We start from the raw sequence: 115,343 nt of genomic DNA, 5'->3' as shown, positions 1-115,343 counted from the left end.
AAAACAGAAACCACATTTTACATCCGAACCCGTTTATCAGGAACCTACTCCCGATGATTTTATGGAGGATTTCTTTCAGGAAAATTTTATAGAAGATTCCCCCGACTCTGGCATGGTTCCTTTAGATAAAGATTCCATCATGTCATAACACATTTTGAAAGGAGATAACATTTATGGCAAACGAAACAATGAACCTGAACACCCCTATTTTAACCCTTGACTCCGATACTGTATTAGAAACTGCTCAATCAAAAGCGGATTTAATCTGGCATGACATCCAAAATGCCTATCGTACCCGGAAAATTCTCACCGGCATTCTGGGAGGTATTGAAAAGACCGAAGCCGGCAGCTTAATAGCAATTATTTACTATAAAGATTATCGGGCAGTCATCCCTATCTCGGAAATGATGATCAATCTGATCCAAGATGAAACTCATGATTACGGAGATTTCTCTCTTAGACAGAACAAAGTCCTTAATAACATGCTTGGTAGTGAAATCGACTTTGTAATCAAAGGACTGGATACCAAATCCAGAAGCATCGTTGCCAGCCGGAAAGATGCTATGCTGAAGAAACGTCAGATTTTCTATTTTGATCAGGACTCTTCCGGACAGAATAAAATCCACGAAGACCGTATTGTGCAGGCCAGAGTCATTGCCGTTGCTGAAAAAGTAGTCCGGGCAGAAATCTTTGGTGTAGAAACTTCCATCCTTGCAAGAGATCTGTCTTTTGACTGGCTGGGTGATGCCAGGGAACGATTCCAGGTAGGGGAACATATTCTGGTCCGGATCTTAGCTATCCAGGGAGATTCCCCGGAAACGCTCTCTATCCATGCAGATGTAAAAAGCGTGGAAGGCAACACCAGCAAAGAAAATCTGAAAAATTGTCGGGTACAAGGAAAATATGCCGGTACGGTGGAAGACATCCACAAAGGAACTGTTTTTGTCCGGTTAGAATTGGGTGTCAACGCCATTGCTCACAGTTGCTACGACAGCCGCACCGTTGGGAAGAAAGATAAGGTGTCCTTTGTTGTGACACATATTGATGAAGAACGGAATGTTGCTGTTGGCATCATTACAAGGATTATCAAACAAAATATCTGATTACCAAAAGCAATATGAAAAGGAGCTCACTACATCCATTTCTTATTGCGATACAAGATATTCCATGCTATACTGAGCGAGTATAGCTAATCGAGAAAGAGATGCGGATGCAATTTCGACCAGCCCTCTAGTTTTTAAAGGAGGGTGATGCCCATGAACACAATGGAAGTACTCACATTGCTTTTAGTAGTTTTTGCGGCTCTGACTTACATAGATAATCGACATGATAAGAAATAGCATCCACGATAAACCCTGAGAAAGTTTGATGGATGCTATGTCTTAACATAGAAAAAAATTAAATTTTACTGAGGGCATCAGATCTTGCATCTGATTACCTTTCTTAATTAGATTATACACTGGGGGATATGAGAAATCAAGTCCCCCTTTATTATTGTTATTGTCATTACTTAAACTAAATCGACAAATAATATGTTGATAAATATTTTTCTACAGCCCCCTCATTCTCATTTGACCATCATTTAACAGATTTCACATCTAATTCATGGCTATACATTAGTACTTGGTTCTCATTCTGATTCTTCTTTCAAATTTAGTCAGAGCAGACATTTTTAACGACTATTATTTCTATTCAAAAACAGTCACAGATATCTAAACATCAATAAAATATCTGCGACTGTCTTAGAGATATATTTCATTTCAGTTCATACGTTCTAACTTTTTCATTCATGCAGCCATACAAACAGCGAATCTTCTCTCATTATCTCGTCATATATGATTTCCGCCATTTTCTCTTCTGGTGCAGATAGGTTATCTGCACCTAATTTCCTCCCTATTTCATTGTTATGTAAATCCATTTTTTTGTGCTCATCTTTTGTATATCCATCGCTTTCGTTTCCAGTAGTATCTTTATCTTCATGTGCTGTCGCAAAAAGCTCTGCTTTTTCACTTCCTATCAAAACTGTCATTTCGGCATTCCATATTCCGTGTCTAAATGCGTCACTCCTGTCACCCAAACCATTTTTTCCGAATTTTCTTTCGGTTTGTTTAGTGGCAATTTCCTTTGCTTTATTGACTTTTAGTGCATCAAACGGATATCGAATCACTAATTTTTTCTCAGAAGAAGTAAGTGCGTTCCAAATGTCTATGACGCCATCTTTCTTAATAGCATGAATCTGATCCATAAAATCACTTATCTGCTGTTCACTCCATTCCGGATGTTTTGACTTAACATCTAAAATTTGCTTAACGATATCCTCAAACTCATTAGTTTCATCAATTATAAAACCTCTAGAACTCATACTTTCATTTGAAGCAGCATAAACTGAAATGGGAAGTGATGCACTAATCAGTACGCTCACCCCAATAACTATCTCTTTCTTCTTCATCTGTAATACCTCCCCATACAATGGCTTTTCATATCATAATTTAATTCCTATCTGTCATTGAATACTCTCAAAATACCATCCCTTTTTCTTCATCAAATCCAAATGTGTTCCCTGTTCAATGATGCTTCCCCTGTTCAATACATAGATATAATCCGTATCTCGAATAGAGGAAAGTCTATGAGTAATGATAATTTGCGTTTTATTGGTAGACCTTAGGTTATCATAAATTTTCTTTTCTGTAAGCTGATCCAGATTACTGGTAGCTTCATCAAAAATAACTACCTCCGTATCGCTAAGCAGAGCTCTTGCTATGGCAATACGCTGTTTTTGACCACCTGAAATATTTTGTCCTCCTTCTCCAACAAGTGTATCCAATCCCAACGGCATACTTAAAACTTCCTCTTTTAATGCTACAATGTCTAGTACCTTCCATATTTTCTCATCCGGAGCATCACCTATAATATCAATATTCTTTCTTATACTTGCATTTAAGCACATAGGATTTTGAGTAACTACTGAAAACCATTTATAAATCTGTTCCTTCGACATTGATCTGATATCATAATTATTTATCTCAATACATCCTTGATTAATATCCACGGCACCCAGTATGGCTTTTATCAAGGTTGATTTTCCACTACCCGATAAACCAACAATAGCAATTCTCTCGCCTCGCCTAAGATCAAGAGAAACATTATTCAATGCGTATGCCTGCCCACTATTGTAGCAATATGAAACCGAACTTATTTTTAAATTTTCAAATTTTCCAGGTACAAGAACTCCCGTATGATAATTTTCTCTAAAAATCATTAGTTCCTTATAACGTAAAAGCACTTCTTTAATACTATTGATACTCGGTAACAACAATACAACGGTAGTAAAAGGTGCTGTAAAATATCCCACTAAGGTTGCATAGGCTATAAGTTGTCCTATCGTTAACCCTCCTTGCTTCACACTATAACTTCCAATCACGTAAATCATTAAAGGGAAAATCAAGTTTAAGGTTGAGGAAAAACTATTCATCAAATTACTAATTCGAGTTTTTCCCTTGAATCTTTCTATTAACTTACTATAAGAATTTTGTAAATTTGATTTAACTGCATTATCCATCCCCATACATTTTATTTCCATTATATTCTCCAGAGTATCTATCAGTTCTCCCTGTATTGTACTCTGTGAGTATATATACTCTTTCGTCTTTATGAGATTTTTACCATTTAATAAAATCATTATGGCGATCTGTATAATAGAAACAACTAGAACAAATGCAGTCAAATATGGAGATATACTGGTCATAACAGCTAAACATACCAAGGATGTAATCCCTTGGATTATAATGTTTATAAATCCATTGGTAAGAATGTCGTTCAACTGATTTATACTATTGAAACGGTTCCCTATGTCACCTGCGGAATGCCATTCAAAAAAACTTACATCCAAACGGAAAATTTTATGAATCATATTAGAAATCATTGTTTTAAAAAGTTTCATGTTAATATTCAATAAAATTTTCTGTCTTAGTAAGCTCAATACAAAATGGGCACACATAATCAGAAGAACTAAAAGTGTAATTTTCCATATATGAATTGTAATATGGGCAGAAGATAAACTATCTATTACTTTTTGCACAACCATTGGAACAGCTAATGTAATAAGTTGACACATAAGCATCAACATAATTGCAATCATAAATTGAGAGAATTTTACCTCTATTTTAAATTTGGTTTTTTTTATTTTCTTAATATTTCTACTTGGAATAACGGATACAAGAATATCCTTGTATCCGTTTTTTAATTCTAAAAAATCGACAACTCTTTTTCCATTTGCTGGATCAAACAGAATATATTTTCCTTTCTTCTTAGTTTTATCAACTACCACATAGTGGGAATCATTACACAAAATGGCTGGAAGATACTCTATTAAGTTTTTTTCTTCATGATTATACTGGTATGCAGCAAATTTAAATCCATACTTTTCTGCTAATTCTTTCATTTGAGCTAAGGTCATACCGTCTCTGCCAATCTGAATCTCTGCCCCTATGTCCACGATATCACTTTTACACCCGTAATAATTAAGAATCATTGTCAGACATGCTATGCCACAATCCATGCTTCCTAGCTGTGAAACATAATGCACTTTTTTTTGAAACATCAAGTTCCTCCCTTTGTTAAATATTACTTAGCAATTACGCTCCTAAATCTCCAGAGCCAAAATGCATGGTAATTCTGGGTACAAATCTCTTAATAGAGAGTATCCCATTCCTGAGATTCCTGTCATAAATCCTGGTATCTTATACCCATGCAAATAAGACCTTGCACAATCGTAATTTTCATTTATAATATCCATAGCAATTTGTGTTCTCGCAGACAACATCATATGTCTTACTTCTTCATCATTACATTCTTTTGAATATTCAAGTAATATTTCTGTATTCCCCAAATTCCCATGACATAGACAGTCATTATCTGTAAATCCATACATTTTTGTCGCAAATAGTGCACGTTCAATATCACATTGTACTGTTATATAATCACTACTGTCTTTAACCAGGTTATACATCTTACTTCTTGCCAATAAAATCCCTGGTGCCCCATGACACCATGCTGCCATGCATCTATTATCAGAGTTTTCTTCTTTTTTTGCCTCCTCCCGATTGTCTAACCAATTATTATATTTATCAGAATACATGGTATTTTCATATATTAATCCAGAGTGTATTGCCTTTTGATATTCAATATGAAATTGCTCATTATTTAACTTTGTAAGAGCATAAATTATACCTGTAATTCCATGTGACAGCCCAGATAAGCTCTGCCCGTTTCCGCAGCACCACTTACCCTTATTCTGATTTTTTATAAGAATGTTCCCTGCTTCGCACGCCAATTGCAAATATATATCCTTTTGAGCTAAGTGATAAAGATTAAGAAGAACAATAACGGCACCTGCATTACCATAAATCAGATCATTATTTTCATCTGCTTTCAATGCATACTCTAAAATTTTGCAATGTTTTTCTGCATATTCTAAATATTTTTGTTTTCCTGTTATCTTATATAAAACTTCGTATACATATATAACAGAAGCTTCCCCCGCATAAGCACCGCTACTTTCCTTTTCTAAATCCGTGGATCGTTCCAACATATCATCGGTATATTGAAACATCATGGTCTCAAATGCTTTGCAGGCTGCTGACAAATCCACATCAAAATCTGATTGCTGTAGTGCATTATAAAAAAGGGCAATTCCTCCTAATCCTTCATATAAATAAACCCCTAATGGTTGGATATTCCAAGAAGAATTTTCAGAATTTCCAATAGATGTTATTCCTATCCAATTTATATCCTGCCCATCATCACCATAAAAAGCTTTTTGCTCTAATGTATGTAAAATTTTTAATATGGCATTTTTTTTATATTCCTTTTGTCCATGTTCATTATCGCTTCTACTTATACAAAGTTCATTTATATCTTTTTTAGGTTTCTCAACTTTTACATCATTCAAATCTGTTAAAATTATTTTTATAAATCTAATCTGTTCTTCTCTATCTTTCTTGCCCATAGAACAGATCTTATTTCTAAGATGTTGAATACTAGACTCAGCAAAATAGTTCTTCACCACTTCCCCTTCTGATCCATAAAGATCTTCTTTTGAAGTATTGCTATAAAAATATGGAATATCCATATTCAGCATATCCTTTATTTCCAGTTTTGCAATTTCCATATTCCCTTGCATCTGTTCCACATTTTTTAACACTGCACACAAAAATAGTTGCCTATCTTTCGCATCTTGAAGAAAATCCGGATTGTATGATGTGTGCAATAGCATGGAATACCGCTGAGTATCTTGGACTAAATGCCTAACTTCAATATTTTCAAATATCGAAACATAGTTTAATATAAGCTTCTTATTGTCCAAACAAAATGTATATGCGTCAAAAAAACCTTCGCATATCTCATCTATATACTGATTAGGTTCTTTTACCTTTTCCCCCAGTCTCAGTAAATTATTACTAGCTTGAGTAATAGGTCTTTCATATTCATAATGCATATTTGATGTCCCAGCATTTTTTAATCTTGGAATCAGTATTGGATATTGCTCTCCCTCTTGGCCATTAAGAGCACTCATATTTATACCTTTTCCATTTTTAGTGTATTTATAAAAAGGCAGTACTCCAGAATACAACACTGATTCATGTATCTTATCGTAAATTTTTTCTCTACCTGATTTTTTCTTTTTGTCCCTTTTATTATCTAAGACAGTCTCGGCATCTACAACAACCGGATATCCCCCATTAGCAATAAGATTTTCAGTATGTATATCATTGACATTTAATATATAATTGCAAAAAACAAGCACTCCTATCCGATAATAATAATTCCTGACTTCAGCCTCACTGTTACAAGGAAGATTAACTACAAATTCTTCCCATCCATAGTCCCCACAATCTAAAATCAAAAATTGCTTAAAGTCCTTTTTACAATTGGAAGAAATAAACTCCAAAAATGACTGATATGCTTTCTCCACCTTCAGTCCGTGTGGTTTATAAACTATTTTTCTTCCATCTTGAAACTGAATTAAAAAAACACTATTTCCTTTCTTATGTGAATCTGAACCACTCGTTCTTATGTTTTTTACTTCAGTCCAGCCCTTTTTCCCACCAAATTTATCTTCTAAAAGTAAAGTATCCTTTTCCATTCTTTCCTGCAATAATATATAATTATTTGCCAAATTTTCCATTAATTCTATCAGCATTCTTTTAAGACCTGGATATATGGAAAATAATTCTTTTATATACTTATCATTACCAAGAAATCTCTGATTATAGTCTTTATATTCTTCTGCTTCATCATTTCCTCTAAGTTCTCCTTGTTCTTTTGCTAAATACATTTCAAAAATAAGAGTGCTTAAAGAAACATCTAAAATCCTTTCCGCTAAATTTTTCAAAAAACAGTCCTGAACTACTTTAACAATATATCCTTTTCTACTCTTTCTTTCTAAAACCCGTTTCCCATATCCCAGAAACCTGAGAACAAATTGATCAAATAATACTTTTGTTCCTTTTTTAGTCAAATAGGATATAGCCTTCTCATTACACATATCAGAATATTCCTGATTTAACGTTGCAAAGCTAATATATTTATGATTTAACGAATACTCTGAAAATAATATCTGCTCTATAGAAACCCCATAAGCCTTATCTATTAATTCAATAACATCTTTACCTAAAATGTTATTCCAATATTCTAATATTTGAGTATCTTTGATTGGAACATCCTTATAATAATTTCTTTCATAAAAATAGGAATTATTGTCACAATTATTTTTATCCATAATAATCTCCTCCATTACGTAAAAAATTTTGAATTTGCATATGATATCTATGCATAGAAGCCAAACCTATTCATTCAGTAGTCATCATACCTGTGGTTTCATACCACTCTCATAAACTAACAGCAAACAAACATAATTGTTCCCCAGTTACATTCTTTTGTTGATGTACAGAACTGAGAGCCATCGGAAACTCTTGGTTCACCAGCACCTGCGGAAAAATTGTTTAAATCCGCCTCTTTAATTTCCTTCATTACATTTCCTGCCGGATTCATAAAATTTTCTGGTCTTGTCATTGGATTTCTATAATTTTTCTTCATAAGGCACGCTCCTAACTGCTTCTTGCATAGATACCATATGTAAATTCAAAATGTCTATATCTATACGATTTAATTTTTCACAAAATACTGCAGGAATACAGAACCCTTCAGGTTCATCCTAAGATATTTATTTTTTCATTTCTCATTTCCTTAAAAGGTTCTGTTAAGTTCACTTGACTAGCAGTATGTATTTTCTCTTCTCCTTCCTTACAAACATATATTAAAATTGTTTATGATTATGATTACGGACAACATTTCTTTACATTCAATCCACCATTTTTTACCACCCTTTCCGTCTTGTTTGTTTTACCTTTACTTTTCTTTTTGATTTCATATAAACATTCTTTTTGGTTCTGTTTAGCATTTGAAACAATAGTATGGAAACCACCAAAACCCCAATTATAGACATCGCCGCAGGAGGAATTTTATATGTTATTCCATATTCGCTTCCGCATTTAGGATCAACAAGTATCATTGCAGCCTTGATTGGAAACCAATTAAGCATACTTCCTTCCATTGTTGCAAAATATCCGTAGATGAATGCAACGGCAACTCCCAGCAATGATTTTCCTTCTGCAAAAGCACAAACAATAATAATGGGAAGTACTGATATATACACCAATATGTCAGATACAATAATCTGAGCGGCTGACATCAGCATCATATGAATATTCATTCCAGAAAATCCTAAAAAAGCATTAAAACATATTGACAAAAGAGCGTTAAAAATACTAAATACTATAGTTAAAAATAAAAGCAGCCAAAATTTAGCAATAAGTAACTTTTTATATGAAATAGGTACTGTTAAAATAGATTTTAATGTATCATCTGTTGTTTCCCTGGAAATAATGTACACAGCGACTAATGTAATAATAATCGGGAAAAATAATGTACAATTACTAATAATTACCTGCTGTATAAAATACTGAAAATCCCATACTTTATTTGTGCTTGCAGTTGAATAAAAGCAACTCATTAACACAGATAGCGACATCATAACTAATCCAGCTTTTACAACTGAATATCTTTTAATTTTTAATAACTCTGTTGATATAATATTTCCCATTTAAATTACCTCGTCCATTTTTTATAAAATCTAATCATAAGCATTAAAGATAAGAACAATGTTACTCCTAATACCAAAAATGCATAAATATCTGACGGAAACATAATATATGCTTCTTTTGACAAATTATCTTTTATTACATGATCTACCAGTTTACCGCTTGTCCAGTCCATCGCACATATAACTGGAAATAGATTTAGAAATTTTGCGGTACCTTTCACTGCCATTGTTTCAAATAAACCGATAATTCCCCAATTTAGAATCGAATAAAAAAATGCCAACAATGTAGACACTAAATAGGATTTATTAAAATATACTATTATAACCACAATAGGAAGTGACGCTATCGTTATCACAAGCCCAAATATAATACTAAATCCTAGCTTGTATGCTAAATCATATATAATACCAACCTTCAATATCCATGAAAAGAATATTGTAAATGATACACTCGCCAGGCTAAAAAGAGTACCATATATAAAAAGTACACAGATCTTTGCAAGGATCATTTTGGTAATTGTCACGGGCACTGTTCTAATATTTTTAAATGTATCATTATCTCGTTCCATAAAGAACAAGATTGTCGCAAGCATTCCTATTAAACAAGGTGCAAGGAATACAAGACCATAGCCCTGTGTCATAGTAAAGGATAAATCAAACCTCATTTTCAAATAATGTGTGCTCAGATCACCAGACATCCCGTTCTTAGTTGTTATAACCACAATTAAGGGGAAAAAACATGATAATACAATCAGCATGAGCGCGATTTTCCTTCTTTTCAATTTTGTAAACTCACATCTGACTAAATCAAGCAATTCCTTCCCCTCCTGTCACTTTTTTAAAATAGTCCTCTAAAGTATCTTCACACAAATGAGCGTCCATCACGTCTACTCCTTCTTGAACAAAGGAACGAACTATATCTGGTATTGATATACTGAGATTATACACATTTATATCTTGGTTTCCTGATACCTTAAAATTTGATTCTTTATAATACACTGACAGTATTCTTGCTGCTTGGGCATTATCAGAAACCTTGAAGTGTACATATTTTCCATTTTTTTCTTCTAATTCCTTCATACTTCCCTCTTCAATGAGTACGCCTTTATCAATAATACCAATATCGTCTGCTAAAACAGCAATTTCTGAAAGTATATGGCTAGAGATCAATATAGTTTTCCCTCTATTTTTAGATAAATCTTCTATAAATGTTCTTATTTCTGCGATTCCTATCGGATCTAAGCCATTAATTGGTTCATCCAAAATTAATATTTCTGGATCATGCATTACCGCTAATGCTATAGCTAATCGCTGTTTCATTCCTAATGAATACTGCGAATATAACTTTTTATCTTTGTAGGGTAAATTAACAAGTTTTAATGCCTGTTCGATAGCATCAGTTCTTGGGATTCCTCTCAATTTCGCAAAAATTCTAAGATTTTCCGTACCTGTCAAATTAGGGTAAAATCCAGGACTTTCAATCAGTGATCCTATTCGAGGTAATATTTTTTTCTCTTCAAGCCTTATATCTCTATTAAAAATACGTATGGAACCTGATGTCGGTTCTATGAGGTTTAGCAGCATTTTCATAGTTGTGGTTTTTCCAGCTCCATTTCTCCCTAAGAGTCCATATATCTTTCCTTTTCTTACATGCATATTTAGATTGGAAACACTTTTCTGTTCTCCATATGTTTTAGTTAAATCACGTGTTTGTATAATGTATTGTGACATTTGGTTTTTCTCCTTTCAGAATCTTCTATGTTTTACAGTATAATATATTTTTCTGACAGGAACCTGACAGAAACCTGACAAGAACCTTGTAATTTATTTAATACGAAAAAGATGATACTCGAACGTATCATCTTTTTTGTTACCTTTGTATAACTGAAAATTCAATACAAAATACTGTTCCTTTACCCGGTTCACTAAATGCACTAATTGTCCCACCCATTTTCTCTAGCAATAATTTTGAAATATTTAATCCCAGTCCATTCCCTTTTCCGGATCTTCCTTTATTACACTGGTATAATCTTTCAAAAATATAATTCAAATCTTCCTTTGCTATCCCTATCCCATCATCACCTATCTCGAGTCTAAATTTACCATTCCCCTCTGATGCTGTTATTGATATGTTTGCTGCTTTGCTATGAGTAAAAATATTCTGCACAATATTATTTATAGCCCTCATATAACAATCCTCATCAATCTCAACAATTATAGCTTTCTCAGGAATTTCTATATTATATCCTATTCGATGTTCTTCTATTATAGGGATCCAATCCAAAAAAATCCTTCTGGTTTCTTCAGTAATGTCAACTGCTTTTATTTCCAACTGTTCCTCATCTGAATTAATCCTAAACCACTCGAATAACACTTCGATATATTTTTTTAAGTCATACGCCTTTTCTTTCGCTAGTCTTAGATATTGTTCCTCTTTATCTGAACTTACCAGTTTTAAATCTAGAGCGTCCAAATACCCTATTAAGGTTGTCATGGGTGTTCTGACATCATGTGATAAACTTGTCATGAGTTGCTTATTTGCTTCCAACTCTATGTTACTCTCTTCGATCCTTTTTTCATATTTATACAATATAGAATTTACTCTAAATCCAACTTGATCTATCCTATTATTTTTTTTCAATAGAAACTTTTGTTTGCTTTGACCTTTCTCTATTTCTAAAAGTATTTGATTGAACTCTTTTAGTCTTCTATTAATTTTAAACACATAAAGTGTCAATCCCAAATTATAAAATAAAAGTATGACTAGCACCACATAAAATAATTTCATTTATCTCATAACTCCTTATTGAATCTATATCCAAGACCTCTTACAGTCTGAATATACGAATTTTCTGCTGTTCGCTCTATTTTCTTTCTCAATCTGCTAATAACTGCCATTATGTTATCATCATCATATACATACTCTTCGTTCCAAACATTTTCGTATATTTGTTTCTTCGTGAGAATTTTTCCTTGATTTTTTGCAAGATATATAAGTACATCATATTCTTTTGCAGATAATTTAAGCTCTTCACCAGACAATTCTACTATGCCACTTTCTAAGTCAATTCTTAAATCGCCATATTTCAAAATTGCTTTACTAGCCATATTATTTAAACGTGTGTAACGTCTTATTAGAGATAATACTCTTGCAAAAAACTCTTCCATTTCAAAAGGTTTTGTCAAATAATCATCAGCTCCCGCCCGCAACCCTTTTACTTTTGAGGTGCTGTCATCTTTCGCTGTAAGCATTAGTATTGGTACATTACTCATGTCTCGTATTCTTTCTAAAACTTCAAAACCACTGATTCCTGGCATCATCACATCCAATACAACTAATTGATATTCCTTATCTTTTACTGATTTTATCCCATCAAAACCGTTGCATGAAATATCTGCACAAATATTTTCTTGCAAAAGACTCTCTTGCAAGAGTGTACATAAATCCCTATCATCATCAATAATTATAATATCTTTTCTCATCTCAAGCCTCCAGTAATATGTATATCTCTTCAAATTGATTGCAACAATTATATTGGTAATTATTTTATCACTATATTAACCGTTTGTATCTTACAATATTCTTGTAATTCATATATCGAACCATTTTGGCTAACTCTTTATATATCAAATTTTTATTTCTTCATCTCAACTTGACAAACCTCTACAATTAAAAAAAATTCACCCATACTAGAATAATCTGACAACGATTCCAGGTAGGGGAACATATTCTGGTCCGAATCTTAACTATCCCGGGAGATTCCCCAGAAACGCTCTCCATCCATGCAGATGTAAAAATCGTGGAAGGCAACACCAGCAAAGAAAATCTGAAAAGTTGTCGGGTACAGGGAAAATATGCCGGAACGGTGGAAGACATCCACAAAGGAACTGTTTTTGTCCGGTTAGAATTGGGCGTCAACGCCATTGCTCACAGTTGCTACGACAGCCGCACCGTTGGGAAGAAAGATAAGGTGTCCTTTGTTGTGACACATATTGATGAAGAACGGAATGTTGCAGTGGGGATTATCACTCGTATTATTAAACAGAGTATTTAACAGTCCATAATGTGAAAGGTAGGAAATCAACTGAACGCTTTCCTACCTTTTCTGTTATCTTTTCTCACCCTCATACTCAATTTTCAAACCAAAAATATATTGCAGTTTATGAAGCAAAAGAACAAATACAATGCCCATATATTAATTTATAAAATTCTTTTATTAGTAGATATACTCTATTTTATTCTATCTATCAGACTCTCTCTCTTGTAAAAATTAATAATTATATAGGCAAATATCATTTGAACAATAATAAGTATTGAAAAATATACCGTCATTTCTTTAAATGGGAAGTGATATATCACTTTTCCAAAAACACTAAAGGAACTAAATACATTACACAGTATAATCCCAAAAATAGTTCCAAAAATCAAAGAAATTGAAATCGAACCAACGGAATATAAGATTCCCTCTTTTACTACTATAGATGATAATTGTTTATCAGTTAGACCTACACATTGTAGCATTCCATATTCTCGTTTACGTGTTGCCATATTTGAAAACAGCATATTTAGCAAATTAACAATACCAAAAATTCCTACAAATATAACTAAACCATAAACTGGCTTTCTATATGCATCTATCCTTTGTTTATATGAAGCAGCAACATCATCTATGGTAGTAAATTGGATAGGCATTTCATTTTGAAACATCTTTCTAATCATATCTTCTGTTTTTGAAACATTTGTATCACTTGTTGTTTTTATACTCAATTGATAAGTTAAATTTAATACATCTTTTCTTAATTCTTCCATATTAGATAAAGGCATATACACCATATTGTAGCCGCCATAATCAGCACCATTTTCTACAATTCCTACAACCTCATATTTTACTGGTACACCCTCGCTATCTAAAATATTAATTGTATCACCAATTTTAACTTCCCAATCCCATAAAGTTTCCCACTCACTTGCTTCCGAAACTACAATTCCATTTTTCTGTTGCATTTTCTTAAAATCTATTTCACCATCTACTAAAAATTTCTTTAAATTAGTAATATCCCCCGATTGTATTCCGTCCACAACAAAAATATCTGTATCGCCATTCGGTAATGTTATGTCACAAACTGTTCCTTTATACTGTTTAATTGATTCGACAGCTTGCATATCCTCTAATTTTTTTAGCAACTCTTGATTTAAAATATTATTTTTTTGTAAATCAAAATATTGTTTACTCGTATAAGACTGTGGTCCGTATGTTCCAAGTTCAATTTTTATTTCACCATTTGGCATTGATTTTTTTGCCATATTATATGGATCAATAGAATTTAAGTAGGAAGAGCTAGCCATAAGAACTATTCCACAAATTCCTAAAGAAAGTATTGTTAAAAACGTTTTTTTCTTATTACGCTGCACACTTAACAATGCTAATCTCCACAATGTAATTTTTTTATATGAATGTTTCCTATTTATATTTACCTCTGTATCTGCAAAATATCGTAATGCTTCTATTGGAGAGGCTGCAGATGCTATTTTTGCTGGTTTATAAAGAGATAACATTACAACAAAATAAACAAACGCACTCGCCATACCTGATATTAAAATAGTATTCACTAAATACCATCCTTTTGGTTGAATAAAGTAAGCTATAATACCCCCAAAAACACATCCCCAAAAACAACCTTTTAGAGTTAAAACATTCCCTTCTATTTTTATTATTTTTCTGATTTGCTTTTTAGTCATACCCAATGTTCTCATCTGTCCATATTTTCCAATTCTCTCCAAAACAGAAACAAAAAATATACTATAAATAACTATACTTGATATAATTGCAATGACTAAACTCACGCCCAAAATAACACTTATATATTGAATACTTTTCTGACTAATAAGAGAAAAATAATAAGATGAATAAACAATGCTATCCTTTGGTACATCTAATTGTTGTGCTATTTTATCAATTTCACTCTTTATTCCGGCTTCGTTCCAGCCTTGAGTATCGTTAATTTTAAAATATATGCTATATAAAGCCCCTGGCATTTTTCTTTCAATCAATTTATCAGATACATATATCGAATGTGTATCTGCAGTACTCTGCATAGGTAAAATTCCTGCAATAACATAGCTTTCTTTTCCATCTCCTAAATCTATCTCTATAGAATCACCTATTTTGGCCTTTGATTGAACCTCTTCTAAATATGAATCAGTTACTACAACTTCTTTTTCCATTTCAGGTAATTTCCCCTTTAATTCGGGATATCTTCCTAACTTTAGTAACGACTCTGTCATTGTTCTTATAGTAATTTTATAAGTCCCCTGGTTTAATGTCCCCAGTGTTCTAGTTTCTCCCATTTCAACATTCTTCATGGCTTTCATTTTATTGACAACCTTAGAATTAACATCCATAAATGTCGCTTGATACCGACCTTCAGCATCTTGAATTGAAAAACGTTGTGTTTGTACAAAATAAAGTGTTACCACTATAATTAATGCTGTTGACAATATTATCGTTAAAATGCCACAAAACTTCTTTAACCTCACACTATTCAAATCCTGTCTTGCTAAATGCCCTATTACCTTTTTTTCATTATTGCCTTTCATTTTTCCTACCTCAATTCTATATAAATTTACGAAAAATCCCATTTTCAAAACCAAATTCTGATTTTGAAAATGGGTTTTTCCTAGCACATCTTACTGCTCTGGTGATAACCAATAAGTACCGTCTAAGCAATCAGTTAAGCAATCTTTTCTCAGTTTACCGTAGCAAATAATGACGAGATCATACGCATTAACTTCTGCCTCTGTTAATTCCTTATTCTCTTTATGTTCCAGCATTTTGACTCCTCCTCCTAATATATAAGTGTAGGGTTTCAGTACCCAACAGCCAGTTGGGACTTAATCCTCTCATTGTTTAAGCTGTATAATGATTAGGCATCGGTCTGACGACACCTCCTAGGACCATTGGCGTCCGTACGAAAGCCTGTCAGCCAGCCTGTCATTGCAGCCGTTCGATTTATGCAGGTTGAACTACTACTTCACGTTCGTTTGATACCCCAGGAGATTGAATAGGCAATGAGAAATGCTGGAATCCATGCAAATTCACTTTTGGAGGTACGTAGAATGTACAACGCAGTAGGTATTGATGTTTCAAAGGGTAAAAGCACCGTTGCAGTCCTGCAGCCTGGCGGCACTGTGATCCGCAAGCCCTTTGATGTCTCCCACACATCCCAAAACCTCAATGAACTGGCAGATTATTTGAGTTCATTAGACGGCACCACAAAGATCGTTATGGAGTGTACGGGTAGATATCATGAGCCTATGATAAAGGCTCTATCCGAGGCTGGATTGTTTATTTCCATTGTAAATCCTCACCTGATTAAAAACTTTGGCAACAACTCCCTGCGCAAGGTGAAATCGGATCCGGCGGATGCCCGCAAAATTGCCCGCTATACGCTTGACAACTGGACGGAACTGCGCCAATATTCAGGTATGGACAATACACGTACTCAGTTAAAAACTTTAAACTCTCAATTCAGCTTCTTTATGAAACAAAAGGTTGCCGCAAAAGCAAATCTGATTGCACTGTTGGATAATACTTATCCTGGTGTAAACAAACTCTTTGACAGCCCCACCCGTGAGGACGGGAGTGAAAAATGGGTTGACTATGCTTATTCTTTCTGGCATGCGGATTGTGTCCGCAAGATTGGGTTAAAGGCATTTACAGAACGCTACATGTCTTTCTGTAAGAAGCACCACTATATCTTTCAGCAGGACAAGCCAGAAAAACTGTTTAATGCCTCGAAGGAGTTGGTTGCCGTCTTTCCAAAGGAGAAGACTTATAAGCTGTTGATCCAGCAAAGCATCCAGCAGTTAAATCTTGCCTCCGAACATGTAGAACGACTCCGCAGGGAAATGAACGAACTGGCATCCACACTTCCAGAATACAGCACCGTAATGGGCATCTATGGCGTTGGGAAAACCTATGGTCCCCAGCTCATCGCTGAGATCGGCGATGTATCCCGGTTTACCCACAGGGAAGCACTGACCGCCTTTGCGGGCGTAGACCCCGGTGTTGATGAATCCGGCCAGCACAAGTCAAAGAGCAACAGGGCTTCAAAGGTCGGATCCGCAAGGCTGCGCAAAACATTGTTTCAGATCATGACAACCTTGTTGCAAAATGCTCCTGAAGCCGATCCGGTGTACCGTTTTCTTGACAAAAAACGGTCTCAGGGAAAGCCTTACTATGTCTACATGACAGCCGGAGCGAATAAGTTCTTACGCATTTACTATGGTAAAGTCAAAGAATGTCTGCGGAACTTAGAACAGACAGAATAACACCCTTTTCTATATCACCACTTTCAAAGCCGGCATTTCTGGCGGCTTAAAAGTTATGCACAAAATATCAAATCGGATTTTTGAAATTTTCTTCAAAAAAACACTTGACTTTTTATTAGCAGGCTTTCATTAAAAATTTATATAAATAGTTTTCACTAATTATATACATATCACAAAAATTGCTGATACTCTTCCTCTTCACAAAATTTTATAAATCTTTCCAAATTTATTGCTATATTTTCATTTTTATCAAATATAAACATGCTATATATAAACATAATTTTTCTTAATGTGCAGTCAGAATCTACTCCTTCTTCTATAAGTGCTGGACACATTCCTCCACAAACACAATTAAATTTGCAAGTCTTACATTTTTCATTAGGCATATAAAATAACTTTTCCACATTGTCATTAGACAATATTTTTTCGATCGATTGCTCTATATCCGTCTCTTGTTCTATACTGCCTATTCGATATTTTTCTTTAACCAGAGAATGACACAAATATATATTTCCATCAGGGAAAAAAGCAGCCATTTTTCCAAATGCTGAACATGGATGGCTCAATTCTACCGCATGAAAAAGATTTCCGGCAAAACGTTTATTCGTATAGCCCTTTTCTATGATATATTTAGCAAAATAGCAGTATACCTTTAACCTTTCTTGATAATTTAATAATGGATAACCTCTATCTGCTGCACTCCCTGCATAATCTACAAAATGCAACAAAAAATCAGCATCGTAATATGCAGCCATATCTATGATTTCTCGAAGCAACATCTTTTCCTTTTCATTCTGATATGTAAATGTTAACACTACATCTATTTTGTATTTATTCAATAAAGCAATCTTTTCTTTTAATTGCTCAGTATTTTTATAATGGGCTGTACTAATTTCTATGGAATTAATAATTCCATTAAGGCTTTTAATAGTCTTTTCTGTTAATAGAGTCGCATTTGTCTGAACAATTATTTTTGTATTAATATTTTCCTTCAACTCTTTAAGAATATCTAGTATGTCCTCTAGGACAAACGGTTCCCCACCACTGACTATTAACTTTCTAGGGTTAGCCTTCCTAATTTTATCAATTACATGTTCTTTTACTTCAAGTTGAGACAATTTCTCTTTTTTGATATCCTTATTATTAGAACGCATAGCACAAAATTCACAGTTCAGATTGCAATAATCCGTAACAAATAGATAAATTGTATTCATCTGTTTTTTATTCTCAGGAAATGTCACATCATATTTCTTTCGCATTTTTGAAATTCCATCTATAATTTCCCGAATCTTTATGTCACCCTCTTCTTCAAATTCTTTTTTCTTCATTTTAAAACAAATATTTTTTTCTCTTTGGATAATTAGAACATATTCTCCAATTTCCACCACCCTATATTTATATCCCATACTACAACTCTCTCCTATAATGCTTTCGAAGCATTGCTACTTGTTCTTCACTATATTTTTCTCGAAATATATTGTTTACATGTCGAGTAAGTTCACAGTTAATTTCAGAAGGTATATAACAATTTCCTGTATTTTCGTAATTTCCAAATAAACAACTGCAAATTCTACATTTATTTTCTTTATACTCTTTACACTGTAAACATCTCGTATTTTGCGTTTTCTCTATTTTAATAATTTTTCTTATATACTCTGCATCTAACCCCTTGTCTACACTTCCTATCATATATTTTTTCCCAGTTTCTATACAAGGATATAACTCTCCTTTCACTGTTACAAATAACGAAACCAATCCTGCTTTACAAGGGAAAAAAGGCAAATAATCTGCTACAAAGCCTTCTAACATATCATTATAAAATTTCCATACCCATAGTTGTCCTCTATTTCTAGAAGAAATGTAATACTCAAATGCCTCATCAATTTGCTGAAACAAACAAATTTTATCTTCCTTATTCCATTTCTGATAGGCATTTATCTCCGTTTCTATATATCGAAATCCCAATTCATGTAAATGCCTAAATGAAGCTGAAAATTTAGTATACGTATTAGTATTAATAAGTTGTGCTGCATGTACAGCAATTCCTGTCATTTTCTCAAATTCTTCTTTGTATACAAGTTTTTCTTTAACTTCACTATAACTTCCAACACCATTCACAAATTTCCTGTTTTCATTATGAACATCCTCTAAACCATCTATGCTAATTTTGAATCGTACTCTTTTTTCAATCATAAATTCTATAATCTCTGTTGTAAATACAGTTCCATTTGTAGTGGTACTATAAAAAATATTTAATCCAATTTGTTCGTTTTTCTTTTCTATATAAAAAATAATCTCTTTCAAAAGCCCGAAAGCAAGCAAAGGTTCTCCACCAATAAAATACACACTTAAAGTTTTATCTTTCTGCTTGATGGCCTCACGCATAGCTATATCTATTGCCAATTGTGCTGTTTTCCATTTCATATTCACTTTTTCTTTATTTTCCACGTAGCAATATGAACAATTCAAATTACATCTTTTAGTAATTTCTAATGTTAATGAATACCTTTACTCTCCTATCATCTACTAAAAATATAGCTGTTCTATTAAAATTCCTTTCTCAGTCAAAAACCTGTATCTATCATAATACCCCAAAAAAGGATATCGAATATAACAGTGCTTATAAGCATCACGGATATCATATACAAAATTTAGCAAATCCTTTTTAGCTGACATAAAATCGCTATATTTATCAATATCTATAAACAACTTATCGTAATAACCAACTATTTTTTGTGCTTCTAAATTATTTATGTCTATAATATGAACTTTAGAAAAACATTGTTTGATAAATTCTTTTTGCCTCTGGTTATCACTCCTATTAGTTACCAAAATTGCATTTTCAGAATTATTCTGTTTAACGCTACTTATCTGGTTCAGACTAGAAGACATTATTAAATCAACTATATCTTCAATCCCCAGATTTTTGTTTTCTCTAAAACAACTTATTATTCCCGTAAGTTTCGCTGTATACCAACTATTGCCTTGCATCAAATGTTCTTGATCTAACTGTTTAAACGAAACATAAGTCTTATTATTCAATAATAAATTCTGATTTCCACTCCTTTTGAGAATAACATTTCCGTCAAACTCACGCCTAATACCAATAACATTATCATACGATGCAGGATATGCAGTTTGGTTATTATTTGCATGTGCTGCCACTATTGGCACTGGACTTTTTTTACATAAATCATACAGCTCTTTTGAGAATGGAATCTCTACTCCTAAACTAATATTAATAATATCTACATTTTTTTCAATTAATGCTTCCAAACTTCTGTAAAGTAGTTCTCCCTCATTCCCAGCATTGCCACCTATTATATTATAAAGTAATATCTCAGACGTAGGATTTTCCAACAAAATACATGCACATACATATTCCGCATGAGAAAATGGGAAATTTTTATTTTTAATGCAATATCCTGGATTCATTCTTTTTATTTCTATCTTTTTGCCATAAAAAAACGGGTGTTGAAATATGGCATCTGAATCAATCACACCAATCCTCATTATACTCATTCCCCCTTTCATTTTAGATCTTATTCCATACGTTCATTCTCTTTTTTAAAATTCATATTCACATAAACATAAATCCTAATCCCCGAAGCTATATCCCAGTATCAATCTATATGCTTATTTTTTATGTTCAACTATCTAAGACATTTTCAATATACCCTTATTCTTTTTTTTAGTAATATTTTTTGTCTACATTGTCTTTTTTCTTTCCTCGTTGGCGCATACTATTCCTTTTTATGTCCCAACTTGGCACACTTCTGCGATTTACAGGGAAATCTACCCATGTTAGAATGATACTGTCAAAATTATATGTAGCGAAAACGTAGCTTTCCAGGGAATGCCTCTTCTCTGGTACAAGCTGCGTTTTTTAGTGCATGGAAAGGAGTATCACAACTAAATATAGAATAAGCGTTCCTCCGTATTGACCGGATTGAAGCTTTTATGAGGCAGGAAAACTATAAGCCAGGGCAAAGTGAAAGATCTCACTTTGCCCTCTTTTTATGAAGGAGGTTCATTTACTTGAAAAACCATGTACACAAAGAAGCCCCACCGGGCATGAAACATCATCGGAACTATGGAAAATATCTCTATACTGCCTTCCTCGCTTTCACTCTGATTGCCTGTAATGTACAACCCGTTATGGCTGCTACCATCTGGGACAAAGCTTCAGAAATCATGAAAGACGTATATAACCAGATTATTCTGATTTCCACCATTGCGGCTGTTGTAACTGCATCGGTTGCTTTGCTCTTGATGAATTTTTCCAAATCTGGAAAAACCGTGGATGAATCCAGGGCATGGCTCAAACGAATCATCATTACATGGGCGATTCTCAATGGTCTGGGATTTATCATGGCTTACATTACACCGTTCTTTGCCGGCGGGCAGTGGAATGGATAATGCAGATAAGGAGGTGGCTCTGTCATGGGAATACTTGACGGAATTGTAGAATGGATTGCCGAACAGGTCATGAACATTCTGGATTTGATTACTACTTCTGTTCTGGGTGCACTGGGATGTTCCATGGATACTTTTCTCCGTTATTTTCCAGCAGCGGAAACAATGTACCAGATTTTTCTGGCACTGGCTATCGGACTCATCCTTTTAAACTGGGTTTGGCAGCTTTTTAAGAATTATTTTATGGGGACAGGGATTGATGCTGAAGATCCAATCAAATTATCACTGCGGACATTTATGTTCCTTTTCCTGACATTCTATGCCAAGGACATCGTGGATCTTCTATTGAATATTGCAGGAACCCCGTATAGCTGGATTCTGACTGAAGATCTTCCACCACTGGAATTTGCCAAATTCAATTCTGTGATCACAGTAATCCTGGGGGTATGTGCCAATGGTGCTGTTGCCATTGTTGCCCTCATACTGGTACTGATCCTTGCCTGGAATTACATCAAGCTGCTTTTTGAAGCTGCGGAACGTTACATACTACTTGGAGTTCTGGTCTACACCGCACCTGTTGCGTTTTCCACGGGTGCTTCCCAGGCTACCGGAAATGTTTTTAAGAGCTGGTGCCGTATGCTCGGCGGACAGTTCTTTTTGCTTTTAATGAACGCCTGGTGTTTGCGGCTGTTTACTTCCATGGTCGGAACATTCCTTGCAAACCCTTTATCACTCTAGGAAGGAGGAGATTATGAAACATAAGAAAACACTGCTCTGCAGCCTGCTATTGATTTCTTGTCTGATTCTTGTAACTTCCATGCCGGTCTTTGCCGCTGAACTTACAGAAGCAGAGGTGCAGCAAGCTGTAGATGCACAGGGAAAAGAAACGGTCACCGGTAATGTCTTTATCTGGTTTCTGTGTGCCATTGCTTTTTTGAAGGTTTCTCAAAAGATTGACAGCTTTATGGCAAGTCTGGGAGTCAATGTTGGAAATACTGGTGGAAATATGATGGCTGAACTTTTAATCGCCGGAAGAGGTCTTGCAAGTTCCTTTCGAGGGCATGGAGGTGGAAGCCATAGTAGTTCCCATTCTTCCTCTCCCGGAAGTGCTGCAGTACAAAGTTCTTTCCTTTCCGGAGGATTAGCCGGAGCCGTTGGAAGGCAGACAGAGCGTTCTGCGGTAAATGCAGCCACCGGATATACCGAAGGACCAAGTATCGGAAATGCACTCTATCAGTCTTCCCTTGAAAAGGGCGGAGATTTTGCCAATAACGTTATCAGCAATATTGCTCAGGGAAACTATGGTCAAGTTGGCTCGATCAAAGGTGATGGGGCTGTTTCTGCATTTCAATCCTACATGGGAATTCAAAATGAAGATAAAACAGATCATTCCTATACCAATGTTGAAATTGGCGGCGGCAGGATAACAGGAGTTGAGTCCGGTTCCAATGGAGACAGCCGGGAATTTGCTATGTACCATGCCGATCAATATACGGCTCCTACCCATGGAACCTATGAAACTGTTCAATCTGTAGACGGAGCTACCTGGTACAAACAGTATGCTGAAAATACGGTATCCAAAATTCCTTATGATGCTGGCGATGGAAAGATAGCCTACAACGAATCCATTGTCCAAAAGCTTCCTCCTACTCCTCCAAGAAAGGATCGGATTTAGTGATGGATACAGAACGCTCTGGACTTGACGAAGCAATGGATGTAGGCTCCAGTACCATTTCTCACCTAAAGTCCTTAAAAACAGCAGCCACTTTCTCCAAAGCAGGATATGGTGCAGCCCTTGGCGGGCCTTTTTCAGCAGCGATTGGAGCAGTCATAGCCAACCGGAATCAGTTCGCTAAAATTCTCCTTGTTATTCTCGCCATACTGCTGCTTCCGGTTTTATTTATTGTGATGCTCCCTGGTCTGATCTTTGGAAGTCTGACCGAACAAAGCGATGTACTGAACAGCAACTCTATGATCAGTGAAAACATCCGTGCTTCCCGTGAAGCCATCGTTGAAGTGTTAGAAGAAAGCCATGAAGACATTCTGGCAGAGATCCATGCAGCAATTTCCCGTCTTCCACAAGGTGATACTGCATCCATCAATGACCCCTATACATACAGCATCTCCGTCAATGCCAATCTGCTGATTTCACAATTTTGTGCCAGCCAGGATGACTATAAAAACATCAACCTAAACCAATTAAAGAAACTCATCCGTGAAAACAAAGAAGGACTTTTTTCTTATGATGTAGCAACCGAGACAGTTACCATGGAAGTTACCGTTGATGGCGATGCAGAAGGAGAAGCCGGCACAGAACAGGGGCAGGCACAAACACAGACGGTTACTTTTACGAAACACACCTATACCGTTGTTTATGCTGGAGATTCCTATTTTGCAGACCATGTATTCCATCTTACAGACAAGCAGAAAGAACTTGCCAAAAACTATGCCGAAAACCTGACTGCTTTCTTTGGTACTGCTTCTTCCGGCATAGTAGCTGCTATCAATCTTAGCGATGAGGTATTGTCCTACCGCCCTGCTGTAGAAAGAGCTGCTGCGAAATATGGTATGAGTGATTATGTGGATTTAATTCTGGCAGTCATGATGCAGGAATCTGGCGGACGAGGGCTGGATGTTATGCAAGCAGCGGAAGGTGGATTTAATACCCGCTATCCCCATGTGCCAAATGGGATTACAGATCCTGAATACTCCATTGAATGTGGAGTACAGGAATTAAAATATGCCCTCGACAAAGCCGGCTGTACCGGACCTACGGACTTAGACCGGATTAAACTGGCTCTTCAGGGTTACAACTACGGTTCTGCATACATTGACTGGGCAATGGAGCGTGACGGTGGTTATACCAAGGAAAATGCGATTGCCTACTCTGATATGATGTGTGCAAGACCAAGCTGGCCTTATGACCTGTATGGTGATAAAGAATATGTGGATCATGTCCTTCGGTATTACCAAATTACTGCCAGTGGTGGCAGCTATCCCGCAAACGGTATGCAGATTCCACACTATCTCCAGACAGACTATGGAAACATTCCATACGGCGGGGGTTCCATCGCCAGCAGCGGATGCGGTCCGACAAGCTTTGCTATGATTGCCAGTTATCTTACAGGCACTACCATTACACCTATTGATGCAATATCCTGGTGCGGAAATTCCTATTACAAACCAGGAGTCGGCACTTACTGGTCTTATTTCCAGGCAGCGTCCGATCATTTTGGGTGTGGGGCTGTCACACAGACCAGTGATCCCAACCAGGTACTTCAGGCTTTATCTGAAGGTCATCCGGTCATCAGTTCCCAAAGAGCTGGGCTTTTTACCAGTGGCGGACATTTTATTGTCCTTCGTGGTGTAACGGCTGGAGGTAAAGTATTAGTCAATGATCCCAATGACAGTTCCTCCAAAAACTACATCAACCGTGAATTCGATATGATGACGGAAGTGCATGCAACCGCAAATGCCTATTGGATCTTCGCTAAAAAATAAAGGAGACACTTATGAACAGAAAAAAAGCAATTCTGGCTATCTTTATGATGGCCTTTTTAATTATCATCGGATTTGTCTTTCCCTCCATCTGGAAATCCCAAAAAGGAAACAAAAAATCCGAGACAGAAAATACTCAACACGATAATAATGAAAATACCGAGACAGAACAAGCAGAAAATAACGAATCCATAAGCTTTCAGGATTTTGAAGCTTTGGAAGACTTTTTCTCCAAGGAACAGGTGAAACTTTTTCAGGAAGAACTGACCTCCTATCTTAAAAACGTAAAACAGATGTCTCTAACTTCCATCCGTTTCCTTGCTGATGATACTACCTATCCCAATGCTTCTGATATTAATTTTTCGTTCCAGCTTCCGGATAAGTCCGTTCTTCCTGTGTACTACACTTCCTCTACTGGAAGATTCTTTTTCGGTGAGGAACGTACCCCTGATTCTGGAAAAGAAATCATCTATGAACGTCCGACAGATGACAAACTTCCTTCCATCACAACAGAGGAAATTGAACAGTTGCAAGAAGGCGGTTATGATGATACCTCAGTGAATTCGGAAAAAGCTGCCCCTGTCACAGAAGTTCCGGAAACTCCTTCCATGGAAGAACCAAAGGAGGTGCAGCCATGAACAATACTGAAGAACAACATCCTGTCTTCATCCCTCGCAATTTTATAGAAAAAGGGACCTTTATAGGCGGAATGTTTAAAATCCGTAATGCCATCGAAGGCGGTATCCTGGCAATCCTGATCACCATTCCTGTTATCAATCTGCCTCTGACACTCACTGTCAGGATTATTATTCTCTGTATGACTGCTCTGCCTGCAGCTATGATTTCTCTAATTGGAATCGGTGGGGAAAGCATTACTGCGTTTTTAATGAACGCTCTGCGTTTTCTGAAAAACCGCCGGGTTATTTACCGTATGGATGTACATCCGGAGCCGAAAAAAAAGTACCGGATAAAAAAGCCCCGCAACAAAGAACCAAAAACCAAGAAACGCAAACGGCATCCAAAACAACCTGCAGAATCTTCTTCTGAAGAGAACTGCTCACAGATGTCTTCCGAAGAGGAGACAAAAGAATCCTCTGCTATTAAAAAAAAAGAACGTCGGCAGTTTGATACTTCTACAAAACGTGGAATACGCAAACAGGCTCGTGAAGACATCCGGATTCTTAAATTTGAGTCCCGACAATTAAAAAAAGAACAAAACGCTGCACGTAAAAGTGCGAAAAGGCAGGCAAAACTTGAAAAACAACAGATAAAGCAGCAACTTTTGGAGGAACGAAAAAAAGAAAGAACTGCGAATAAAGCTTCCAACCAGTCATCTGCTGCTTCCGGGAAAAGCAAAAAGAAAAAACGAAAAGAAATCACCTTGGAAGATTATCTTCCTATTGATAAGATTGCCAATGGTGTTATCTACACGACAGACCATCGTTATGTAAAAATCCTGGAGATTGAACCGATCAATTTCCTCTTACGCAGTGCTAGGGAACAACAGGGGATCATTTTCAGCTTCATCTCCTACCTAAAAATCAGCCCTGTGAAACTGCAGATTAAGATGATCTCCAAAAAAGCGGATATCAACAAACATCTGGAACAGTCCCGTTTGGAAATGGAACGGGAATCAGATCCTAACTGCCGGCAGTTACAAAAAGACTATATCCAATTTGTCCGGCAGTTAAGTTCCAGAGAAGCGGTTTCCAGACGTTTTTTCCTAATCTTTGAATACGAACCTTTCAATGTGAATCGGAAGGTGGAGGAAAAGGAAATCCTGGCAGCTTTGGAAACTGCTGCACAGACCGCAAAAACCTTTCTATATCAATGCGGCAACGATGTGCTGGTTCATGACAATGAAGATGAGTTTACAACCGATGTACTCTACACTTTACTGAACCGTACCAAATGTACCGAAACCCCTTTGCCAAAACGGATTAACCAGGTACTGACCCGCTATATGGAATCTGGTCGTGAGCAGGAAGTGGATAACATCCATATCAATGAATTCATTGCACCAGAGTCTTTGGACTTTAAGCACAGTAACTATGTGCTGGTAAATGGCATCTACCATTCTTACCTGCTGGTGCCGTGCGATGGTTACAAAGCAAAAGTAATGCCAGGCTGGCTGTCCCTGCTTATCAATGCTGGCGAAGGAATTGACATTGACTTTTTTCTGCATAAACAGCCCAAAGATAAGATCCAGCAACGTCTTGGACAGCAAATCCGGATCAACCGTTCAAAGATCAAAGATGCCTCTGATACCAATGCGGATTTTGATGATCTGGATTCTGCCATCCGTTCCGGCTATTTCCTCAAACAGGGACTTGCTAATAATGAAGATTTCTATTACATGAATCTTTTGATTACGATTACGGCAGGTGATCTGGAAGAACTGCAATGGCGGATTCAGGAGATGAAAAAACTTCTCATCTCACAGGATATGGATCTGCGGTCTTGTTACTTCCTGCAAGAACAGGGATTTTTATCTTCCCTTCCTCTTGTAAACCTGGATAAGAAGCTCTATGAACTCTCAAAACGAAATGTCTTAACCACCGGAGCTGCCAGTTGCTATCCTTTCGTCAGCTACAGCATTTGCGATGACAACGGCATCCTATTTGGAGTAAATAAGCATAACAACTCTTTAGTGATTGCTGATATTTTTGACTCCAAACAATATAAAAACTCCAATATTGCGATTCTTGGCACTTCTGGATCCGGAAAAACCTTTACCATGCAGACTATGGCACTTCGTATGCGGCGTAAAGGAATCCAGGTATTTATCATCGCACCGTTAAAAGGTCATGAGTTTTATCGGGCTGCCAGAAATGTAGGAGGAACCTTTATCCAGATTTCTCCTGCCAGCCAAAACTGCATCAATGTCATGGAAATCCGAAAAGTAGATAACTCTGTCAATGAGCTGCTGGACGGTCCAACTTTAGACGCATCTGCCTTAGCCAGTAAGATTCAACGTCTGCACGTTTTCTTTTCTCTGCTCATTCCAGATATGAGCCATGAGGAAAAACAGCTTTTGGACGAAGCACTGATTAAAACCTATGCAAGAAAGGGAATCACCCATAAGAATGAATCCCTCATTGATCCCAAACACCCGGATCATTATAAAGCGATGCCAATTCTTGGAGATGTATATGATGTTTTGATGGAAACTGAAGATACCAAACGACTGGCTCACATCCTGAACCGTCTTGTCCATGGCTCTGCTTCCTCTTTTAACCAGCAGACCAATGTAGATCTGACCAATAAATATACCGTTTTGGACATTTCAGAGCTGACTGGTTCCAGTGATCTCTTAACGGTAGGGATGTTTGTTGCTCTGGACTATGTATGGGATAAAGCCAAAGAAAATCGTACCGAAGAAAAAGCCATTTTCGTAGATGAAGTATGGCAGCTCATCGGTGCCTCCAGTAACCGTCTGGCCGCTGAATTCGTTTTGGAGATCGCCAAGATCATCCGGGCATACTCTGGTGCCGGTATTTTTGCAACCCAGGACCTCAACGACTTTTTTGCTCTTGATGACGGAAAATATGGAAAAGGCATTATCAATAACTGTAAAACCAAAATTATTCTTAACATGGAAGATGAAGAGGCACAACGTGTAAAAACCATTCTTCGTCTTTCCGAAACCGAAGTTATGAATATCACCCATTTCCAACGTGGAAACGGACTGATTTCAACAAACAACAATAATATCACTGTGGAATTTAAAGCTTCCAACCTGGAAAAAGAATTAATTACCACAGACCGACAGGAACTCCTGGAAATCTTGAAACGCCAGGATAAAAAAGTCGGTTAATGTTACCTGCAGCCCGAATATGGCTGCTTTTCTTTTTAACAAAGGAGGAGATTTATGTTAAAACCAGCAAAACAACCTCATATCCGGCTAACCGCCCTTTTTCTTTGTGTCACGATGTTTCTTAGCACACTCTTTTTCAATGCCCATACCGCTTATGCTGCAGATGGAACCATTGATTATAAGGCAGGAGCCAAAATTCCATACGGGGACTATTATACTTCCCGCATGAGTTTTGATGGTAATAATACAGCTTATTGCGTTGAACCATTAAAGAAAACACCTGCTTCCGGACAATATCCTTATAATCTTTTAGGAAAGGATTCCCCGCTTAGAAAAGCACTCTACTATGTCAATGGTGGATACGGCTACGAAAAGCTCATAAAAGATCAATATTTCCAAGGATGGTCCGATGACAACTCTTATGTCATTGGTCATCTGGTCGTTTCCTATATCCACGCTGGAAATAACGGGGACACCGGTGCCTTCCATGGCGCACCTCAAAATTATATTGACAAAGCATTGGAAGTTGCCAACGCCATTGAAGGGCTTCCTGCCCCACCAGAATCCTTCCGTGCTTTTATCGTTCCTGGCAATGCTTCCCAAACTTTTGCAGGAAGCTGGTATCAGGTTCCAAACGGCTTTATCGAACTGCAGAAATCCTCTGCCAATACCGATATTTCCGATAAAAATGGCAATTACTCTTTAGAAGGAGCCAAATACGGAATCTACAAAGGGGAAGAACTGGTAGAAACTCTTGTTACCGATAAAAAAGGATATGCAAAATCCAAAGAACTGGCTGAAGGAAGTTACACCGTCAAAGAAATCAGTGCCCCAGAAGGATTTGCTATAGATACTTCCGCCCATAATGTTACGGTAAAAGCAGAAGGAACATCTACCGTAAAAGTAAAGGATATTCCTCAAAATAATCCCGTAAAACTGCTCCTTAAAAAGCTGGATGCTGACACACAGCAAAATTCTGCACAGGGAACCGGCTCTCTCGCCAATGCCGAATTTACAATAAAATTCTATACAGAGCAGTCAGCTACCGATCCCGGAGCAAATGGTAAGAAACCGGTTCGCACCTGGATATTGAAAACAGATGCCTCTGGAGAAATCCATTTTACAAAAGATTATTTGGTATCCGGGGATGAATTTTTCTATGCCAGTGATGGAAAGACCGTCTGCTTCCCACTGGGTACAGTAACCGTACAGGAAACCAAAGCCCCTGCCGGCTATCTTCCAAACGAATCTGTTTTCGTGCAGCAAATCACCAGTACCGGTACGGAAGAAACTATCTCTATTTATAACGCTTCTTCTGTCGAAGAACAGGTCTTCCGAGGCGGCGTCAAAATTCAGAAGCGGGATCTGGAAACTCAGGGAACACAAGCACAAGGAACCGCATCTCTTGCAGATGCCGAATTTACCATTACCACTCTGAACAAACAGCCAGTATGGGTAGGTGGAAAGCTCTATGAAAATGGTCAGGCAGTGCTTACAATCAAATCGGATACACATGGTATTGCTGCAAGTGCCGCTGATGCCCTGCCCCTTGGACATTACCGGATAGAAGAAACCAAAGCGCCTTCCGGATACCTAACCGATGGTGCAAAGGCTCTTGAATTTGACATCACCCAAAATGGAGAAATCGTAGATTTAACAACAGAAGAGACTTCTGTTTCTAACCAGATTATCCGTGGCGGTGTCAAAATCCAAAAACGGGATCTGGAAACAGGAGAAGCCAAACCACAGGGAAATGCTTCTTTAAAGGATGCAGAATTTACAATCACCAATCTTGGTCCAAATCCTGTTCTTGTGGATGGAACCCTTTACGAAAAAGATCAAGTAGTTCTCACTTTGAAGACAGATGAAAAGGGGCTTGCTTCCACCAAAAAAGATACGCTCCCTTATGGTCATTACCGGGTTGATGAGACAAAAGCACCGGAAGGTTATTTGAACGAGGGCAAACTCTCTCAGGAGTTTCATATCACAGAAAATGGGAAAATTTTGGATTTAACTGCAAAAGAAACAGCGATTTCCAATCAGGTAATCCGTGGCGATTTAGAATTCGTAAAGGTCTCTGACGGAGATTTAAACCGGCTGGCAAATGTCCCATTTTCCATTACCTCCAAAACTACAGGAGAAAGTCATACCATTGTAACAGACAAAAATGGCTATGCCAGTACTTCCTCAGAATGGAATAAGCACACTACAAATACCAATCGTGGGGAAACTTCTGAAGACGGAATCTGGTTTGGCGCTTCTAAACCTGATGATGCCAAAGGAGCCCTGATTTATGATACCTATATTTTGGAAGAACAACGCTGCGATTCCAATGAAGGTATGAACCTCTTAAAAATTGAGGTCTCTGTATACAAAAATCACGTAGTCGTGGATATGGGAACTTTAACGGATGATCAGATTACCATTGGAACTACTGCCCTTGACAAAGACAGCAACTCCCACTTTGCCAAACCAGAAGAAAAAATCACTCTGGTTGATACCGTAGAATACGAAGGCTTAAAGAAGGGACAGTCTTATAAGCTCATCGGTACACTGATGGATCAGGAATCCGGAAAGCCAATTGAAATAGATGGAAAACCTGTCACAGCAGAAACCACCTTCAAACCAAAAAAATCTTCTGGTTCTGCAAAAGTGACCTTTACGTTCAATGCCTCTTCTCTGAAGGGCAAAACAATCGTAGTATTTGAGGAACTGTACCAGGAGGATTTAAAACTGGCTGTTCATGCGGACATTACAGATCAGGATCAGACTATCTATTTCCCAGAAATCGGGACCACTGCAAAAGATAAGGAAACAGATATGAATCTTTCCCAAGCAGATAAAGAAGTTACCCTTGTAGATACGGTAGCTTACAAAAATCTTCTGCCCGGCGAAGAATATGTTATGACTGGAACCCTTATGGATAAAGAAACCGGAAAACCTGTCGAAATAGATAAGAAAGAGGTTACTGCCGAAACCACATTTACTCCTAAAGAATCCTCTGGAACGGTAGATGTGATTTTTTCTTTTGATGGGACCTCCCTTGCCGGAAAAACCGTAGTTGTTTTTGAATCTGCTACTTATGACGGCAAAGAATTTGCAACACACGCAGATCTTGAAGATAATGGGCAGACCATCTACTTCCCAGAAATCGCTACTACTGCAAAAGATAAAGCAGACGGAGATCATTTTACCAAAACCGATAAAGAGATTACCATCGTTGACACGGTTAAATATAGTAACCTAATTCCAGGAAAAGAGTATGCACTTACCGGTACCTTGATGGACAAAGAGACAAAAGAGCCTCTTCAGGCAGATGGTAAACCGATTACTGCCACTACGACCTTTACTCCTGAAGATGCCTCTGGCAGTATTGAACTTACCTTTACATTTGATGGCAGCATCCTGTCCGGCAAAACAATTGTTGTCTTTGAGTCTTTAACGTATCAGGAAAAAGAGATTGCTGTTCACGCCGATATAGAAGACCATGAACAGTCTATCTACTTCCCAGGAATTGGAACTACTGCGAAGGACAAAGCGGATGGGGATCAGGAAGCCGTTGCTACGAAAGAAGTAACCATCATTGACACCGTATCCTACCAAAATCTGATTCCGGATACTCCATACAAACTGGTCGGCACACTGATGGACAAAACAACCCAAAAGGAAGTTCTGATTGATGGAAAACCTGTCACGTCAGAAACAGAATTTACACCAAAGGATTCCAATGGTTCTGTCGAAGTCATCTTCACTTTTGATGGAAGCACATTGGCTGGACATGATGTAGTCGTTTTTGAAAAACTTTTTTCCCTTGAAGGAGAAACAGCACTTGAAATTGCTTCCCATGAGGATCTGGACGATAAAGGACAAACGATAAAACTTACGGAAGCTCCAAAAGACACACCTGAACCTTCCAAACCAGTCAAGACCGGAGATGAAACAACCGTTCTTCCTTATCTTTTACTGGCAGGTGCCGCACTCCTCTTTGCTGCAGGATTTGGTATCTTATATATCCGTAAGCGGAAAAAAGATAAGTAACTATCAATAGATATGCTCACAGGCAGCTTATTACGGCTGCCTGCTATAAAGGTGATGAATATGGAACAATCTCGTTGTAATGCCGATGCCAAACACATCCGGCATTTTTTAGATATTTGTGATGGAAATTGGCATTCCTGTATTTATGTTCGCTGTGTTTCCTGTAAAACCCCAGGTTATTGTAATGGCCCACACTTCTTATATCATCCAGATGAAAACGGCAGTCCATGTGTCCTGCCCATGGCAGATGCCCGTATGCTCTTCTCCCGCATACCGGAACCAACGGAATGTCTATCCGCCATAACACTGGAACAATTTCAGTCTTTATATGGACTCTACTTTGCAAAAGAAGCATTGACCGATAAGCCATGTCCTTGTTTTGCTTTACTGCGGCACCAGGAAGCATCTCATTATCACTGGTAAAAGGTTGCACTTTTGGCACTTTCTGCGTACAGGATAAGAAAGGAGGCGATTTTATGTTGAATTTCACTGCTATGATTCAAGGAATCGATACAATATTTACGAACTTTATTTTTATTCCTGCACTTTTAATCCTGTACCTGAAGTTTCGTCCGAGAAAGCCCTGGAACAAACGCACCAGAAATCTGTATCGGCTATGTATAGCTCTGATTTCTGTTTATGTCATCCGGATTTTCTGTGCAGGGTTCATCTTTACACCAGTAAATTACTCACGTTTTGCAGACAGCGGTTTCTTTCCGCTTATCAAGGCACTGTTCTATTCTTAGATTTTCTGCCATTTTGTGCCATTTAGTCCGAATCTGGGAGTAGTTTCTATGCCCATCCTATGGGAATTCATCACCTGCTTTCTTACAATATACGTATAAAACACGTAAGCGAGGTGAATCTTTATGAAACAGAAACAAATCCGCTGCCCATACTGCGGCAGCATCGCAATTTTAAGGGATGCGTCCTATGTATATGGAAATAAAGCGAAAGATGGAAAACTCTATGTGTGCAGTCACTTCCCACAGTGTAATTCTTATGTAGGAGTTCATCCTGGCACTACCAATGCCAAAGGAAAACTGGCAAACAAAGAGCTTCGGCAAAAAAGGATCCAAGCACACCGGGTATTTGACCAGATATGGCTAAACCACATCTTTACGAAATCGGAGGCTTACCGCTGGATTGCTGATAAATTCTGTCTGACTGCCAAGGAAGCACACATCGGAGAATTTAGCACTTATATGTGTGATCAACTAATTCTGGAATCCATGAAGATTCTGGAGAATAACCATATCCCTCTCAGGGCCATTGGTTGAAAGGGGGGATATGTATGATCATCCCGATGACAGATGATGAACGCCGATTGACAGAGGAGTACTTATATTTGGTACCTGAAATGGTAAAAAAATTGACTTCCCGTTGTGCTTATGTCTCATACGATGAGCAGCAAGACCTTCTGCAAGCCGGAAACTTAGCTTTATGCAAAGCCGCCATGAACTATGACAACACCCGTCCCTTTGCAGTTTACGCCAAAGTTGCCATACGAAATGCCATTTACAGTTATTGGAGAAAACTGCAAAAAGAACGAAAATACACCTGTTCCATGTATGCATCTTCCGAATTTGACATGGAACCCCTGCTTGTAGACCAAAAAACCGAACTATGGCAGGAACAATGTATGAACCAGGAACCCATTTATAAGCACCTGCAGTCCTTAGAAGCGAGAAGCTGCAATACACTAAGAAAAGGAATACATGCCCTGCTCCTGCAGCAAAAAGGATATACCAACCAAGAAATTTCCAAACATTATGGTGTCCCAATGAATCATGTCCGGGCATGGCAAAGCAAAGCCCGGAAATACTTACAGCAGGATACCAAATTATATACTCTTTTATCTTGAAGGGAGAACGATTATGCTGACACTTTATACTGCAGTCGGAATCCTACGATTCCAGGATTCCATAAAGGAACATAAAACACCGACTGTTATCAATAACCGGCAGGAATACGGACTGACAGAAGAAGAATTCTTTCTGTGGAGCAGCCTCGCATTTCAAATCCGACAGATCCATGAATTGCAGTCTGCTTTTTCCGAACGCTTGAAAAAACATCACCGTTCGGAAAATATCCCCATTGAACCTTACCTGAATCGGCTGCTGCTTCGAGGACTGGTTGTAAAAGGGGATGGTTTAACTGGTGTGGATGCCCTGTACCGCCTCTTAGGAGAACTTTATATCAGCCCATTGCAGGACAGTTTTTCAGTACGGCTTTTTACCTGCATCTATCTCTGCATGAAGAAAAAACTGCACACAAAGGAACTGATCCATTATCTAAAAAAGCCGGCACGGACTGCTATAGAGGACACGGTACTCCAAATAGCAAAAAAAGTACAGATTTCTACGGCAGAGCTTGTAACCTGTGTAGAACAGGGCATCCATCCACAAAATACAGAGCAACTTTTGACGCAGCTCTATGAAACCTCGGATGCAACATTCCGTACCCTGGCACAGGATATCCAATTCACCCATGCCGGTTATCCTGTACTGGAAGCCATCAGTAATTTGTACCTCAATAAACAGATTGCATTTGAAAAATTATAGGAAGGAGCAAATTATGCCAAAACCATTTCTTAATAAGCTGATTGTCCATGGGGCAATCGGCTTTTTCTGTGTCCTATTTGGATGTATTTACGGATTTATAACAGACGACCAGATATTTCTCCTTATGAGTCTTTGCATCGGTGTTGGAACTGCCATACGAATTGTGAGTCTGCTACATACCATCAAGATGCATGACTATACCGAATTAACTGGAACCTGTACAAAACGTGAAGTCAGCCCACTTACCAAGAAACAGAAAATTATTTTCCGTTCCACTGACCAGAAAGAATATCACTTTACATTCGATAAAAATATCCGCCTTTTATCTGGACATTATTATCGCCTATATTTCCGGAATGTAGCAAACCTTTCGGGTGAAGAAAAGGTTACTCCGGATTTACTTGCGTATGAGGAATTATCCCTAAATGAAGATGTTTCCCCGAAGAACTCTTAGATTTCTTCTCTAAATACAATAGAAGTGGATATGCCACTTTCACATACCCACTTCTATTATGCTTTATAAGTTTTCCTTCTGCCGTCCCAGTGAAATGACAAAAACCACTCCGAACTACCACGTATTCTGTCTCAAGGATGACAGCATAACAGCAATCGCAGGGAATAATAATCTATTGTATTCCAGAAGACTCTTCAAAAAATGGACAGTGCTTTCACTTTCAGGGTTTCAAAATGCAGTAACAATATCTTTTATTTTTCTACTGTGACCAATTTTTTCATATTAAGGGCAACTTTATACTGACAGTGAAAATTCCCGCTTCATAATTCACTTGAATATCACCACTTATTTGTATTACTAGCTTTCTAGTAGCATACAATCCGATACCACTGCTTTTTATCCTTGCTTCATCTTTTGTGTAAAACAAATCAAATATAGATTTTAATTCTTCATCACTAATATAATCAGAAGGATTGCTTATTTGTATATGACAATACTCGGATTCTCCCCACATGTAAAACATTATATCACCAGTACTATACTTTAAAGCATTATCTATTAAATTACATAAAATTCTAATTAATATTTTCTCTTGAGCAAGTATCCAAATGTTTCCATGTGGCAGTCTAATATCTAATTGTTCTGAGGCACGTTTTGAATTTTGAATATATTCCTTTAACAAAGAAGTGACTACCTCTGTAATATTGACTGATTTCATATCAACTTCGCTCTCTATTGCTTCACTCCAAAACAATAAATATAAATCGTCTACTAATTTTTTTAAATAATCCGCCTTTTTTTCAATATGTTCTATATAGCTATTAACAGGTTCATTCACATTTTTTTCTAATCTAATTAACTGCAAGTAACCAATAATAACAGTTAATGGAGTACGTAAATCGTGTGATAAATTTGCTACCATCTTTTTAAAATTTTTATCCTGTTTTTTTAGCTGATGTTCTTTTCGTTCATCTTCTTTAATTCGCTTGTTGATACTAAGTGCAAGGTTCTCAATATCTTTATCCAATACATTGACCGAGTAGATATGCTCATTATGTTCTATCCATTCTATAATTCTTCTAATTTCCCTCTTCAGATGAAAAATGTATAATATGCCTAATAATATAAACACTCCTGTTATTAAAAAGACAACTAGTACTGCATCCGGTTAGTTTCTAAACTATAACCGGATACAACCTGGCCAATTTAATTCGTGCATCCTGCGTCTTAAACTGCCAGTTGATTTTTGCACATTCTGCATTACGCCTGATAGTCCATGTACGAACCTGTTGTTTAAAGCTTTCCAAATCTGGCAGTGGCTTCCCCAGGGCCTGGCGGCTCATGATGCCGATTTCTATCTCTGCCATGTCCAGCCAGCTACCATGTTTTGGCGTGTAATGCCATTCAAAGCGTTCTGCAAGCCTGCGTGCTTCTTCCGGTGGGAAAGCCTTATATAATGAAGCTGGAGAATGGGTATTTAGATTGTCGGTAACAAGAACTATTTTTTCCGTCCGTGGGTACAGGGTGTCGGAAGTATACCGGAGAATTTCTGCAAAATCCAATGCTGTGCGGGTCTGTGTTACAACCGTTTCCCTCCTGCCTGCCAGGGGTTCAGAAATCATGAAGACATCTGCAACACCGTTGCGGACATACACGGAATCTACTTTTTCAGGCTGGCCTGGTTCACAGGGAATACGTGTTTTCTTTATGAGCTGTTTGTTCGTTTCATCTATGCAAACGACAGGACGGAGAGGGTCATACGGGCGCTGATATACCTCCAGCACGTCCTCCATCTTCGCTACGAACTCGGCGTCTGCTTCCGGAATGCACCATTCCTTTACGAGCCACGGCTTGATTTCATTTTTTTCATAACCTCGCAGACGGTACTGTCCGTAATGTAATCGACCACTTCCAGGCGGATCAGTTCATCCGCGATTGCCTGCATAGTCCAGCGTGAGGCTCCTTCCGGCGGTTCCGAACAGGCTATGGCACATATCCGGGCCTCCACATCGCCCGTCACCTTGCGACGGCGGTTTTCTTGTACCTTCCGCCCAAGGGCTGCCTCCATCCCTCCCATGACAAACCGTTGCGCAATACCTGCAATGGTGGAACGGGCGGCTCCATACGCATCTTTGATGCGGTCATATGTCCATGCCTTGTTTTCAGGCTTTTGGTCCAACTTTAGCAGTATCTGTGCATGCTTTATGCGGTAGCCCTTTCCGCCTTTTTGTATTATTGCTTTCAGCTCCTGTATTTCATCGTTTGTCAGCGTGACAATGTAGCGTGGCATATCTGCGTCCTCCAATACCGTTTTTGATGGAGTATAGCAAATTTTTTCAGTACTGTAAAGTATTGTTACTAACCGGATACAGCACTAGAGCGTGTCTGAAAAATAAAAATTGCACAAAACGCATGTTTTATTTCCCTTTTTCATGATAAAATAAAGAAAAAGGGGTGTTCACTATGTTGAGACGATATGAGTTGACTGATGAAGAATGGCTTCGCATTGAACCTTTATTACCTCCTGAAAATACTGGAAAACAAGGACGTCCAAGGAAAGACAATCGTATCATTATGAATGGAATTGTATGGCTTGCACGTAGTGGGGCACCTTGGCGCGATCTTCCTGAACGTTATGGTTCATGGAAAACTGTCTATAGCCGATTCCGAAAATGGATCGATGATGGTATCCTTGATAATATTTTCCGTATTTTAAGTCTTGAAGCAGAATTGGAAGAATTATCCATTGATGCTTCTATTATCCAGGCGCACCAGCATAGTGCCGGTGCAAAAAAAGGGGGCCTTCAAATGAAATCGGGCATAGTCGTGGAGGAGCCAGCACCAAAATCCATGCGGTAGTAGATGCCTATGGATATCCAGTTTATTTAATGATCAGTGAGGGACAGCGTAATGATATCAATTATGCAATCCCTTTGCTCGATCAAATTGAAATAAACGGAAGCAATGTGTTAGCTGACCGAGGATATGACAGTAATAAATTGCTTGATTATGTGTACGCACGCGGTGGAGAGCCAACCATTCCATCCCGAAAGGGAGCTAAATTTGAACGTCATTGTGATTGGTGGTTATACAAAGAACGCCATTTAGTAGAAAAGTATTTTCTGAAATTAAAAGCATTCCGACGAATCGCTACACGTTATGACAAATTAGCTGCAACCTACTTGGGATTTATTTGTATCGCCTCAATATTAATTTGGTTAAAATAAACAATTTAAAATGTTTTTCAGACACGCTCTAGCAAACTTCATATCTCCTTATAATATTAGAATCTCATCACATGTATTCAAGATTGCATTATCATGTGAAACAATAATAATTATTTTATGATTTTTAATTTGATCGATCAACTGTAAAAATTGTTTTTTTCCACTCTCATCCATAGCTGAGGTAGGCTCATCAAAAATCATTACCTGACCGTCTTGCACTACTTGGCGAATAATTGCAATTTTTTGCTTTTCTCCACCGGAAATATTACTTGACTTTTCATTAATTTGCAAATCCCAATTATCTCTTTTCAAAATACTATCACCAAAGCAATCAACGGCTCTCTGTATACATTTTACATCAAGCTTTCGATATAAAGCAATATTATTATATATTGTATCTGCTATTAAAGTCGGCTCCTGTTCTGTTACACTGATTACATGTTCTCTTATATAATCCATATCTAAATTTCTCATTTCTGTATCGTTCCATATTATATTCCCTTGATATTCATCTACATACATACCCATTAAAATTTTAATAAGTGTACTTTTCCCACATCCGTTTTCTCCTTTCAATCCATAAACTTTCCCCTTTTTTAAGTTTGTAGAAAAACTTTTTATGGTTTCTTTCTGGTCATATGCAAAATTCAAATCCTGAATTCTAATTTGTTTGATTTCATTAAGTCTTATACACCCCTTAGACTGCTCCTTAATTTCTAAAATAGATTTTATACGTTCAAAGGATACATAAGCCTCTTGGTATTCTTGACCGTATGCCACTATTTCTTTTCCATATTCCAAAATCATATTAAAATATACTGAAATCATATAGAAATATCCTATTTGCATATCTCCAGTAAGTATCTTTTTTCCTCCAATCCAAAGTAAAATGCATACAGATATTGCCCCTACAATCCCTTCAAGATTTGCAAATGCCTGGATAGTCGCTTGTTGTTTAAATATAGATCGATATAATTTTTGATATGATGCTACTAACCTATTTGAAAAAAATGAATCCATACTATGTATTTTTATAAACTCTATTTTTTCTAATTGTTCCTGCAGTCTGGAGAAGAAATTGGATTTCTCCTCTTTCATTCCATAACTGCAATTATAAATACGCTTTTTGAAGCCAAGATATATAAAAAAATAAAGTGCTAATAAAAACATTGTAACTATAAAAGCAATCGAATCCATTTTCCAAATCATAAATAAGATTATACCCGCTGAAAAAACTGAAAATATCAATTCAGTCAAGGAGCTGATGAAAAAAATAAGTACATCATTCGCATCATTGTTTATCCTTTGAGATAAGTACGATAAATCAGTTCTGCCAATTACGAGTGGCGAAACTTTTTTTAAATGATTTACAATTTCGAAATTTAATGAAAATGCTGCATTAGTCTGTATCCTTATATAAAGTATTTTATTGACATAGCAGACAATTTCCTTACCAACATACAATAACAGTAATAAAAATATGAATTTTAACATTGCTGAATATGTTGTTTCCACATTAAACATATTAATAAATTGTCCCATAGCAGCCGGTATAAATGTATTTAACCCGCACAGTATAATACCCAACAAAAAATATATCCCATATTCTATTTTATATTGAAAAACATATTTACTGCAAAATTTTATCATTCCAATTCTCCCTGCTATTTCATTGAGCCATTTCTTTCATCAGCTCCAACATCTCTTCTGCATTCCATTTTACTGAAGAACAAATCTTATTTTTATAAGCAGCACACCCACCATAACATACTGGAAAAAATGAACAATCTTTACATTCTTGATCCTTTACGACATCATAGGAAAGCCATTCTACAAATTTATTTGTAAGTTTGATTCCTTTTTCCAAATTACCGATACTTCGTTCACTATATCCAATATCATTCCAACATTTATACAACGCTCCATCTGGACCTATCACAAATGAATTTAAGCTAATTGCTCCACATACACCATAATTGCTCGGCTTAACACCTTGGTACATAAAGCCTCTCTTAATCCCTTCTTTATAAAACGCAATCTCTTCTTTTGCGTACTGTGGTCGTTCCATACATATATGATTATTACATACTCCATTAATATCATCTACTGGTGCTAAATAATAACCAACTCTACCTTTTAAACCATATCTTTCTAGCCAATCAAATATTTCTGTTGCTTCGTTTATATTTGTCTTGTCAACATTAATTCTTATCGAAATATTCAAAATATCCGCACATTCTCTTATATTGTCCAATATATGTTCGAAGGTAGGCTGATGATTATGGAGAATCCTTCTACTATCATGGGCTTGTTTTGAACCATCTAAAGTAACTTGAATATAGTGGATGTCCATGTCTTTTAATTTTTCAGCTACTCTTCTAGTCAATTTATAACCATTTGTGACCATATCCGCATTATATTTGCAACCAAGTGGCAAAACAGACTTTATCTTTTTGGTTAATTTTTCAATAGTTTCAATTGCCAATAATGGCTCCCCTCCATACCAAGATACCGTTAATTCATGTATATGCTGATATTTTTCTTTGAGCTGCGATGTTAATTGATCCTGAACAGTCTCAGACATAGTAATATATTCTCTCCCTTTTTCATAGCAATAGGGACAACAAAAATTACATGCCATAGTTGGGGCAATAGTTAATGTAAGATTTGAATCCGCAAACCTTTCTATTTTATTTCTTATAAGCAATTCTGCAAATTCATCTTTATCATCTTCAACTAGCATACCACCCTCTAATAATGCTGACTCTAAATCAGGCTTTGAACATTTTTTCCCTTCTTTCATTTCATAATATGATTTTTCATAATCAGTATCTAATTCCAGTATTGCAGATGTGACCGTATTGTAAATCAAACAACTTTTATCTTCTTTTTTCTCTATATTGTATCTTGATAATTTCATTATTATATCCTCTTTTCTTAATCTCTTGTTTTCACAGTGTTCTTTGCAATAATGAAAATGTGCCCAGCATATTGCTGAGCACATTTCAGACTGTAGACAAAGTTGGTGTTGGGATCTATTCCCAGCACCATTTCTCATTATATAACCAATATTTCGACTCATTCTTAAAAATATAAGAAATACTGGACTTAATCTTGCCTCGGAGTTCCAGTATCTTTGCCAGTTTTTTCAAATTCATGCATGCAAAGGTAAGCCCGGCTTTCATTTCCATCCGTGCTTTTCCTATGTATTGTGTATAACGGAAACCATGCTGCTCTTTGGCTGTTCCAAAGATTCTTTCGATAGTTTCTTTTCGCAATTGATAAATTTGTTTGTTTCCTATCCCATATCTGATCTCTTCTGCTTTTTCCATATCTTCTTCCCATACATGACGCATAATCATTTTTGTATGGTCTTTGCTTTCTGTACATTGGGATATTTGTGGACAGTTTTCGCAGAATAGTCCACAACTTTTATATTCCCGATATCCTTCTCTGTTCGTAGTATGATAAGTCAGTATTTTATTTTCGGGACATATATAACAGTCATAATACTCATCGTAGGCATACTCATATTTCTTGAAAAATCCTTCTTTTGTCATTGGCCGTTTATACGGAAACAAAGGTTTAATTTCATCTTCCAATAGTAAGTGGGCAATCGCCGGTGTTTTATATCCAGCATCTGCAACGATCATTTCTGGCTGATATCCTTTTAATTTGTCATACAGCGATTTAAATGTTCGGCTGTCGTGTTCATTTCCCGGATGTACACTATATCCAAGAATCCATCCATGTTTATCACAGGCCGTTTCTATTGCATAAGCAAAAACATGTTTGTGTTCTCCTTTTCGAAACCATCCACTTTCTGGATCGGTGATGCTACATTTTTGTGTTTTTACATCTTCGGAAACGTCCTCTTTATCTTGTGGATGATCTGCATCTCCATTTCCAGACAAAGGAGGCTTCGGAGGTTTCTTATCTTTCAACGGTTTTTTATCATGTGCGATTCGGTCTTTTTTAATCTCTTTATTTAATTCTTTTTCATACCAAAGTGTCTGTTCACGTGCAATGCGTTTTCTCATTTTTTTACTATTCGCACATGCTTTCACATGCGTTGCATCCACAAATATCTGCTCCGTGTCAACAAGTTTATATTTCATACAGTCTTCAAGAATCTTCGAAAAAATCTGTTCAAAAAGATCCGTGTCCTTAAATCGGCGGGTATAGTTCTTTCCAAATGTAGAAAAATGCGGGACTGGATCCAGCATATCCAGTCCAAGAAACCAACGATAAGCAACATTAACTTCGATTTCTTTCATGGTCTGTCTCATACTTTTGATTCCATAGAGGTATTGAATCATAGGTATTTTTATCAGCATTACAGGATCCATACTTGGTCGCCCATTATCTAAACAATATTTATCTTCAACCAGATCATAGATAAAAGTCCAATCGATTGCCTTATCAATTAAACGGAGCATATGATTCTGAGGAACCATGTCATCCATACAAAACATAAGCATTTGTTCTCTTTTTTTATCTGCATTTTTAGTCATCATAAAAAACACCGCCTTCTGATATTTATTATATCAGAAAGACGGTTCTAAAAGTAGAAAAGCCCAGCAATTGCTGGACTTTGTCTACAGTCTGAAATGTGCCCAGCATATTGCTGAGCACATTTTCCTTTACTGACTACAAATATCTTTAGTAACGAATTACACATGTAGCCTTTTTAGATCCACAACCTTTATCATTGTAAACCCAGCAGATTCTTGTACTTTTGTCCTCTGATGCTTTGTTAATCCACTTCATTGCAATATCCTCCTGTAAAATATTTATTTATTTCAAAGTAGTAAGAGCTACTTGAAACACAAATTAAAGTTCTTGACGTTTCAATGCAAAATGCATTAAAACTATCCCCACCAGGCACGCACCCATACCATACATAATAGTTCCAACAACAATCCCATTTGTCATCCGATATCCACAAATATTATACATATAAGTGGTCGGGTTCATAACACAAAATGCTTTAAGAAGCACTGATTGATTTTGAAAATTCTCATATACCATAGGATAAGTAATCGCACCTGCAAAGAAATATACACATGATAAAGCTGCCACAATTCCTGTATTCTTTACTAAAACCGTAATCAAAACCGCCACAGCTTCCATTCCAATCATAGCTATCATATTTAAGGTAACCATTCCGATAAAAATCAAAAATTCCTCACCTTTATAATGAAAACCATACTTCCATGCTAATCCTAAGCCTAATGCAGTTTCCACAATATAATAGAGAATAAAAAAGTGAACATTTATCACCAGTAATTTACTTAAAAATAATTTGGTTCGATTTATCCCATATACGACAGAAGCTCTTATTGTTCCTTGATGAAATTCTGCAGATACCATTGTCGTAATATAGACAATTAATCCAATCCAAGAAAAAAAATTAATTGATAATGCAAATCTTGCGATTTCTGCAGCTTTTATATTATTCATGTCGTCTATGTAGCAAATCCAACCAATGCTATCTATATTTCTATAATCACCAAAAGTCATAAACAATGTATCATTTCCCACAACGAACGGTATAAAAAAAATAAATGCCATAAATACTAAAACCCACTTCGAGGCTCGCGAATATTTCATTTTATAGTACTCTGCTTTAAGCTGTCTCATTCGATTTCACCTCCGATAATAGATTTGTGTAATACTCTTCTAAGTCTTCTCCTTCATATCCTATTTTTTCTACACCAACTCCTCCATATACTAATTCTTTTGTTATATCAGAAATATTTTTATTATAACCAAATACCTTAATCACATTTCTTAAATAAACTTTTATTTGACTTTCTGGATACCTCTCATCTAAAATACAACTAGCCTTTTCCACATTGTCTACTTCGATATGAACATGACGACGACATTTCTCATCTAATTCTTTATCTGTAATCTGTTGTAACATTTTTCCATGATGTATAAATCCATATACAGTTGCAAGTTGATGTAACTCTGGCAAAATATGACTGGATATAAGTATCGTTGTACCATCTTCTTCATTCATATTCTTTAAGACTTCTCGCACATATTTAATTTTGGTTGGATCTAAGCCATTTATTGGTTCATCTAAAATTAGCAACTGTGGGCGACCAAGCAATGCAATTGCAATTCCTAATCGCTGTTTCATCCCTAAAGAAAAAGCCTTCACTCTTTTATTTCCAGCGTCCTTTAAATCCATTATTTCCAGAACTTCATCAATACTACTTTTTCCTGGAATTCCTCGTTGAGTACGCTGGATTTCCAAATTTTGGCGTGCTGTCATGTCCATATACAAAGCTGGATTTTCAATTAAACATCCTATCTTATTTCTTTCATCTTCAAGATTTTTTTTACCAAATAAACTTATCTCACCTGAAGTCGGCTTTGTTAGTCCTGTAATAACTTTCATCAGGCTACTTTTTCCTGCACCATTTTCTCCAACCAGTCCATATATCTCGCCCGCTTTTATCGTAAGATTTACCTGATTAAGTACCATATTTTTTCCGTATGCTTTACAAATATCTTTTGCTTCCAATATTTTTTCGGGTTCTTTCATTCTAATCACTTCCCTCGTTTCTTAAATCCTATAATGATAATGATAATGTCTAATTCTAACATTTCTCTTAAATCAGTTCTTAAATTTCCATAAAATTATAAATTTATCTTTATATTTTCCCACTCGCCTATGAAACCTTCAAATTATTTAAAACAGTAACTTGTATGAAATTACAAATCATGTTAGTATTTTTACCATACCTATTACCAAAGGAGTTTATTATGATTGATATATTATTAGTAGAAGATGATAAAGAAATTTGCTTTATTCTTACAGAATTATTAAAAAGAAACCATTACAATGTTTCAGCATATCACAATGGGATAGAAGCAATTGAAGCTCTTTCCTCTAAAAAATATGATTTAATGTTATTAGATTTGATGCTTCCCGATTTGCCTGGTGAAAAAATACTATTTCACCTAAAAAAACACAACAATTCTATTCCAGTTATTGTTATATCTGCCAAAAATCAGCCTGAGATTCGTATAAACCTTCTCCGATCCGGTGCAGATGATTATATAACTAAACCTTTTTATCATGAAGAAGTTCTCGCACGAATAGAAAGTGTTTTGCGCCGTTGCAGCGAAAGTCCCCAAACGGAATATTCCTTTAAAGATATTCGCATAAATGTGGATGATCACAAAGTACTTGTAAATAACACAGAGCTTACTCTGACTACTACCGAATATAACCTCTTACAGCTACTAATCAAACATCCAAAACAGACTTTTACAAAGGAATCTTTATATCAACTTATTTGGGGAAAAGATTATATTTCAGATGATAATACTCTCAATGTCCATATAAGCAAACTAAGAAAAAAACTAGAGCATATAGGAAACCAAGCCCCTTATATCGATACTGTATGGGGAATAGGTTATAAATTACACCGTTAGAATAAATTCACGCAAAAAATACCATTACAAAGATTAATCTGTAACGGTATTTTTTACCCTATTCACTTTTTTCATACTTTCAAACAACTAGGTATACCCTCAACAATTTTTTCAGGCACAAACACTTCATTAACTATCACATACGTCCAAGCACCATCTGAGTTATCCGTAGTTTTAGACACTACAATGGCTTAACTTCCACGCAGTATATATTAAATCTACGAATTACAAATGCAAAGACACAACTTCGAACCACTACATATTCCTTTCCAAGGTAACGGTGATTGTGGTCTATGAAAATCATTTGTATTTCAGCTGACCATAAAAAACACCGTTGCAGATTCACTCCCCCACAACGGCATCTTTCATTTTTTTTATTCGATTTTATCTTCTCCTGTTGCCTTTATAAATCTCATAACCTCATCAATGGTTTTCCCAGATGCTACCAAAGCCTTAAACAGCTCATCTTTCTGCTTCTCTTCTATCTCTTTTTGAATCTCTTTTGCTTTATGACGCAGTTCCTTTAAATCGGACTCTTTTGTACGAATCTCCTGTTCCACATACTCCAGTTGCTCTTCCAAAGATGTGTTTTCCAGTTTTTTTCGTCTTGCCATAATGCATCCTCCTAATAATTTTTCCTCATTCTACCACATTTTATCTACTCTGAAAAGGTAGTAGTGTTTTATGAAAATTTTATATCTATTTGGGATTATCCTCATAAAATACTACACTTCCAAGCATTTTGACACAAAAATTATTATTTCGAATCGCAAAATACTATATATGGTATTTTATCATTGACCTTCGCTATATCTTGTGTTACTATGATATTGTATTTAAGTTTTGTGTTATCCCTTTATAGGGTGTCTGGATACTATCTCCAGTACACATGCAGTTTAAGTTGGAAAATCGTGTCATTATAATGCCGTTTTATACGGTGCTATAATGGCACTTTTTTTATTTATCACTATTTTATCGCCCAAAGGGCAGAAAGGAGAATTTTTATGTCATCTATTATCATTGTAACAGGAAGGGTAACTGCCGATCCGGTTATGCAACAAGCAAAGAATTCCGGAACTGAATACATCAGTCTGGGGCTTGCTACCAACCAGAGAGGTCAAAGCGGAAAGGAAGAACCCATCTTCTATCAGTGTTACTGCAACAAGTTTCTTGCAGATCGACTGATAAAAGCCGGTGTCAAAAAATCAACGTGTCTCATGGTCTACGGAGATTTAGAACTCCATCCGTATATTCACCAGAAAGGCAATAATGCAGGTCAAGCAGCTATCACGCCGCAAATTATGGTAAAGGACTGGCAGTTCTTACCTGCGAATCGTAATGATACCAATGCAGCAACACCTGTACCGGGGAATCCAATGGTCGGAAATCCAAATGTTCCACCAGTACCAGCAAACGGTGCTACTTATAATGGAAACCCGGGAATGAATCCTTCCGGTACCGTGCCTACTGGCGCAATGCCAGTCAATAACAATATGATGCCACAGGCCGCCCAACAGATGTCTTATGCTCCTGCAGGGGGATCGGCTTATGCACCACAGGGATTTACGGCTGGCAATGTGTCAGGTGATGGATTTACCAATATTCCGGAAAATACACCACCACAGCAACTTCCATTCCCGTAAATTATCAAAGAACCCTAAAATGAAGGAATTGCGACTTTCCAGTATCTACTGGTCTGCTGCAATTCCTTTTTCTATTGAGACAAACATGGAGGAAATGAAGTGAATACACAAAAGAAATTTCTTAAAGTTCTAAGTATGCTCACAATAATTTTGTTAATTGCAACTATATTCATACCAGGAAATGGAAATCGTAATGCAGTCGCAAGTATCGGAATCCTTGGCATCCTGCTGCTATTTCTTTCCACACTTCTTCCCAAAATCCATAAACTGACTCTAAACCTACTCAAGAACCAGGGCAAAACAAGCCCTTGGTCTTCTTTGAAATCATCTGAGCCAGTTTCCGAAACAGAAGAATTGCTTTGGAGACAAATCAGCTATCAGATTACCGACAAACTACAGGCTGCATTTCCAAATGCAACATGGGAATTCCAGAAGTCGCCATCCATGAAGCAGCTCCTTTGCGGAAATCCCATACGTCTGAGAACCTTTCATACGGAGGACTACAACTTTGCGGAAGCACGTATGAACCAATACGGATATCTGGAACTTCAAATGCTGACCATTGCCAGCCTCAAAAAGACTGTCACAGTTACCGATGAGGACGATGTTCCTTTTGCTGATCCGGAATCCTGGTATTCCTTAATTGGCAAGAAAAAACTGGAGAACCTTATCGGACAGCTCCATGCGAAAGGACACCATAAACTCTATATTAATGAAAACGGGCAAATTTACATCCAAAATGGTGATACAGCGGAAATCAAGGATTGTTTTGATTATTTCCCGCCACGAAACTATTGGGATATTCTCATTTCCATCTTCCAAAAAGATGAATTGACCGCAAAAGAAAAGGACCAGGCACTAGAATTATCCTGGATAAAAGAATAAAGGAGGAAATACTATGCCAAATACAAACTTTGTCCCTAACTGGACTTTTGAAAGAACGCTACCATTTCCATTTGACAGCTATTCCGGGAAAAGTGCAGTGATGAAAGACATCGCTTCCAAATACTGTAATCAGCCTAAAAAACGGGCTACTCTCCATTCTGCTACTTTGCAGGCAGTTTTTTCTTATATGGATTTGGAAAATCCACCTGCTGGAAAAGCAGAGGAAGAACTCGGAGCCATTGGAAGCCAAGCAAACAATTTTACAATCGCAGAATATCCAAGCCGTACCGGGTTGCTGCATGTAGTGGTCTACAACCGTATGACTGGGAAATTTATAGCCGGAAAGTATGAAAAACCTTTGGATCTGGACAGTAAACCAGAGCCATATCAGTTTAAAAAAGATGAAGATTCCGGAAGTGCTCTTTATTTTGCTTTAATGCCTACGTTTCTTTCTGATGACGAATTCAATGAAAAATATCAGGAATTAAAGCAACACCGTGATGACGGTTTTCCTGACCTGCCCAAAGCTGCAGAAACGGCTGCGGTTCTTTGTGATAACGTGTACCGCAGGATCCGTTATGGTGATTCCCTTCCTATCGGGAACATCAAAGTTGACACTCCTGCAAATGGCGTGCTCCAAAGACTTACACCACTGAATATCCAAAAAGGTGTTTATGCACCAACGGAAATTATCCAGGGTACCTTTCAGGTATTAAAAGGTGGACATCACTATACTGCTTCCGCCGTTTCAATTCCCAAAGAAGATTTTGTCGATAAATACATCCTGTCCAATTCTCGGACATTAACTTCCCAAGAAGAATCAACCGTTCCTATTCTCGAAGATTGGTATGTAATCCCAAAAGAAATCCAAAGAATATGCGAACATGCCAAATTAACAACTGACAGCAAGCAGCCTATGCGGAATTTTATGCTCCGTGGGCCTGCTGGAACGGGAAAGACCGAAGGTGCCAAAGCCATTGCTGCAGGACTTCACCTGCCTTACCGATGCATCACCTGCTCGGCAAATACAGAAATTTTTGACCTTCTTGGACAGATTTTACCTGATGTAGATGAAAAACAGCTTTCTTTGGTAGGGGAACTGCCCTCTTTTCAAGACATTACCCTAGATCCGGCTACTGCCTATGAAAAATTAACGGGTACTTATGATGAAAAAGTATCAGAAAATACAGTTTATGAAGAATTGATCCATCATATATCTGAGGAAATGAAACAGAAACAAGCTGCTACCTCCAACAGCCAACAGTTCCGCTATGTGGATACACCACTGGTTGAAGCCATCCGAAACGGCTATCTGGTAGAAATACAGGAGCCTACGGTGATTGCCAATCCTGGTGTACTGGTAGGGCTTAATTCCCTGTTGGACCGTTGTAACAGTGTATTTCTGCCAAACGGGGAAGTCATCCATCGGCATCCGGATACTACCATTGTAGTCACAACTAATCATGACTATGCCGGCTGTCGTCCCATGAACCAGTCTGTCATTTCAAGGATGAATATGGTCATAGATATGGATGAACCGGATGAAGAGACCATGGTAGAGCGTGTTCTTGCTATTACCGGATGTTCCGATAAAAAATCAGTACGTACCATGACACAGATTGTACGTTCCATCGCACAGTATTGTCAGGATAACCTGATAACAGATGGCTGCTGTGGAGTCCGGGAATTAATTGCCTGGGTTCAGTCTTTTATGGTATGTGGCGATATACAGGAAGCTGCTCATTATACCATTTTATCTTCCGTCACTGCCGATTCTGAAAGCCGTATCGAAATTGAAGGTTCTTGCTTGGATACAGTTCTTGCATCATAACACACTATTGAAGAACACCTTTTATACCGAAGCCGAACTACGCAAAACTCTGGCAGAAAATCTCGTTTATTTAAGAAAATCCAAGCAGACGAAACTCTCTCAGAAAGCCGTAGCAAGACTTCTGCATCTACCGGAAAAAACAATTATGAACTATGAAAATGGGCATACGCTTCCATCTGCTTACGCCGTCTTTCGGTTAGCCCAGTATTACGGCTGTACAATGGAAGATCTCCTAACCCAAAATATGAAAAAGAAAGAAAGGTGAAAAAATTGAATAACACTCAAAAAGCTTTAAAAAGAATGATTCGGGATACGGAGTCAAAAATCACTGATGAAGAACTCTTTCTTTCATCGGCTTTCCAAAAATACCAAACATCTCTGGCGAAAACGGCTACTGGCCGTTCTCGCTATGGACTTCAGGTGCTTATGGAATGGGACAGTTCTGAAAATGCAGACATCGCTTATACAGATAATTATAGAATTCACTGTAACGCCGCAAACTCGATAACCCAAAGCTTTCCTTCCCGATTTCTGCGGTCACAAAGCCTGACTGGTCTAACTGGACATGAAATCGGACATCTGCGTTACTCTGATTTTGCATCACTACAGCTTTATCTGACCAATATGGAAAATGGTTCCTTCTATCCAGAAGCACCAGACAATCTGCCTTCTGGATACAAGGCAAATCTGCAGGACATCTTAGATGCCATGGAAGAAAAAGATAACGCAACGTGTCTGACGCTATCCCGCTGTGCTGCACAGTTTAATAATATACTGGAGGACATCTACATTGAAGCCCGGATGTGTGAAGAATATCCCGGAACTTTTAAGCAGGGAATACAGATCAATAATCTGCGGATGTCTGAATTGATTCCTTCTATACAGGAACAAATTGACTGTGGCTATCAGCCGTTTTCCATTATGAGCAATTTAATTTTGTCTTATTGCCGGACTGGTAATATAAATAACCGCACGAATTATTCTGGAGAATACACAGACACCCTTTCAGACTGCATGGATTATATTGACGATGCTTTAATTGCCACACAGGGGAAAGAACGCTTACGTGCTTCCAACTATCTTTTAGTACTTTGCTGGAACTATATTCAGCCTATGGTAGAGTTAACCAGAGAGTCTTTAAAAAAGCAGGATAGTACCCAAGTTGGCGATGCTCTGGAGGATCTGCTGCGGAAAGAATCAGGTAGCGGATCTCCTCTTCCAACTGGTAAAAACGGAGGAATCCCTAAAAACATTCCAGGTCCTACAGTAAAATCAAAAACTCCTATAACCTGTGACTTATCTGGTCTTGATCCAAATTACAGACAAGATGCAATCAACCAGGCAGAAAAAGTACTGCAGGAAGAAGGAGGAAGAATTGAACTTGCTAAAACTACAGCAGTATTAGATGGAAATAATCCAGGAATCACATACGCATCACAGTATGCCGGTTCCGGTTATGAAAATGCAGCGAATGATCTTGCACGCATCCTAAATGATGTTGCTACGGAAAAAGCCCAAAATGGTTATGAACAGGAATTAACAGAAGACTTGCAAAAATCGGCGGATGAAATACATTACGGAAATGCCCATGCAGGCATCCATGTAACAATCCACCGCATCAATCCCGTTTCCGACTTTTTTATCAAATCTTATCAAACAGTTGCTTCCCCTCTTTTGCGGACCTCCAAAAGGCTGCAAAGTTCCATTCTTCCTTTATTAAAAGAAGAGGCAGAAGGCGGGAAACAAAAAAACCTGTTATTTGGTAAAAGGCTGGATATGCGGGCTTTATACCGAAAGGACGGCGGTATCTTTACCAGAACCAGGCTTCCGGATGAAGAACAAAAACTTTCCGTGGGACTTTTGGTTGATGAAAGTGGTTCTATGGGCTGGGGAGATCGTATTACCCATGCCCGGAAAACTGCAATCGTGCTGTATGATTTCTGTATGAGCCTGGGAATTCCTATTACCATTTATGGGCATTCTACAGATTCTAAGGGTGTTGCTTTGTATTCCTATGCTGAATTTGATTCTCTGGATGCCTCTGACCGTTACCGGCTGATAGATATGTCTGCCCGTAATGGCAACCGGGATGGAGCTGCACTTCGTTATGTTGCGGAACACCTGGCAAAGCGTCCGGAATCACAAAAACTCCTCATCATAATCTCTGACGGACAGCCCGCAGATTGTGGGTACAGTGGTACGGAAGCAGAAGCAGATCTTCGTGGTATCAAGAATGAATATCGTAAACGTGGCATTGTGATCTTTGCTGCAGCAATTGGTGATGACAAAGAAAACATCCGCAGAATCTATCAGGATGGTTTTTTAGATATTACCAAATTAGAAGATTTGCCCAAAAATATGACACAGCTTGTAAAACAATATTTGAAATAGAAAGAAGGCAAACATACATGAGTGAAAATTATCAAAACTCAATTACAGATCAGATATGCAAAGTACAGACCAGTAAAAAATTAATTGCACTGTATGACCGCCTCCGCTACACAAGTTATAACAGCTATGCACAGCTTCATGCAAAAGGAGAATTTGAAGAAAATGGTCATAAAGTTCACTCCCTTATTGGAATCTCCATACAGGATTACTCTAGTGGTACCGGTGATAAAAATATTATCACCCGTTTTCATCTGGCACCCGAACAAATTCAATTTCTGCTGTCCAGAGTTGCCGCTGGCTTTCCTGAATTTGAATGGTCACAAAGTAAAATATTTGGTGTGCCGGATGGCAATGGCTATTCTACTGCACAACAGTTTTTTATTTCCCGCCACGTATATAACAACCAGCAGGAAATACTGACCAGCCCGTGGAGAATTCAAATTAATAACGGAAAAGGTATCAAGAAAAAGAATCATAACGGCGGCACTTATATGCAGGCTCAAAGTTTTATCTCTGAAAAAAGTGCTTTTATCCAATTGACAGATATGGATTTTTATATGCTGTTAAAACGTGCTGATTCTTATATCGTAAATTGGGAAAACTACGTTGCATCCTTCCTGATTCAAAACGGCAAACAACAATTTAAAAAGCAACAGGAAGCACGAATGGCACAAAACATACAGCCACATGAAATGTCTTCCTATATGCAGGAACAACCACAAGAGCAATATCTGAATGGTATGTATGTCGCTTAAAGAATTTCAACAAAGAAGCAGCCGAAAAGACTGCTTCTTTTTATAAAGGAAAGGAGATTTCTATGGATTATGCCACAACACTAAATATTGACCAACAAGGGCGGATCATTATTCCTGCCAAAGTAAGAAAAGCCCTACAACTTCATACAGGCGATGTATTGATGCTGGAAGCTGACACACGCAACATCTGTCTTCGTAAATGCGACTCCCATATCCCTATGGATATCCGGTTAGACAGTTTTCTGGATATTTTACATAGTAATGTCCCTTGCCGGATCCTGTTATGTAATCATTCCAAAATCATTGCTTCCAAGAATTATCATACAGCACTTAATATGCCTGTAACAGAAAGTATTCAAAGGCTTCTGCAACAGGGAAAGATGAAATTATTCTCTGAAAAGGAACGCATATACCCTACTATGACAGGAAAATATCCCATATCAGCCTTTTTCCCTATTTCTAAAAAAAACGAATTTGGTGAAACGTTGGGACTTTTACTGTGTACAAAAAATCAACAGCCTTTCAGCGAAATGGATTTAGGCTGTGCCAAAATGACTGCGGCGGCGATTTCCCGCTACATTCAACAAAATTATGAAAGGACGGTGATATAAAATGAATGACTTAATGCTGCATCGGGCAGCACAATTATTAGAAGCTGAATTTGGTCCCCAATGGCGTACTGTCGCTGACATGCTTGGAACGGAAGGATTGCGAAAACGTGTGGGAAAGGAACTGACTTCTTTCATGGCATACCCAGAACGGGGCGAAGGCGGTAACAGCCAGTGGCGTGGTAACTGCTCTCCCGAAGTGATTGCAGCACTTCTACGCTATTGCCTGGACGATAAGCGATATTACGGAAAAGATACCAGCACCTTTACCCTCTTAGATCCTATGAGTGGCTCTGGGACTTCAAAGGCGGCGGCTGACCGTTATCAGGTACGTTCCCTGCTCTATGATCTAAATCCGGCACCTGCTTATGGAAAAGGTAACTGGAATGCCCTAAAAGATGAAGTGGAGGATTCCGCTGATCTCATCTTTTTCCATCCACCTTACCATAATATGATCCAGTATTCCGGAAATATCTGGGGAAACCCTCACCCGGACGACCTATCCCGCTGTGAAAACTATTCGGATTTTTTAGAAAAACTAAATCACTGTATCCGGAAATTTTTCCTGGCACTTCGGAAAGGTGGCAGGCTTGCCATACTGGTAGGCGACATGCGGCTCCATGGTAAGTTCTATAGTATGCAGCATGATTTAATGCGGATGGGTGATTTTGAATCTTTTCTGGTAAAGGGCCAGTTTAATTGTGTTTCCGACAATCGGACGTACAAAAAGCCTTTCATTCCCATTGTGACAGAATATGCTCTGTTGCTGAAAAAAACGGATTCTTTCATTATCCCCTTCAGCATCCGGCAAGAAGGTGTGTTTTCTGTACAAAATACAGATATTCTTGCACTGACTTGGCATCATCTAATCCGGATGACAATGGAGAGTATTGGAGGAAGAGGGGCTTTAAAAGACCTGTACGCTTTATTAAAAGAACACCCAAAAGCGAAAAAGAATCCGCATTATCAGGAACGTATCCGTGCCACCTTATATGAACACCCAGACGAATATATACCTGTATCGAAAGGATATTTTCGTTTGAGTTACTCGGTTACATAAAAACGAGCCATGAAAAACAGATTTTCTATGACGCTACAAAAGGAGTGTGAACACTATGACAAATCGAAAGCACCATGTGAAAGATAAACAAATAACGACACTCTCAGGATGGTTTCATTCTCCGCTACGGGTTGGGGAACGTGCTATTATTTCTGGGGTCAATGGTTTCTCTATTCTGACATCTCCTATCCTAACGATTTTGGAAGTATCAAATGACAGTATCGTTTTCGAAACAGAAAATACCATTTACCATTTGGTTCATACACCAGAGACCGTATCGGAAGTGATGTGTGCTTGAATAACATATATGAATTGGGAAGCAAGCTTTGTGAATTACTTTCAACTTTAAAGAAAAACCGGGAATACGTTCCACTTGAAATTTTACAGACACAGTATCGGGTTCCTTATGAAACCCTAAAAAAGCAAATTGGTGATACAGCGACAGCTTTTGTAAAAGAAATTACATTATCAAAGCTTATGATAAATCCAGATGTGTCTCTGGAAGAGCAGATTTCTGTTATCCAACAAACCATTACAACATCCGGGATACTCAAAGAAATGGGCTATACCTTATCAAAACTGTATGATGTGGAACTACTGCACAGGCAGGCATTAAAATTAAGGACATATATTGAGGATGCTCTATATCCATATATTGCCCTTCAGGATTGCCTTGTAGTTGATATGGAACGTATAGAGGATACGCCAATTATCTACAATACAATTACCCAAAAGGTTTATGAGAATGGGCAATGGAGTAAACAGGATTTGGATCTGCATGGGAAACTATTAATCTATGTAAAATCCAGTCCTCCTATGCCTGCAGCAACAGAACAAATAAACAATGGATTCTAAATTCAAGAATTTTTTATGTCAAGAAGGGAAACTTTTATGGGTTTCCCTTCTTATGAAAATAATTTCAGTTGTTCATATTCTGCTGTCCGATTCAACAGTATGGGCTTCTTAGCAAGAATAAATTCTACCGCTGCATCCTCCATAATCCAATCTTCCAGTTCTTGTCGTTCCAAAAGCAATGGCATCCGTTCATGCACCGGTGCTACAGAAGCATTTGCCTGCGTAGTCAGAATTACAAAACGATTTTGACCATTATAGATTTGATAACACCCTGCCATAAATAATGTGGCATCCTGCTTTGGACTTTGAAAAGTATATTTTTCTTTGTTTTTACACCATTCGTAAAAGTGATGGGCAGGAATCACACATCTTCGATGCAGCACACTGTCCCGAAAGGTCTTCTTGTCCAGTATAGCCTCTACCCTTGCATTGATAAGCAATCCCTTTCCCTGGAACCTCGGAAATCCCCACTGCATCTGCCTTGCAGCCACTTCCCTACACTCCTTTGTAAGTACAATTGCAGATTCAGACGGATGGATGTCCTGCCCATGCTCTATGATGCAGCCGATATACCGCTTCCCAGGACAAGAAGGCAGAATTTACATCTATATGAAAAATCACTTTTTCCAAACTCACGTTCCCCTCCTTTATATCCCATTATATAGAACATACGTTCTGAAATCAAGAGATAATATTTTCCATATCCATGCTTTCTCTATATAACTTAAATGAAAAACTAAATTCCGGTTTTGGACCAAATGCAAGAGTAAATTCCATATAGGTCGAAGTTACTTTTGCACACATATTTGCCATATTGTCTTTGATAATCATTACTCCGTATAATGTACTTGCAGCTGATTGCCTGCCTGTGCAGATTGGAGATAATTATGAAAAATAAAGGCAATCAGAAACATTTAACATTTGAACAGCGTGTTGATATCGAGAAAGGTCTTACTGAGAATAAAAGCTTCACTGAAATTGGACGGATTATTGGTAAAAATCCATCTACCATATCAAAGGAAGTACGTCTCCACGCACATACAAAAGAACGTCCGGATTCAGGTTACACTCACCCGCCATGTATTCATCGCAAGAACTGTAAGGTGACATGCTTGTGTGATAAGATGTGTGGCATTCATTGTAAGCTTTGCAGAAAACCATCCTTTCGCTGCACTGATATATGTCCCGCATATGAGACAGCTGAATGTGAGAAACTGAATAAACCTCCCTACGTATGTAATGGCTGTGGTAAAAAGACCCATTGTCTTATGCCCAGAAAGTTTTATTCATCCAAATATGCCCATGATGAGTACCGTAGCGTGCTGGTCGATTGCAGAGTGATGTTAGAATATAAATAGTACAAAATAAACATGACCATTTTCAATAAATATTATATGATAGTCATAGATCAAGAGAGGAGAATGGTTATGGCAAGAGGTACAAGGTATTCACAAGAGTTTAAGGAAGATGCAGTAAGATATCGGTTGGAGCATCCTGAGATTGCGCTTCGTAAGTGTGCTGAAAATCTTGGAATTAGTGAATCAGCACTAAAGACTTGGATGAAATCAGCAAAGGAACATGAAGGAACTGTTCCTACTCGTGGTTCAGGCAATTACGCAAGTGATGAAGCAAAAGAAATCGCACGTCTGCAACGAGAATTACGCGATACAAAGGATGCACTTGAAGTGTTAAAAAAAGCAATCGGTATTCTGGGAAAATGACAAAAACTCTTTACGCTGCTACATCTAAATATGTAGAAGAAATTAACAACCTGCCTGTGAAACGTCAAGTTTCTGTCAGCGGGATACTGAAAAAATTGGACGTTTCACGATCTGGTTATAATGCATGGAAGAAGCGGGTTCCTTCGGACACGTCTATTCGTCGAACTGTTTTAAAAGAAAAAATCCAAAAGATTTATGATGATTCACATCAAAACTATGGTGCTCCTAAAATTGCAGCTGAATTGCGGAAATCCGGAGAAACTATTACTGAAAAAACAGTGGGAAATTATATGCGTCAAATGGGAATAAAAGCGCAATGGATCAAACCGTATACTCAAACAACCATTGATTCTGATCTAAGCCAGAAACTAAAAAATATTTTGAACGAAAAATTTAATCCAGAACATCCAGATGCTGTATGGTGCTCAGATATCACTTATATTTGGACATATGAAGGATTTGTATATCTTACCAGTATTATGGATCTATATTCCAGAAAAATCATTTCCTGGGTACTAAGTGAGACGCTGGAGGCATCTCATGTAGTAAAATGTATTGAAAAGGCAAAACAGTCCAGACATATTGAAAATCCGCTTATTTTTCATTGTGACAGAGGATGTCAATATGTATCAGAAGCATTTCACAAGGCAACGGAAGGAATGATTCACAGCTATTCCAAGAAGGCTTATCCTTGGGACAATGCTTGCATAGAATCGTTCCATGCCCTTTTAAAACGAGAGTGGATTAATCGTTTCAAAATTTTCAATTATACTCATGCATATAAATTGATTTTTGAATATATCGAGACGTTCTACAACACCGTCCGTATTCATAGTCATTGTGGATATTTATCTCCAAATGAATATGAGGAACAATATCTAAAAAATCTGGAAACGACTGTAACAAGCTTAGCAAGTTAACAATTACATAAAAAGAGAAAATTGGTTGTATTTAATTTGTACTTTTTCTTGACATAAGACCAGAGTCGGCATTAACCAGACTCCGGAAAGCATTCAATCCATGAATGATTTATTGGTTCCATTGATCAAGGAGAAGCATCAGTCCATCGGTCATATTTATGCTACTCATGCAGAAGAATTGGGTTGCTCCAGAAGAACACTTTACTCCTACATCAATGATTGTGTATTCGATGTCCGCAATGGTGACTTAAGACGTTCTGTACGTTATAAGAAACGCAAGAAACCTACACAGACCAGTGCAAAAGATCGTTCTTATCGTCAAGGTCATAACTACGAAAATTTCCAGAATTATATGAAAGATCATCCAGATATAAATGTTGTGGAAATGGACTGCGTGGAAGGAATGAAAGGCGAAAGCTGCGCCCTCTTGACCTTTACATTCCGCAACTGCAATCTTATGCTTATGTTCCTGTTGGAATATCAAGACCAGGAATGCGTGTTAGAGGTCTTTGTATGGCTTGAAACAGTGTTAGGACAGGATGCATTCAAAAAGCTTTTTCCGGTGATCCTCACGGATGGAGGTTCAGAATTCTCAGCTCGTGAAGAGATGGAGAAATTCTGTGACGGAAGTAAAAGCACGACGGTCTTTTACTGTGATCCATACAGCTTTTGGCAAAAAGGTGCCTGCGAAAAGAACCACGAGTATATCCGCTACATCCGTCCGAAAGGGAGTTCATTCGCTGATTTAAATGACGAGAAAGTCAGACTTATGATGAATCACATAAACAACGAAAAAAGAGACAGTCTTAATGGACATAGCCCATATGAACTCTCTCTTTTACTCTTGGACAACAAACTGCACAAAGCATTAGGATTAAAGGCAATCGCACCTGATGATGTTATGCTTAGTCCAAAACTTATAAAATAAAATAGTAAAGCACAGGCAGATTTCACTGCACCAGAATTTAGTCTTGCACATAAGGCATGTGGAATTTAGTCTCGCACACTATTTTCAGATGCCCGGTTAGTATGCATAAAAACATAAATCATGAGTGCTTACAGGTTTATTATAAGACAAAAAAATAGAATTGTTAAGGTGCATTACAGAATTTAATCCCGCATAGTTACTGAGATAATCCACAGCTGGAATTTAGTTTTTCATTTAAGTCTTTCTCTATATATAGTAATTTTCTTCTCAGATTAAACAATATATAGTGGTTTTATATTGACACATACTATATATAGTATTACACTTACTATGTAATTATTATTTGTGTCATCCGGAAAGGATATACGCACGCAGTTTAGGTTTGTAAAAGTGTCAGAAGTATACCACGCTACCAGCAGGGACTTCTGGCTTTTTTTATTTTGCAGGAAACTGCACGCATTAAAGAATGAACATCCATGTCATTCTCTTTTTTTATGCCTGAACGCAAAGAAAGGAGGAATGAAAGCCGGAACAAATAAGAATTACAACTATACCATAGAAAAGGAGACAAGAATAAAATGAACCACTCTAATGAATTATCAAACGTGGAAAAAATCAAACAACTGGTGGACTATCTGAATTTACAGCGTAACGCTTATTATAATGAGAACAGTCCGAATATCAGTGATGCGGAATATGACCGAATCTTCGATGAATTAGTGGAATTAGAAAAGCAGACAGGCTTTGTCTTATCCAATTCACCGACACAAACCGTAGGCTATACTCCCATCAGTGAACTTCCCAAAGTAAAGCATCCGGTCCCTTTGCTCTCTTTAGATAAGACAAAGCAGGTACAGGACTTGATAAGTTTTGCCGGTAAGCAGCCAGTTCTGTTTATGCTGAAGTTGGACGGATTAACGACTAAATTGGTCTACGAAAATGGAACACTTGTAGAGGCTTCCACGCGTGGCGACGGAGAAATTGGGGAACTTATCACCCATAACATCCCTGCATACGTTGATGTCCCTCTCTCAATTCCATATAAAGGCCGGCTGGTGATTGTTGGAGAATCCTTCATCCCAACCAATGACTTTGAGCGTTTAAAAGAAACCCTCCGAGATGGAAAAGGAGAACCTTACAAAAATGGGCGAAATCTGGCTTCTGGCTCTGTGCGAAGTCTTGATCCGGCAAATTGTGCAGGGCGCTGTCTGCACTTTATGCCTTTTAATGTTCTGGAAGGTCTGGACTCTCCATTTCTCTTTCCAGACAGCAGAGCTATGAAAATTTCCAGCCTGTTTGACTATGGTTTTCAGCCTTGTCCTTATATTGCTGCAAACCATCCCTTAACCTCGGAACTTGTAAATCAGTATATTGAAAGGCTGACTGATCTGGCAGGCAAAAAACATCTGCCTATTGACGGAATTGTAATGATTTTCGACAGTCTGGACTATTCCAAAAACTGCGGGCGTACCGGACATCATTATAAAGATGGACTGGCTTTTAAGTTTGAAGACGAAACTTACGAAACCACTCTTCGCAATATAGAATGGACACCCACCCGTTTCGGAGAAATTGCACCTGTGGGAGTTTTTGACCCTGTGGAAATTGACGGATGCTCTGTTTCCAGAGCAACCCTTCACAATCTGACCTTTATCAAAGAATTAGAATTGGTGCCAGGTTGTAGAATTTCTGTATCAAAACGTAATATGATCATTCCTCATATTGAAGAAAATCTGGAACGTGGTCATTACGTAGATGCAGTTCCTCCTGTATGTCCATGCTGTGGTTCTCAGACTCGTATCTATCAAAGAAAAGGAAATGATGGGCGTCTCATTGAAACGGTGCATTGTGACAATCCCAACTGTGATAGCCAGATCCGAAAACGCTTTACACATTTCGTTGGAAAAAAAGCAATGAACATCGAGGGACTCTCCGAAACTACCTTGGAAAAATTCCTGACTTTGGGTTATCTCCAGACATTTCCGGATATTTACCATCTAAATGAACATCAGGAAGAAATCTTACAGTTGGAAGGTTTCGGTAAAAAATCCTTTGAAAGATTATGGAATTCCATTACTTCCAGCCGGAATACTACCTTTGTCCGGTTCCTGGTTTCCATGGATATTCCTATGGTCGGAAGGACCAAAAGCAGGATTTTGGATACAGTATTCCACGGCAGTCTACAGGAATTTTTTGATGCTGCCTCTGGTGACTATGATTTCACCCAGTTAGATGACTTTGGTGATACTCTGAATCAGAATATCCATGACTGGTTTTCTGATGAAAACAATTTAATTCTCTGGCACGAACTCCAAAAAGAACTTATATTTGAAGAAAGAAAGGAAATGAATACTATGATGAAAGAAAATGTATTTACAGGATGTACTATCGTTGCAACAGGAAAACTTGCTCATTTTACAAGAGATGAAATCAACTCGAAGATTTTAGAGCTTGGAGCAAAAGCCGGCAGTTCTGTCACAAAAAAGACAGATTATCTAATTTGTGGGGAAAAAGCCGGCAGTAAATTAGCAAAAGCCCAGTCTCTCGGCATTAAGATTTTATCTGAAGATGAGTTTCTTGAAATGATTGCGTAAGGAGAAATCTATGAGTATCATTACATCCGTTTTTCATATCTATGGATTTCTTATTACAGAAGAGGCTGCTAATCTTATCCTTCGATATACAGAGGAAGTTTTTCCTGATTTATACAAAGAGTTCTCTGATCCAGAATCACTCTTAGCCTTTCAGGAATATCTTTGTGAGAAACTTGATGGCTGTCGTTATGGCACTGCTGAGTCTATGACGGTATGGAGGATCAAAGATCAGGAAGAACTGGACTTAAATCCAGGAGAAGAATTTTATATCATTGAACTTAAAAATTCTTCCCACTTATTTTCACAGGCGTATTCTTCTTATACGGAAGTTATCCAAGAAATTCAAGAAACGTTTGGTGAATTACTTCCTCCCGATTTTCCATTAGATGATTTTCTTGTGGAAATCATGGGCGAAGTTTGGGGATAGTGAAATGGGGTGACGCCCCATTTCAAACATCTTTTGCAACTTTACATTTATAGTTATTTTACCGTTGGAAAGCACCTTCTTTTTTGATATAATGAAAGCAAATGGAGGGATAACGTATATGAGTATTCAATCAGATATAGAGATGCTATCAATTGAAGCACTGGAATATTATGCTAAAAAGCACCAAATATCAGAAGACGATGCCTTTAATATTTTCTACAAACATCAAGTATTTGAAAAAATACTGGTACAACACGAAACGTTGCACCAATTAGATATTCATGATACTTTTCAATACGTAGAAGATATTATAGAAGAAGATACGCCCACGCTTGTTCTTTTCCATGGCTCCAATATTGCATTTGATAAAATCGATTTGAACAAATCACATAACCGTCGTGATTTTGGTCGTGGATTTTATTGCACAGTTCTCGAACAGCAGGCAAATGAATGGGCGAACCGCCTGTACTTGCGTACTCATACTGGCGGCAAATATGTGTATCGGTATATCTTCCAGCAATCCGAGGAACTAAAAATCAAACATTTTGCCACCTTGGACAAGGAATGGTTGGAGTTTGTCAAACTCAACCGTACTGTCGGCGATATCCAGCATCACTATGATGTTGTAATTGGGCCTGTTGCGGATGATAATACCATGGAAACTGTACAACTTTATTTGTCCGGTATCTTGAGCGTGGATGAAGCGGTTACAAGGCTTCGGTATAATAAGGTTAATAATCAGGTTTCCTTTCACACCCCACTTGCTCTTGAACATCTGGTATTGGAATCTCGAAAGGATGTGTAAAACATGGAAGGTAAATATTTTTTTAACGGAAAAGATATTTCAATGAATCTGTATATTCAGATCCGGGATGTTATCGATATTATTATGGAAAAGAGTAATCTTTCCTTTCCGGATGCCATGGGCAAATTTTATCATTCAAAAACTTACAAGGCCCTACAAAATACAGAAAATACTCTTTGGGCGGAATCTGCCGGCTATATTGCAGACCGCTATTACGAAGAACAAGAAGAAGCACAAATAAACAAATAACAAACAAAAAAATATGTTTAAGAAGGAACTGCTTACCATAAGCGGTTCCTTTTTTGTATAAGAAAGAAGGGATTACATGTATATTAATACCTATTCGAATCATTACCAGCAAACAATTGACCACTTTCATGGAGCATACGCTTTTCTTAGTAACTTCTATCCTTCCCGGATATATTACCGGGGCTACTGGTATGCAAATAATGAGGCTGCTTTCCAGGCACAAAAGACCATTTCCCCTAAAGAACAGCTTCAATTTACCAAATTAAGGAATCCAAAAGATGCAAAAAAACTGGGAAGAGAAGTGCAGCTCCGTTCAGACTGGGAAAGTGTAAAGCTTATGTACATGTATGAAATTTGTATGTGCAAATTCATGCAGAATCCTACCCTATGTAAAGCATTACTTGCTACTGGGAATTGTCACCTTGTTGAAGGAAACAACTGGGGAGATTACTTTTGGGGTTCTGTAAATGGTCATGGCGAAAATCATCTGGGCAAAATTCTTATGGATATACGTGCAAAGCTTCAATTTGAATGTTAAAACATAATTTATCCAATTTTGCACTGTATGAACTGCAAATATTTTGCTATAATGAAAGATAGATTTTAAAGAAAGGATTTGTGCTTATGTATCTGAAGCGTTTTGTCTATGACCGTCTTCTGGATTGGAAAAATGAAGGAGGTCATAGTACCCTGGAAGTCGGTGGAGCCCGTCAGGTTGGAAAAACCTACCTGATACAAAAATTCGCTGACGAAAACTACAAACACAAAATTTATATTAACCTGTTTGAATTAAGCGGCAAACAGTTTATGGAATGTTATAAACAGGCAACCGACTGGACACCTGGAACAAAACGGCGGGAGCATCCTCTCCACGATGCCTTCCAGTTATATGAACCGGACTTTATTGATTCTGAAGATACCGTCATCATTATTGACGAAATCCAGGAGTCTTCCGAAATTTATAACCGTATCCGGGAGTTTACACGTCACTTTAAAGCCCATTTCATCATCACAGGAAGCTACCTTGGACGGATTTATGATCCAGAATTCCGTTATTCCAGCGGCGATGTCACCAAACTCACCATCTATACGCTTTCTTTTGAGGAGTTTTTGATGGCCTATGATCAGAATCTGTATGGCGATTACAAAAAAATATCTCTTGTTTCCTCTGAAGCAGAAGTCTATAATCGCTTAAAGGAAACCTATGAGCTGTACTGCCAGATTGGTGGCTATCCCAAAGTGGTCGAAAACTATCTGGAAAACCGGAACATCGTAAAAGCTCAAGGCGAACTCGTAAAAATCATTGATACCTTTACCAATGAATCCATTCGCTATTTTACGGATATTTTGTATACCAAAGTGTTTACCCATATTTTCTTTTCCATCTGCCGTATTTTAAATCGTGAAAAGAAAGGATTTTCAGAAGACAGCATCAGTGAAGAATTGCAAAAACTGGTAACCAAAGACTACTCCAGCAATATTTCAAAGGCTACCTGCAACCGTGCCATTAGCTGGCTGTACTTTTCTGGAATCATTGGATTCTGTGCAAAAATAACAGAAATGGACATTCTGGATTTTAAGTCTGCAAGCCGCTGCTACTTCATGGATATGGGGCTGGCAAATTATTATCTGACACGTACCGGTACCGATTCCCGTGTACTTGCAGGCACATTAAATGAAAATTATGTCTATATCAACCTGAAGAAACGCCAGGATTTTCCACCGGAAATTTCCTTTGAAACCCCAGCTTTTGCTACTTACCGAGGCGGAGAAATTGATTTTTTGGCACAAAGCCTATCTTCTTCCACCCGATATTTAATAGAAGTAAAAGCCGGAAAAGGGACTGCTTCCACTGCCCAGAAAGCTCTGGCTCAGGGAAAAGCAGATAAGCTTCTTTATTTAAAAGGGGCAACCAAAGGAGGAATAGACGGAAAAACAGAAACACTGCCTATTTATTTATTGGAACAATACAAGTTTAATTAAATTTATGTTTACGAAGAGACTACTTGCGAGTGGTCTCTTTTTATTTAGAAGGATCACGAAAAACACAGCACTGAATTAGTGAAAATTTATGAATTTATGAGAATTGGCATAGATGTGATGTTACGGAAAAGGGGTATGGATTTATTCTATTCCCTCTTTTGTCAATGCCAATTCCCATCAAGAAAGGAAGAATTACATGAACAATACAACAACTGAATTACAATGGGGAGATGTCATCTTCAAACCTGGACAACGTGTGCGGACAACCGATGCCAGCGATTATGCAGGATTGGATGGTGTTATTTTGGAAATTCATACCGGCGAAGATAAAGAAACCGACAATCTGACTCCTGATATTCACTGTTGCTTTGATTTTCCTGAGTCTGAAGCAGACATTCGGAAACTAGAGGAACGCTTTTCTTCTCTTTACAATATGCCAAAAAAACTGGATGATCTTGCTTTGGATGAAGTGATTATGTCCCCGGATGAACTGATTTCTATTCCAGAAGAACCCTCTCGTCTTCTTCATTATATTGGTACAGACGAATGGGCTCGCCCGGTATACCAGGATCAATATGGGAAGTTGTGGAAAGATGTAGAACTTGGTGACTTTGAAATTCCTCATCTGCACTCTGCAGTCGGAAATGAATTTGATGGAGAACCGGATATGCCTATCCGGAAACCATTTAGAATTTTAACAGATAAACCGAAAAATCCTTATGAATTTCAGTACATGATGCTTAGTCGTTTACAAAGCGACTGTGAGTATTACTTGAATTACGGAAACCGTTGTACTGGACATCTGTACTATCACAATGAAAGCAGACAAATTGCCGCCATGAAAAAACTCTGGAATGAATTTCCGGATGATGGGAAACCAGAATGGTTGACATGGAAACAAATCCTAGAATACGAAAAAGCAATGTGTTCAGACACAAAATAATAGAACCGCCATAAAAATATTTTTTTTAAGGAGAATGATTATGAATTCAATAAAAGAACTAAAAGAACAATTAGGATATGAAGAAATCGGTCTCGATGATACATTTACATTTCACTGTACCCAATGCGGAAAGTGCTGCATTCACCGGGAGGATATTCTCTTATCCCCGAAAGATCTGTTTAACATAGCAAAAAAATTTCAAATTACACCAGCGGAAGCCTTGGAACAATATTGTGAAACTTATATTGGATGTAACTCCCGTTTCCCGATAGTCCGCCTGAGACCACAAGGAAGTGTCAAACGCTGCCCTTTATTAAAGGATCAGAAATGTTTGGTTCATGATGTAAAACCGACTGTCTGTGCCATGTTTCCGATTGGTCGGTATCTTACCCTTTCTGCGGATGATAGTTTTCCGAAAAATCCAGAAGAACTGTCTGTTGGATATATCTTTAATAATCCTGAGTGCGGAGACGGAATCGAAACACATACCGTCCGGGAATGGTTTCGTAGTTTTAACATTCCACTAAAAGATGACTATTTCTTTACATGGACAAGAACACAGGCAACACTCTGCAAACATCTACAATTTCTGGAAGAACACATATCAGAAAAGACCATGATTTCAATATGGAATGCTACTTTGATAACTCTGTATCTGAACTATGATATTACAGAAGATTTTCAAACGCAATTTCAGCAAAATTCAGATGCAATCCTATCCTTAATTGAAACACTAGGAACTGTTGACATTCCTAAGAAATCATAAACAACTATAAATACTTTGAGCCGACCAGTTTTGGACGGCTCTTTTTCATATCACTTTACATTCTGGCAGCTCTTTTGTTTCCTGTTCTTATCACACGCAATCCATTCATCCAAAGTAAGCGGCTGATAATTTGAATACATACAAAAACAGTTAATCATATTACATGGAATATGCTGTGTTTCCCCCTGTGTATTCAGAAATGTTGTTTCAGATGTGATTCCTTGAAATCTTTCCAGCAATCTCTGATCCTGCGTATCGTGTACATGTCCATACAACATATAGGTTTTTGGGTTTCCTTCTGCATTCAATTTATACTGTCCGTTATAACACATAATAGGATAATGACAAAGTATCACTTTTCTCTTATTATCGCTAAGTTCCTCATACATTTTAATCCACTCAAAGCGTGAACTGTCGAAGTTTGGATCCTTGACATAGTGGTCATGGTTTCCCTGTATCAGATATAGACGTCCGTTCAATTTCTGAAGCAACTGGTTTGTTTCTTCAGATTTCCCCCATGATAAATCCCCTAAGATAACAACTTCATCCCTATTACGCACTTTACTATTCCACTGTTTCAGCATATAATCATTCATTGCATTTACATTTGCAAATCCACGTTTATCCATTTTTGTATTCAAATTTTCATGAAAGAAATGTAAATCTGCAATATAATATCTCATTTTATATCATTCCCTCAATCTTGTTTAAATTATCAATATTTACAATTGCCCAGAACACTCTTTTTAAATCTTTCCCTTTCAAAGTTGATGCCGGGATTACCGAATCTTTACCAAATTCCTGAATAAACTGATTTCTGAGTTCACGAATTTTTTGTCCTTTTTCTGGTCCCGATAAATGCTCCATACCTAATTTTTTTTCAATCTCTAATGCCTGTTTTACTTTATCCCAACCCATGCCTGAAATCATCAGTTCATACATCAAGCGAACCAGTGATGCTCCGCAGGCAACCGTTTTGGGATCATACTGCACTTTCCTGTTTAAATATAACGAATGAAAATCATTAATAAACTTTTTCAATTCTGCATCTTCACCGCTATCGGCTTGTTGATAACGCAAAAGCTGTTTCTCAACATCTTCTACGATATATTTAGGTTCATAATCTCTTCTCTCCAGCGTGCTCCCCAGTGTAATCTTCCTTGTATTCCATTCTTGTTCTGCCCGTTTTAAATACTTTTCTTTCACAACAGAGCATTGCATCTCGGATATACAGTTTCTGGACAACATCATAATATCATAGAACTGCTTCACCTGTTCATCCAGCCTTTCATTTTGTACGCCAATCGTATTACAACCTAATGTGGTGAGCTTATCCGCAAATAAATAATTCAATGGAAGGATCTGATAGTTCCATGAACTGTTTACTGCAAATATGTTTTCTCCCGTTCTTCTTTCATATTCCCATTTTTCTGGCTGGAGAATAAATTCTATTTTTAATTCCTGATAGGGAATACTCTCTCTATCCATATTACGTTCTGCATTGGATAGTACAGAAGGAACTTTCATGTAATATGTATGTAATGGAAGATTTGTTTTCGGATTCTTAGGGCTATGTTTATGAAAGTAAAACAATTCGTCTTCTGTCCCCAAATATTCTTCGATTTTCCTCAATGTTTCCTTTATTTCCTCTTCTGTTCCAAAAAATAACATATCAATGTCTACACTTGTTCTTTGAGCATCCCTTGGCAGATAAAACTGCGTGGCTGCACCACCTTTCAATATTATTTTATCTCCTAGTATTTTCTGAATATGCAAGAATAATTCAAGATCCCATAAAAACAGTTCCATTCTTGCCATATTTTTAAACCCAAATTCTTCCATTCTCTTCTGAAAGGTTTCTCTCTGAAATGCTTCCTCTTTATGAAATAACTTTTTGTAATCCAAATTTTATTCTTCCCTTCTAAGTATTTTTCCAAACTCTATTGCCGAATCTGTAATAAACCGATTTTCAACGATAAAGCGAATATCATATTGTATATTCCTTCTTGATGCTACTGTTATCAGCTTCTTTTTATCTATATTTCCCAATCTGCTGAGATTCTGATAAATTCTTACCAATTCTTGCAATGATAGTGGATATCCATTTCTCGTTATTGCAAAATAAAGATCTACAAAAGCCTTCTCTATACTTGCCAGACCTTCACTACTGTACTGAAAATCCTCCGTTGTGTATAAAATCACCTGCATATTATGGCTACCTGAAAGCATAGCATCTTCATACATTTTTTTCGTGTATTGTGGTTCTATCACCTCAAATCCTTCTGCTAATAAATTGTTATATATTTCCTCTTTTGCTGCTTTTTCAATAAATGCAATGACAGGATATTGTTCTGGTATGTGTAACATATATTTTGCCAAAATATCCAAACCGGATATATAATAATAAAATCCCAGCTCATCCATGTAATTTTTCAATTTTTGGGCTGTTTCACATAAAATAATTCCCTGTCTGCCTTTCAAATCATTGAAGGAAAATACACCGTTTCGCACTCTCTTAATGTAACCCGCCTCTACTAATTTAGAAAGATTCCAATATAAAGTAGACTTTTTTAACTCCGGGAAAAGGGGAATTACTTCATCTGTATAAAAGGTAGTTTGATTCCCAAGATTTTGTTTGATTATCTCGTATTTTTTTTCTAATGCTGTTTTGCTATTCATACTACACCTACTTTCTTTTCGTAGTATATCACATAGCACCTATAAATTCAATAAAACAAACGCAAAGTTTATATTTGCGTTTGTTTTATTGTTTTTATTCATAATTCAATCTATTTGCAAATATATTTGTAATTTCAATAAAAAATACGCAAATACTATATTTGCGTATTTTTATTGAAACTCACTAGAACTGCAACAGCAGCTCATATAGCATCCTATAACGTTTTCCAATCTATCCTATTCTTTATAATGGAATGATCCTTGGAACTTGTACACCTACTGTAATTCCCATTTCTATCTTTCTCCTATAATCCTGAAAACTATGGATACGAAACCCAGGCATTCCCCAAGCACAAGAAATTTTGCGAACATAGTACTCGTTTGATTTTGTAAATATTTTCCCTTGCTTCCTGTGCAATAACTTTATAATCCGTAACGACTGAGTTGAAATCTTAGGAAACGTTCCATTAACTCTTTTATACAAATCTCCGCCTTTACTTTCTTCTAAATAAATAGCCTTTCCATATATGCAGGACCATTCTATATACGGAATGTCTATACTTCTTATCCCTGTTTCCATTGCAATTCGCAAAAATAAGGCAGTTTCAAAATCCTTTTTATATAGAAATTCGTCTGCTATCATTTTATAATGATCAACAAAATAAATTGCTCCTATCTTTCTTTCCAGTTCCAACAGCGAAACATCATCCAACCATTCCAATTTTTCTCTGTATTTTTCAATAAATATCATTCCATGTTCAGTTTCTAAAGATTGCCTCAAATCACGGATAGCCTCTGTCCAATATTTTCTTTGTTCAGGTAACAAGAAGCATACCATTTTCTGTAAAAACTTTCCTTCGCTATCTGGATGCCACTGTATTAAACGCTTTAGTTCTTCATAGGCTTGATTTACTTTATATTCCATTGTACTATTTCTCATCTTCAGATTCTCCTTCGTATTGCTCTAAAATCTTTGAAGCCCTCTCCACAAACATCCTGTCTGCCCCTGAAATCTCATATTCTTTCCAAAGTGTCTTATGTATCTGTTCCTCTGTTAAATCCCTACACTTTTCCTGCAGCATACGGACAAATGGATATATCATAGTCGCATGAATATTTTTCCCGGACCGTACCATATCTCCTTCCATTTGATATGCTTCCTGTAAGCATTCCAGTATAATGCGAACATCCGTAACACTTTCTCTCATTGCACTTCCCCTCATCAGGCTTATCCTCCTATTTACATACGTACTCTCAGTCCATCTAATCTCGACACATTCAATCCAACCAGATACCAGTCATCTCCCATTTCAATTCGGACCGGAATCCAAATATCTTTCACCTTTACATCGAAACATTCCCCGCAATGTAGTCCTCCATAAAAAGATTCCAAATCAAAACGTATATCATACCTCCCTGTTTCAGTATCATAAAACAATGTTCCTTCTCTGTGTTCACTCATAACATCTGCCTCCTTAAATTTTTCTTTTACTTAGTAATTACCTCATCCCTATACAGATTGAAGAAATTCCGGAAAAATTTCATAAAAGTTTTTCCGATACCGATAATAGGTAGAAGAAGTTAACCCCAACTCCCGCTGCAGTTGTGTCGGTGTTACCTTCTTTTGTACCACCCTCATAAATTCCTGGTTAAACTTTTCCTGTTCTATAGCCCGTGGTCTTCCTACTTCATCCCATTCACCCCGAAGCCTTTTTGCCTCCATACCTTCCTTTTGTCGCTTCTCCTTTTTCTCCATCTCTGCCTGTGCCATGGATGCATAGAGTTCAATCATCATATTATTGATTGTTTCTATCATCATCTTTGCCAGATTATTTTCCATCTGAGACAGGTCAAACAACGTGGTAGGAAGTTCCAATACCATTACCCGAACCCCTTTTTCTTCTAAAAAACGTAGCTGCTTTAAAATCTCCTGCTTGTTCCTGCCAAGTCTGTCCAGCTCTGTAATAATCAGGGTATCCCCTACCCGTAAAACATCTTCCACAAGAACGGTATAACGTGGTCTGTCAAAATTTTTACCGGTTATCTTATCTGTAAAAATACTTTCCAGTTTAATTTTCTGATTTTCACAGAACCTCTTTATTTCTATAATACCTCGGTCCAAGTGTTGTTCCTTAGTACTGATTCTGTGATACCCATAATATGCCATACGTATCCCCCTTTATACATTCCCAAAAAGTCTTAAAATATTTTGGCATATCTCAAAACCTTCTTATATACTTTTTGGAAATAAAAAAATAGCCTATTACATCTCCCATCAAAAAGCATACTTTTTGGGAGGTGACTTTCACTACTTCTGTACGCAAGATGGCATAAAAAAGCAACAAAAAAAGACAGAGGTTTTAAAAAATTTCCTCTGTCTTCAGATCAACTATTCTGGAAAGATGTCCATCTTTTTTCCTTCAAACTTATATCCTACACCTCTCACTGTTTTAATATAGCGGCACTGCTTTAGCTCCGGTTCAATTTTCTTTCTCATACTGGATACCAGACAGTACACAATATTATCAATGCTTTCTGGCAATTCCTCGTTATAAAGAATCTCAAAAATTTTTTCTTTGGTAAATATCACACCTGGTCTCCCTGACAAAAGCATAAACAATTCATACTCTGCTTTCGTTAAGACGATCTCCGTCTGTCCTCTATAAATCTTATGATAATCCGGATAAATCCTAAAATCGGAATTTTCTTCATCCTCTCCCCGGATGTTTTTTATATTTTCCACTACATATTCTTTGTATCCCAATACAGTTGAAATAGTTACTTTCCCCAAGCTACACTTCCCTTCTGTTTTCTCTTATTTAGAAATCTCATCACACAGATTCCTTTTAAAAATGATTCTCTATTCTCCATTCATCGATAAGCTGTACAACCTGCGTTAAATTGGTATACCAGATATAATGTCCTCCATTTACAATATATAACTGGTGATTACCAGATTCTAAATCCAATTGATTTCTATGAGCAGTCTCCCATGCCGGAACATTTTGTACATTCTCTGAAGAAATCATGGTTAATACAGGAAGTGCCGATGGGAATTTTTTATTCTTTATAGAGAGTAATGATTGATCCATCCCGTTCACTTCATTTCTAATCGTATCGTTGCTGCTTAAAGAATATGCCTGAATGTATTCCTCCCTATCACTCTCCGTATAAGTGTACCCGGAAACCTGTGGTAATGCTGCCCCATATTTATCTGGATCTGTTTTCAGTGCCATCTGGAATTCTTCCAAAGAAGAAAAAGAATTCTTGATTTTCTGAAATTCATCAATTCCCTGCAGCATATATTTCTTTTCCATTTCCATAGCCTCTGCCAGTTCTTCATCATATACCGTATTATCAACAGCAATGAAACCTTTTACTTTTTCGGGATAATTCTGTACAAAGTTGAGTCCATATACTCCAGAAATCGAATGTACCAGCAATACACACTGCTTAATTCCCATGGTGTCCAGTGCAGCATTCAATTCACTATTGATATTATCTACAGTTCGATCCGTTGCTGCAACATCACTAAGCCCATATCCAAACGGCTCTACAATCACTATGTTAAAACTCTCATCTAAAGATTGTGCCAGAGGTTTGAAGTAGATATGCGGTGATGGAACTCCCAGAGCCGGCATCATCACCAATGTGGTTTTTCCTTCATCTGCAAATGTTTCTCCACTTACATCCAATTTTCCATACAAAGCAAGATGCATATTATTCCCTTTCACTGTGATATATTTACTCGCATATCCAACTTGTGTTGCTCCCATAGCATATACCATATTAGAATTTCCTACCAGAAATGCAAACAGCATCGCAATCGTCACAATTCTTGAGATTCGCTTTTTGTATCTTCCCATACGTTTCCTCCTAATAAATTATTTCAAATATTTTTTCAGTTCTTCTACCTTATCTAATCTTTCCCATGGAAGGTTGAGATCGTTTCTTCCAAAATGTCCATAGGCTGCTGTCTGTTTATAGATCGGACGGCGGAGATCCAACATCTGAATGATTCCTGCTGGTCGCAGATCGAATTCTCTTCTTATCATCTCTACCAGACTCTCATCTGAAATTTTCCCAGTTCCAAAGGTGTCTACCATAATAGAGGTCGGATGAGCCACCCCAATTGCGTAAGACAACTGAATTTCACATTTTTTTGCCAGACCTGCAGCCACAATATTCTTCGCAACATAACGAGCAGCATAAGATGCAGAACGATCTACTTTCGTACAGTCTTTTCCAGAAAAAGCTCCGCCGCCATGCCGTGCCATACCACCGTATGTATCTACAATAATCTTGCGTCCTGTTACACCACTATCTCCGTGAGGACCACCGATGACAAAACGCCCTGTTGGATTGATGAAAAATTTTGTATTCTCATCTACCAGTTCTGTTGGAATAATCGGTTCCAATACATATTTTTTTATATCATCATGGATCTGCTCCTGTGTCACATCTGGATCATGCTGTGTTGACAGAACCACTGCATCCAGCCGGTGCGGAATACCTGCTTCGTCATATTCTACAGTAACCTGACTCTTACCGTCCGGTCTTAAATAATTCAACAAACCATCTTTACGGACCTGAGTAAGCTGCCGTGTCAATTTGTGTGCCAGTGAAATTGGATATGGTATAAATTCATTCGTTTCGTCACATGCGTAACCAAACATCATACCCTGATCCCCAGCACCAATTGCATCAAGCTCTTCTTCTGACATTTTGTGTTCTTTTGCTTCCAATGCCTTATTCACGCCCAAAGCAATATCTGCTGACTGCTCATCAATTGCCGTTAAGACAGCACAGGTATGTGCATCAAATCCATAATCTCCATTGTCATAACCAATTTCTTTGATCGTTTCTCTTACCACCTGCTGCATATCTATATACGCATTGGTCGTGATTTCTCCCATCACTAATACCATACCCGTTGTAATTGCAGTCTCGCAGGCCACTCTGCTCATTGGATCCTTCTCCATAAGAGCATCCAATATGGCATCTGATATGGCATCACATATTTTGTCCGGATGTCCTTCTGTTACTGATTCTGAGGTAAATAATCTTTTCTCCATAGTAAATTCTCCTTTGTATCAATATTTCATATTTGTCAATAACATAAAATATCTTTACTATGATTACTATACTTTTTGTCTACATTGTACTTTTTTCTGTCCGGTTGGTTTTGTCTTCAAACCAAATAACTTTGCTATCCTTCTACGAAATAACATATCCGTCTGATTAATTCTGGAATATTAACAGGACTGGTTATATAGTCGCTTACACCCTCATGGCGATATCGATATTCTAATGATAAATCCCTATTATCTGTGAATATAAAAAACGGCAACTCTCTGAATCTTGGATTCTTCATGTCCTTAAAAATCCCTGCTACTTTTCGCATAGAATGAAGAAAATCCATAGCAATTCCATCCTCCATAAACAAATCACACAGAATCAATTCAATATCCCGATGTTCTAATAATTTATTTTTTGCCTCTCCTATGCTTTCCGCTGTAATAGTATATACACCTTTTTTTAGTAGCTCTGTCTGCATCACGCTAGATGTTTCTGAATTTTTCTTTACAAGAAGTATTTTATGAAAGGCTGCACCTTCCCCACATGATTCCTTATATGCATACTCTAAAAGAGTTTCCTTAACTAACTCTGAGCTAAGCTTATTCATGCACAAATTTGCACCTTTCTCTAATGCCCTTGTTTCATATTCTTCCTTTTCATGACATGACAAAAAAAGAAATGGTACTTGAATTTTTTTTAAACGCATTATCTCCAATAATTTAAAACCATCCCCATCCGGCAAATCTAAGTCAGAGGTTATATATAATAGTTCCTTTTCTTCTATAATATGTGAGGCATCCTCTACAGAACACGCTGTTATTACTTCATAGCCTTTTCGCTGCAAAAAATTTTTTAATAACCATATATAGTTACTATCATCATCAACTAATAATATTTTTTTCATATTGAATCTCCTGCTTCATTTTTATTATTCCAAAATATCCCAATATTTGCGTTTCATTATTATAGCTCTCTGTATTTATATTTTCTCATGCAATTATTGCTAAAATATAACCAATAAAGCAAAAAAGAAGCATAACACAATGCTTCTTTTTCTACATCTATTAACTCTTTTCTATAATTTCCGTGTAATCCTGTATTTGTCCGCCCAAAAGCCTCTTACCTAGAATCACCCAGGTCTCCCTATTATACCGATCCAAGCTTCTATAAAGCCTCATAATCTCAGATTTTACATCTTCTTCCTTTTCATTTAATTCATTTCTTAAAATATACTCAATAGATACTTTAAACACCCTAGACATTTTTGCCAATATATCGGCAGGTACATTCAAATCCGATTTTTCATATTTACTAATTGTTTGTTGACTTACTCCAAGTATCTCACCAAGCGCACTTTGGCTAAGTCCTATCTTTTTTCTGAGTTCCGCAATTCGATTCACCTGTCTCACCTCCAATACATCAATATTACACTCTTTCACGCCTTGTATTCACTTTTATTAGTGGTATATTTACTACTATTCGTTGTATTTTAGTTGTAACCACTAACTCCCATTTAAGCAAGATTTATGGCGTTCTAAGCAAAAAATCTATATTTTCTAGTATATTTACTTAAAATAAAGGTAACGTCAAGTAAGCAATCAAAACCGAGTCAAAAGAAAATTTCAATCGAACCTTAAAAATTGCAGTTATTGATGAACCAATACCGGAGACGCCGCCCAAACCTATCCCCGCCAAAAGGCAAAAATGCCGTCACCATTTCTGCTAGAAATAGCATTTGACACTACAAAATAAATTAGGGAGGTATTCACATGAAACATATTTTAATTGTAGAAGATGATACTATACTGAACGAAACACTGTCCTTCAATCTACAACAAAAAGGATATATTACTCAATCTGCCCAAAACCAAAAAGAAGCTTTAATAAAATTAAAAAGTGTACTCTTTGACGCGGTTCTTCTTGATGTTTCTTTGCCGGATGGTAATGGTTTCTCTATATGCCGTAACATACGTCAAACTATCAATTTAAACACAGCGATTATCTTTTTAACTGCAGATGATATCGAACAAGATATCCTTAAAGGATACAATTTAGGTGCTGATGACTATATAACAAAACCCTTTTCTATTCTTATATTAGAAAAAAAATTGAACGCTATCCTTAATCGAATTGAGTTACATGAACCTTCCAAAACATATTCAGACCATCGGCTCCAGTTAAATTTCTCTTCATATACTGCATACGTTGAGAATAAACTTGTCGAATTCACACCGCTTGAATTTCAACTTTTGGAACTATTGATTCAAAACAAAGGTCACATTGTTACCCGCCAACGTATTCTGGATGTTATTTGGGATAAGAGAGGAAATTATGTAGATGAATCATCACTAAATAGCATGATCTGTAGAATTAGAAATCGAATTGATACTAAAGAATTTCATTATATAAAAACCATTTACGGAACTGGATATATGTGGATGAATCAATGATAGGGAGGAAATTTCGAGAGACTATGAATAAATTAAACATCTTGTTACCTTTAGTACTTTGTTTAATCAATTTTATATGTATTTGTTTCACATATAGGATTTCACCAATATGTACATTAATGTTACTCCTTTGCCAAATAAGTTTTTTTTTCAGTGGAACTTTATACTACTTTGCACACAAAAAAGCCATGCAAAAAATATTCAAAGATCTTCTTATATACATGGATCAGATGATAGATGGTTATACTATTGACGAGCAGGAAACCTTGGAAGATACTTTCATCTCCCAAGTGTACCATAAACTATACAAACTGTATAACATATTGCAGTCAAAACAACAGAGGATAGAAGCAGAAAGAGATAAACTTCAATCCTTTATATCCGATATTTCCCACCAAATTAAAACTCCTTTAACTAATCTAAATCTAGTACAAGAAACCCTTGTTCAACAAGATATATCAGATAGTAAAAAAATAACTTACTTAAATATTCAAAAAAAGCAACTTCAAAAATTGAATTTTTTGATTCATACGCTTTTGAAATCTTCCCAATTAGAGAATGGTATTATACACTTACATCGTGAATACCTTCCAATTAACAATACCATACTTTCTTCCATAGAAGAAATACTTTTATCTGCTGATAAAAAAAATATAAAAATCACTTATAATAATTCAAAAGATTACTTAATCCCGCATGATAGCAGGTGGCTAAGTGAGGCTATTTTTAATATTTTAGATAATTCAATTAAATATACTCCTACAAACGGAGAAATTTCTATATCAATATTTAAAACTGAAGATCAACTTGGCATATGTATTTCTGATACAGGTATAGGTATATCTAAATATAATTTAAACAATATATTTAATCGCTTTTGGCGTGAAAACCGAATTGTAACAGATGGTAATGGCTTAGGTCTATATTTATGTAAAGAAATAATCTCTTTGCATGATGGATATATAATTGTAGAATCAGAAAAAAACTGCGGCACTACCACCAAAATTTTTCTTCCATTTTATTATAATAAATAAAAATTATAGGTAACGACATTCAAGTCTCCTTTTTCTCAAGGAATACATAATTATTTTCTCCAATCTAACAATAACTGGGAAACAAGTAATATAAATTTGTTTTCCCAGTTATAATTAATTGTGTTCTTTATGTCGAAAATTAATCTATATCACTTATTTGAGATACCAAGGAATGCTTTTGAGCATTGCTAATACACCAAGCAGCTAATATAAATTCTAATACAACCAAAACTAATATATACATTAACATTTCCGTCATCGGAAACTTATATATCATAATACCTCCTCCGAGCAAGTTCCCCAAATATTTACATAATAATACCGATATCGGTATACCAATTAACAAAATAATAGTAAAACTTACAACGATATAGCTTATTCCCTCTATAATAAAAATATGGTAGAGTTGACTATTTGTTAATCCTATTGAACGCATAACAGCAATTTCCTTTTTCCTTGAAATCTGATTAGAAAGTGTCATATTAATCAAATTGACTACCCCAAACGCAAATATCAACCATGATATAGCTTGTATTCCCCCAAATAACAATTTCATCTGGTTCTCAAAATATTCTACTTCCTCTTCAAATGAGCAAATTGATACCCCTGACAAAGCTGTTTTAATGCAATTTGCTAAATTACCAGTAACATTTTGTATCTTCTTTGAATCAACAAGTATTTCCCATGTATAGGAATAATTTTTAATATCGGAAAGCATTGTCCCTGTATCTGCCAATTCTTCAGTAATTAAAATATAACTGTCATCTGCTACAGAAGTTCCATTTGATGTTCCTATATAACTACCATCATAAATTCCTGTAACTGTTACTGGTATTTTTCTATCATTATAGGTAATATTTATAGTTTCACCTATACTTATAAATTCTATGGTATCTGATATCAAAATTTCTGATTTTGAACATGGAAATTTCCCTGAGATTAAATGCTCTTTAATAAAAGCAGAATTCTCTTCTTTTGAATCTTCCGAAATCACATCACATAATATACCTTCATTCTCTACCCCATTAGCAACAAAAGAAACTTCTCCTATTGTATTACGAAGTTTAATAACACTCTCTACACCATCTATTGCTAAAATTTTTTGTCTCAATTCTTCGTTTAATGGATTTTCTTTTATCTGCTCTGCTACTTTTAAATGTTCATCATTCAAATAAATTCTAAACTTACCTCCATTTGCAAAAACCTTAGTTTTTACCTGTGATTCTGCTGAATAACTTACCAATAATGACGCCGACACTAACAATAGTATTCCTCCAAATGCCAAAGAAAAGATTGTGCTAATTGTTCTCTTCTTGTCTCGACCTAAATTTATTTTCGCTATATTCGATGGTGTAATCCTTTGTCTAAATTTTTTCCTATTCAAATCTTCATTTTTAAATGGAACAAATCTTATCGCTTCTAGTGGCGATGTATTTGCTGCTATTTTTACTGGTTTGCGAATAGAACACCGTACCATTATCATGCAAATAATAGCCACACAAACTGATATTACTAATGTTCCTATTATAACTTCCGGCTCTGCTTTTACACCCCCTATTAGCATTCCAAAAAAGTCCCCAAGAAGAATACCTATCGGCATTCCTATAAATGTTAATTTTTCACCTTCTTTTTTCACAATCTCCTTAATCTGTTTTTGAGTCGCTCCCACCGTTCTTAATTGACCATAGTACCGAATTTTTTCACTAATAGAAATCCTAAAAATACTCTGTATTACAGTTATTCCTGCTATAAGCACTACAACTGCCAATAAAATGAACGGAATATAATCTATTATAGACTGGTTACGTTTTGAATTTAAATACAAAAAACTATATTCATAATCCAAATGGTACTCCTGACTAATCGAAGACGCTATCTTTTCTACATCCTCTTTACTCATCATATTAACATTTCTAAAGTGTGCATATACCTGATATCCATTTTCTTGGTATCCTTTCTGTTGTGTTATAAATTGATCTCCTACAAGAAAAATATACGTATTATTGTCTCGATTTTCAAATTTGAGAATAGCTGATATTAAAAAATTATGTGTTTCATTACCAACATCCATTGAAATCTTATCCCCTATTTTGCTGTCTGGTGCATATTTTTTTAAGTATTGCTCACTAACAGCTATTTCGTTTTTTTTACTGGGTAACTTTCCTTGTTCTATATGAAATTGTTTTCTGGAAATATAAAGAGCATCTTCATCCATATAAGAAAAAGCCATACTTTTTCCATCACTATTTTTCCATGTCCCCCATGAGTATGTTACACCTACTCGTTCTATTTCGGATTGTTTTCTTAACAACTTTATACTATTTTTATCAACATTACGATACATTACTTCAAAAGTATCTTCCGATAACACTTTCTGTCTTTGAGAAGATGCAAATATTCCAACTCCACACATGGAAATCAAAAAAGTTGCCAATATAATAGAAATAATAACCATAATATTTCTGCGTCTTTCTGTCTTCAAACTACTGTTCGCCAATCTTTTTACAATCTTCTTACTATTTATTCTTAATATTCTATCCATAAGTTTGCTCCTTATCATTCCACAATTCTTCCATCTTCAATTCTAATAATCCTATCAGCTAACTGTGCAATCTCATTATTATGTGTAATCATAACAATAGTCTGATTGAATTTTTCTCCAGTTCGTTTTAATAAACCAAGCACATCTGCGCTTGATTTGCTGTCTAAATTTCCTGTCGGTTCATCAGCCAATACAATTGCAGGTTTTGCTATCAATGCTCTAGCGATTGCAACTCTTTGTTGCTGTCCTCCTGACAATTTATTTGGCATAGAATCAATTTTATCTTTTAATTGTAACATTTCTATTATTTCATCTAAAAAAATATGATCAACCTCTCCGCCATCTAATTCCACAGGTAACACTATATTTTCGTAAACACTTAAAGATGGTAGTAAATTATAATTTTGAAATATAAATCCAATATTTCTACGACGAAATATTGTTATTTCATTATCATTCATTCTACTTAACATTTTTCCACTGATATATATTTCGCCTGATGTAGGTACATCAAGTCCCCCTATCATATGTAGCAGCGTTGATTTTCCTGAACCCGATGTTCCAACAATTGTTATAAATTCTCCTTGCTCCACCTTTAAATTAATTCCATTAATTGCTCTTACTATATTAGGTTCCTCTCCATAATATTTTTTTAAATTTTTAACCTCTAAAATATACATTGTAAATCCTCCTCTTATTTAATGCTATTTTCTATATTATAAAAAACAAATCTTGACAGAATATTATTATAAAAATCATTTGATAATTACTTCCTAGTAGATATCTTTTTAGTCAAAAAAAAGGTTAAATTAAGCAAAATTTCTTACCTCTTTTATTATATTATTTTAAAATAGAAACATAAATAAAGGAGGTGAATATAATGAAAGAAGATGAATTACTGATTGAAGAAGTAAATATCTACACATCATCCTGCAACGAAATTCGCTATGATTGCTTAACGGATTGTATTGATGGCAGTGCATGGCTCTCGACTCTTGAATAAGCAATAAAAAATCGTCTCATAAGATCACACTTTACCTGTTCTTAAAGACGATTTTTTATTACTTGATAATACTAATGTATCAATACTTTCTAACTTGTGTAGGTTGCTAAGAAAAACATATTGTCGTTTCAAATCCATATATTCCCTCTTAGCAACCCTTCGCTTGTTCTTGTGTTAGCCTTTACTCAAATGGATTAATAAAGGCACTTCCGTTTGGAAGACAGTCTGTCAGGCATACATAACGAATATATCCGCAGCCAGCATATACGTTAACCTCTTCCTCTTTTAATTCTTCCTCTCTTCTTAATTCTTCATTCATGATAAACAACTCCTTTCTACTAAAAAGATGTATTTATTTGGTACAAGTAAATAATACTATTTTCCTGATATTTTGTGATAAATAATGTATAAATTGCCCTTTTTCTTTTCTATATGTACTTAATAATCTTAGGTATAAAAGTATACACAATTAATCTTTGATATCCGCCTTGAGACTTTTTAAAAATTTTATGTACTCATTTAATTTTTCCTTTTTGCTATCTGACTCCCTTTTATAAAAAAGCTGATAATCAATTAAGCGTTTAAGTAAATAGCAATTATTATCATTTACTTTACTAGAAACAGGACACTTTCCAGCACATAAATATCTATATTCGCACTTTTGGCACACGGTCTTATTATCAACACAAAATGCTGTTTTTATTTCGTCTTTTTCCAACATCTCAAGAAGTGTCTGTCCAATTGTTTCTGATGTATCTACCTGTATGTTACCTATTCTAAAATTTTCATTTTCCAAACACTGGCACATATAAATATTACCTTCTGGAAAAATCGCCATAACCTTGCCATATCCACCACAAGATTTTTTAACCTGCAATATTGACTCGGTCATATTAAATAACTTCTTTTCCTCATATCCATGTGCGTAAATGTATTCTAATATTTCTAAATTCATCTCCAATTTATCAGATTCCGTAAGAATATCTTCTCTATTTTTCCCTCTTCCGACTGGAGCTACAAAGTTCAAAAGAACCTCAACATCATACTCTGCTGCTATATCAAGCAATCTAAACAAATCCTCCTTATTTTGTCTATCATAAATGAAACTTAGAACCACCTTAATTCCTGTTTTTATACAATATTCAATATTTTTTCTTAGTTTTATTATTCTATTAGGCGATTCAAACATATGCTTTGTACTAAAATTTATTTCATTTATTTGAGAACTTAAAAATTCCAATTTCGTTTCATCAACTGCCAAACCATTACTTTGCAGAATAATAGGGCATTTTACTTTCTTTCGTATATTGCCTACTATATCAACAATATCCTTTTTAACAAACGGTTCTCCACCTGTAATAACCACTTTATGTGGTGAAATATAGCTTAAAAATGGAATAATACGTTCATTAACACTTTCGAGTGTGAATTCTTTGTTTATCTTCATATTTTGATTAGCATTAATAGCACAAAAATCACAATTCATATTGCACTGACGTGTCACCATCAGATATAACGTATTTATTTTTTCACGCTTCGCATCAATTTTTCTCTGAAACTCTGCTTGCTTACTCCATATAGGATAAATTTTATCATTTGTCTCTTTCAAATTTAAAGTATCTGCAATCCTTTTACTTACTATTAAACATACTTTAGATTCAGGATCAACTAATGCCGCTTTATCATCACATCTTATAATTGTAAAATCTGGTAATTGACTATTTTTCATAAATTCTTTTCCCTTTCAGTTCTTCTCCCATTTTATCCAATTGATTCTTGGAAATATTATTTTCAATAAGTTCATACATTACTTTTGTTACTTGACAATTAATTTCCACTGGCTGATAAACATTTCCATTTATCTCTATATTGGATGCTTGACAACCTCGTGTCTTACAATGGCTCATAAAATCACATTGTTTACATAATTGATATGCCTTATCTTCCCTATTAACTATTTCTCTTATTCTTAGTACATTAAGTCCTTCATTTACATTCCCTATCTTAAATTCTGGTAACTCTATACATGTGTAAATATTACCATCCGTTGCTACATAAACATTATTTAAACCAGCTTTACAGGCATAAAAGTCACAAGGCACTAAAAATGCTTGCAGGTGTTGCTCAAACAAATTCCAATAGAAGCTTTTTCCCCTCTTTTTAACTTCTTCCTTAAACAAATTGAAAGTGCGCCTTATTTGTTCCTTCAATTCTAATATTTCTGATGGCTCCCACTGACAATAATAATCTATACCTGATTCAATCTTATCAGCCTTCAAATCTAATAAAAACCGAAAGCTCTGTTCAAAAAACTGATAATTATTCTTTGTTACTACATGGGCATACGCAACTGTCTTTCCTGTTTTTTCCTCATACTCTCTTAAATAAGGTAGTCTTTCCATAATTCTGTTATAACTTCCATTCCCTACGTAATCATGCCTATTTAAGTCGTGTACAAATTGAGGTCCATCTATACTTACCTTTATTTCAAAATCATTTTTAATAAAAAGTTCTACATTTTCTCTTGTTATCAACGTTCCATTTATCGTTGTACTAAATTTTACTTTCAGACCATTCTTTTCACCAATTCCATTTGCATAATCAACTATACTTTTCATTGTTTCAAAAGCCATCAAAGGCTCTCCCCCAATAAAATAAACTATCAGCGTTTTATCATATTGCTTTTGTGCCTCATGAACTGCTATATCAACTGCCTTCTTAGCACTTTCTACACTCATATAGGTATTTTTCTTTTCGCCAAGATAGCAATATGTGCAATTCAAATTACATTTATTTATTATTTCCAATGATAGTGTGTACATTTTATTCCTCCTCATATAAAAAATTGATGAATCAAAGCTCTGTATTGTAAATCTAAATTCATACGTTCTTCCAAACTAAATAATGGATACCGTAAAACAATTTCTTTTTCTTGGTGCAAAATTTTAAAATCACGTATTTTATCTTTATATGGTAAAACAGCCTGATAACTATCGCAATCTATAAAAAGTATTTCCCAATCGTGCAATTGTCTAACCATTTCTGAATCCATATCCTCAATTGTAAAATTTGCAATCGTATTTGTTACTTCATTTATAAACCTCTGCTCCATCTGATCATTCGGACGATTAGTACAAAATAAGCATTGTTTTTGTTTTAAAGATTCACATGGATAATAATGATTCAAAAAACTATATTCGAAATTCTTTAACGCTTCTCTAAAACTGTCCTTATGACAACTCAATAATCCTGAAATTTTAGCACATGCAAAACTATTTCCCTGTATCAATCTGGGAATTTCCAAATGATACAAAGAAAAATAGCTTGAAGAGAAAATAACCTCATTGTGGCTTTCATCGAACAACATAATTTTTTCAGGTGAGTTTTTGTCAATGCATTTTACACCTACTACAAATGATAAATCAGCCGGATATGTTGCATATACGTTCCTGTTTGAATGTGCTGCTACTATTAGTATCCCTTGTCTTTGAGCGTCTTTGCAGATACTTTCTAGTTCTGGGTGGTAATTATATTCATCTCCTACACTTAAATTAATGATATCAACACCGGATTCAATTAGTGATTCGATTCCCCTAATCAATTCCAAGACAGAACATTTCATATTCTCCGAAATAATGGGATATAATATAATTTCCGCTTGTGGATTTTCTTTTAAAATCATTGAACAAACCATTTCTCCATGAGTAAATCCAATACCATATTTTCTATATTCTCCATTGATGCTTTTTCTTCTTATATCTAGTTTCTTATCTCTAAAAAATCTATGTTTAAAATCTCCATCTGTATCTAAGACACCAATTTTCATTAGCTTCCCTCCCTTCTACTTATGAAAACTTATTTAAATCAATTATCACATCTGCTTCTTCTAGCTCCTCTAAATTGTGAGTTGCAAAAATAACTATTTTATCTACAGATAATTCATGTAACAACTGATAAAAACTTTTTCTACGTTTTCCGTCAATGTTAGCTGTTGCTTCATCAAAAATCAAAATTTGTGAATTTTTCAAAATATTCCTCATAATATCCAAACGCCGCATTTGTCCCTCTGAGAAATTGCATGGATCTATCTTTATCTCGGTATCCCATACCATTTCTAAAGTATGGATTTCATCATACAAATCCAAGCACTCTGCCACTGTATCCATTTCTTCCTCTGAAACAATATGTAGTAATCCCATATTCCGTCTTACTGTATCATTGAAGAACTGTGTACGCTGCATAACATATCCTGTATTTTCCCAATAGCTGTTAATATCTAATTCCTGCAAATCTGTGTCGTTCACAACTACTTTTCCTTCTGTCGGTTGATACACACCTGTTATAATTTTGAACAGAGTGCTTTTACCTTGTCCACTTTTTCCATGAACTCCGTAAAGAGTGCCTTTTTCGAAATTCATATTGAGCCGATCAAATACCTGCTTATTTGACTCTGGATAAGAAAAGCTCATCTCTTCTAAGGAAATGTTGTTAACTGTTGTTACTTTCTTTCCGTCTCCTTGTTTCTGATCCGGATACTGAAGCAGACCATTGATATCCTTTAAGGAAACTACGGCTGTATGATACTCGTTAGCAAACTGTGCAATTCCAATAATAGGATTCATAATAATTGTCTGGTAGTTCATCAAGGCCATAATGGTACCTATGGTCATATTCCCTTTGAATACTTCTTGTGCACCGACTACCCAAATTATGACTGTTCCTATAAACTGAATCACGAGTATCGTAGATGTATTCAATATATACAACAAGTTCTGGCGATTCGTCTCTTTTTTGTATTTCTGATTTTTCTCAAAGTACATATCATGCACATATTGCCCACATTGAAAGAGTCTTGTAATAAACCAATTATCATAGGTGTTTGTCAGAATATTCGTGATGCTGTTATATCCTTCCAATACTTGACCACTGGTTTCCTGTATCAATTTCCCCAGGATTCTACTAATAAAAGGAACACTGACAAGTAAGATAATATTGGATACGGCAATTCCCTTATGGATAGAAAACATATATGGAGGAACAACCACCAGGATAACAATATTGGAAACCAATGTGATAATACTTGTAATTCCACATTGTTTCACTGCTGAAACATCTTTATCTACTTTCAGCAAAATGTCACTTAGCTTTATCTTCTCAAAAAAATTCACGCTTACTGTTGATAATTTATCTTCTACCTTTTGTCGCATATCTGCTGCTATCTCTTCCGATATGACAGCCACAACATAACGCTGTACATAATTCATAAGGTAGTTCAGTAGCAACATTCCTAAGAACACAGCTAGAAGGAACATAAACGCAGATAAACTGGTACTATGCGGATTCCCCAAATCATCTATCACTTTTCCCTGCAGCTCTGGACGCACCAAAGAAACCCCCGCTGTTAACACAATTATCGCTATCGTTAAAATGTAGGAAGGTAGTAGCTTTTTCTTAAAAGCATACTCTTTTAAAAATCCAAGATATGGGCGGCTTTGTTTACCTTTCATCACTTAACCTCTTGGCAATCTTCTCTCCGAACTCACTGAATTTTAAATCTTCCTCCTGGATATAGTCTATATACACTCCTAATTTTTCTCTAACTATTTCAATCGGCTGCTGTAAATAATATTCAAGAATCTGCACCATTGCCTTATAAAAGATATGTTCAAAAATACACTCTGCATCCGATGGTACATTAATCTTCCCTGTATTGATAAAATTCATATATCCGCATTTCATACCATGACAAAAATCTCGGATTGTGCATCCCTTGCACTTCGGATCGGTTTTATCAAAGTTCGACATTGCTATTAATTTTGCCTTTCTTATATCAACGCCTTCCTTGATATTACCTATACAATATTTTTCATTACTTGTAAGAAATCCGCATGGATATATCTGACCATTCGGAAAGATCTTGAAATTTCCAATTCCGGCATCGCACATGCCAAAGCAGTTCCCAAAATCACACAACATATTAAACATTTTTCCATCAAATTGATCTATAGTAAAAACTCTGCCCGCTGCTGCCTCAGCCAAATAGTACTGCAAAATTTGTCCCACCTGTTTTTCAAATTCTACCTTCAGCTCATCACATATTTTTAAATATACATCCATAATCATACAGATGTTATCCAAGCCATGCTCATGCAGGTAACAGATGTTTTCGAACATATACGGAATGGTATTTTCTGTGACCGTCATTCTTACAGAAAAATTCAATCCACTATCCTTTACCTTCATGATATTCTCAAAAATTTTTTCATAGCAAGAAACTCCATCTTTCGCAACTCTGTTCAAATCATGGGTTTCCTTATTCCCATCAAAACTAAGGCGTACTGTAAAATGATTTTCTTTCATAAATGCAATGAACCGATCATCCATCATGGAACAGTTGGTAGTAATATAATACTTTACTTCCCTTTCCGGATAATTATCTTTGATATAGGCTACTGCCTTGTAAATTAAATCTTTCTTCAGCAAAGGCTCACCGCCCAAAAAATCAATCAAGACTTTCCCTCTATCCCCATAATTCATCATAAACTCCAAAGAGTCCACAAGTGTTTTTTCATTCAACTGATAATGGTTATGGTAGTCTTCATAACAATACTGGCATTTAAAATTGCAATCTGTTGTCATATATAATGTAAAATTGTACATATATCCTCCTATTCCTAAATGTAATAATATAATTCAGTGTACTCTTTATCCTATTTTTTTCTATAATTTTTGCTTAATTTGACTTTTTAGTTGATTGATTGTCCTCTTTAAAACAACAACCAACCACAATTATGCAATAAATACATAATTGCAGTTGGTTCATAAACAAAGAATCAAACGTATACTACTATTCATACCGTAATATAACTTTAGTAAATTCCCACTTCTTTTCCAAATTTATAGATATATTGTGTGACTGTTCTAATTGCATACTGTACTGATTGATTTCCTGCATTTGAATATGTACTTTCATTTTGTGCCATATCAACCAGTTCTTTTGAATGCTTCGCAGCCGAAAACATTAAGTCTCCCACTGATAGAGAAACTGCATCATTATAGATTTGAGAAGAAAACGAATTACCTGAAATCGTGTAAGATGTTCTATTTTTGTCTACATACTTTTCAAACGCTGAATGATTACTATTTACCGCCGTTAAATTTGAAGCATGGTGCGGTTCATTCAAATCAGATACATAGTGCGTTCCTTTTCCAAGATAATCCATTGCCCTATTTATATCTCCAGCCTGATACATGATAACTGCATTCTCATAATATGTCTCTGCTCTTGTCCGGGCAGTTGGTGATGTCTGTCCCATCCAGTTTTTTCCGGTATCTGGATCATAAAAGTGCCCTGCAAATGTACCAAAGTCCGTCTCATTTCCAACCTTATCAGGCCAATCTGTCGCCTCCATTAATATTCTTGCATTTAATTCATCATTAAATAAGCTTCCCCCTTTATCATTATTCAAAATGGTAAGTGCATTTGCTACTATGTACTGATGAGTATGATCAATACCGCCCGATTGAAAACGTTCATCCCCATTTTCTACATGCTCCAGAGGTGCACCATCACCGTAGATATCGTCGGAACCATTTGCTATTTCTTGAATCTTCTGGGGAACTTTCTGTGATTCTGCTGCAAATACCACATTAGCTGAAATCATCGCTAAAACTCCTATTAGCGATACCATGATTTTTAGTTTTTTCTTCATACCTATTACCTCCTATACTTTTTTCTTCAGTATAAAAAATTTGTTACATATTTCAATAATTATTGCTTATTTTGACTCTTTTATTTTCTAAACAAAAAAGAGAGCATGCGCTCTCTTTTTTAGTCACAAAGGTACAATAATTGAAAAACAAAACATGCCATCTCTTACTTGTATAGAATATTCTCCACCATATTTTCGTACTATATTTTTTACATTTTTAATACCATATCCATGACGGCTCTTATCTGGCTTTGTTGTTTGGATTTCCCTACTTGATACAACATATTTTGCCTGATTTTTTCTTATACTATTTTCACATACAATTGATAAAAAACCTCTAAATTTACCAGCTCGCAATTGAATTAAATTTTCTTTTCCTGGCTCCTCCTTTTTCCTTAATTCACATTCTCTTAAAGCATTATCCAAAATATTTGAGATAACAACACATAAATCCTCATTTTTCATATTAGCAAACGGACGTAAATCCGCAAGAATTTTTAGTTCAATCCCTTGCTCTATTGCATCCATTTTCTTCCTATGCAATATACTGTCAATAAAAGCATTTCCTGTGTTACAATAACTCTCATATCGATCCAATTTATTCTCTATACTGCCAATATATTCTTCTTTCTCCTTCTCATCATTGCTTCCTCGTAAAGCTTCCAAATGATTTCGTATATCATGTGCAATACGCCTTACACCATCCATATCTCTCTCCAACCTTACATAATAATCATATTGAAGACTCATTTCCTTTAGCTGCAATTTCTTCTCACTTTCAATCTGTTTTGCATTTAGATAATATTCTAATAACACAACATTGCACATGCTTCCTATAATCAAAACAAAACCCGCTAGCATAATCGTTATCACAGACTCTATATTAGTAAACATATACGTACTATAATATAACTTATCCCCTAATAGTAACATTACAATTATACTTATCAGATTTGGTATTACAATAGTGACAAAATTTAGGGTGTTAATTTGCGTAGGTATTTTCCGGATTAATTTAACACTAATCAATACACCTATCGTAATAATAATCTCAGACATTATTAACATTTGTATTTGGTAATTGTCTGGAAGTTCCAATAAAAATTTTTCTGTTTGTATATATTCAATCGTACACGCAAGCACCTGTGCCAATGATATAAAGGAAAGAAAAATACAGTTTATAATAAAACAGTATTTCAAACTATATTTCCATATAATTCTTCCCGCACTCAAAGAAATTATGGTTATTGAAATAAAACTATAGATAATATGTGTATGTAAACTGTTTTCTATAATTGAAAGCATTATTGCAATAACAAGACCCAAAACAAGCCTCAATTTCTTGGTTACTCTTTTTTCCATTCTCTCGCCTAATATATAAAAAAGTAATATAATATTAAAGGCAGAAAATAAATCTTTCAATATCTCTATATTCATTTTATGCACTTCCAGTCCGTTCCGCTAGTTTTTTAATCAGTTCTTTTTTCCTAGATTTTGTCGTATAAATTTTTTCTCCACTTACCAACACAATCATAAATTCTTGGACATAATCAACATAATCCAAATTAACAATCACACCATTATGACATCTATAAAACGCATATTTTTCTAAACGGACTTCCAAATCCTGCATCTTAAATCGTCCTATTACATCTCCTTTACTAACCGTATGGAATACTACATTCCTATCTACCGTCTCAATGTACTGGATATCTGAAAGAAACAATTTCATGAAACCTGCGTTACTTTTCACTCCAATATATTCTCGTTCTCCTGAATTAATTTTTCGTATAACACGATTCAATTCACAATCAACTTGAATTTGGGTAATAGGTTTAATTATATAATTCGCCGGATCAAATTCGAAACACCCTAACCCATATTCTCTATGGGATGTCACAAAAATAATTGTTGATTTTTCATCATATTTTCTTATTACCCTAGCCAATTCAAATCCATCCATATTAGGCATCTGCATATCCAAGAAAAATACTTGAAAATCTTCTGCCAGTGAATCCATTAAATATAATGGCTTGGTATATCTTTTTATTAATAATTTTTCCTTTATAGTCTTCTCATAATTCCTAATCATTCTTTCAAGAGTATTCAAGAATACTTCTTCATCATCACATATTGCAATTTTTATCACGTATGCTCACCTACCACTTATCTTTGTATCGGATTCCTGCGTATCAAATAACCTTCTTCCCATAACTAATAAAGTTTCCCTATTGACAGAATCCAATTGTCTGTATATCTGCCACATCTCATCTTCTTGTTCTTCAGACAAATCCAGCTCGTCTTTCCCAATCAATTTATCAATTGTAACATTAAAAAAATCTGCAAACCGTAATAATAGATATCCAGGAACAGTATCCAAACTATCCATGTTTTCTATTCTACTAATTGATTGTTGACTGAGTTTCAGCTGGATGCTTAATTCTTTTTGTGAAATGCCGACCTTTTTTCTTAGTTGACGTATAACATTCATCTCTATACCTCCGATACTATTATAACATACTTCCGAAGGCATTTTACATAGATAAGTGGTATTATTTATAAATTTAACTCACTATACAAGTATTCTTATATATTCTTTATATTTATTCCACAATGTCTGTTTTTTTTCCTCTAAATAACACATTACCCAATTGGGTATTTCGTCTCCATTTTCCTGCCTAGTTCTATTCATCAAACAAATTTTTGCTAAACAATTTCTCTTGAAAATACACTGATTGCATTTCAAACATTCTTGCTCATTATCCAAATAATGCTTTACCTTATGAATAATCAATCCGCCCTTTACATCTCCAAGATAACCTGTCTCTGTTAAATTAGATGCACACCCATAGATACTTCCATCAGTCCTCACATAAATTCGTATGGCCCCGACACCGCAACCTTTACATACAGACGGTGCAAAATATTGTTGCATATCTATTATGAGTCCCCACATAAAAGGCTTTCCCTTATGAATTCTCATCAAATTGTATTCTATAACCTTTTCCCATTCTTTAGCTATAAAGTCCAACTGTTCATAATTCCATTCTACAGACAAATCTAGTGCAGAATCTATCACTTGCATTTCTAGATCCTCTACCAGATATTTGACGCTATTATATAAATCTTCATAATTGTTTCTCGTTACAACGTGTGTTGCTTGCATACGCATCTTAGTTCTATTCTCGTACTCATGAAATTGAGCAATATTATCAATTATTTTGTCATGTGTTCCACTTCCATCGCAATATTTACGATTTTTATCTTGTACTTCTTTTCCTCCATCAATGCTAATTTTCACCTGCACCTTCTTGCGAATAAGCCACTCTAAAATATCTTGATTTATAATACTTCCATTTGTTGTAATAGAATATTTAACTTCCAAATTTCTTTTTTGTGCCTCTAAATCAATCCAATCAGATACTTTTCGTATGAATTCATAGCTTAGCAAAGTCTCTCCTCCTACAAAGTCAATCCAAACCATATGATCTGGATGTCTCTGTGCATTTAAAAATGCTATTTCCATTGCCTGATAAGCCGTCACAAAATCCATTCTCTTACTAGATAATTTTCCCAGATAGCAGTAATCACAACTAAAATTACATATTTGATTTACTTCTAATGTTATCGAATACATTTTTATATCACTCTTCTATCATATATTTTACACAATCATTAGGTTCCAGTTGATATTGCTTCGCAATTTCTACATACTCTAAAAGTCTTGGACACTTGTTCTGGTATAACGCATTAAAAACTTTCAAATTATGCCAGTATAATACCTGCTCTAATTTACATATAGCTACATCAGGCTTATTTAACCATCCACTTGCCTTATAATTAAGAAAACCGCATCTTGTAGACATACAAGTAAATGCTTTCTCACATTTTTGGCATTCATGTATTTTTTTTACAGATTTCTCTACCTTGAACATGAACTTTTCTTTTTCTATGCCTGTCCATACAGTTCCTATTTTCCAATCTTCGTCATTAGCTACATAGCCACAGGGATAAATATCTCCCTCTGTATTTACTACAAAATGCCCTGTTGTACCAGCTGAACAGAATACAATGGGTCTTTTCGCTAAAAATGTAGTGTACTTAAAATCATAAAGGTTTATAACTTTACAACACGTTAATGCAATATTGTGAATATATAACGAATCCAATAACTCCATCTGTTCATGAAGAATCTTTAATTTAATCTCATCCCAATTGTCAAAATAATTATACGCTATATAAATCCTGTTTACGCCTCTCTCTAAGAAGTAACAAACATTATTGTACATATCTTCCACATTATTACATGTTACTGTCATGCGTACATTAAACATAACCTGCTGCTCAATTAGCTTCTGAAGGTTCTTGCTGATTGTACTAAAAGTATCATCTCCATATACTGAACGTCGATTCCTTTTTTGTGTATGTTCTTCTCCATCGATACTTAATGATAAATTAATATTTTCTTCCTTTACAACCTTTATTACATTATCATCTAAAAATACCCCATTCGTTGTCATTTCTAATTTGAATTGATCTCTAATTTCTTTGTAATTTGAATTAATCTTATTAATCGCATAAAAAAACAGGGGTTTATTTAGCAATGGCTCTCCCCCCAAAAATACAATATGTATTTTATCGTTTTCCACTCTGTTCTTCATAATAAATGCTAAAGTTTGATCAAATGTCCTTATATCCATTTTCCCCGTCTTCTTATCTATTCCTTCATAACAATATGTACATTTCAAATTACATCCTTCTGCTAAATATATTGTACATTCCATAAAAATCCTCCTGCTAAAAAAGCCACACAGATTTTCTTAATCCATGTAGCTCTTTCAAATTAATCAATTCCTGATAAATATGCCCCATCAAAAGGCCAAGGACAATCTGTCAAGCAATATTGCGTTCTATTTGAGCATGCAATATATCCTTGAATTTCTTCAGCAGATAAATCTAACTCTTTTGTTGTTTGTTCCATTTCATTTATTGTTTCATTGTCCATTAGGCATTCCTCCTTTCGTTTTTTATAATATAGGATAAATTTTTTTGTTCTTGCTCTCAATAAACATTGTATAAAACGTCTTTTTTTATGCTTAAAATGCTTATAACTGATACGCCACATATTTTGCCATTTTTTTTAGCAGTTCTTCCTTTTTGGATTTACTCACTGGAATAGTGACTTTTTCCTTCAATATCAATGAATCCTCCTGTACTCGTTCTACATAATCTAAATTAACTAAATACCCCTGATGGCAACGATAAAATAACCTATCTCCCAATCTTTTCTCAAATTCATATAATTTTTTATACGTAACAATATTTCTATTTGCTGTATGTATTACAACTGCCTTATTTTCAGTTTCCATATAAATAATGTCGGAAATTTGTAATGCAATAATTCCTTCTTGGGTTTTCAGCATAAGTTTTTCCTCAGCATTTATAATTTTTTTATTGTAGACCTTATTCAAAATCAGTTCAATTTTTCTATATAGCACAGGTTTTCCCAAAAAATCTTTTGCTTCAACTTGTACACATTTCTGTAAATTTGGAAGATTATAAAATGAACTACAAAATATAATAACAACATTTGAATCTATCTTGCGTATTCTTTCTGCAGTCTCAAAACCATCCATTTCTGGCATTGTAATATCCAAAAATATTATATCATATTTTCTATAAAAATATGATAACATCAATTGGGGACCACTTATAAAACGACTAACTTTTACATCTATATTATTTTCATGCGAAAAATGCTCTGTATGCTCCTCAATCCTCTTAGTAAAATCTTCGTTATCATCACATATTGCCACTTTCAGCATCAGTCATCACCTCCTGTTCATGCTTTCTAAGTCTCATAATCAAAATATCTATTGTCAATTTATTATCTTCCGACAACTGTCTATATACTTTTATTACTTCCCTTTCATGTTCTGAAAGAACTTCACCAATACTTTTTTCTTTTCTCTTATCCATTTTATTTTCTCCCATACACATATTTTTAATAATTATACTAATAGCATATTTTTTTTCTATATTTTTTGTCTCCTTTGCACTTTTTCTTGTATAGATGATCCTATAACTGTTATAATGCCTTTATCTATAAAGCCTTCTGTAATTGAAATGTATATGATAATCACAGAAGGCTTTGATTATGCTATTCTACATCTCTAAAATACCGTATGCACTTCAGCAATTCTGCTGTCAATTCCTGATACAGATCTTCATCAAAAATCCCTTCTACCAAAGCATTTTTAATTAAAAGTGGTCGGTACATTTCAAATATTTCCAGAATAGCATCTTCATCCCCTTGCCTTGCCCGGTATAACAATTCTTTAAAATTCATGATCTCTTTCCTCCCATTCTCTTGCGTATTTTCCGAATAGCCCAATAATATGCACCTTTACACCGTTCTTCCGGCATCTGATTCAAGATGCTCATTTCTTTAAATGTACGCTCCTCAAAGACATGCTGATAGATAAGCTTTCGTTCTTCCTCCTGCAAAGAAAACATGGCTTCCATAAGGTTTATGTCCGTCATCTCATTCCACTCTGGATAAATTCCCTTGGATTCATCCAGAAGTAACTGTTCCTTTTTCTCAAGTTCTAATCGTTCCTCCAAAGAAATGTCTATATCTGTGATTTCTTTATCCTCCAGATTCTCCTCCGCAAATAGTATTTTCTGCTGCTTTTCCAGATACCGGAGTCGTCTCCCCTGGATAGATGCCAACAAATATGCCGTAAAATAGTTTCTTGTTTTAGAACCACTGTATTTTTTCTCTTCTTTCATCCTTTACCTCCGAAATTTGAAAATGAATTAGTTTCCAAATTTCTAAAGGTGGCGATCTGCAGCCAGGATAAAAAAATAGTTTCCTTCCATGATAAAAGAAAAAGCCGAACCAGCATTCAGCTAATCCGACATTTCTTCTAAACCATGCAGGATACTGCACGGAACATCTAACACTTAACGCATATCCTGCATATAAATGACTCTCTTCGTTTCCCCATAATGGAAGAGTTTTTTTGATGAATCGCTACACGAATGCCTTTTCCTTGCTTGCAGCATGGGTGCTTTCCTCCTTTTACAGGTTCTAAAGCACCGCTTACTCACACTATATTGCGTTTTATCATGTACTATAATGCGTTTCTCTTACTATCAATCTACGTTAAAATAAAACAATAAGTGAGGTGATGCGGATGCGGATGGATACTGTCAAGAAAAAATTAGGCTACACGGTAAGAAGCGAAAGAGAACGGCTTGGCCTGTCACAGTCCAGTCTGGCAGAACGGGCAGGAGTTTCCACACGAACAATCTCTGATATTGAAACCTGCAATGGAAATCCAGAGCTTGCTACTTTGATTCCTCTTACCCAGTATTTGAGAATTTCTATTGATTCCGTTGTTCAGGAAGATGAAGCAGATACTACCACATATCAAATCATGAAAGAGCTGCAAACCTGTTCCGAAGATGATCGCCAGATTGCCCTTCGTACATTGCGTGAACTTCTTTCTGCATTAAAAGAAAAAGAGCATTCCGATTAACTTTTTCTAACAATATCTAACCTATGAGTATATGGATAGAATCTGTGAAAAACCTTTGTCCAATCTGTGCGTTTCCTGTGGACGATAAAAAATACACAAAAAAAGAAGCATCTCAAATCAGAGTGCTTCTTTTTTGTTTATGATCGATTACGGAATATGCTCATAGCATCTCTTACACTTTTTGCTACTTCCGGAGTAATGGTTTCAAGTGATTCCTGCTGCACAGCCATTACACTATTTGAATTATGATTCGGCTCCTCTGGCTTTATGGAATGCAGGTGCATTGCTTTTGCTACTTCTTGCTTTACCATCTCCTGCATTAGAACCTGAAGAGCTTCATTACTTAAAACAGCCCCTTCCTCTTGTCGGACATCATCTATGTAAGATACCAACGCTGAAGCGATTAAATCCGCCTTATCCTTTACAGAGTTTAGGATTTCTGTTGCCCTCACATGTGAAGGCTTTGTTTTATCAAATCCAAGTGTGAATTTATAGGGATTCTTTTTCTCCACATTTATCACACTCCTCTACATAATCTGAAACAGTCTGTCATATCCTTTGGCATTGGCAGAAATATCCTCAATAAAGGTATATTTCCCTAGACGGTCTGATTGTTCCAAGAAATGGCTCAATAGCTTTGCCCCGCCTCCAATAAATACCGTATATGCTGCTTTGGTATCTATGCCTCTTTCTCGAATACTGTTCAGCAGATCCTTTACAAAATCTTGCACCATACCTTCTGTCATACGGACTACAGCCTCTTCATAAAACTCTGTGTTTCCCTGAAGGATACTGTCAATATCACTTTCCTCTAACAAAATATCATATTCACTGTTAATCCCGGAAATAATCTTGTTATACATGGTAATCACACCTTTTTCCATGGAATCACAGGCTTCCATATCCGGATTACCTTTCCGCATCAGAAGATAGTCTGTAGTAAATCCTCCTATATCAATTCCTACTACTTTGGGAATCTGCTGCAGCTTTTCAATCATAGTCATCATAGCCGCATAGTCCTGTGGAAATGCCATTACCTCTCCAATAGTGATATGATATGTACTACCACAGTAATTGATATCATGGATTTTCCCTTGTCTTTTAAAATATGCTTCATACCGTTCACAAAGTTCTGCATAATGCTTGGGTGGCAGCCCAATCGGAAGATCCACCTGAATGACATCCTCTGGCTGAATTTGAGGGTTTTCCTCCAGCTCTTTTACGATTGCAAATAGAGTAAGGATAAAAAAACGATCATCCTGCGTTTTATCTCTTTGATAAGGAATCCTATTTTCACTCAGCACATAATACTTTCCCTCATAAAACAGGAACTTTTCCCCTCTGGCAGGCTTTTTGTCCTGAATGGTAAGCCCTGTCGTAAATACCTGGGAACAGGTTTTCATATTTCTATTGCCATGGTCTACCGCAATCCGAACTTTTTTTATCATAAAATCATCTCTCCTTTTTTTCTTTATACTTCTCTTGTACGCAGAGCTTCCGTACAAAGCAACTTTTTTTCAAAAAAATATCCTGTCTGTAGCATTTTGCTACAGACAGATGCTTTCTTCCTATATAATAATTTTTAACATTTATCTTTAAACCACCATATATTTCCAGTCCTCATTCGAATTATTTCTTTTTATAAAAAATTAATCTGTTCTGCCTTTTGAGGCAAAATCTTTTTAAACAGTTCCATATAGCGTTCGTATCCGGCTGAAATCACTGGACCACGAAGTGATGTTTCTGACCAAAGTAGCAGTTCTTCTTCCTCAGAATAATACGGAATATTACTAACTGTAAATTTCCCGCCAAAATAATGGGGTGTACTGACTTTCAAAAAATCCTGCATATCCTGCTTTGTCGATACCAGTGGCAAACCTTTCATTTTTCGCACAAAAAAAGCCTCTACCACATCGGGTAAGAAGCCTTTCTTTAAATAAGCATTTGCTCTGCCAAATATTTGGGTTAAACACTCCAGCCGTACTTCTCTTTCTTTTTCGCTGCAAGTTGTATCCAGCACAACCTCTGCCAATGCCTTTGCGTATTCAAAATCTAACATCTGTTATTCCTCCATCTTTATTTTCTGTTTCAGTTTTCCATGTACTAAATAGCGATAATCCTTTCGGGTATTTACACAAGTTGATAAGGTTACTACCTGATCCTCCTTGGTAACTGTCGTCCCTGTGTTATACTCAGCACTTCTTTGTAGTGTTTCCAGAAAAACTTCATAGTCCTCAGAAGTAGGAAAATCATAAGTATATGCTGGATAATCCGTTGGTGCTGCATAACAGGAAAAAATCTGATACTCATAAATATATCCTGGCACATACATATAAAAACAAGGATAGTTTCGATAAAGTGCCTGTGACTGATACTGATCCAGGGTTCCAAACATGCTCCCATCCTTCATATTATGCCCATAGATAATGGTATTTCTGTCTGATAAATCCTCCTGGTTGTGAAAGTCCATAAAAATACTGCCACTTTTATGATTTTCTCCCGTAATCAGGTGATGCAGATAATAGTCATTATCCCTCCCCTGGACTACCGGATAACTAATTTCCAAACCAGGAATCTCAATCCATGCAATGACATCTGGATTGATTTCTTCCAGCTTGTTAAAATCCACCTGTAGGACTCCCTGCTCTGCGACCTCCTCTGGTGTTTCCCCTGGAACCGCTTCTGGTGACAGGTCTTGATCCTCTATCTTTTGTGTAAACCCTTCCATCTGCTCATAGACTTTTTGACTTTCCTGATAATTCAAATAAATTTGCAGTATCCTTCCTCCTGCAAATAAAAAAACAGCAATGGCTACAAGCATAAATATACCGTAAATTTTCTTTCGTTTCATCGAATCCTCCTCTTCCATAAGACCGGACAACTTGCCCGGTCCATATTCACCCTGTATTTTTCAATACATAGTAATAATCATCAATTCCTTTGATCTGTCCATTCCACTCACCATAAGGATCCATGTCCCAAACCATACGGCTCATGGAAATAGACAATCCACTACAGATTTCATACACCTTTCTACAAGCGTTCTGTAGAATCTGCCGTTTCTGCATCTTATGCGGACAATAAAAAGTGGCTGATTTACGTTGACAGGCATCACATTTTTCGGAATCCCCGTCACAATATACCTTCATTTTTTTATCCATATCATACGCTTCATATAGGTGCTGCAGATGCCTGCTTTTCAACATTTCCAAAACTGGCTTTAAATTTCTGTATTGATTCACACCTGCAACACAAATGAACGTATCCCCTGATAAATAGTGAGCTATCGTGCCTTTTAATGCGCCTTCTGTTAAATAGATCTGTTCTGCGTCCAGGTTTCCTATGACATGTACCGGACTTCCTGATGATACTCCATTTTTAAATTTCACACTGGAAAGCCAGATATACTTCCGTCCCTCCATTACCTGATCCAACCGAATCTGAAATCCTTGTATTTTTCCTTCCATGGATCGAATCGGTATCAAAATCCCAGAATTTTTAGAAGTAAAATTAATTGTCCATTTCCCATCTTGATCTTCATAAAATCCCGGCACACCTTTTACCGTCTGTCCGGATTCCAACAGTTTTTGTACCATATTTTTAATTCCAAACAACGGTACACTACGATACCTCTGTATCTCGATCTGTTCTTTCGTCAACCCTCTTTTTTTAAGATCCTCCTGATGTTTATCATTTAAGGTCAATAACGACAACATTTCTTGATATGTTCGGTCAATGACATCTGCATCCGCTAACTCGGCATTGAAAATTTCTACAGGCTCTTCTTTATGAACCACCTGATAATCCGTTCGGTATTCCCCCTTTCCCAGAGCTTCCCGGATCTGTCGGTTTGCCTCTGCACTGGAAACACCATGCAGTCTTCTGTATAATTCCAGCATTCCGCCGGAAGCATCACACCGATTACACCGGAACACATTTTTCTGAAGATTAACATTCATTTTCCCTTTTGTTTCTCCACAAAATGGACAATTCACATCCATTGACGAAGAATTTTTATGCCGTACTCTAGAGCGTGTCTGAAAAATAAAAATTGCACAAAACGCATGTTTTATTTCCCTTTTTCATGATAAAATAAAGAAAAAGGGGTGTTCACTATGTTGAGACGATATGAGTTGACTGATGAAGAATGGCTTCGCATTGAACCTTTATTACCTCCTGAAAATACTGGAAAACAAGGACGTCCAAGGAAAGACAATCGTATCATTATGAATGGAATTGTATGGCTTGCACGTAGTGGGGCACCTTGGCGCGATCTTCCTGAACGTTATGGTTCATGGAAAACTGTCTATAGCCGATTCCGAAAATGGATCGATGATGGTATCCTTGATAATATTTTCCGTATTTTAAGTCTTGAAGCAGAATTGGAAGAATTATCCATTGATGCTTCTATTATCCAGGCGCACCAGCATAGTGCCGGTGCAAAAAAAGGGGGCCTTCAAATGAAATCGGGCATAGTCGTGGAGGAGCCAGCACCAAAATCCATGCGGTAGTAGATGCCTATGGATATCCAGTTTATTTAATGATCAGTGAGGGACAGCGTAATGATATCAATTATGCAATCCCTTTGCTCGATCAAATTGAAATAAACGGAAGCAATGTGTTAGCTGACCGAGGATATGACAGTAATAAATTGCTTGATTATGTGTACGCACGCGGTGGAGAGCCAACCATTCCATCCCGAAAGGGAGCTAAATTTGAACGTCATTGTGATTGGTGGTTATACAAAGAACGCCATTTAGTAGAAAAGTATTTTCTGAAATTAAAAGCATTCCGACGAATCGCTACACGTTATGACAAATTAGCTGCAACCTACTTGGGATTTATTTGTATCGCCTCAATATTAATTTGGTTAAAATAAACAATTTAAAATGTTTTTCAGACACGCTCTAAGCTGCAGTAAATGCACGACATCTGTGATATCGTAGCTAAAGCCTGACATATCATACACTCTATGGTTCCTCCTTTCTTCCACAGCCTTTATTGGCTGTGGAAAGAATGTTAAGCCGGCTATTTGCTATGCCTTTGCAAGAATTACTTTGGCTGCCGCCGGTATGAAATGGTTCTGTCCATGATACTGTTCTGCGAACCATTGCAAGCTGGAAGGACTTTCTATTGCAACCTGTCCCATGGTTTTTCCACTAAATTTTCCCTGTCCTGTTACGGCTACTTGTATTGCCTGCTCATAACTCATCCTTTTCACCAGTTCTTCCACTGGCATATTGGGATCCAGAAATTGCGGCTTAGAAGGCATCTGCTGCATAACTGGTACAGATCCAGTTGCCGGAATCATTACCGGATTTGTCATCTGTCCTGTACCCGTTCCCCCGCCAATCGTATTTCCATTGGCTTGTGCTTCTTGATAAAACTGTTCCATCATCTGCTGCCCCGGAGTTGCTTGAGGCGGAAATGATGGCATGGTTCCTGCTGACTGATTGGGAGTCTGCTGCATTCCTGATGCAGGGGTTTGTGCTGGCATCGCAGTCTGCATCTGTGTTCCCTGATTTACAGGAATTCCTGCATCTACCTGCATTGGATCATTTCCTTCCCCTACATCAGCAAATTGCAGACCATATCCCGCATCTGCCAAAGCTCGCCCAATCGCTGCGGTTTCTGCCATTTCAAGAAATTTATCTCCAAACTGTGTATCTGTTGTACGAAATTTCTGCGAAAAGGAATTGGCAATATAATTATTCTCCTGATCACACTTATCCAGATAAATCCTGGCTTCTACAACTGCCATATTTTCTGTAAAATGAACAATCCGGCTGATAATCTTGCCTGTAGGATTTACCAGACGGAACCACAGCTTCCGATATTTCACATCCAGATACCGTTGTTCCTCCTGCCCTTCATTAGAAATAACTCTGGCAAGTTCCAGAGGATAAAATCCTTCCACTTTATTCAGTTCTTCTACTGCTTTTGACTTGTTATATAATAATTCGCTCATTGCCTGCTCCTTTCTTTGGAACCGGCAGGACATCCCTTTATAAAGTAATAACCTGCCAATTCTCAACATTGAACTATTTTGCTATTTTTTTACACAGCCCGGTTGCAAATTGTTGTCGGGATCTGTCTATTACTCTGTGGCTGATACCGTTCACAATACTGTTGTATTTTTGCCGCCAGCATCGTCTTTCTGGTACCTGTATCATCTGTATGAATTGCCTGACAAACAGCTTTCCATTCCCCAACAATATAAACGCGCAGCTTCGCCCTGGTAATCCCTGTATAAAAAATATTCCGCTTCAGCATGGGATAAAAAGCTTTTAGCCACGGAATGATAACCACGTGGCACTCACTTCCCTGGCTTTTGTGTATGGTTATGGCATTTGCATGTTCCATCATCTCCACCTGCTCTGCCTCATACTTCACCCTGCGTCCGTCTGTAAATACGATTTGAACTATTGGGTTGTTATCCTCATCCTCAGAAATCTGTACCAAAGTACCTAAATCTCCATTACTGGCAACTTCTGTATTTTTGTTTTGAAGGATTCGGTCACCTTCTCGGAATATCTCACCGCCAAGATGAAGCTCTTGTTTCCCGGATACAGGAGGATTTACATCATCCTGCAGACTGCGGTTCAGTTCCAAGACACCGGCTGCACTTCGCACTTTGTATGGAGAAAGTATCTGTACCTGCTCCATACCATACACCTGAATTTCCTTGAGATAAATATTCTTAACAATTTGTGCTGCTGCATCTGCTCCTGAACATTCAATCATCTGGAAATCATCTCCCCATTGCAGATTTGTTTTTCCTTCGTTGATAAGCTGGGCATTTATGGGGATATTGCTGTCCTTCCCCTGACGATAGACCAGATTTAAAACAGTAACCGGTATTTTCCCACACAAAATAAGCTGACGGAACACATCTCCTGCTCCTACAGAAGGAAGCTGGTGGACATCTCCGACCAAAAGCACTCTGGCTCCTGCTTTTACCTTGTAAAAAAATTCATAGGCAAGGTGCATATCTACCATAGATACCTCATCCACATTAATAAAATCTGCGGACAATTCATCTATAAGTGCTTCATAATCTCCGTCACCAAAAAGCCCCAGTGCCATGTGCATCGTAGTTGCATCCCCACTTCCGGTACTCTCTGCCATTCGCCTTGCGGCACGACCAGTTGGTGCCATCAGTTGGACTTTATTCCCGCATTTTTTCTGATAGATATACAAAATGACCTTTAAAACCGTTGTTTTACCGGTTCCAGGTCCTCCAGTAATAATGCTGATCGGGTTTGCAAAAACCATACGTACTGCTTCTTTCTGCTGTTCGGATAATGTTATGTTTAAATCTTTCTGTGCTTCCTCCAGTTCCTTTTCAATCGTAAGAACTGGAATTCGCTCATACAATTTTCTTGCAATCATAGAAGCAGTGTCATCTTCTTCCTGATACTGTTTGGTAATGTAAATCCTATTTTCTTCTACCACGATACTGTCTTGCATAACCAGACGATAGATCACTTTTAAAATTTCTGTTTCTGTCACCGGCTGAAGATCCGGTTCTTTATTTAGAACTTTCAAGGCATCTTTTACCAGAATTTCCTGCTCCAGATACAAATGTCCGTTTTGCTTCATGGCTTCCCGCAACACATAACTGACACAGCCGGAAATGCGCATAGGATCATTCGTTGCAGCACAACACTGCCTTGCAATGGCATCCACAGTGAGAAAACCAAACCCCTTAACAGCACAAAGGATATAAGGCTGCTTCCGAATGATTTCTACGGATTGATCCCGAAACTTCTGAAGAATCATATTTGCTTTTTTAGGAGTAACATGAAATGGTGATAAAAAGGTCATCAATTCCCGGAATACTTTATTTTTTCCAAAGGAATCCACAATACGGTCCAGTTTTTGCTGAGATATCCCCTGAATTTTTAATAATTCCTGTGGATATTTTTCCATCACCTCTAAGGTATCCAGACCAAAACGATTGACAATCCTTTCTGCCGTTTTGGGACCAATTCCTTTTAAAGAACCACAAGAAAGGTATCCTAAGATACCTTCCCTTGTTCTAGGTACAACCTCTAAAAAAGTTTCCACCTTGTATTGTGTCCCATAGGAACTTGTTTCCCACTCGCCTTCCATCTCAATTTCGATCTCATCCGTAAGCGGAAGGTCATATCCTTTGGCAGTAAACGCAATGATTTTTTTCTCTGCCCAAAACTTATCCCTGGCAGAAAGAGGAACTTCCTGATTCAGTGTGGAAAATAATGCAACCGTATATCCGTTTTCCTCATTTTGAAAAATCTTACGTATATATTTGCACCTCATCGTCTATGTCCCTCCAGTTCTCTACTTTCATCAATTCCCCTGGTTTCATCTTGGAGTCATACCAATAAATATCCTTTCCTTTTACAAATGCTGTCTGAATCTCGCTTCTCATTCCCTCGCTGATATGTGAACCACAAATGATCAATACTTCACATAAATCCAACATCAAAACTGCAATCTGCATTGCAGTTTCCCGTTCTTCCGGGATACGGTCATCTAACATTAATGGAAGATGAGCATGTGAAGCAAAAGTACGGCAATGATACAGCCTTTTCATCTGCATGAGATAGTATTTTGCCAGTTCCATATTATGCTGCATTCCCTCTGGATTCGGGGCAGACAGCGGAGAACAAATATATGCCTTTTTTCCTTGTAACATTATGCAACCTCCTTTTTAATCCGGAAAATCCTGCTTTCTGTAGTGCTTGTGTATTCTTCGTAGATATCCGGATGCTGATTTTTCAGTTTCTCCATATTTTCTTTTCCAATCTGGGTGCGTATCGTAGGATTATAAGTAATCCGGTAACGGAAACTCCCATCCTCGATCACTGCCTTACACCCTTGTCCAAGAAGCTCGACAAACGGTACGCTCAATGCACGTTGTTCCGCTTCAATCTTCTTTTTTCTCTTTTCCAATTGGGATTTTTCTTCAGATAATTTGAGATATTTTTCAAGACTGCGTGATTCCAAGCTAGATATGCTGATTTCAGGAATTGATTTGTCTGCGTAACCATTATATTTCCGGATACTAGCCAAAATGAGATCTGGCTTTCCGGAATACGGTGGTTCTATTTTCTTCTCCACATATTCCTCCCAGAAGTATTTCTCCTGGTCAATGAGTTCTTCTTCCTCCATTCTATCTCGTTCCAGACACCGGTAAACAAATTCATTTTCATTGTTTCCATAAAGGCAAGCAATATATGCCTTATTCATATTCATGACTGCAAGATAATGACGAACCTGCAAAACATAGTTTTCAGGAATCCCATCATCTGCCCATTTGTCTTTTGCATTGTAATTACAGGTTTTACATTCCAAAATCCCAATGCTGCCATCTGGAAAACGGATAAAGTAATCCACATCCGCTAACATAAACGGATATAGCGGATGCCGGAACATTTTTCGTACAGGGAAAACTTCAAGTCCAGTCTTCTTGGCAAAAATCATGGCAACCAAATCTTCCAGGCGGTGTCCCACTTCTTTCGCTACCCAGTTTTCTTCCTCTTCTTCGATTACTGGCGTAACACCAATTTTATCGAAATACAAATCCCTGATTGTCGAAAATGGGGATAAGCCCATGATTGCCGCTGCATCGCTTCCACCAATACCAAGACGCCGATAATCCAACCAATCTTCTCGGCTCAAATCTGCTGTATCAACAAGAACTTCCGGCTGATAATTTAATGCTGTATTCATCTCATTTCCTCCTTATAATTTAATCGTTCCATATACATCAAACCCTTTCCAGTCAAAGACCAGTGTTTTTGCAATATCTTCTTCCAATTTTAAAATCCGTGGTGCAGAAAATCCTTCACAAGCAGCAAAGAAAGCAGCTTCGTGCATGGCAAAATAAAGATCATGAGCTGTGCATGGTTCTTCCCCATATTGTCCCACAAAAAGCTCTACTACTTCGTTTCGGATTTTCTGATTGATTTTGAGTTCCTTCATAATCAGATGCAGACAGTTTACAGGGTTTTGGATATCTATATCCATCAAACCAACAATTCCTTTAACCGCTTCCTGATAACGGGAAAAAATTTTGTCCAGATTATTCCGGAAATCCTGTAAGGTTGCCCCTCTATCATGTGACAGTTTGATAGGACTACCCAGGTTAATGACACGATTACTGGTTTGTGAGAGCATCATGGGATACAGATTCACACCACTTACTGCTACATCAGAAGTAGTCAGGCGCAGTGCAGGAGCAAGGCTCTTATCCTCAATTCCATGATCCTCCAAAGCCTGGTGATAAGTATCCAAAAGTTCCTGATTTCCTCCTAAAGTCCACATAGCAGACACAATGGAATGGTCAAAACTTCCAGATCCCTCCAGATACGTACTTCCCTTAAAATGTGCTTTCAGATAATCACTTGTCATATTGAAGATTGTCTGCATATCCAGTACACAGTAATCATGATCATCACCGCCATGTACTGCAGATACTTTTCCATCTGCCACCTTGATTAAGGCATCTCCTTTCGCTACCTGAAGACAGTAGTTTACTACCTTTGCATAAGTAGCTTTCTCCAGTTTCTTTAATCCTGTTCCATTAATGCCGGCTCTTTTCAGAATTGTATGGATAGCACAGTCACGAACCGGATAAAAATCCTTGTTCACTTTTAATACCAACTGGGTATTCTTTTCTGTATCCTCTACTATTCCTTCCAGTTCTTTTTCACAGGCTTCTTCAATGGTTTCTGCCTCCTTTTCCAATGGAACCAGTTTTAGCATCCTGGTAGGCTTACGAATCCACTTGGACTGCTTTGCCCTCTCAGCCAGAAATTCCAGCATCTCCGTTGTACTTGCAAATGTAGTGCAAAACTCATCTGCATAAATCTTTGTTTCTTTCATGTGTGTACCACCTTTCTTAAATTTATTTATCCATAAACAGCCAAAGCTGATTGTGGCAATCCTGCCTTTCATTAGGACATAAAAAAAGAATGAAAAGTGAAGTATTCCTTCGCTATCCATTCTCATATCCCTGATAATATTACCGAAAAAACAAAAGTGCCGCTATTGCCCCATAAGGACAGATAGTGACACTTTATACAATCATAAACAACTTATGCGGAATAAGCAGCCTTACTGCTCTCCTTGAGTCTTCGGATTTATACAAATCCAAAACTCCCCCTATGGGTGCGCATAAAATTAACTATAGCAATATAGTAGCACATGATATAGTATATGTCAATCTTCATGCACAATATATTGTATGTTCTTAAATACTCTGCTTTACATATATGACTTCAATTAAAATATTGAAATATCACGTATCCCACCTCTCTTTTTTCAAGTTTATAGAAAAATTTTTTATAAAAAGTACATAATCTGTTCAATCTGAAAAAATCTCAGTTAATTACTTAATGAAATTGTTAAGACAAAACCAAGTCTTACGCTATTGTACCTTGCTACGAAAATAAAACTCGTAGCCAAAAACTGAACCTTGACAACAAATGTTTTCAACAATTATGAAAGCATCACTATAAAGCAGTCACAGTATTGGCTGCCTGTAGTGAGAGATTGATCGTATTTAAGAAAGGCTAGCTTTGAGCTTCCACATGATAACCATGTTTTTCCAATTCCCGTATATAACGAGAAAGCTGTTTTTGTTCACAGTGCTTACGTCTTGTTTCAAAACAGGATTCGTCAAATAGAGTTCCTTGTTTTAACATTGTGTAGATGATGACAAGAAGTTTTCGGGCAAGTGCGACAATCGCTTTTTTGGCTCCTTTTTTCTGTTTGATTCTCCAGTACCATGCCGAAAGATAAGTGTTGCGTTTCCCTGCAATCACCCAGGCAATTTCGCAGAGCATACTTTTTATGTAAGGATTGCCTTTTGTGACAGAGGTGCTTTTTCGTTTTCCAGCACTTTCGTTATTACCTGGGCACAAACCGGCCCATGAGCAGATGTGTTCCGCAGTTTTAAACGGCTTCATATCAATACCGATTTCAGCAATAATTGCACAGGAAGCAGTTGTGCTTATTCCATAGATGCTATTCAACTGCTCAACCTGCAGGGCAAATGGAGCCATATCTTCCTCGAGACTCGTTTCAATTTCAGCAAGATGTTTCTTTAAAGAATCATAATGAGTCATGAGAATCCTTAAAAATGCCTTTTGGTGTTCTGACAGTGTTCCGTTCACGGACATGAGAATTTCATCAATACGGTTTCTGGTCTTGGTTTTGAGACAAGAATCTAAAGCAGTTTTATCAATCTGCCCATGTTCAACTAAATGCAGAATGATGTTTCTACCCGAAGCGCCAAAAATATCAGAAATAAAGGATGATAGACGGAAGCCGGAACTTTGTAAAAATTTCTCAATCCTGTTCTTCTGTGACGTAATATCGCGGATGACACTCTTACGGTAACGATTTAGATCGCGGAATTCCCGAATCCTTTTTTCGGGAATAAAACTTCCGTTCAAAAGTCCGGCGCGAAGCAAGGTGGAAATCCATTCGGAATCCCGCATATCGGTCTTTTTGCCAGGAACATTTTTCATATGGCGTGCATTTACAACAAGCAGGGTAATGTCACCAGAGAAAGCATCCTCCAGTATTTCATAAATCGGCATCCAATAGATACCGGTGCTTTCCATAGCTACATGATGGCAGTTTTTAGAAACGATCCAATTCCGTAATGCTATCATATCCGGAATCAATGTAGAAAACTCACGGATTTCAGAACGGGTTGGCTTGCCCAGAGGACCAGTCAGGATACATGCAACAATTTTTTCTTTGTGGACATCCAGTCCACAGGAAATTTCCAGAAGGTCTTTCATACAGAACAACTCCTTTACTATAGAATTGGCAGGAGATTTGCCCGAGATAATACGGACTTTGCTACTCGTGCTATTCATAAAAGGTGCGACAATATGCTGTGCTCAAGGGCAAATCATTTACGTTGACAAACGGGGTGCAAATCCTCCAAGGTGCAATCAAACTTAATCCTGCCTAAGACTATTGTAAGGCAAAAAGAGAAGTGAAAAAAGTAGTGGAGTCAGTATCCTATTTTCATTATAGGCTGAGATAAGCTTTCATGATTCGTTGATAATTTTATACCTTATCAGGAAATGTATATAGGTGCTGCAGATAGTGTCGCATAAATGCACGCCTGCAGCTTGATGATTACATAGTAACACCTCATACGTGCATGAAACATGGCATAGGAAACGGTTTCCTGATATGTCTACTCTTTCATTAATCTAATTTATAGAGGTGATTATATTGAGTGAAACAGACAATCTCTTTAAAGCATACTCCGTTCAGGAGATAGCATCCATGCTCGGCATTGGAAAAACAAAAACCAGGGAACTTCTTGACAGTGGAATTCTTCCAGTTACAAAAGTTGGGCGGCAATATTTTACTTCACCAGCTTCTATTCAGGAGTTTCTCAAGAAAAACATAGGAAAGCAAATATTCTTTTAGGCCCTTTAGAAAGTTATTGTCAATCAGGCTTGGCTATATTAAAATAGACCTTATACCTGATTTGGCATGAATATCTCATTAAAGAAAGGGAACTATTCATGGCGAGAACAACGAAAGGTACACAACAAAAAAGAAGATCCAAAGGGGATGGATCACTATTTCCAAATAAGAGAAGAGGTTGGACTGCCCGATATAGAAAAAAAGGGCTACCGGACAAGGAGTTTAATGCTCCTACCAAAGGAGAAGCGAAAGCATTATTAGATGACTGGAAGATAAAAGTCGCAATACAAGACGCAATTACTTCAAACATCAAAGTACAGGACTATGCGAACAAATACTTATTCCGCAAAAGTCTCATGGTTGAAGCTGGCAAATTCAAACAAACCAGCCTGGATCGATTAGAAAAAACATACGAAAATCATTTAAAAGATACGGATGCTTTTAGCAAAACATTTTCTAATCTGACTGCTGATGATATTACAGCAACGATTAATGCTAAAAAGGAAATCCTGAGTTATTCATCATTAAAGAAAATTTACTTATTTTGGTCTGCAATGATTAAAACAGCAATTTCTCTCGGCGAACTGCCAAAAAACTTTTCTGATATTTTAAATCGGGTGATAATGCCGGAAGAATCCGTTCTTCCTGTAGAAACAAAGGAAATCTCAATCATCCCACCAGAACATGAGCAGATCATAAAAGAAATTGCAATGGAACCCAGTCCAAATAAAAATGAACGCTATTTGTATAGATATGGTCCTGCCATTGTATTCCTTTTAAACACAGGTTTACGTGGTGGTGAATTGCTTGCATTAGGTCAATCTTCTATCGTGCCCTTTTTAGGACGGCGTGGCATTAAAATCACACATACGCTTAGCAGGGTTAAAAACAGAGAGGCCGGTTCCAAAAAAAAGACTAAAATGATTTTGACTCCTCCAAAATACCCAAATAGTTTACGGACTATTCCATTAAACAAGGAAGCTGAATTTTCACTATCATGTATGATGGAGCTATACGATAAAAATCGGGTTTTTCCAGATTTGATATTATCTACGCAAAATGGTGTCAGCCCTACAATCCAAAATTTAGCCAATACGCTAAAGAAAATTTGTAAGCGTGCTGAGATTCCAGAATATAATCTTCATGCACTACGGCACACTTTTGCAACAAATCTGATCCGGCAGACTCACAATATGGGAGAAATAAAGGAAGCTGCTGAAATCATTGGCGATAACTATGAGGTCATCATGCGTACTTATGTTCATACAGACAGTGAACGTAAGGTAAGTTTAATTGATGCTATGATTGCATAAATCTTCCGCTTAACAGAGGAAATAGTTGTCTACAGTATGATGGCACAGGCTGTAACAACCAAAATTCTGCCACCTTATCGTCCACCTTACGAAACGATTTTACTTGATTTTATAAGGTTTTTAACGGTTTTTGGCGGACATATCTATAAATATTAAAGCATGAAAATTTGTATTTTAGAATTAATTTTTTAAAAAAGGGAATTGGATTATGGAAAAATGGACTTGTAGAAAAAATTGTGAACTTTTTCTTTCCTATAATTTTGCCACCTTATTTTTTTAGACAGAATTATAGGATTTTGAAAAAAGAAAAAGCCTCGAAAACCTTGATTTTCTGGGCTTTTTAAGAGGCGCAGACCGGATTTGAACCGGTGAATACTGGTGTTGCAGACCATTGCCTTACCACTTGGCTACTGCGCCGTATTTAGTTATTTTGCACAATTATTGGGTTTGTAGCTCCCCCTGTTGGACTCGAACCAACGACACTGCGGTTAACAGCCGCATGCTCTACCGACTGAGCTAAGGAGGAATATTTATCTTATTCGGCTCCCTAGTGTGTGGTGTTGCAGACCTTTGCCTTACCACTTGGCTATGGCACCATATTCACTTTTTATTATATGTAAGAAATCTTACATAATGACTCCAAGGGGATTTGAACCCCTGTTACCGCCGTGAAAGGGCGGTGTCTTAACCGCTTGACCATGGAGCCTGGTAGAAAATTGAATTTGATATCGGACTTCATGTTTCCGAAAACTCCCCCTGTTGGACTCGAACCAACGACACTGCGGTTAACAGCCGCATGCTCTACCGACTGAGCTAAGGAGGAATAAAGGTTTGCACCTTCAAAACTACATACATGTTGACATTTCCTTGAGATTCATTCTTCCTGCGATTCTTGGTCAAGCCCTCACCCGATTAGTAACAGTCAGCTCCATGTGTTGCCACACTTCCACCTCTGCCCTATCTACCTCGTCGTCTTCAAGGGGGTTTACTTCTTTCGAATGGGATATCTCATCTTAAGGGGGGCTTCACGCTTAGATGCCTTCAGCGTTTATCCCTTCCGGGCTTGGCTACTCGGCCGTAGACTTGGCAGTCTAACCGATGCACCAGCGGCCCGTCCATCCCGGTCCTCTCGTACTAAGGACAGCTCCTCTCAGATATCCTACGCCCACGCCGGATAGGGACCGAACTGTCTCACGACGTTCTGAACCCAGCTCGCGTACCGCTTTAATGGGCGAACAGCCCAACCCTTGGGACCTACTACAGCCCCAGGATGCGATGAGCCGACATCGAGGTGCCAAACCACTCCGTCGATGTGAACTCTTGGGAGTGATAAGCCTGTTATCCCCAGGGTAGCTTTTATCCGTTGAGCGATGGCATTCCCACTTAATACCACCGGATCACTAAGCCCTACTTTCGTACCTGCTCCACCCGTCGGTGTCGCAGTCAAGCTCCCTTCTGCCTTTGCACTCTTCGAATGGTTTCCGTCCATTCTGAGGGAACCTTTGGGCGCCTCCGATACCCTTTCGGAGGCGACCGCCCCAGTCAAACTCCCCGTCTGGCATTGTCCCACCGCCGGGTCACGGCGGCTGGTTAGAAACCCAATACTGCAAGGGTGGTATCCCAACAGCGGCTCCATGGCAACTGGCGTTACCATCTCCTAGCCTCCCACCTATCCTGTACATGCAATACCGAGTCCCAGTACCAGACTGGAGTAAAGCTCCATGGGGTCTTTCCGTCCTGGCGCAGGTAACCAGCATCTTCACTGGTACTTCAATTTCACCGGATGCATTGTCGAGACAGCGCTCAAATCATTACGCCTTTCGTGCGGGTCGGAACTTACCCGACAAGGAATTTCGCTACCTTAGGACCGTTATAGTTACGGCCGCCGTTTACTGGGGCTTAAATTCAAAGCTTCGCTTGCGCTAACCTCTCCTCTTAACCTTCCAGCACCGGGCAGGCGTCAGCCCATATACCTCACCTTTCGGTTTCGCATAGACCTGTGTTTTTGCTAAACAGTTGCTTGAGCCTATTCTCTGCGGCCTGGTTTCCCAGGCACCCCTTATCCCTAAGTTACGGGGCCATTTTGCCGAGTTCCTTGACAATGCTTCTTCCGCCGGCCTTAGGATTCTCTCCTCATCCACCTGTGTCGGTTTACGGTACGGGTACGGTATAAACGATAGCGGCTTTTCTTGACGCATGGCTCACGGACTTCG

The 115,343-nt window shown here is 36.9% G+C and carries 109 protein-coding genes, 4 tRNA genes, 1 rRNA gene and 4 pseudogenes (2 of these 118 cut by a window edge); 47 read left to right on the top strand and 71 right to left on the bottom strand.

Annotated features, from left to right (window positions below; all coding sequences use genetic code 11):
• Nucleotides 1–148 carry the final stretch of a VirD4-like conjugal transfer protein, CD1115 family gene (locus NQ550_RS04180; protein WP_025579348.1) on the top strand. It extends 1,859 nt beyond the left edge of the window, so 148 of the gene's 2,007 nt are visible here — the last part of the coding sequence; its start codon lies off the left edge, out of view; it ends in the stop codon at nucleotides 146–148.
• A gap of 25 nt (nucleotides 149–173) precedes the next feature.
• On the top strand, nucleotides 174–1,103 hold the full coding sequence (locus NQ550_RS04175) for a hypothetical protein (protein WP_059085305.1): 930 nt from the start codon (nucleotides 174–176) through the stop codon (nucleotides 1,101–1,103).
• 680 nt (nucleotides 1,104–1,783) lie between these two features.
• On the opposite strand, the gene NQ550_RS04170 is transcribed toward NQ550_RS04175, so the two are convergent.
• The 9 genes from NQ550_RS04170 to NQ550_RS04130 form a co-directional block, all read right to left on the bottom strand.
• Nucleotides 1,784–2,449 (bottom strand): DUF6973 domain-containing protein, encoded by a 666-nt coding sequence (locus NQ550_RS04170; protein WP_025580954.1) that lies wholly within the window; start codon nucleotides 2,447–2,449, stop codon nucleotides 1,784–1,786.
• A gap of 54 nt (nucleotides 2,450–2,503) precedes the next feature.
• Complete coding sequence (locus NQ550_RS04165) at nucleotides 2,504–4,600, bottom strand: peptidase domain-containing ABC transporter (RefSeq protein WP_025580955.1); 2,097 nt, start codon at nucleotides 4,598–4,600, stop codon at nucleotides 2,504–2,506.
• A gap of 42 nt (nucleotides 4,601–4,642) precedes the next feature.
• Nucleotides 4,643–7,780, bottom strand: a complete 3,138-nt coding sequence (locus NQ550_RS04160; protein WP_025580956.1) for a type 2 lanthipeptide synthetase LanM family protein — start codon at nucleotides 7,778–7,780, stop codon at nucleotides 4,643–4,645.
• A 116-nt stretch (nucleotides 7,781–7,896) separates the two neighbouring features.
• Nucleotides 7,897–8,097, bottom strand: coding sequence for a plantaricin C family lantibiotic (locus NQ550_RS04155; protein WP_025580957.1), 201 nt, complete (start codon nucleotides 8,095–8,097; stop codon nucleotides 7,897–7,899).
• 280 nt (nucleotides 8,098–8,377) lie between these two features.
• On the bottom strand, nucleotides 8,378–9,163 hold the full coding sequence (locus NQ550_RS04150) for an ABC transporter permease (protein ID WP_025580958.1): 786 nt from the start codon (nucleotides 9,161–9,163) through the stop codon (nucleotides 8,378–8,380).
• Between the two features lie 5 nt (nucleotides 9,164–9,168).
• On the bottom strand, nucleotides 9,169–9,921 hold the full coding sequence (locus NQ550_RS04145) for an ABC transporter permease (protein WP_259839324.1): 753 nt from the start codon (nucleotides 9,919–9,921) through the stop codon (nucleotides 9,169–9,171).
• A gap of 49 nt (nucleotides 9,922–9,970) precedes the next feature.
• The gene (locus tag NQ550_RS04140) at nucleotides 9,971–10,894 is read right to left on the bottom strand and encodes an ABC transporter ATP-binding protein (protein ID WP_025580960.1); all 924 of its coding nucleotides are present in this window, start codon (nucleotides 10,892–10,894) and stop codon (nucleotides 9,971–9,973) included.
• A 139-nt stretch (nucleotides 10,895–11,033) separates the two neighbouring features.
• On the bottom strand, nucleotides 11,034–11,951 hold the full coding sequence (locus tag NQ550_RS04135; RefSeq protein WP_025580961.1) for a sensor histidine kinase: 918 nt from the start codon (nucleotides 11,949–11,951) through the stop codon (nucleotides 11,034–11,036).
• 5 nt (nucleotides 11,952–11,956) lie between these two features.
• Complete coding sequence (locus tag NQ550_RS04130; protein WP_025580962.1) at nucleotides 11,957–12,646, bottom strand: response regulator transcription factor; 690 nt, start codon at nucleotides 12,644–12,646, stop codon at nucleotides 11,957–11,959.
• A 317-nt stretch (nucleotides 12,647–12,963) separates the two neighbouring features.
• Here NQ550_RS04130 and NQ550_RS04125 point away from each other — a divergent pair, with 317 nt between their 5' ends.
• Nucleotides 12,964–13,218, top strand: coding sequence for a hypothetical protein (locus tag NQ550_RS04125; RefSeq protein WP_226824571.1), 255 nt, complete (start codon nucleotides 12,964–12,966; stop codon nucleotides 13,216–13,218).
• 176 nt (nucleotides 13,219–13,394) lie between these two features.
• Here the strand turns inward: NQ550_RS04125 and NQ550_RS04120 are convergent, their stop codons facing one another.
• Together NQ550_RS04120 and NQ550_RS04115 are read right to left on the bottom strand one after the other, a co-directional pair.
• Nucleotides 13,395–15,761, bottom strand: coding sequence for an ABC transporter permease (locus tag NQ550_RS04120; protein WP_161276371.1), 2,367 nt, complete (start codon nucleotides 15,759–15,761; stop codon nucleotides 13,395–13,397).
• A gap of 90 nt (nucleotides 15,762–15,851) precedes the next feature.
• A complete protein-coding gene (locus tag NQ550_RS04115) occupies nucleotides 15,852–15,995 on the bottom strand; it encodes a hypothetical protein (RefSeq protein ID WP_173684410.1) in 144 nt (47 codons plus the stop codon).
• A gap of 285 nt (nucleotides 15,996–16,280) precedes the next feature.
• On the opposite strand from NQ550_RS04115, the gene NQ550_RS04110 reads away from it, so the two are divergent.
• Nucleotides 16,281–17,495 (top strand): IS110 family RNA-guided transposase, encoded by a 1,215-nt coding sequence (locus NQ550_RS04110; protein ID WP_025581337.1) that lies wholly within the window; start codon nucleotides 16,281–16,283, stop codon nucleotides 17,493–17,495.
• Nucleotides 17,496–17,665: 170 nt separating this feature from the next.
• On the opposite strand, the gene NQ550_RS04105 is transcribed toward NQ550_RS04110, so the two are convergent.
• The 3 genes from NQ550_RS04105 to NQ550_RS04095 form a co-directional block, all read right to left on the bottom strand.
• A complete protein-coding gene (locus NQ550_RS04105) occupies nucleotides 17,666–18,901 on the bottom strand; it encodes a radical SAM/SPASM domain-containing protein (RefSeq protein ID WP_025580259.1) in 1,236 nt (411 codons plus the stop codon).
• A gap of 1 nt (nucleotide 18,902) precedes the next feature.
• Complete coding sequence (locus NQ550_RS04100; RefSeq protein ID WP_242833646.1) at nucleotides 18,903–19,925, bottom strand: radical SAM protein; 1,023 nt, start codon at nucleotides 19,923–19,925, stop codon at nucleotides 18,903–18,905.
• 96 nt (nucleotides 19,926–20,021) lie between these two features.
• Nucleotides 20,022–21,008, bottom strand: a complete 987-nt coding sequence (locus tag NQ550_RS04095) for a S8 family serine peptidase (protein ID WP_025580261.1) — start codon at nucleotides 21,006–21,008, stop codon at nucleotides 20,022–20,024.
• 561 nt (nucleotides 21,009–21,569) lie between these two features.
• On the opposite strand from NQ550_RS04095, the gene NQ550_RS04090 reads away from it, so the two are divergent.
• The 12 genes from NQ550_RS04090 to NQ550_RS04035 all read left to right on the top strand — a co-directional run bounded on the left by NQ550_RS04090 (nucleotide 21,570) and on the right by NQ550_RS04035 (nucleotide 36,282).
• Nucleotides 21,570–21,914, top strand: a complete 345-nt coding sequence (locus NQ550_RS04090; RefSeq protein WP_044996742.1) for a hypothetical protein — start codon at nucleotides 21,570–21,572, stop codon at nucleotides 21,912–21,914.
• Nucleotides 21,915–21,938: 24 nt separating this feature from the next.
• Nucleotides 21,939–22,649: a conjugal transfer protein TrbL family protein gene (locus NQ550_RS04085; RefSeq protein WP_004223652.1), complete on the top strand. Its 711-nt coding sequence runs from the start codon at nucleotides 21,939–21,941 to the stop codon at nucleotides 22,647–22,649.
• Nucleotides 22,650–22,662: 13 nt separating this feature from the next.
• Entirely contained in the window at nucleotides 22,663–23,586 is a 924-nt protein-coding gene (locus NQ550_RS04080; RefSeq protein ID WP_025580265.1) for a hypothetical protein, read from the top strand.
• Nucleotides 23,587–23,588: 2 nt separating this feature from the next.
• A complete protein-coding gene (locus tag NQ550_RS04075; protein ID WP_025580267.1) occupies nucleotides 23,589–25,412 on the top strand; it encodes a lysozyme family protein in 1,824 nt (607 codons plus the stop codon).
• 11 nt (nucleotides 25,413–25,423) lie between these two features.
• Nucleotides 25,424–26,047: a DUF5038 domain-containing protein gene (locus NQ550_RS04070; RefSeq protein ID WP_025580269.1), complete on the top strand. Its 624-nt coding sequence runs from the start codon at nucleotides 25,424–25,426 to the stop codon at nucleotides 26,045–26,047.
• Nucleotides 26,044–29,226, top strand: coding sequence for a TraG/VirB4 family ATPase (locus NQ550_RS04065; protein WP_025580270.1), 3,183 nt, complete (start codon nucleotides 26,044–26,046; stop codon nucleotides 29,224–29,226). Before NQ550_RS04070 ends, NQ550_RS04065 begins: the two co-directional genes overlap by 4 nt.
• A gap of 54 nt (nucleotides 29,227–29,280) precedes the next feature.
• Nucleotides 29,281–33,264, top strand: coding sequence for a VaFE repeat-containing surface-anchored protein (locus NQ550_RS04060; RefSeq protein WP_025580272.1), 3,984 nt, complete (start codon nucleotides 29,281–29,283; stop codon nucleotides 33,262–33,264).
• Nucleotides 33,265–33,740: 476 nt separating this feature from the next.
• Nucleotides 33,741–34,010: a hypothetical protein gene (locus NQ550_RS04055; RefSeq protein ID WP_005340350.1), complete on the top strand. Its 270-nt coding sequence runs from the start codon at nucleotides 33,741–33,743 to the stop codon at nucleotides 34,008–34,010.
• 123 nt (nucleotides 34,011–34,133) lie between these two features.
• Nucleotides 34,134–34,544, top strand: a complete 411-nt coding sequence (locus tag NQ550_RS04050) for a zinc-finger-containing protein (RefSeq protein WP_004223692.1) — start codon at nucleotides 34,134–34,136, stop codon at nucleotides 34,542–34,544.
• Nucleotides 34,545–34,558: 14 nt separating this feature from the next.
• A complete protein-coding gene (locus NQ550_RS04045; RefSeq protein ID WP_025580277.1) occupies nucleotides 34,559–35,128 on the top strand; it encodes a sigma-70 family RNA polymerase sigma factor in 570 nt (189 codons plus the stop codon).
• A 13-nt stretch (nucleotides 35,129–35,141) separates the two neighbouring features.
• A complete protein-coding gene (locus NQ550_RS04040; RefSeq protein ID WP_004223695.1) occupies nucleotides 35,142–35,828 on the top strand; it encodes a hypothetical protein in 687 nt (228 codons plus the stop codon).
• A gap of 13 nt (nucleotides 35,829–35,841) precedes the next feature.
• Nucleotides 35,842–36,282 (top strand): hypothetical protein, encoded by a 441-nt coding sequence (locus NQ550_RS04035; RefSeq protein WP_025580278.1) that lies wholly within the window; start codon nucleotides 35,842–35,844, stop codon nucleotides 36,280–36,282.
• Nucleotides 36,283–36,559: 277 nt separating this feature from the next.
• On the opposite strand, the gene NQ550_RS04030 is transcribed toward NQ550_RS04035, so the two are convergent.
• From NQ550_RS04030 to NQ550_RS04020, 3 genes are all read right to left on the bottom strand, one after another.
• Nucleotides 36,560–37,309 carry a sensor histidine kinase gene (locus NQ550_RS04030; protein ID WP_242833648.1) on the bottom strand — a complete coding sequence of 250 codons (750 nt, stop codon included), beginning with the start codon at nucleotides 37,307–37,309 and terminating at the stop codon, nucleotides 36,560–36,562.
• A gap of 148 nt (nucleotides 37,310–37,457) precedes the next feature.
• On the bottom strand, nucleotides 37,458–38,108 hold the full coding sequence (locus tag NQ550_RS04025) for an IS630 family transposase (protein WP_242833650.1): 651 nt from the start codon (nucleotides 38,106–38,108) through the stop codon (nucleotides 37,458–37,460).
• An 11-nt stretch (nucleotides 38,109–38,119) separates the two neighbouring features.
• Nucleotides 38,120–38,572, bottom strand: coding sequence for a helix-turn-helix domain-containing protein (locus NQ550_RS04020; RefSeq protein WP_025580283.1), 453 nt, complete (start codon nucleotides 38,570–38,572; stop codon nucleotides 38,120–38,122).
• A 173-nt stretch (nucleotides 38,573–38,745) separates the two neighbouring features.
• On the opposite strand from NQ550_RS04020, the pseudogene NQ550_RS04015 reads away from it, so the two are divergent.
• Nucleotides 38,746–39,509: pseudogene (locus NQ550_RS04015) on the top strand (IS5 family transposase).
• A 48-nt stretch (nucleotides 39,510–39,557) separates the two neighbouring features.
• Here NQ550_RS04015 and NQ550_RS04010 read toward each other — a convergent pair.
• The 5 genes from NQ550_RS04010 to NQ550_RS03990 form a co-directional block, all read right to left on the bottom strand.
• Nucleotides 39,558–41,159, bottom strand: a complete 1,602-nt coding sequence (locus tag NQ550_RS04010; protein WP_025580533.1) for an ATP-binding cassette domain-containing protein — start codon at nucleotides 41,157–41,159, stop codon at nucleotides 39,558–39,560.
• Between the two features lie 19 nt (nucleotides 41,160–41,178).
• The gene (locus tag NQ550_RS04005) at nucleotides 41,179–42,429 is read right to left on the bottom strand and encodes a radical SAM/SPASM domain-containing protein (protein WP_025580532.1); all 1,251 of its coding nucleotides are present in this window, start codon (nucleotides 42,427–42,429) and stop codon (nucleotides 41,179–41,181) included.
• Between the two features lie 115 nt (nucleotides 42,430–42,544).
• Entirely contained in the window at nucleotides 42,545–44,026 is a 1,482-nt protein-coding gene (locus NQ550_RS04000; protein WP_029677188.1) for an IS1182 family transposase, read from the bottom strand.
• A gap of 316 nt (nucleotides 44,027–44,342) precedes the next feature.
• Nucleotides 44,343–45,152, bottom strand: coding sequence for an ABC transporter permease (locus NQ550_RS03995; protein WP_025580530.1), 810 nt, complete (start codon nucleotides 45,150–45,152; stop codon nucleotides 44,343–44,345).
• Complete coding sequence (locus tag NQ550_RS03990; RefSeq protein ID WP_015526838.1) at nucleotides 45,139–46,068, bottom strand: ABC transporter ATP-binding protein; 930 nt, start codon at nucleotides 46,066–46,068, stop codon at nucleotides 45,139–45,141. Before NQ550_RS03990 ends, NQ550_RS03995 begins: the two co-directional genes overlap by 14 nt.
• Before the next feature lie 221 nt (nucleotides 46,069–46,289).
• Here NQ550_RS03990 and NQ550_RS03985 point away from each other — a divergent pair, with 221 nt between their 5' ends.
• A complete protein-coding gene (locus NQ550_RS03985) occupies nucleotides 46,290–46,964 on the top strand; it encodes a response regulator transcription factor (RefSeq protein ID WP_025580528.1) in 675 nt (224 codons plus the stop codon).
• Between the two features lie 374 nt (nucleotides 46,965–47,338).
• On the opposite strand, the gene NQ550_RS03980 is transcribed toward NQ550_RS03985, so the two are convergent.
• Nucleotides 47,339–47,578: a hypothetical protein gene (locus NQ550_RS03980; RefSeq protein WP_025580526.1), complete on the bottom strand. Its 240-nt coding sequence runs from the start codon at nucleotides 47,576–47,578 to the stop codon at nucleotides 47,339–47,341.
• Nucleotides 47,579–47,968: 390 nt separating this feature from the next.
• On the opposite strand from NQ550_RS03980, the gene NQ550_RS03975 reads away from it, so the two are divergent.
• The 10 genes from NQ550_RS03975 (at nucleotide 47,969) to NQ550_RS03930 (ending at nucleotide 56,992) form a co-directional block, all read left to right on the top strand.
• Nucleotides 47,969–48,607 (top strand): single-stranded DNA-binding protein, encoded by a 639-nt coding sequence (locus NQ550_RS03975; protein WP_015526835.1) that lies wholly within the window; start codon nucleotides 47,969–47,971, stop codon nucleotides 48,605–48,607.
• 99 nt (nucleotides 48,608–48,706) lie between these two features.
• Nucleotides 48,707–49,492, top strand: coding sequence for a hypothetical protein (locus NQ550_RS03970; RefSeq protein WP_025580525.1), 786 nt, complete (start codon nucleotides 48,707–48,709; stop codon nucleotides 49,490–49,492).
• Nucleotides 49,493–49,505: 13 nt separating this feature from the next.
• Nucleotides 49,506–51,323 (top strand): AAA family ATPase, encoded by a 1,818-nt coding sequence (locus tag NQ550_RS03965; protein ID WP_025580523.1) that lies wholly within the window; start codon nucleotides 49,506–49,508, stop codon nucleotides 51,321–51,323.
• Entirely contained in the window at nucleotides 51,211–51,588 is a 378-nt protein-coding gene (locus NQ550_RS03960; RefSeq protein WP_227209930.1) for a helix-turn-helix domain-containing protein, read from the top strand. Before NQ550_RS03965 ends, NQ550_RS03960 begins: the two co-directional genes overlap by 113 nt.
• Before the next feature lie 35 nt (nucleotides 51,589–51,623).
• Entirely contained in the window at nucleotides 51,624–53,714 is a 2,091-nt protein-coding gene (locus tag NQ550_RS03955; protein ID WP_259839294.1) for a vWA domain-containing protein, read from the top strand.
• A 17-nt stretch (nucleotides 53,715–53,731) separates the two neighbouring features.
• The gene (locus NQ550_RS03950) at nucleotides 53,732–54,469 is read left to right on the top strand and encodes a hypothetical protein (RefSeq protein ID WP_025580519.1); all 738 of its coding nucleotides are present in this window, start codon (nucleotides 53,732–53,734) and stop codon (nucleotides 54,467–54,469) included.
• Between the two features lie 62 nt (nucleotides 54,470–54,531).
• Entirely contained in the window at nucleotides 54,532–55,080 is a 549-nt protein-coding gene (locus NQ550_RS03945; RefSeq protein WP_025580517.1) for an AbrB/MazE/SpoVT family DNA-binding domain-containing protein, read from the top strand.
• Nucleotide 55,081: 1 nt separating this feature from the next.
• On the top strand, nucleotides 55,082–56,137 hold the full coding sequence (locus tag NQ550_RS03940) for a TRM11 family methyltransferase (RefSeq protein WP_025580516.1): 1,056 nt from the start codon (nucleotides 55,082–55,084) through the stop codon (nucleotides 56,135–56,137).
• 55 nt (nucleotides 56,138–56,192) lie between these two features.
• Nucleotides 56,193–56,435 (top strand): hypothetical protein, encoded by a 243-nt coding sequence (locus tag NQ550_RS03935; RefSeq protein ID WP_015526832.1) that lies wholly within the window; start codon nucleotides 56,193–56,195, stop codon nucleotides 56,433–56,435.
• Nucleotides 56,432–56,992, top strand: a complete 561-nt coding sequence (locus tag NQ550_RS03930; RefSeq protein WP_025580515.1) for a hypothetical protein — start codon at nucleotides 56,432–56,434, stop codon at nucleotides 56,990–56,992. The genes NQ550_RS03935 and NQ550_RS03930 overlap by 4 nt, the downstream gene beginning before the upstream one ends.
• Nucleotides 56,993–57,042: 50 nt before the next feature.
• On the opposite strand, the gene NQ550_RS03925 is transcribed toward NQ550_RS03930, so the two are convergent.
• Complete coding sequence (locus tag NQ550_RS03925; RefSeq protein ID WP_235812326.1) at nucleotides 57,043–57,483, bottom strand: SOS response-associated peptidase; 441 nt, start codon at nucleotides 57,481–57,483, stop codon at nucleotides 57,043–57,045.
• A gap of 396 nt (nucleotides 57,484–57,879) precedes the next feature.
• On the opposite strand from NQ550_RS03925, the pseudogene NQ550_RS03920 reads away from it, so the two are divergent.
• The 12 genes and pseudogenes from NQ550_RS03920 to NQ550_RS03865 form a co-directional block, all read left to right on the top strand.
• Nucleotides 57,880–58,332: pseudogene (locus NQ550_RS03920) on the top strand (helix-turn-helix domain-containing protein); the annotation flags it as partial.
• A gap of 87 nt (nucleotides 58,333–58,419) precedes the next feature.
• On the top strand, nucleotides 58,420–58,713 hold the full coding sequence (locus NQ550_RS03915) for a transposase (protein ID WP_025581345.1): 294 nt from the start codon (nucleotides 58,420–58,422) through the stop codon (nucleotides 58,711–58,713).
• 56 nt (nucleotides 58,714–58,769) lie between these two features.
• Nucleotides 58,770–59,633, top strand: a complete 864-nt coding sequence (locus NQ550_RS03910) for an IS3 family transposase (RefSeq protein WP_259838605.1) — start codon at nucleotides 58,770–58,772, stop codon at nucleotides 59,631–59,633.
• A 61-nt stretch (nucleotides 59,634–59,694) separates the two neighbouring features.
• Nucleotides 59,695–60,561 (top strand): annotated as a pseudogene (locus NQ550_RS03905) (IS30 family transposase); the annotation flags it as partial.
• 578 nt (nucleotides 60,562–61,139) lie between these two features.
• Nucleotides 61,140–63,155, top strand: a complete 2,016-nt coding sequence (gene ligA / locus NQ550_RS03900; protein ID WP_025579059.1) for an NAD-dependent DNA ligase LigA — start codon at nucleotides 61,140–61,142, stop codon at nucleotides 63,153–63,155.
• 10 nt (nucleotides 63,156–63,165) lie between these two features.
• Complete coding sequence (locus NQ550_RS03895) at nucleotides 63,166–63,582, top strand: hypothetical protein (protein ID WP_004223763.1); 417 nt, start codon at nucleotides 63,166–63,168, stop codon at nucleotides 63,580–63,582.
• A 118-nt stretch (nucleotides 63,583–63,700) separates the two neighbouring features.
• The gene (locus NQ550_RS03890) at nucleotides 63,701–64,387 is read left to right on the top strand and encodes a DUF3990 domain-containing protein (RefSeq protein WP_015526830.1); all 687 of its coding nucleotides are present in this window, start codon (nucleotides 63,701–63,703) and stop codon (nucleotides 64,385–64,387) included.
• 3 nt (nucleotides 64,388–64,390) lie between these two features.
• Nucleotides 64,391–64,636, top strand: coding sequence for a hypothetical protein (locus tag NQ550_RS03885; RefSeq protein WP_004223767.1), 246 nt, complete (start codon nucleotides 64,391–64,393; stop codon nucleotides 64,634–64,636).
• 76 nt (nucleotides 64,637–64,712) lie between these two features.
• Nucleotides 64,713–65,174 (top strand): NADAR family protein, encoded by a 462-nt coding sequence (locus tag NQ550_RS03880; RefSeq protein WP_004223769.1) that lies wholly within the window; start codon nucleotides 64,713–64,715, stop codon nucleotides 65,172–65,174.
• An 86-nt stretch (nucleotides 65,175–65,260) separates the two neighbouring features.
• Nucleotides 65,261–66,619, top strand: coding sequence for an ATP-binding protein (locus NQ550_RS03875; protein ID WP_015526829.1), 1,359 nt, complete (start codon nucleotides 65,261–65,263; stop codon nucleotides 66,617–66,619).
• A 196-nt stretch (nucleotides 66,620–66,815) separates the two neighbouring features.
• Complete coding sequence (locus tag NQ550_RS03870; protein WP_242833586.1) at nucleotides 66,816–67,562, top strand: LPD11 domain-containing protein; 747 nt, start codon at nucleotides 66,816–66,818, stop codon at nucleotides 67,560–67,562.
• Nucleotides 67,563–67,602: 40 nt separating this feature from the next.
• The gene (locus NQ550_RS03865) at nucleotides 67,603–68,328 is read left to right on the top strand and encodes a YkgJ family cysteine cluster protein (RefSeq protein ID WP_015526827.1); all 726 of its coding nucleotides are present in this window, start codon (nucleotides 67,603–67,605) and stop codon (nucleotides 68,326–68,328) included.
• Between the two features lie 50 nt (nucleotides 68,329–68,378).
• Here the strand turns inward: NQ550_RS03865 and NQ550_RS03860 are convergent, their stop codons facing one another.
• The 12 genes from NQ550_RS03860 to NQ550_RS03805 all read right to left on the bottom strand — a co-directional run bounded on the left by NQ550_RS03860 (nucleotide 68,379) and on the right by NQ550_RS03805 (nucleotide 77,486).
• Nucleotides 68,379–69,011: a metallophosphoesterase gene (locus NQ550_RS03860; protein ID WP_015526826.1), complete on the bottom strand. Its 633-nt coding sequence runs from the start codon at nucleotides 69,009–69,011 to the stop codon at nucleotides 68,379–68,381.
• A 1-nt stretch (nucleotide 69,012) separates the two neighbouring features.
• Entirely contained in the window at nucleotides 69,013–70,170 is a 1,158-nt protein-coding gene (locus tag NQ550_RS03855; RefSeq protein WP_172730327.1) for a nucleotidyl transferase AbiEii/AbiGii toxin family protein, read from the bottom strand.
• 66 nt (nucleotides 70,171–70,236) lie between these two features.
• Nucleotides 70,237–71,007: a DUF6577 family protein gene (locus tag NQ550_RS03850; protein WP_025579065.1), complete on the bottom strand. Its 771-nt coding sequence runs from the start codon at nucleotides 71,005–71,007 to the stop codon at nucleotides 70,237–70,239.
• A 244-nt stretch (nucleotides 71,008–71,251) separates the two neighbouring features.
• Nucleotides 71,252–71,947 carry a hypothetical protein gene (locus NQ550_RS03845; protein WP_025579067.1) on the bottom strand — a complete coding sequence of 232 codons (696 nt, stop codon included), beginning with the start codon at nucleotides 71,945–71,947 and terminating at the stop codon, nucleotides 71,252–71,254.
• Nucleotides 71,937–72,230: a hypothetical protein gene (locus NQ550_RS03840; protein WP_025579069.1), complete on the bottom strand. Its 294-nt coding sequence runs from the start codon at nucleotides 72,228–72,230 to the stop codon at nucleotides 71,937–71,939. The genes NQ550_RS03845 and NQ550_RS03840 overlap by 11 nt, the downstream gene beginning before the upstream one ends.
• Nucleotides 72,231–72,247: 17 nt before the next feature.
• Nucleotides 72,248–72,469 carry a DUF5348 domain-containing protein gene (locus NQ550_RS03835; RefSeq protein ID WP_025579070.1) on the bottom strand — a complete coding sequence of 74 codons (222 nt, stop codon included), beginning with the start codon at nucleotides 72,467–72,469 and terminating at the stop codon, nucleotides 72,248–72,250.
• A gap of 48 nt (nucleotides 72,470–72,517) precedes the next feature.
• Nucleotides 72,518–73,174, bottom strand: coding sequence for a recombinase family protein (locus tag NQ550_RS03830; RefSeq protein WP_005340281.1), 657 nt, complete (start codon nucleotides 73,172–73,174; stop codon nucleotides 72,518–72,520).
• A gap of 222 nt (nucleotides 73,175–73,396) precedes the next feature.
• Nucleotides 73,397–73,798 carry a winged helix-turn-helix domain-containing protein gene (locus tag NQ550_RS03825; RefSeq protein ID WP_025579072.1) on the bottom strand — a complete coding sequence of 134 codons (402 nt, stop codon included), beginning with the start codon at nucleotides 73,796–73,798 and terminating at the stop codon, nucleotides 73,397–73,399.
• A 55-nt stretch (nucleotides 73,799–73,853) separates the two neighbouring features.
• Entirely contained in the window at nucleotides 73,854–74,873 is a 1,020-nt protein-coding gene (locus NQ550_RS03820) for an alpha/beta fold hydrolase (protein WP_025579074.1), read from the bottom strand.
• Between the two features lie 18 nt (nucleotides 74,874–74,891).
• A complete protein-coding gene (gene metK, locus NQ550_RS03815; protein ID WP_025579076.1) occupies nucleotides 74,892–76,082 on the bottom strand; it encodes a methionine adenosyltransferase in 1,191 nt (396 codons plus the stop codon).
• Between the two features lie 134 nt (nucleotides 76,083–76,216).
• A complete protein-coding gene (locus NQ550_RS03810; protein WP_025579078.1) occupies nucleotides 76,217–76,990 on the bottom strand; it encodes a response regulator in 774 nt (257 codons plus the stop codon).
• Between the two features lie 160 nt (nucleotides 76,991–77,150).
• Nucleotides 77,151–77,486, bottom strand: coding sequence for a helix-turn-helix domain-containing protein (locus tag NQ550_RS03805; RefSeq protein ID WP_025579080.1), 336 nt, complete (start codon nucleotides 77,484–77,486; stop codon nucleotides 77,151–77,153).
• A 369-nt stretch (nucleotides 77,487–77,855) separates the two neighbouring features.
• Here NQ550_RS03805 and NQ550_RS03800 point away from each other — a divergent pair, with 369 nt between their 5' ends.
• Nucleotides 77,856–78,536: a response regulator transcription factor gene (locus tag NQ550_RS03800; protein WP_025579082.1), complete on the top strand. Its 681-nt coding sequence runs from the start codon at nucleotides 77,856–77,858 to the stop codon at nucleotides 78,534–78,536.
• Between the two features lie 221 nt (nucleotides 78,537–78,757).
• Nucleotides 78,758–79,570 (top strand): sensor histidine kinase, encoded by an 813-nt coding sequence (locus NQ550_RS03795; protein ID WP_197724773.1) that lies wholly within the window; start codon nucleotides 78,758–78,760, stop codon nucleotides 79,568–79,570.
• 139 nt (nucleotides 79,571–79,709) lie between these two features.
• Here the strand turns inward: NQ550_RS03795 and NQ550_RS03790 are convergent, their stop codons facing one another.
• Together NQ550_RS03790 and NQ550_RS03785 are read right to left on the bottom strand one after the other, a co-directional pair.
• Nucleotides 79,710–82,112: an ABC transporter permease gene (locus NQ550_RS03790; protein WP_197724774.1), complete on the bottom strand. Its 2,403-nt coding sequence runs from the start codon at nucleotides 82,110–82,112 to the stop codon at nucleotides 79,710–79,712.
• 14 nt (nucleotides 82,113–82,126) lie between these two features.
• Nucleotides 82,127–82,792 carry an ABC transporter ATP-binding protein gene (locus tag NQ550_RS03785; protein WP_025579086.1) on the bottom strand — a complete coding sequence of 222 codons (666 nt, stop codon included), beginning with the start codon at nucleotides 82,790–82,792 and terminating at the stop codon, nucleotides 82,127–82,129.
• A 200-nt stretch (nucleotides 82,793–82,992) separates the two neighbouring features.
• Between NQ550_RS03785 and NQ550_RS03780 the strand changes: the two genes are divergently transcribed.
• The gene (locus NQ550_RS03780) at nucleotides 82,993–83,115 is read left to right on the top strand and encodes a hypothetical protein (RefSeq protein WP_259839277.1); all 123 of its coding nucleotides are present in this window, start codon (nucleotides 82,993–82,995) and stop codon (nucleotides 83,113–83,115) included.
• Nucleotides 83,116–83,296: 181 nt separating this feature from the next.
• Here the strand turns inward: NQ550_RS03780 and NQ550_RS03775 are convergent, their stop codons facing one another.
• The 17 genes from NQ550_RS03775 to NQ550_RS03695 form a co-directional block, all read right to left on the bottom strand.
• The gene (locus NQ550_RS03775; protein ID WP_195481280.1) at nucleotides 83,297–83,434 is read right to left on the bottom strand and encodes a pseudouridine synthase; all 138 of its coding nucleotides are present in this window, start codon (nucleotides 83,432–83,434) and stop codon (nucleotides 83,297–83,299) included.
• 150 nt (nucleotides 83,435–83,584) lie between these two features.
• Nucleotides 83,585–84,844: a radical SAM/SPASM domain-containing protein gene (locus NQ550_RS03770; RefSeq protein WP_025579087.1), complete on the bottom strand. Its 1,260-nt coding sequence runs from the start codon at nucleotides 84,842–84,844 to the stop codon at nucleotides 83,585–83,587.
• Nucleotides 84,834–85,937 carry a radical SAM/SPASM domain-containing protein gene (locus tag NQ550_RS03765; protein ID WP_025579090.1) on the bottom strand — a complete coding sequence of 368 codons (1,104 nt, stop codon included), beginning with the start codon at nucleotides 85,935–85,937 and terminating at the stop codon, nucleotides 84,834–84,836. The genes NQ550_RS03770 and NQ550_RS03765 overlap by 11 nt, the downstream gene beginning before the upstream one ends.
• 11 nt (nucleotides 85,938–85,948) lie before the next feature.
• A complete protein-coding gene (locus tag NQ550_RS03760; protein WP_025579091.1) occupies nucleotides 85,949–86,941 on the bottom strand; it encodes a S8 family serine peptidase in 993 nt (330 codons plus the stop codon).
• A 19-nt stretch (nucleotides 86,942–86,960) separates the two neighbouring features.
• Nucleotides 86,961–88,622: an ABC transporter ATP-binding protein gene (locus tag NQ550_RS03755; protein ID WP_025579093.1), complete on the bottom strand. Its 1,662-nt coding sequence runs from the start codon at nucleotides 88,620–88,622 to the stop codon at nucleotides 86,961–86,963.
• Nucleotides 88,612–89,775, bottom strand: coding sequence for a radical SAM/SPASM domain-containing protein (locus tag NQ550_RS03750; protein ID WP_025579095.1), 1,164 nt, complete (start codon nucleotides 89,773–89,775; stop codon nucleotides 88,612–88,614). The genes NQ550_RS03755 and NQ550_RS03750 overlap by 11 nt, the downstream gene beginning before the upstream one ends.
• Nucleotides 89,776–89,984: 209 nt before the next feature.
• Nucleotides 89,985–90,827 (bottom strand): zinc dependent phospholipase C family protein, encoded by an 843-nt coding sequence (locus tag NQ550_RS03745; protein WP_029677010.1) that lies wholly within the window; start codon nucleotides 90,825–90,827, stop codon nucleotides 89,985–89,987.
• 123 nt (nucleotides 90,828–90,950) lie between these two features.
• Nucleotides 90,951–92,264, bottom strand: coding sequence for a sensor histidine kinase (locus tag NQ550_RS03740; protein WP_025579098.1), 1,314 nt, complete (start codon nucleotides 92,262–92,264; stop codon nucleotides 90,951–90,953).
• A 1-nt stretch (nucleotide 92,265) separates the two neighbouring features.
• Nucleotides 92,266–92,976: a LytR/AlgR family response regulator transcription factor gene (locus tag NQ550_RS03735; RefSeq protein ID WP_025579101.1), complete on the bottom strand. Its 711-nt coding sequence runs from the start codon at nucleotides 92,974–92,976 to the stop codon at nucleotides 92,266–92,268.
• 6 nt (nucleotides 92,977–92,982) lie between these two features.
• Nucleotides 92,983–93,318 carry a helix-turn-helix domain-containing protein gene (locus tag NQ550_RS03730; RefSeq protein ID WP_025579103.1) on the bottom strand — a complete coding sequence of 112 codons (336 nt, stop codon included), beginning with the start codon at nucleotides 93,316–93,318 and terminating at the stop codon, nucleotides 92,983–92,985.
• Between the two features lie 81 nt (nucleotides 93,319–93,399).
• Nucleotides 93,400–94,464: a radical SAM protein gene (locus tag NQ550_RS03725; protein WP_025579105.1), complete on the bottom strand. Its 1,065-nt coding sequence runs from the start codon at nucleotides 94,462–94,464 to the stop codon at nucleotides 93,400–93,402.
• 7 nt (nucleotides 94,465–94,471) lie between these two features.
• Nucleotides 94,472–95,611: a radical SAM/SPASM domain-containing protein gene (locus NQ550_RS03720; protein WP_025579106.1), complete on the bottom strand. Its 1,140-nt coding sequence runs from the start codon at nucleotides 95,609–95,611 to the stop codon at nucleotides 94,472–94,474.
• Nucleotides 95,612–95,670: 59 nt separating this feature from the next.
• The gene (locus tag NQ550_RS03715) at nucleotides 95,671–95,832 is read right to left on the bottom strand and encodes a hypothetical protein (RefSeq protein WP_016289210.1); all 162 of its coding nucleotides are present in this window, start codon (nucleotides 95,830–95,832) and stop codon (nucleotides 95,671–95,673) included.
• Nucleotides 95,833–95,932: 100 nt separating this feature from the next.
• Nucleotides 95,933–96,652 carry a LytR/AlgR family response regulator transcription factor gene (locus NQ550_RS03710; protein ID WP_025579109.1) on the bottom strand — a complete coding sequence of 240 codons (720 nt, stop codon included), beginning with the start codon at nucleotides 96,650–96,652 and terminating at the stop codon, nucleotides 95,933–95,935.
• Entirely contained in the window at nucleotides 96,630–96,806 is a 177-nt protein-coding gene (locus tag NQ550_RS03705; RefSeq protein WP_172730329.1) for a hypothetical protein, read from the bottom strand. Before NQ550_RS03705 ends, NQ550_RS03710 begins: the two co-directional genes overlap by 23 nt.
• Nucleotides 96,807–96,987: 181 nt before the next feature.
• Nucleotides 96,988–97,176 (bottom strand): helix-turn-helix domain-containing protein, encoded by a 189-nt coding sequence (locus NQ550_RS03700; RefSeq protein ID WP_025579110.1) that lies wholly within the window; start codon nucleotides 97,174–97,176, stop codon nucleotides 96,988–96,990.
• Nucleotides 97,173–97,619, bottom strand: a complete 447-nt coding sequence (locus NQ550_RS03695) for a sigma-70 family RNA polymerase sigma factor (RefSeq protein WP_005342245.1) — start codon at nucleotides 97,617–97,619, stop codon at nucleotides 97,173–97,175. Before NQ550_RS03695 ends, NQ550_RS03700 begins: the two co-directional genes overlap by 4 nt.
• A gap of 407 nt (nucleotides 97,620–98,026) precedes the next feature.
• On the opposite strand from NQ550_RS03695, the gene NQ550_RS03690 reads away from it, so the two are divergent.
• Complete coding sequence (locus NQ550_RS03690) at nucleotides 98,027–98,371, top strand: helix-turn-helix domain-containing protein (protein ID WP_005342243.1); 345 nt, start codon at nucleotides 98,027–98,029, stop codon at nucleotides 98,369–98,371.
• Nucleotides 98,372–98,508: 137 nt separating this feature from the next.
• On the opposite strand, the gene NQ550_RS03685 is transcribed toward NQ550_RS03690, so the two are convergent.
• The 5 genes from NQ550_RS03685 to NQ550_RS03665 all read right to left on the bottom strand — a co-directional run bounded on the left by NQ550_RS03685 (nucleotide 98,509) and on the right by NQ550_RS03665 (nucleotide 102,372).
• The gene (locus NQ550_RS03685; RefSeq protein ID WP_005342240.1) at nucleotides 98,509–98,883 is read right to left on the bottom strand and encodes a hypothetical protein; all 375 of its coding nucleotides are present in this window, start codon (nucleotides 98,881–98,883) and stop codon (nucleotides 98,509–98,511) included.
• Between the two features lie 15 nt (nucleotides 98,884–98,898).
• A complete protein-coding gene (locus tag NQ550_RS03680) occupies nucleotides 98,899–99,819 on the bottom strand; it encodes a ParM/StbA family protein (RefSeq protein ID WP_005342238.1) in 921 nt (306 codons plus the stop codon).
• Nucleotides 99,820–100,010: 191 nt separating this feature from the next.
• The gene (locus NQ550_RS03675) at nucleotides 100,011–100,430 is read right to left on the bottom strand and encodes a hypothetical protein (RefSeq protein WP_025579114.1); all 420 of its coding nucleotides are present in this window, start codon (nucleotides 100,428–100,430) and stop codon (nucleotides 100,011–100,013) included.
• Nucleotides 100,431–100,433: 3 nt separating this feature from the next.
• Nucleotides 100,434–101,222: a class B sortase gene (gene srtB / locus NQ550_RS03670; protein ID WP_025579116.1), complete on the bottom strand. Its 789-nt coding sequence runs from the start codon at nucleotides 101,220–101,222 to the stop codon at nucleotides 100,434–100,436.
• A 46-nt stretch (nucleotides 101,223–101,268) separates the two neighbouring features.
• Nucleotides 101,269–102,372 carry a DNA primase gene (locus NQ550_RS03665; protein WP_025579117.1) on the bottom strand — a complete coding sequence of 368 codons (1,104 nt, stop codon included), beginning with the start codon at nucleotides 102,370–102,372 and terminating at the stop codon, nucleotides 101,269–101,271.
• Nucleotides 102,373–102,486: 114 nt separating this feature from the next.
• Between NQ550_RS03665 and NQ550_RS03660 the strand changes: the two are divergent.
• Nucleotides 102,487–103,250, top strand: a pseudogene (locus NQ550_RS03660) (IS5 family transposase).
• A gap of 156 nt (nucleotides 103,251–103,406) precedes the next feature.
• On the opposite strand, the gene NQ550_RS03655 reads toward NQ550_RS03660, so the two are convergent.
• The 6 genes from NQ550_RS03655 to NQ550_RS03630 all read right to left on the bottom strand — a co-directional run bounded on the left by NQ550_RS03655 (nucleotide 103,407) and on the right by NQ550_RS03630 (nucleotide 111,171).
• Nucleotides 103,407–104,339: a hypothetical protein gene (locus NQ550_RS03655; RefSeq protein WP_025581131.1), complete on the bottom strand. Its 933-nt coding sequence runs from the start codon at nucleotides 104,337–104,339 to the stop codon at nucleotides 103,407–103,409.
• Between the two features lie 89 nt (nucleotides 104,340–104,428).
• A complete protein-coding gene (gene recD2 / locus NQ550_RS03650; protein ID WP_025581132.1) occupies nucleotides 104,429–106,672 on the bottom strand; it encodes an SF1B family DNA helicase RecD2 in 2,244 nt (747 codons plus the stop codon).
• Nucleotides 106,650–107,051, bottom strand: coding sequence for a DUF7768 domain-containing protein (locus NQ550_RS03645; protein ID WP_025581133.1), 402 nt, complete (start codon nucleotides 107,049–107,051; stop codon nucleotides 106,650–106,652). The genes recD2 and NQ550_RS03645 overlap by 23 nt, the downstream gene beginning before the upstream one ends.
• A complete protein-coding gene (locus NQ550_RS03640; RefSeq protein ID WP_025581134.1) occupies nucleotides 107,051–108,088 on the bottom strand; it encodes a YqaJ viral recombinase family nuclease in 1,038 nt (345 codons plus the stop codon). Before NQ550_RS03640 ends, NQ550_RS03645 begins: the two co-directional genes overlap by 1 nt.
• Before the next feature lie 12 nt (nucleotides 108,089–108,100).
• Entirely contained in the window at nucleotides 108,101–109,243 is a 1,143-nt protein-coding gene (locus NQ550_RS03635; RefSeq protein ID WP_025581135.1) for a hypothetical protein, read from the bottom strand.
• Nucleotides 109,244–109,932: 689 nt separating this feature from the next.
• Nucleotides 109,933–111,171: an IS110 family RNA-guided transposase gene (locus NQ550_RS03630; RefSeq protein WP_114091361.1), complete on the bottom strand. Its 1,239-nt coding sequence runs from the start codon at nucleotides 111,169–111,171 to the stop codon at nucleotides 109,933–109,935.
• Between the two features lie 445 nt (nucleotides 111,172–111,616).
• On the opposite strand from NQ550_RS03630, the gene NQ550_RS03625 reads away from it, so the two are divergent.
• Complete coding sequence (locus tag NQ550_RS03625; RefSeq protein ID WP_243148421.1) at nucleotides 111,617–111,817, top strand: helix-turn-helix domain-containing protein; 201 nt, start codon at nucleotides 111,617–111,619, stop codon at nucleotides 111,815–111,817.
• A gap of 98 nt (nucleotides 111,818–111,915) precedes the next feature.
• Nucleotides 111,916–113,130, top strand: a complete 1,215-nt coding sequence (locus NQ550_RS03620; protein WP_025581318.1) for a site-specific integrase — start codon at nucleotides 111,916–111,918, stop codon at nucleotides 113,128–113,130.
• A gap of 345 nt (nucleotides 113,131–113,475) precedes the next feature.
• Here the strand turns inward: NQ550_RS03620 and NQ550_RS03615 are convergent.
• From NQ550_RS03615 to NQ550_RS03595, 5 genes are all read right to left on the bottom strand, one after another.
• Nucleotides 113,476–113,547: transfer RNA gene (locus tag NQ550_RS03615), tRNA-Cys, on the bottom strand.
• Between the two features lie 36 nt (nucleotides 113,548–113,583).
• Nucleotides 113,584–113,656 (bottom strand) — tRNA-Asn (locus NQ550_RS03610).
• A 108-nt stretch (nucleotides 113,657–113,764) separates the two neighbouring features.
• Nucleotides 113,765–113,836, bottom strand: a tRNA-Glu gene (locus NQ550_RS03605).
• Nucleotides 113,837–113,880: 44 nt separating this feature from the next.
• A tRNA-Asn gene (locus tag NQ550_RS03600) sits at nucleotides 113,881–113,953 on the bottom strand.
• A 69-nt stretch (nucleotides 113,954–114,022) separates the two neighbouring features.
• Nucleotides 114,023–115,343, bottom strand: a 23S ribosomal RNA gene (locus NQ550_RS03595) (it continues 1,563 nt past the right edge of the window).

It is taken from the genome of Blautia wexlerae DSM 19850 (assembly GCF_025148125.1).
Taxonomy (GTDB): domain Bacteria; phylum Bacillota; class Clostridia; order Lachnospirales; family Lachnospiraceae; genus Blautia_A; species Blautia_A wexlerae.
The sequence above is the reverse complement of the archived record's forward strand: the minus strand, read 5'-3'. Positions and strand labels throughout refer to the sequence as shown.

What these genes read in the sequence shown, in the direction of transcription:
- NQ550_RS04175 (WP_059085305.1), top strand. Translation starts at nt 174, where the DNA reads ATGGCAAACGAAACAATGAACCTGAACACCCCTATTTTAACCCTTGAC.
- NQ550_RS04170 (WP_025580954.1), bottom strand. Translation starts at nt 2,449, where the DNA reads ATGAAGAAGAAAGAGATAGTTATTGGGGTGAGCGTACTGATTAGTGCA.
- NQ550_RS04165 (WP_025580955.1), bottom strand. Translation starts at nt 4,600, where the DNA reads ATGTTTCAAAAAAAAGTGCATTATGTTTCACAGCTAGGAAGCATGGAT.
- NQ550_RS04160 (WP_025580956.1), bottom strand. Translation starts at nt 7,780, where the DNA reads ATGGATAAAAATAATTGTGACAATAATTCCTATTTTTATGAAAGAAAT.
- NQ550_RS04155 (WP_025580957.1), bottom strand. Translation starts at nt 8,097, where the DNA reads ATGAAGAAAAATTATAGAAATCCAATGACAAGACCAGAAAATTTTATG.
- NQ550_RS04150 (WP_025580958.1), bottom strand. Translation starts at nt 9,163, where the DNA reads ATGGGAAATATTATATCAACAGAGTTATTAAAAATTAAAAGATATTCA.
- NQ550_RS04145 (WP_259839324.1), bottom strand. Translation starts at nt 9,921, where the DNA reads ATGCTGATTGTATTATCATGTTTTTTCCCCTTAATTGTGGTTATAACA.
- NQ550_RS04140 (WP_025580960.1), bottom strand. Translation starts at nt 10,894, where the DNA reads ATGTCACAATACATTATACAAACACGTGATTTAACTAAAACATATGGA.
- NQ550_RS04135 (WP_025580961.1), bottom strand. Translation starts at nt 11,951, where the DNA reads ATGAAATTATTTTATGTGGTGCTAGTCATACTTTTATTTTATAATTTG.
- NQ550_RS04130 (WP_025580962.1), bottom strand. Translation starts at nt 12,646, where the DNA reads ATGAGAAAAGATATTATAATTATTGATGATGATAGGGATTTATGTACA.
- NQ550_RS04120 (WP_161276371.1), bottom strand. Translation starts at nt 15,761, where the DNA reads ATGAAAGGCAATAATGAAAAAAAGGTAATAGGGCATTTAGCAAGACAG.
- NQ550_RS04115 (WP_173684410.1), bottom strand. Translation starts at nt 15,995, where the DNA reads ATGCTGGAACATAAAGAGAATAAGGAATTAACAGAGGCAGAAGTTAAT.
- NQ550_RS04110 (WP_025581337.1), top strand. Translation starts at nt 16,281, where the DNA reads ATGTACAACGCAGTAGGTATTGATGTTTCAAAGGGTAAAAGCACCGTT.
- NQ550_RS04105 (WP_025580259.1), bottom strand. Translation starts at nt 18,901, where the DNA reads ATGGGATATAAATATAGGGTGGTGGAAATTGGAGAATATGTTCTAATT.
- NQ550_RS04095 (WP_025580261.1), bottom strand. Translation starts at nt 21,008, where the DNA reads ATGAGGATTGGTGTGATTGATTCAGATGCCATATTTCAACACCCGTTT.
- NQ550_RS04090 (WP_044996742.1), top strand. Translation starts at nt 21,570, where the DNA reads ATGAAACATCATCGGAACTATGGAAAATATCTCTATACTGCCTTCCTC.
- NQ550_RS04085 (WP_004223652.1), top strand. Translation starts at nt 21,939, where the DNA reads ATGGGAATACTTGACGGAATTGTAGAATGGATTGCCGAACAGGTCATG.
- NQ550_RS04080 (WP_025580265.1), top strand. Translation starts at nt 22,663, where the DNA reads ATGAAACATAAGAAAACACTGCTCTGCAGCCTGCTATTGATTTCTTGT.
- NQ550_RS04075 (WP_025580267.1), top strand. Translation starts at nt 23,589, where the DNA reads ATGGATACAGAACGCTCTGGACTTGACGAAGCAATGGATGTAGGCTCC.
- NQ550_RS04070 (WP_025580269.1), top strand. Translation starts at nt 25,424, where the DNA reads ATGAACAGAAAAAAAGCAATTCTGGCTATCTTTATGATGGCCTTTTTA.
- NQ550_RS04065 (WP_025580270.1), top strand. Translation starts at nt 26,044, where the DNA reads ATGAACAATACTGAAGAACAACATCCTGTCTTCATCCCTCGCAATTTT.
- NQ550_RS04060 (WP_025580272.1), top strand. Translation starts at nt 29,281, where the DNA reads ATGTTAAAACCAGCAAAACAACCTCATATCCGGCTAACCGCCCTTTTT.
- NQ550_RS04055 (WP_005340350.1), top strand. Translation starts at nt 33,741, where the DNA reads ATGTTGAATTTCACTGCTATGATTCAAGGAATCGATACAATATTTACG.
- NQ550_RS04050 (WP_004223692.1), top strand. Translation starts at nt 34,134, where the DNA reads ATGAAACAGAAACAAATCCGCTGCCCATACTGCGGCAGCATCGCAATT.
- NQ550_RS04045 (WP_025580277.1), top strand. Translation starts at nt 34,559, where the DNA reads ATGATCATCCCGATGACAGATGATGAACGCCGATTGACAGAGGAGTAC.
- NQ550_RS04040 (WP_004223695.1), top strand. Translation starts at nt 35,142, where the DNA reads ATGCTGACACTTTATACTGCAGTCGGAATCCTACGATTCCAGGATTCC.
- NQ550_RS04035 (WP_025580278.1), top strand. Translation starts at nt 35,842, where the DNA reads ATGCCAAAACCATTTCTTAATAAGCTGATTGTCCATGGGGCAATCGGC.
- NQ550_RS04020 (WP_025580283.1), bottom strand. Translation starts at nt 38,572, where the DNA reads ATGCCACGCTACATTGTCACGCTGACAAACGATGAAATACAGGAGCTG.
- NQ550_RS04010 (WP_025580533.1), bottom strand. Translation starts at nt 41,159, where the DNA reads ATGATAAAATTTTGCAGTAAATATGTTTTTCAATATAAAATAGAATAT.
- NQ550_RS04005 (WP_025580532.1), bottom strand. Translation starts at nt 42,429, where the DNA reads ATGAAATTATCAAGATACAATATAGAGAAAAAAGAAGATAAAAGTTGT.
- NQ550_RS04000 (WP_029677188.1), bottom strand. Translation starts at nt 44,026, where the DNA reads ATGATGACTAAAAATGCAGATAAAAAAAGAGAACAAATGCTTATGTTT.
- NQ550_RS03995 (WP_025580530.1), bottom strand. Translation starts at nt 45,152, where the DNA reads ATGAGACAGCTTAAAGCAGAGTACTATAAAATGAAATATTCGCGAGCC.
- NQ550_RS03990 (WP_015526838.1), bottom strand. Translation starts at nt 46,068, where the DNA reads ATGAAAGAACCCGAAAAAATATTGGAAGCAAAAGATATTTGTAAAGCA.
- NQ550_RS03985 (WP_025580528.1), top strand. Translation starts at nt 46,290, where the DNA reads ATGATTGATATATTATTAGTAGAAGATGATAAAGAAATTTGCTTTATT.
- NQ550_RS03980 (WP_025580526.1), bottom strand. Translation starts at nt 47,578, where the DNA reads ATGGCAAGACGAAAAAAACTGGAAAACACATCTTTGGAAGAGCAACTG.
- NQ550_RS03975 (WP_015526835.1), top strand. Translation starts at nt 47,969, where the DNA reads ATGTCATCTATTATCATTGTAACAGGAAGGGTAACTGCCGATCCGGTT.
- NQ550_RS03965 (WP_025580523.1), top strand. Translation starts at nt 49,506, where the DNA reads ATGCCAAATACAAACTTTGTCCCTAACTGGACTTTTGAAAGAACGCTA.
- NQ550_RS03955 (WP_259839294.1), top strand. Translation starts at nt 51,624, where the DNA reads ATGATTCGGGATACGGAGTCAAAAATCACTGATGAAGAACTCTTTCTT.
- NQ550_RS03950 (WP_025580519.1), top strand. Translation starts at nt 53,732, where the DNA reads ATGAGTGAAAATTATCAAAACTCAATTACAGATCAGATATGCAAAGTA.
- NQ550_RS03945 (WP_025580517.1), top strand. Translation starts at nt 54,532, where the DNA reads ATGGATTATGCCACAACACTAAATATTGACCAACAAGGGCGGATCATT.
- NQ550_RS03940 (WP_025580516.1), top strand. Translation starts at nt 55,082, where the DNA reads ATGAATGACTTAATGCTGCATCGGGCAGCACAATTATTAGAAGCTGAA.
- NQ550_RS03935 (WP_015526832.1), top strand. Translation starts at nt 56,193, where the DNA reads ATGACAAATCGAAAGCACCATGTGAAAGATAAACAAATAACGACACTC.
- NQ550_RS03915 (WP_025581345.1), top strand. Translation starts at nt 58,420, where the DNA reads ATGGCAAGAGGTACAAGGTATTCACAAGAGTTTAAGGAAGATGCAGTA.
- ligA (WP_025579059.1), top strand. Translation starts at nt 61,140, where the DNA reads ATGAACCACTCTAATGAATTATCAAACGTGGAAAAAATCAAACAACTG.
- NQ550_RS03895 (WP_004223763.1), top strand. Translation starts at nt 63,166, where the DNA reads ATGAGTATCATTACATCCGTTTTTCATATCTATGGATTTCTTATTACA.
- NQ550_RS03890 (WP_015526830.1), top strand. Translation starts at nt 63,701, where the DNA reads ATGAGTATTCAATCAGATATAGAGATGCTATCAATTGAAGCACTGGAA.
- NQ550_RS03885 (WP_004223767.1), top strand. Translation starts at nt 64,391, where the DNA reads ATGGAAGGTAAATATTTTTTTAACGGAAAAGATATTTCAATGAATCTG.
- NQ550_RS03880 (WP_004223769.1), top strand. Translation starts at nt 64,713, where the DNA reads ATGTATATTAATACCTATTCGAATCATTACCAGCAAACAATTGACCAC.
- NQ550_RS03875 (WP_015526829.1), top strand. Translation starts at nt 65,261, where the DNA reads ATGTATCTGAAGCGTTTTGTCTATGACCGTCTTCTGGATTGGAAAAAT.
- NQ550_RS03870 (WP_242833586.1), top strand. Translation starts at nt 66,816, where the DNA reads ATGAACAATACAACAACTGAATTACAATGGGGAGATGTCATCTTCAAA.
- NQ550_RS03865 (WP_015526827.1), top strand. Translation starts at nt 67,603, where the DNA reads ATGAATTCAATAAAAGAACTAAAAGAACAATTAGGATATGAAGAAATC.
- NQ550_RS03860 (WP_015526826.1), bottom strand. Translation starts at nt 69,011, where the DNA reads ATGAGATATTATATTGCAGATTTACATTTCTTTCATGAAAATTTGAAT.
- NQ550_RS03855 (WP_172730327.1), bottom strand. Translation starts at nt 70,170, where the DNA reads ATGGAAGAATTTGGGTTTAAAAATATGGCAAGAATGGAACTGTTTTTA.
- NQ550_RS03850 (WP_025579065.1), bottom strand. Translation starts at nt 71,007, where the DNA reads ATGAATAGCAAAACAGCATTAGAAAAAAAATACGAGATAATCAAACAA.
- NQ550_RS03845 (WP_025579067.1), bottom strand. Translation starts at nt 71,947, where the DNA reads ATGAGAAATAGTACAATGGAATATAAAGTAAATCAAGCCTATGAAGAA.
- NQ550_RS03840 (WP_025579069.1), bottom strand. Translation starts at nt 72,230, where the DNA reads ATGAGGGGAAGTGCAATGAGAGAAAGTGTTACGGATGTTCGCATTATA.
- NQ550_RS03835 (WP_025579070.1), bottom strand. Translation starts at nt 72,469, where the DNA reads ATGAGTGAACACAGAGAAGGAACATTGTTTTATGATACTGAAACAGGG.
- NQ550_RS03830 (WP_005340281.1), bottom strand. Translation starts at nt 73,174, where the DNA reads ATGGCATATTATGGGTATCACAGAATCAGTACTAAGGAACAACACTTG.
- NQ550_RS03820 (WP_025579074.1), bottom strand. Translation starts at nt 74,873, where the DNA reads ATGGGAAGATACAAAAAGCGAATCTCAAGAATTGTGACGATTGCGATG.
- metK (WP_025579076.1), bottom strand. Translation starts at nt 76,082, where the DNA reads ATGGAGAAAAGATTATTTACCTCAGAATCAGTAACAGAAGGACATCCG.
- NQ550_RS03810 (WP_025579078.1), bottom strand. Translation starts at nt 76,990, where the DNA reads ATGAAAAAAATATTATTAGTTGATGATGATAGTAACTATATATGGTTA.
- NQ550_RS03800 (WP_025579082.1), top strand. Translation starts at nt 77,856, where the DNA reads ATGAAACATATTTTAATTGTAGAAGATGATACTATACTGAACGAAACA.
- NQ550_RS03795 (WP_197724773.1), top strand. Translation starts at nt 78,758, where the DNA reads ATGGATCAGATGATAGATGGTTATACTATTGACGAGCAGGAAACCTTG.
- NQ550_RS03790 (WP_197724774.1), bottom strand. Translation starts at nt 82,112, where the DNA reads ATGGATAGAATATTAAGAATAAATAGTAAGAAGATTGTAAAAAGATTG.
- NQ550_RS03785 (WP_025579086.1), bottom strand. Translation starts at nt 82,792, where the DNA reads ATGTATATTTTAGAGGTTAAAAATTTAAAAAAATATTATGGAGAGGAA.
- NQ550_RS03780 (WP_259839277.1), top strand. Translation starts at nt 82,993, where the DNA reads ATGAAAGAAGATGAATTACTGATTGAAGAAGTAAATATCTACACATCA.
- NQ550_RS03775 (WP_195481280.1), bottom strand. Translation starts at nt 83,434, where the DNA reads ATGAATGAAGAATTAAGAAGAGAGGAAGAATTAAAAGAGGAAGAGGTT.
- NQ550_RS03770 (WP_025579087.1), bottom strand. Translation starts at nt 84,844, where the DNA reads ATGAAAAATAGTCAATTACCAGATTTTACAATTATAAGATGTGATGAT.
- NQ550_RS03765 (WP_025579090.1), bottom strand. Translation starts at nt 85,937, where the DNA reads ATGTACACACTATCATTGGAAATAATAAATAAATGTAATTTGAATTGC.
- NQ550_RS03760 (WP_025579091.1), bottom strand. Translation starts at nt 86,941, where the DNA reads ATGAAAATTGGTGTCTTAGATACAGATGGAGATTTTAAACATAGATTT.
- NQ550_RS03755 (WP_025579093.1), bottom strand. Translation starts at nt 88,622, where the DNA reads ATGAAAGGTAAACAAAGCCGCCCATATCTTGGATTTTTAAAAGAGTAT.
- NQ550_RS03750 (WP_025579095.1), bottom strand. Translation starts at nt 89,775, where the DNA reads ATGTACAATTTTACATTATATATGACAACAGATTGCAATTTTAAATGC.
- NQ550_RS03745 (WP_029677010.1), bottom strand. Translation starts at nt 90,827, where the DNA reads ATGAAGAAAAAACTAAAAATCATGGTATCGCTAATAGGAGTTTTAGCG.
- NQ550_RS03740 (WP_025579098.1), bottom strand. Translation starts at nt 92,264, where the DNA reads ATGAATATAGAGATATTGAAAGATTTATTTTCTGCCTTTAATATTATA.
- NQ550_RS03730 (WP_025579103.1), bottom strand. Translation starts at nt 93,318, where the DNA reads ATGAATGTTATACGTCAACTAAGAAAAAAGGTCGGCATTTCACAAAAA.
- NQ550_RS03725 (WP_025579105.1), bottom strand. Translation starts at nt 94,464, where the DNA reads ATGTATTCGATAACATTAGAAGTAAATCAAATATGTAATTTTAGTTGT.
- NQ550_RS03720 (WP_025579106.1), bottom strand. Translation starts at nt 95,611, where the DNA reads ATGGAATGTACAATATATTTAGCAGAAGGATGTAATTTGAAATGTACA.
- NQ550_RS03715 (WP_016289210.1), bottom strand. Translation starts at nt 95,832, where the DNA reads ATGGACAATGAAACAATAAATGAAATGGAACAAACAACAAAAGAGTTA.
- NQ550_RS03710 (WP_025579109.1), bottom strand. Translation starts at nt 96,652, where the DNA reads ATGCTGAAAGTGGCAATATGTGATGATAACGAAGATTTTACTAAGAGG.
- NQ550_RS03705 (WP_172730329.1), bottom strand. Translation starts at nt 96,806, where the DNA reads ATGGATAAGAGAAAAGAAAAAAGTATTGGTGAAGTTCTTTCAGAACAT.
- NQ550_RS03700 (WP_025579110.1), bottom strand. Translation starts at nt 97,176, where the DNA reads ATGAATTTTAAAGAATTGTTATACCGGGCAAGGCAAGGGGATGAAGAT.
- NQ550_RS03695 (WP_005342245.1), bottom strand. Translation starts at nt 97,619, where the DNA reads ATGAAAGAAGAGAAAAAATACAGTGGTTCTAAAACAAGAAACTATTTT.
- NQ550_RS03690 (WP_005342243.1), top strand. Translation starts at nt 98,027, where the DNA reads ATGCGGATGGATACTGTCAAGAAAAAATTAGGCTACACGGTAAGAAGC.
- NQ550_RS03680 (WP_005342238.1), bottom strand. Translation starts at nt 99,819, where the DNA reads ATGATAAAAAAAGTTCGGATTGCGGTAGACCATGGCAATAGAAATATG.
- NQ550_RS03675 (WP_025579114.1), bottom strand. Translation starts at nt 100,430, where the DNA reads ATGTTAGATTTTGAATACGCAAAGGCATTGGCAGAGGTTGTGCTGGAT.
- srtB (WP_025579116.1), bottom strand. Translation starts at nt 101,222, where the DNA reads ATGAAACGAAAGAAAATTTACGGTATATTTATGCTTGTAGCCATTGCT.
- NQ550_RS03665 (WP_025579117.1), bottom strand. Translation starts at nt 102,372, where the DNA reads ATGGATGTGAATTGTCCATTTTGTGGAGAAACAAAAGGGAAAATGAAT.
- NQ550_RS03655 (WP_025581131.1), bottom strand. Translation starts at nt 104,339, where the DNA reads ATGAGCGAATTATTATATAACAAGTCAAAAGCAGTAGAAGAACTGAAT.
- recD2 (WP_025581132.1), bottom strand. Translation starts at nt 106,672, where the DNA reads ATGAGGTGCAAATATATACGTAAGATTTTTCAAAATGAGGAAAACGGA.
- NQ550_RS03645 (WP_025581133.1), bottom strand. Translation starts at nt 107,051, where the DNA reads ATGTTACAAGGAAAAAAGGCATATATTTGTTCTCCGCTGTCTGCCCCG.
- NQ550_RS03640 (WP_025581134.1), bottom strand. Translation starts at nt 108,088, where the DNA reads ATGAATACAGCATTAAATTATCAGCCGGAAGTTCTTGTTGATACAGCA.
- NQ550_RS03635 (WP_025581135.1), bottom strand. Translation starts at nt 109,243, where the DNA reads ATGAAAGAAACAAAGATTTATGCAGATGAGTTTTGCACTACATTTGCA.
- NQ550_RS03630 (WP_114091361.1), bottom strand. Translation starts at nt 111,171, where the DNA reads ATGAAAGACCTTCTGGAAATTTCCTGTGGACTGGATGTCCACAAAGAA.
- NQ550_RS03620 (WP_025581318.1), top strand. Translation starts at nt 111,916, where the DNA reads ATGGCGAGAACAACGAAAGGTACACAACAAAAAAGAAGATCCAAAGGG.